The following is a 115026-nucleotide window of genomic DNA, read 5'->3' as shown; positions in this document are numbered from 1 at the left end:
ACCCGGTGCAGGTCGATGGTCCGGGTCTCCCGCATCGTCAGGTAGACGATCAGCGAGACCGCCGCGCAGCCGGAGACGTACCAGTAGAAGCCGGACTCGATGCCGCCGTTCTTGAACCACAGCGCGACGTACTCGGCGGTGCCGCCGAAAAGGGCGTTGGCGATGGCGTACGGCAGGGCGACGCCCAGCGCGCGGATGCCGGTCGGGAACAACTCGGCCTTCACACAGGCGTTGATCGAGGTGTAGCCGGTGACCACGACCAGGGCCAGCATCGACAGGCCCAGGGCCGGCCAGAAGGACCCGGCGTGCTTGAGCAGCGTCATGATCGGCACGGTCAGGAAGGTCGAGCCGATGGCGAAGGTGATCAGCAGCGGACGGCGGCCGATCCGGTCCGACAGCTTGCCGGCCAGCGGCTGGAGGCACATGAAGAGGAACAGCGCACAGAAGCTCACCAGGGAGGCGGTCGGCTTGGACAGCCCGGCGGTGCCCGAGAGGTACTTGGTGAGGTAGGTGGTGTACGTGTAGTACGCCACCGTGCCGCCCATGGTGAGCGCGATGACCAAGAACGCCTCGCGCCTGTGGGCCCACAGCGCCTTCATGGTGCCGCGGTCGGGGTCGACCTGGGCGTCGTCGGCGTCGGCGTAGACCTCGGTCTCCAGCATGCTGCGGCGCAGGTAGAAGACGATGCCCGCGCCGAGCGCGCCGACGATGAACGGGATCCGCCAGGCCCAGCTGTGCAGCGCCTGCTCGGACATGCTGCGCTGGAGGATGATCTGGAGGCCCAGGCCCAGCAACTGGCCGGCGGTCATCGACACGTACTGGAAGCTGGAGGCGAAGCCGCGGCGCTCCGGCGCGGACGCCTCGGTGAGGTAGGTGGCGCTGGCCGCGTACTCGCCGCCGACCGACAGCCCCTGGAGCATCCGGGCCACGAGCAGCACCGCGATCCCGCCGTAGCCGGCGACCGCGTAGGTGGGGGCGATGGCGATCAGGACGGCCGAGGCGGACATCAGGCTCACGGTGAGGGTGAGCGCGGCCTTACGACCCCGGCGGTCACCGACCCGACCCAGCAGCCAGCCGCCGACCGGGCGCATGAAGAAGCCGACGGCGAAGATCCCCATGGTGTTCATGAGGTTGGCGGTGTCATTCCCCTTGGGGAAGAACGCATCGGCGAAGTACACCGCGAAGCTGGCGTAGACGAACCAGTCGAACCACTCGACCATGTTGCCGGCCGAGCCGACCCAGATCTTCTTCCATTGCTCTCGTCCCATAGCCGATCACGGTCGCGGACCGACGGGCCGTCGGCAAGAGCCGGGGCGGCAACGATCGCGCGTACTTGCGTGCGTTGTGGTCACGGACGCGGGGTGCAGGCGGCGGGGGGCCGATCCGGAGGCGGTCGGTCCGCCGGCGGTCAGCCTCTCGGCGGTCAGTCCGCCGGCGTCAGTCCGTCGCCGTCAGTCCGTAGGCGGGATGAGCGCTTCGTCGAGGAACTGCCGGACCTCGCGGCCCACCTGTGCGCGCTCGGTGCCGGGGAGGCCGACGACGAGGTGGGTGCCGAAGCCGTCGAGGAGGGCCCGGGTGCGGGTGGCGAAGCGTTCCGCGTCCACGGCCCGGAACTCGCCCCTGGAGGCGCCCTCGACCAGCAGGGCGACCAGGTCGCGGTGCCAGGCCAGCTCCAGGTCGAGCTGGCGCTCGCGGGTCTCCTCGTCGGCGTTCTGGGAGCGGACCCAGACCTCCAGCCACAGGGTCCAGCGCGGATCGCGGTGGCCTTCGGGGAGGTAGAGGTCGACCAGGGCGTCCAGGCGCTCCCGGACGGAGACCCGGCGGGCGAGGGCGGCCCGGCGCTCGGCGCCGAGCTGCTCCTCGCTCCACTGGAGGGTCTGGAACAGCAGCTCGTCCTTGGTACCGAAGTAGTAGAGGATGTGGCCGCTGCTCATGCCGACCTCGCGACCCAGTCCCGCCATGGTCAGCCGGTCCAGCCCCTCGGCGGCGATGGTGGCCATCGCCGCGGCCAGCACCTGCTCGCGCGGCTGGCTGAGCCGCCGCCGGGGACGGCGTACGGGAGGGGGCACGGGGACCTCCGGGGTCGGGACGGGCTGGTCGATCAGAGCTGCATCAGACCTTCGGCTGCTGCTGGGTGATGCAGTGGATACCGCCACCCGCTGCGAAGATCGTACGGGCGTCCACCAGGGTGACGGTGCGCCCGGGGAACAGTCGGCGGAAGAGCGCGGCCGCCTCCTCGTCGCGCGGGTCGTCGAAGGCGCACAGCACGATGCCGTCGTTGCACTGCAGGTGGTTGATGTAGGAGTAGTCGACCAGCTCGCCGTCCTCCTCGATGACGGTCGGTGCCGGGACCTCCACGACCTCCAGCTGACGGCCCCGGGCATCGGTGGCATCGCGCAGCACCTTGACGATCTCGTTGCAGATCGCGTGGTCGGGGTGGTCGGGGTGGGGCTGGGTGTGGACCATCACCACGCCGGGGCGGGCGAAGGCGGCGACGATGTCCACGTGGCCGCGGGTGCCGAACTGGCCGTAGTCGGCGTACAGGCCGCGCGGCAGCCAGATCGCCTTGGTGGTGCCGAGGTGGGCGTGGATCTCGGCCTCGACCTCTTCCTTGGTGCGGCCGGGGTTGCGGCCCGGGTCGAGCTGCACGGTCTCGGTGAGCAGCACGGTGCCCTCGCCGTCGACGTGGATGCCGCCGCCCTCGTTGACCAGCGAGGTGGCGTAGCGGCGGGCCCCGGCGAGCCCGGCGACCTGCTCGGCGATCTTCGCGTCGCGGTCCCAGGCAGCCCATTCCTGGGCGCCCCAGCCGTTGAACACCCAGTCCACTGCGGCCAGTTCGCCCTGGTCGTTGGTGAGGAAGGTGGGGCCGATGTCGCGCATCCAGGCGTCGTCGAGGGGGCGCTCGACCAGGTCGATGCCCTCGCCGAGCAGGGCGCGGGCGCCCTCCAGCTGGCCGGGGCCGGCCACCACGGTGACCGGCTCGTACTGCCGGACCGCTCGGGCAACCGCGGCCCAGGCGGTGCGGGCCTCGGCGAGCGTCTCGCCGCCTTCGGTGCCGAAGGTGAAGTTGGGGCCGGGCCAGGCCATCCAGGTGCGCTCGTGCGGGGCCCACTCGGGGGGCATGTGGAAGCCGTCGGCGGCGGGCGTGTTCATACGGGGGTCCTCGGTCCTCGGGGGTGCGCGCGGGGTCGCGGAACGGAAGGGAGTGGGGCGGGCGGGCGGCGTACCGGTGCGTCTGTAACGGTGTTACGGAGCGGCTGGTCCGGCGGCCCTGGCGTCGTCGGAGGAAGTCTCCTCGGAGGAGAACTCGTCGGTCGGAGGAGAACTCGTCGGAGGGAGTTCAGAGGAAGTAGAGCCTGGACAGCGAGACCGTGTCGGCCGGTTCGGAGCGCATCGGGTCGCCGTCGAGGGTGACCAGTCCGCTGCGCTCGTCGACCTGGACGTCGCCGACCCGGGCGTTGTGGATCAGGTTGCGGGGGCCGATGCCGCGGGTGCCGCGGACCGCGACCCGGCGCCGGCGGGTGGGCATCCCGTCGCCGCCCTGCTCGACCGCGGCGCCGGCGACGAAGGCCACCGAGATCTCGGCCGGAGTGGCGCCGTGCGCCCCGAACTGCGGGCCGAGCACGAGGGGTTCGCAGGTGTCGGTGGCGGCGTTGGGGTCACCGGTGACGCCGTAGGCGGGGAAGCCGGACTTGAGTACCAACTGTGGTTTGGCGCCGAAGTACTGGGGCTTCCACAGCACGATGTCGGCCATCTTGCCGACCTCGATCGACCCGATCTCGTGGGAGAGGCCGTGGGCGATGGCGGGGTTGATGGTGAGTTTGGCGATGTAGCGGAGCACCCGGGCGTTGTCGTCGTGGGCACCGTCGCCAGCCCCCCCGTCATGGGGAAGAAGGGGCCCGAGTTCGGCCTTCATCTTGCCGGCCATGGCGAAGGTGCGGCGGACGGTCTCGCCGGCCCGGCCCATGCCCTGGGCGTCGGAGGAGGTGATGCCGATCGCCCCGAGGTCGTGCAGGACGTCCTCGGCGCCCATGGTGCCGGCGCGGATGCGGTCCCGGGCCATCGCGGCGTCGCCGGGCAGGTCCGTCTTGAGGTCGTGGACCGAGACGATCATGCCGTAGTGCTCGGCGACCGCGTCCCGCCCGAAGGGCAGGGTGGGGTTGGTCGAGGAACCGATGACGTTGGGCACGCCGGCCATCTTCAACACGTTGGGGACGTGACCGCCACCGCAGCCCTCGATGTGGAAGGCGTGGATGGTCCGACCGTCCAGGACCCGCAGGGTGTCCTCGACGGTGAGGCACTCGTTGAGGCCGTCACTGTGCAGCGCGACCTGAACGTCGTACTCCTCGGCCACCCGCAGCGCGGTGTCCAGGGCACGGGCGTGCGCACCCATGTCCTCGTGGACCTTGAAGCCCAGGGCGCCGCCCTCGACCAACGCCTCGACCAGCGGCGCCTCGCCGGAGGACGAACCGCGGCCCAGGAAGCCGATGTTGACCGGCCAGGCGTCGAAGGCGTTGAAGGCGTGGCGCAGCGCCCAAGGGGAGTTCACGCCGACGCCCCAGACCGGCCCGAACTCCTGGCCGATGATGGTGGTCACGCCGGAGGCCAGCGAGGCTTCCATCACGCGCGGGGAGAGCAGGTGGACGTGGGTGTCCACGGCGCCGGCGGTGGCGATCATGCCCTCGCCGGAGACGATCGAGGTGCCGGTGCCGACGACGACGTCGACACCGTCGAGGGTGTCGGGGTTGCCGGCCCGTCCGATGGCGTGGATGCGGCCCTCGCGGATGCCGATGGACACCTTGCGGATGCCCTGGATCGCGTCGATGACCAGGACGTTGCTGATCACCACGTCGCAGGTCTCGCGCAGCGACGCGGCCTTGAGGTGCAGTCCGTCCCGGGCGGTCTTGCCGAAGCCGGCCAGGAACTCCTCGCCCGGCTTCTGGGAGTCCGACTCCACCCGGACCACCAGTCCGGAGTCGCCGAGGACCACCCGGTCACCGGCGCGCGGGCCGTGGACCGAGGCGTACTCGTAAGGGTCGATGCTCCGGCTCATACCTGCTCCTCCGCTCCCAGGTAGCCACAGGCGGCGGCCCGCCGCAGCGCTTCGTCCTTGGCGCCCGGCGCGTCGAGCGGACCGTCGACCAGACCGGCGAAGCCGATCGCGATCCGGGCGCCGCCGATCGGCACCAGACCGACCTCCGAGGACCCACCGACGTCGAACCGCACCGACGAACCAGCCGGGACACACAACCGCATCCCGTACGCGGCGGCACGGTCGAACTCCAACCGGGGATTGGCCTCGAAGAAGTGGAAATGCGAGGTGACACTGATCGGCACCGTCGCGGTGTTACGCACCGCGACCACCACGACGGGCTCCGGCTCGGGGTCGGCCGGGCCCGGCAGCACCGCGCCGGGCACGCGCGTCGCCGCGTCGCCGGGCGCCACGACGGGTTCGGCGCCGATCGGGTCGGTGACCACCGCGAGCCGGGAGCCGTCGTCGAAGACGGCCTCGACGTGCACCTCGGTGACGACGTCGGCCACCCCCGGCAGGACGTCCTCCGGGCCCAGCACGCTACGGGCCGCCTCGATGGCCTCAGCGAGGCGGCGCCCGTCCCGCGCCGCCTCGCAGACTGTGTCCGCGATCAACGCGGTCGCCTCGGGGACGTTCAGCTTCAGGCCGCGGGCCCGGCGCGCCCGCGCCAGTTCGGCCGCGCCGAACAGCAGCAGCCGGTCGCGCTCTGTGGGGGTGAGCCGCATCCTGTCACTTCCTCCCGCTCGAATTGAGCATCACTCTAACTCGGAATTCATCATTCCGAAACCATTGACCTAGGCAGGAACCGTCCTTCATATTGAGCGTCGCTCTAGAAGATGGCTTGAACTGATCGTTTTTAGAGCATCACTCAAATGATCTCGCAGCAGCGAGCACGCGCTTCGTACGGTCCGACGAACGAAGCCCTTGTCCACGACGGAGCACTGCGCCCTGCACCGCTTCTCACATCTGTTCCGGCCTCTCAGGGGAGCCTCATGCCGATAGAACAACGCGGAGTCGACACGATCCCGGACGAGGAGCGCACCAGCAGCCCTCGCGACCTCGTCTCCATCCTGCTCGGCTCGAACCTCGCACTCGGCGTTGTGATCTTCGGCTGGCTACCGGTCTCCTTCGGCCTCGGCTTCTGGGGCTCGGTCACCTCCCTCGCGGCCGGCACCCTGGTCGGCGCCCTGCTGACCGCGCCGCTCGCCCTGGTCTCGCTGCGCAGCGCGACCAACCTCTCCACCAGCAGCGGCGCCTTCTTCGGCGTCCGCGGCCGGCTCATCGGCTCGGTGATCGGCCTCCTGCTCTCGCTCGGCTACACCGCGCTGACCCTCTGGGTCGGCGGGGACGCGATGGTCGGCTGTCTCCACCGCCTCATCGACCTGCCGGCCGACGGGGCGGCGTACACGGTCGTCTACGCGGTGCTGGCCGCCGCCACCGCCGTCGGCGCGGTCTACGGCTACAAGGTGCTGCTGCGGCTCAGCAAGGTGCTCTCGATCGGCCTCACGATCCTGCTGGTGATCGGCGTCTTCGCGTTCGCGCACCACTTCACCACCGGCCCGATCCCCGGCGTCCACTACGCCCTGGGCGGCTACTGGCAGACCTGGCTGCTCTCCGCGGTCTCCGCCGGCCTGAGCGGCCCGATCGCCTTCATCACCCTGCTCGGCGACTACAGCCGCTACATCTCCCCCCGCCGCCACCGCTCCAAGGCCGTCTTCGGCGCCACCTACCTGGGCCTGGTCCTCGGCCTGCTGGTGCCGCAGCTGTTCGGGACGTTCAGCGCGCTCGCGGTCGGCGCCGGCTCGGACTACGCCGGCCCGCTGGTCGCCGGCGCCCCCCTGTGGTACCTGGTCTTCCTGCTGCTCAACGCCTCGGCCGGGTCCGCGGGCAACTCCGGTCTGATGCTCTACAGCATGGGCCTGGACCTGGACGCGATCCTGCCGCGCGCCACCCGCACCCAGGCCACCTACGTCGTCGCCGGACTCTCCACCGCGCTGGTCTACGTCGGCCACTTCCTGTGGGACGCCCAGAACGCGATGACGGCCTTCGTCCTCCTGATGACCGCCATCGGCACCCCGTGGGCGGTCATCACCGTGATCGGCTTCTTCCGCTGCCGCGGTGTCTACGACCCGGACTCGCTCCAGGTCTACAACCGCGGCACGGTCGGCGGCGTGTACTGGTTCAAGGCCGGCTGGAACGTCCAGGCCACCCTCGCCTGGGCACTCGGCTCCGCGGTCGGCCTGCTGGCCGTGGGATCCCCCTACGAGGGGCCGCTGCTGAAGTACACCGGCGGGATCGATATGAGCTTCCTGCTGGCCGCCGCCACCGCCGCGCTCGTCTACCTGATCCTGGTCGCCCGGCAGCCGCGCCCGGTCCCGCCGCTGCGCGCGGCCACCGCCAACGCGCCGACCGCCGCGACGCAGAACCCCACCAAGGTCGGCTGACCCACCGACCCGGCAGGGTGAACGAGCGCGAGGCCGCCCCGGCAGGATGCCGGGGCGGCCTCGCGGATGCGTAGGGGGCCGGGGGCCACGCGTCAGCCGATGCGGTGCATCCAGCCGTGGTCGTCGGCGGTCACTCCGCGCTGGATGTCCAGCAGCGCCTCGCGCAGCTTCAACGTGACCTTGCCCGGCTCGCCGCCGGACTGGTGCCATTCGGCGCCCGCCCGCTTGACCGTGCCGACCGGGGTGATCACCGCGGCGGTGCCGCAGGCGAAGACCTCGGTGAGCGTGCCGTCGGCGGAGTCGTTCTGCCACTGGTCGATGGAGACCCGCCCCTCCTCCGACGCGTAGCCCAGGTCGCGGGCGACGGAGAGCAGCGAGTCGCGGGTGACGCCGGCGAGCAGCGAGCCGGTCAGCTTCGGGGTGACGATTTTGTCGCCGTAGACGAAGTAGAGGTTCATCCCGCCGAGCTCCTCGACCCAGGTGTGCTCCACCGCGTCGAGGTAGGCGACCTGGTCGCAGCCGCGGGCCGCGGCCTCGGCCTGGGCGAGCAGCGACGCGGCGTAGTTGCCGCCGGTCTTGGCGTCACCCATACCGCCGGGGACGGCCCGCACCCGGTCCTCGGAGAGCCAGATGGAGACCGGCTTGACGCCGCCGGGGAAGTACGCGCCGGCGGGCGAGGCGATGACGACGAAGAGGTACTCGCTGGCGGGCTTGACGCCCAGCCCCACCTCGGTGGCGATCATGAACGGGCGGAGGTACAGCGACTCCTCGCCGCCGTGCGCGGGCACCCAGTCCTTGTCCTGCTGGACCAGCAGGTCGCAGGCTTCGATGAAGGTCTCGACCGGCAACTCCGGCATGGCCAGCCGGCGGGCGGACGCCTGGAAGCGCCGGGCGTTGGCGTCCGGGCGGAAGGTCGCGACGCTGCCGTCGGGCTGGCGGTACGCCTTCAGCCCCTCGAAGATCTCCTGCGCGTAGTGCAGGACGTTGGTCGCCGGGTCGAGGGAGAGCGGCCCGTACGGCACGAGCTGCCCGTCGTGCCAGCCGCGGCCCTCGGTCCACTTGATCGTCACCATGTGGTCGGTGAAGTGGCGGCCGAAGCCGGGGGCGGCCAGGATCTGCTCCCGCTCCGCCGCGGGCAGCGGGTGCGAGGAGGGCTTGAGCTCGATCGTCGGCGTCGTCATGTATGCATGTCCTTACACTGCGTGGTCCGATACCGGGGTACTCCCGGGGTACTCCCCACCCAGCGTGCGCTGGGGAGGGTCACCGGCCCGGCCCTCCGGCCGGGGGTCGGGGAGGGTCCCCGCTCACGGCACCGGTGCGGTTGGGAGCGGCCGCGCGCACTGTGGGCACTCGGTCGTACCGGTCGTTACTGGGACGTCCAAGTTTCCCGCCGGACGGCGGCCCCTCGTCCGATTATCGCTCGCGGGCGTCCGCCGCTGGAACCGGCGTGCGCGGCCCGCGTCAGATGGTGGCATCCAACCCGTCGGTAGCCCGGACCGGGTCAATGCGGACAGCGCCGGACCGTTGACCGGCCCGGCGCTGGGGTGCTGCTCGTGCGGCGGGCGTCAGCCCGCTACGCGTGCGGCGAGCGCGTCACCGATCTCGTCGGTGGTGCGGGCCGCGCCTCCCCCTTGGCCTGAAGGGCCAGGGAGGTGCCCCCATCGGGCCTCCAGGTCGGCGGCGACCTCGGTCTCGATGCGGGCGGCCTGCTCCTCGTAGCCGAGGTGGCGCAGCAGCAGCGCGACGGAGAGGATCGTGGCGGTCGGGTCGGCCTTGCCGGTGCCCGCGATGTCCGGCGCGGAGCCGTGCACCGGCTCGAACATCGACGGGAAGGCGCCGGTGGGGTTGATGTTCCCGGAGGCGGCCAGGCCGATGCCGCCGGTGACGGCCGCGGCGAGGTCGGTGAGGATGTCGCCGAAGAGGTTGTCGGTGACGATCACGTCGAACCGCTCGGGCTGGGTGACGAAGAAGATCGTCGCCGCGTCGACGTGCAGGTAGTCGGTGGTGACCTCGGGGTACTCCTGGCCGACCTTGTCGAAGATGTTCTTCCACATGTGGCCGGCGTAGACCAGGACGTTGTTCTTGTGGACCAGCGTCAGCTTCTTGCGCGGGCGGGCGTTGGCCCGCTCGTAGGCGTCCCGGACCACCCGCTCCACGCCGTAGGCGGTGTTCACGCTGACCTCGGTGGCGACCTCGGCCGGGGTGCCGGTCCGCAGGCTGCCGCCGTTGCCGGTGTACGGGCCCTCGGTGCCCTCGCGGACGACGACGAAGTCGATGTCGGGGCGGCCGGCCAGCGGGGTCGCGGTGTTCGGGAACAGCTTCGAGGGGCGCAGGTTGACGAAGTGGTCGAAGGCGAAGCGGAGTTTGAGCAGCAGCCCGCGCTCCAGGACGCCGGACGGCACCGTCGGGTCGCCGATCGCGCCGAGCAGGATCGCGTCGTGATCCTTCAGCGCGGCCAGCTCCGCGTCCGGCAGGGTCTCGCCGGTCCGGTGCCAGCGCTTGGCCCCGAGGTCGTACTCCTTGGTTTCCAGCTTGACGTCCTGCGGGAGGACCGCGGTCAGGACCTTCAGGCCCTGCGCCACGACTTCCTGGCCGATACCGTCACCGGGGATCACTGCGAGGCGAATGCTGCGAGACATGCCTGGACCCTACTCTCCGTCCCAATGATTGACACGTGACGTCCGGCATGCGGACGTGGGCGCCTATCGCACCCTCACCGGGCAGCTACGAAGGCCACTTGGCATCCTCCATGCCTTGAAGGGCCGGGATTCCCTCCTAGGGGATTCGGCCGGTTACCCGGCTTACGGGTTCCTGCTTCACAGACCGGCCAGCGCCGAGGTCTCCACAGGCTGAGACGGCCAGCCCGGCCGCCTTAATGTTCTTTGCCGCGTTGATGTCGGCGTGGTCCTGATGCCCGCAGGCACGGCACCGGAAGACCGCTTGGCTATCGCGGTTCTCCGGTGCCGTGTGGCCGCAAGCATGGCAGGACATCGACGTGTACGCGGGATTGACCTTCACCACACGCGTGCCCGTGTACCGGGCCGCGTTGTTGAGGGCGAGTTCCAGGCGGTGCCAACCTTTGTCCAGGATGGCCCGATTCAGGCCGCGTTTCTGCGCGACCTGTCGGCCCGGCTCGGTGAGCGTTCCGGACGCCGAGGCGGACATGTTCTTGATCCGTAGGTCCTCGAGGACCACGAGGGCATTGCCGGCGGTGATGCGGTGCGCGGTGTGGGCGCAGAAGTCGCTGCGCCGGTCGGTGACCCGGTTCGTGATCCGGCCCATGGCAGTGATCGTCTTGCGCCGGTTGGCACTGCCGCGCCGCGATCTGGCGAGCTTCTGCTGAAGCCTGCGGTACCGCACGGCCTCGCCGACCGTAATGAACTGCCGGTCGTGGAACGTGCCATCGCTGGTGACGGCCGCCGTCTTCACGCCCCGGTCGATACCGACGGCCGTGCCGGGCATAGCGTGCTTTTTGGGAGTGACGGCCTGGTCGTCCACAAGGAACGACACGGACCACTGGTCGCCCCTGCGGGACACCGTGGCGGAGCGGATTTCACCGCCGAGGGGACGCGACCAGCGGAAGCGCACCCATCCCAACTTCGGAAGCTTCACCCGGCCCCACTTGCGGCCCAACCGCTCCACTCGGACCTGCTTGGCGTCGGGAAACCGGAACGCGGCGGACCAGCGGGTCTTGGACCGCCACCGCACCTTGAACGTCCCGTGCTCCTGGCAGGCCCGATCCAGGTCCTTCAACGTCTGTTGCAACACATGCGACGGTGCGGCTCGAAGCCATTTGTGTTCGCGCTTGGCGTCGGCCAGCTCGGCGCACTGCGGGGCGTAGTTCATCCACTCCCCGCGCTGCCGGTACTGGCGCCGCTGTTCCAGGCCGGTGTTCCACACCGCCCGGCAGATATCCGCGAACTCCTGACACTGCGCGGCCTGCGCGGCCGTCAGCTCAAGCCGATACATGCGGCCTGTCAGCATGAGAACACCCCCCTTCAAACGATGCGATCAACGTAGTGCACGCCACTGACAACGCAGCGGACTCCGGAGGTGCGCGGCCCCGGTCCAGGGATGGGCCGACTCCGCCCTAAACGACAGGGCTTGCGGTCAAGAGAACCGGTCAAGGACCTGGACCACGTGGACACCTACCACTGGACCAAGGGCCAGGCGAAGGCCAAGGAGACCGTCGAGTGGTCCCGGGTCCGCTACACCGGCTACTCCTTCATCGCCGTCGAGGTCACCCCGGGCGCCCGTCCCCGGATGCAGGTCACCGCCCTCGCCGAGTCCGGTGAGCGCATCGACCACTTCGAGGTCACCCGCTCCCGCCGCCGGAGCTGACCGCCCGCACCACCACGCCAGGGGCGCCCGGGACCACCTCCCGGGCGCCCCTGGCGCATGAGCGGGGTCGGTGTGCTCAGTGACCGGTGGCGCCGCCGTTGTCGCGGCGGTCGAGTGCGCGCTGGAGGGCGGCCGCGGCGTTGCGGCGGTCGGAGTCGTTGGTCTGACGGGAGGAGTGACGGGTCCTGCGGACAGCGGTCTCGGCCATGATGCGCGTCTCCAATGCCAAAGCCCCGAGAACTGAAGGGTTAGGTCGAAGAGGGGTGGGGTGGTACGGGAACGGCCGGGGGGCGGGGGCCACGGCGCCGCAGGGGTCACCTGCGCGGGCGCGCCAGGCCGCATCCGCATTCGCTGGATGCAGCGATACGTTCGGCTCCTACAAAGCTAGGACAGCCCGGCCGTGATGTCTGCACAATTACTTGGGCTTCCTACTATTTGAGACGGCGATCACGCGCGGACCGTCCTGGAAGCGGTCCGGAGGTGCGCACACGTGTCGCGGCGGTCGAGTGCGCGCTGGAGGGCGGCCGCGGCCGGGCGGGTGGGCGTCAGCCCATGTGCGGGTAGCGGTAGTCGGTCGGCGGGACCAGGGTCTCCTTGATGGAGCGGGTGGAGGTCCAGCGCATCAGGTTCTGCTTGGCGCCGGCCTTGTCGTTGGTGCCGGAGGCGCGGCCGCCGCCGAACGGCTGCTGGCCGACCACGGCACCGGTGGGCTTGTCGTTGATGTAGAAGTTGCCGGCCGCGAAGCGCAGCTTCTCGCAGGTGGCGGCGGCCGCGGCGCGGTCCTGGGCGATGACGCAGCCGGTCAGGCCGTATGCCGAGGCGGACTCCATCTGGGTGAGCATGGCGTCGTAGCCGCCCTCGGCCGCGTCGTCGTAGACGTAGACGCCGAGGATGGGGCCGAAGTACTCGTCCTTGAAGATCTCGTTCTCCGGGTCGGTGGAGACCAGGACCGTCGGGCGGACGAAGTAGCCGACGCTGTCGTCGTAGCTGCCGCCGGCCACGACCTCGATGGTCGGGTCGGCCTTGGCGCGGTCGATCGCCGCCTTGTTCTTGGCGAAGGAGCGCTCGTCGATGACCGCGCCCATGAAGTTCGCCAGCTCGGTGACGTCACCCATGGACAGGGCGTCGACCTCGGCGGCGAACTCCTCCTTGAAGCCGGCGTTCCACAGCGACGCCGGGACGTAGGCGCGGGAGGCCGCGGAGCACTTCTGGCCCTGGAACTCGAAGGCGCCGCGGGTCATGGCGGTCTTCAGCACCGCACGGTCGGCCGAGGGGTGGGCGACGATGAAGTCCTTGCCGCCGGTCTCGCCGACCAGCCGCGGGTAGGTCTTGTAGTGCTCGATGTTGGTGCCGACCGTCTTCCAGAGGTACTGGAAGGTCCTGGTCGAGCCGGTGAAGTGGATGCCCGCCAGGTCGGGGTGGGTCAGGGCCACCTCGGAGACGTCCTTGCCGTCGCCGGTGACGAGGTTGATGACGCCGGGCGGCAGGCCGGCCTCCTCCAGCAGGCGCATCAGCAGCACCGCGGCGAAGGTCTGCGTCGGGGACGGCTTCCAGACCACCACGTTGCCCATGAGGGCGGGGGCGGTGGGGAGGTTGCCGGCGATCGCGGTGAAGTTGAAGGGCGTGATCGCGTAGACGAAGCCTTCGAGGGGGCGGTGGTCCGAGCGGTTCCAGACGCCCGGGGAGTTCACCGGCGGCTGCTCGGCGAGGATCTGGCGCGCGAAGTGGACGTTGAAGCGCCAGAAGTCGACCAGCTCGCAGGGGGTGTCGATCTCAGCCTGCTGGGCGGTCTTGGACTGGCCGAGCATGGTGGCGGCGGCCATCGTCTCGCGCCAGGGGCCGGCGAGCAGGTCGGCGGCCTTGAGGATGATCGCGGCGCGGTCGTCGAAGGACATCGCGCGCCAGGCGGGGGCGGCGGCCAGCGCGGCGTCCACCGCGTCCTGGGCGTCCTGCACGGTGGCGTTGGCGTAGGTGCCGAGGCGGGCGGAGTGGTGGTGCGGCTGTACGACGTCGAAGCGCTCGCCGCCGCCCATCCGTCGTGCGCCGCCGATGGTCATCGGCAGCTCGATGGGGTTACCGGCCAGCTCCTTGAGCTTGGCCTCCAGGCGGAAGCGCTCCGGGCTGCCCGGGGCGTAGCTGTGCACCGGCTCGTTCACCGGCACGGGGACCTGGGTCACAGCGTCCATGGTGGCCGTGTCTCCTTACGCTTGCGATCGTCGGTTCGCGATCGTTTCGTTGTCGTACGTCGGTGTACGTCGGTCGTGCCGAGGCCGCTGCCACGGCGGGTGGCCGGCTACGAGTGGCGCCGTCCAGGAGGATCCCCTGTCCAGGATCTACCCAAATGGCACCAAAAGAGAAGGTAAACCCTGTCCCAAATGAGCCGGTCAGCGGGGTGTCCGTGGCGTGCCGCCACGGACACTCCTGGTTCCCTCAGCCGCGGGTGGCCAGGGACCGCAGGAAGAACGTCAGGTTGGCCGGGCGCTCGGCGAGGCGGCGCATGAAGTAGCCGTACCAGTCCGTCCCGTAGGGGATGTAGACCCGCATCCGGTGGCCCTCCTCCACCAGCCGCTGCTGCTCCGCCTCGCGGATGCCGAACAGCATCTGGAACTCGTAGTCGGCGGGCTTGCGGCCGTTGCGGTGCGCCAGCTCCTGGGCGATGGCGACCATCCGCGGGTCGTGGGATCCGACCATCGGGTAGCCCTGCCCGGCCATCAGGATCTTCAGGCAGCGCACGTAGGCCCGGTCGACCTCCTGCTTCTCCTGGAACGCGACCGTCGCGGGCTCCTTGTACGCGCCCTTGACCAGCCGCACCCGGGAGCCTGCCCCGGCCAGTGCCCGGCAGTCGTCCTCGGTGCGGAAGAGGTACGACTGGAGCACCGCGCCCGTCTGGGGGAAGCGCTCGCGCAGCGCACCGAGGATCGCGAGGGTGGAGTCGACCGTGGTGTGGTCCTCCATGTCCAGCGTCACGGTGGTGCCGGCTTCGGCGGCGGCCTCGACCACCGGAGTGACGTTGCGCAGCGCCAGGTCGTGCCCGCCGGGCAGCGCCTGCCCGAAGGCGGAGAGCTTGACCGACATCTCGGCCTTGGCGCCGAGCCCGAGTTCCTTGAGGGCCGCGGCCAGCTGGAGGTAGGCGTCGCGGTTGCGCAGCGCCTCGGCCGGGTCGGTGATGTCCTCGCCGAGGTGGTCGAGGGTGACCTCCAAGCCGCGGGCGGCGAGGTTCCGTACGACCGCCATCGACTCGTCCAGACGCTCGCCCGCGACGAACCGGTCGACCACGGGACGAGTGACCGGAGCGGCCGCGACGACGCGGCGGATGCTGTCGCTGCGCGCGGCGGCGAGAAGCACGGGACCCAGCATGGGGCACCTCCACGTTTCAGGATGACAAATGCCGGGGCGGGCGCCGATCGGGCGGTCGCGGCGGCAAGATGAGCCACCTGAAATTTAAGGATCTCGCCACTTTCCGGCCATCGACAGCTGTCACGCCTTCGTGGCCGGCATCTCAGACAGATGTATGAGAATGGGAGGCAGGTGACGGCAGTGACAGGAGAGGGGTCGGGCGGCGGTGCGCGGCGACTACCAGCAGTTGGTGGACGAGATCTCGGCGGCGCTCGGTGCGCCGGCGACGCTGGAGGACCGGGACTTCGGACTGATCGCGTTCGGCGCGCACGAGAGCGAGGACGACGAGGTCATGGACCCGGTGCGGACCCGCTCGATCCTCCAACGGCGGTCCTCCGCGGCGGTGCGCGCCTGGTTCGAGGCGTTCGGGATCGCCCGCGCCACCTCCCCGCTGCGGATCCCCCCGGACCCGGCGGCCGGGGTCTTCAAAGGCCGAATCTGCCTCCCGGTACGGCACCGCGGGGTGGTACACGGCTACGTGTGGCTGCTGGACGACGGCCATCTGACCGACCTGGAACTGGGCGGCCGCGGCACCCCGCCCGACCCCCGGATCGCCCAGGCCATGGAGACCGCCGCACGGATCGGTGCCCTACTGGCCCACGAGTCCCGTGCCGGCTCCGAACTCGCCGAAGTGCTGCGGGAGTTGCTGACCTCTCAGGGCGCCGGCCGGGCCACCGCGGCGGCCGCACTGCGGGACGCCCTCCGGGACACCCTGCGCTTCACCCCCGGCACGCCGCTCACCTTGGTGGCGGTCCTGCCCTGGGACACCGCCACCACCGACGCGGCTCCGCTGCCCAGCCTGCCGGGTCTGCTCGCGGCCTGCCCGCTGCCCACGGTGGCCACCGACCCCCCGGACCGGCCGGACCACCCGGACCGGCCCGGCCCCGGCGCCGCCGAGCCCGCGTTGGCCGCGCTCGTCCGGCTGCGCCAGACCGGTTCGCTCGCCCCGGCCCAGACGGCCGCCGACCACCTGCTGCGCTCCCCGCGGGCGGCCGGCACCCCGGTCGCGGCCGGCCGGGCGGGGGCCCGCTCCGCCCGGGGAGCCGCCGGGATCGGGCTCGCCACCCGGGAGCTGACCGACCTGCCGACCGCCTGGCAGCAGGCTCTGGACGCGGCCCGCGCGGCCCGCGCCGAGCCCCGACTCGGTCCCGTCGCCGAATGGGACGCGATCGGCGCCTACCGGCTGTTGACCGCCCTCCCGGCCGCCCCGGCCGACCCGGCGGTCGGCCCGCTGCTGGCCCCCACGCACGCCGAACTCGCCCGGACCGCTGAGGCGTTCCTGGACTGCGCGGGCCAGGCCGGCCGCACCGCCCAGCACCTGGGCATCCACCGCCAGACGCTCTACTACCGCCTGGCCCGGGTCGAGAAGTTGACCGGCCTCGACCTGGACGAGGGCGCGGACCGACTCCTCCTCCACATGGCGCTGAAGGCCGCGCGACTCTGAGCGGCGCGCGGCTCAGAGCGGCGCGCGGCTCAGAGCGGCGCGCGCTCCTTCAGACGGCGGGATGCGACCCGGGCCGGGCCCCCTCGGCCTGCCCCGGGGTAGCCCCGCAGATTCCGCCTCGGCCACGTCGACGTAGCGCGCCGGGTCCGGCAACCAGTCGCCGTTGCCCTCGAACGTCAACTGGTGCGCGCCGTCCGGCGTGCCGAACATCGCGGAGGGGGCCGTTGGTCCGGCCGGTGTGGCCCAGCACGGTCACCCCGCGGGACAGGTCGACGGAATCGCCCCCCCGGTCGGCGCGTCGTGGGGCGTGGGACTTGGGACGTGGGTCGCGACCATCCCGGTGAGGACGTAGGTGGCGTTCGGAGAGTTGATCGTTGGGTTGATCGTTGGGTTGATCGTTGGTCGCCGGCGGGTCGCCGCCACCGGATGCCCCGGAGTGCCCCGGGACGCCACCTGTTGTCCACAAAGCCTTTGTCCACAGGACCTGTTGCCGGACGCTACCGGCAAGTAGCGTGTGCGCCGACCGAGGGAACCGACCGCCGGGTCGGCCCGCCGGGCACCGCTGCCTGCTGCCATGTACTGCCGCCCCAGGGGGATTTGATGCACGGGATGAACCGCCGCCAGTTCGTGACGAGAATGTCCGCCGCGGCGGCGGGCGCCGCACTGTGGTCGGCGACCTCCTACGACCAGGCGCTGGCGGTCACCGCGGCGCGGGCCGTGCGGACCAGGGGCACCACGCTGGAGCAGGCCGCCCGCCCGGTCGGCACCGGGGCGTACAAGAGGCTGGTGGCCGGGCCCGGTTGGCCGCTGGTGGTGCGCGGTGACCTGGCCGGCGCCGGCGCGGGGCGGGACGACCGGCGGACCGGGCTCGCCTCGTTCGTGCAGTTCACCGACCTGCATCTGGCGGATGTTGAGTCACCGGTCCGGTTCGAGTACTTGGCCCGGTTCAACGACAGTGCCTACCGCCCGCAGGAGGCGGTGACCGTGCGCGGCGCCTCGTCACTGGTCGAGCGGGTCAACGCGGTGCGCCGGGGCCCGTACACCGACCTGCCGTTCGGCTCGGTGATGGCCACCGGCGACAACACCGACAACCACGAGCAGATCGAACTCGACTGGTACCTGACGGTGATGAGCGGCGGCCGGATCACCCCGAGCAGCGGCGACCCCCGGCGCTACGAAGGCGTGCAGAACTCCGGCAACGCGGCGTACTGGAACCCCGAGTCCGCGCTCCAGGACGCCTACAAGGCCAAGGGGCTGCCGCAGATACCGGGCTTCCTGTCCGGTGCGGCCCGCCCGTTCCGCGCGCCCGGCCTCACCGTCCCCTGGTACACCACGGTCGGCAACCACGACGACAGCATCGAGGGCACCCTGCCCGACCTCGGCCTGCTGGGCGAGTTGTACACCGGCGACCGGAAGTTGGAGGGCTGCGACGACGCCGCCGCGGCCCGGCTCGCGGACGCCCTCAAGCACGACCCGGCGCACGCCGCGGCGCTGCTCGGTTCGCTGCTGGCCGGCGGCGGCACGATCCGCAAGATCACCCCGGACGAGCGGCGCCGCCCGTTCACCCCGGCCGAGTTCGCCAAGGCCCATCTGGACCCGGCGTACACCGGCGCGGGCCCGGTCGGCCACGGCTTCACCTCCGACGCGGCGGCCAGCGGTCACCTCTACTACACCTTCCCGCTCGCCGAAGGCGTCCTGGGCATCAGCCTGGACACCACCAACCGGGCCGGCTGGGCGGACGGTTCGCTGGGCACGGAGCAGCTGCGGTGGCTGGAGTCGGTCCTCCAGTCGCACAGCAGCCGCTGGTACGACGCCGACGGCCGCCCGGTGCGCGGCAGCGGGGGCGATTCCCTGGTCGTCCTCTTCAGCCACCACACCAGCGCCACCATGGGCAATCTGCTGCCCGACCCGTACCGACCCTTCGAGGGCCGGCACGACGGCAAGGCCCTGGTCGCCCTGCTCCAGCGCTACCCGAACGTGGTCGCCTGGGTGAACGGCCACACCCACGAGAACCGCATCACCCCGCACGGCCACGCGGTGCCCGAGCGCGCCTTCTGGGAGATCAACACCGCCTCGCACGTCGACTTCCCGCAGCACGCCCGGATCATCGAGCTGGCCGACAACGGCGACGGCACGCTGTCGCTGTTCACCACCCTCATAGAGTCCGCCGCCCCATACGTCACCGACGTCACCGACACCTCCGACGCCGGACTCGCCGCCCTCTACCGCGAGCTGTCCTACAACGACCCGTACGCCACCCCGGACGCCAAGCTCGGCACGCCCGCCGACCACAACACCGAACTGCTGCTCACCCGCCCCGGGAAGTGAACCGACGGACGCGGGCACCGACCCGCGTCCGCCCCGGCCGGATCCGCCTCAGCCGCGTCCGCCCCGGCTACGCGTCCGCCCCGGCCGGGTCCGGCTGCGGCTGGTCCGGCTGGTCCGGCCGGTCCGGCCGGTCCGGGCCCAGCACCTCGCCCGTCGTCACCCGGCGGAGCGCCTCGGCCAGGTCCGCGCCGGACGGCATCCCGTCCGGCCGGACCAGCGACTGCACCATCAGGCCGGTGAGCAGGGCCTGGTAGAAGGTGCCGACGGTCCGGGCGGCCGCCGGATCCACCTCGGTGTCCGGCACTCCCTCGAAGACCGCGACCAGCCCCTCGCTGCCCTCCGGCAGCACCTCGCCGATCGCCTCCCGCAGCCCCGCGTCACGCGGCAGCAGTCCGAGCACCTCGACCTGCGCGGCGATGAACTCCCGCTCGGTGGCGATGCGGTGCAGCACGGTGTCCCAGGTGGCGGCGAAGCGCTCCAGCGGGCCGGCGCCCTCGGCCGCCTCCTGGCCGGCGGGGGGCGGCGCGGCGATCCCCGAGCCCCACTCCTCGCTGGACGCGATGACCGCCTGGCGCATCAGCGCGTCCTTGGAGCCGTAGTGATAGCCGATGGAGGCGAGGTTGGCTCCGGAGGCGGCCACGATGTCGCGGGCGGTGGTGCGCGCGTACCCCTTCTCCACGAGGCACCGCTTGGCGCCCTCCAGAAGATCTTCGCGGTGTCCCATGCGGGCACCCTACCTCCGGCCATACACCCGTACCAGACAAGCGTCTTACACAGGCGTACCCATTGGCTCCGGCGTGCGGCGCCGCGCCGCCGCACGGCTGGTCCGTCCCGCTCAGCGCTGCCGACCCGTTCCCGACCCGCCGCGCTCGTCTCGGCCACTCCCTCGGTCGTCGTCGGACTCCCGCCCCTTCTCCCGGGCCTCGGCGCCGCCCCCGCGCCGCCCGGTGTCGCCCGCCACGTGCTCCTCGGGCCGCGCGGTCTCGCGGGTGTCCTCGGTGCCGCGGGCGGTCTCCGGTTCCGCGCCGCCGCGGGACATCTCCCTCGGGCGGGTCTCGTCCCTGGTCCGGGCATCGGTCAGCTTGTTGCGTTCGGCGCCGGCCCGGGTGCGGTGCCGCACGGTGGGCTCCGCGGCCGCCCGCCCCCGACCACCGGCCGCACCGCCGCCGGCCGTCCGCCCCGTCGTACCGGTCGTCCCCGTCGTTCCGCTCGCCTCACTCGTACCGGCAGTACCCATGGTCCCGCTCACCCCCGTGGTCCCGCTCGTCCCTGTAACCCCGCTCGTCCCCGTGGTCCCAGGCGGCTCGGTCGGCTCGGTCGGCCCGGTCGGCACCGGCCGGATCAGCCCGTAGTGGCGGTAGAGCCGCTCCTCCTCGGACGGGTCGAGATGGCCGTCGGCGTCGATCTTCGGCGCCTCCTTGATCGTCGCCTTGGTGTGCGGGACGTGCAGTTCGTCGCCGGTCCGCCGGGCTCCGGCCAGCGGCACGAAGCTCTCCTTCATCCCGAACAGCCCGGTCCGCACGGTGATCCACTCGGGCTCGTTGGTGGCGTCGTCCCGGTACACCTGCTGGACGAGACCCACCTTCGCGCCCTCCGCGTCCACCACGTGCAGTCCGGTCAGGCTCTGCGGCGTGCCACCCAGGGGTGCGTTCATGGCGTCCTGCCTCCTTCCGCGCGCACCCGCTCCACGGCACGCGCAGTTCCCATTGCGCGTCGCGAACGTCGCCCCAGCGACTCGGCAGCCCCCGCGGCACCGGGCCCCGTCGGCGCCTCGGCGGCGCTGAGGGGCCGCCCACCACCCGCCCCCACTACGCCATCCGGGTGAATCGTTGACGGATCAGCCACCGCGGACGCCGGGGCCGCACCGCCCGTGGTGCCCGGCCCGAACAGCCACGGGCCCGGCCCCCGCCGAAGCGGGGACCGGGCCCGTTGACCTGCGAGAACCGGTGGCTCAGTGGGTGAGGTTCACCGCGCGCACCGAGGTCGCGCCGATCTCGTCGGAGATCTCCGCCAGCACGTTCGCCGGAATGGTGTCGTCGACCGTGAGCGCGACCAGCGCCTCACCACCGACGTCGGCCCGGGAGACCTGCATCCCGCCGATGTTGATGCCCGCCTCGCCCAGGATCCGGCCGACGGTGCCGACGACACCGGGGCGGTCGGTGTAGCGCAGGAAGGCCATGTGGTCGGCGAGCGCCAGGTCGATGGAGTGGTCACCGACCGCCACGACCTTCTGGACGTTCTTGTTCCCGGCGAGCGTGCCGGAGATCGACACCTCCTCGCCGCCCGCGAGGGTGCCGCGCACGGTCACCACGTTGCGGTGCTCGGGCGACTCGCTGCTGGTCGTCAGCCGCACCTCGACGCCGCGCTCCTGCGCGAACAGCGGGGCGTTGACGTAGGACACCGTCTCGTCCACGACGTCCTCGAACACGCCCTTGAGCGCGGAGAGTTCGAGCACCTTGACGTCGTGCTGGGTGATCTCGCCGTACACCTCGACGTCGAGGCGCAGCGCGACCTCGCCGGCCAGCGCGGTGAAGATCCGGCCCAGCCGCTCGGCCAGCGGCAGCCCGGGCTTGACGTCCTCGGCGATCACACCGCCCTGAACGTTGACCGCGTCCGGCACCAGTTCACCGGCGAGCGCCAGCCGCACCGACTTGGCGACCGAGATACCCGCCTTCTCCTGCGCCTCACCCGTCGAGGCGCCCAGGTGCGGGGTGCACACGACCTGGTCGAACGCGAAGAGCGGCGAGTCGGTGCAGGGCTCGACGGCGTACACGTCGAGGCCCGCGCCGGCCACCCGGCCCTCCTTGAGCGCGCTGGCCAGCGCCTCCTCGTCGACGATCCCACCGCGGGCGGCGTTGACGACGCGGACGCTCGGCTTGACCTTGTGCAGCGCCTCGTCGCCGATCAGGCCGAGGGTCTCGGGGGTCTTGGGGAGGTGGACGGTGATGAAGTCCGACACCTCCAGCAGCTCGTCCAGGGTCAGCAGCTTGACGCCCATCTGCGCGGCGCGGGCCGGCTGCACGTAGGGGTCGTAGGCCACGACCTTCATGCCGAAGGCGGACATCCGCTGGGCGACCAGGACACCGATCCGGCCCAGGCCGACCACACCGAGGGTCTTCTCGCTGAGCTCGACGCCGGTGTACTTGCTGCGCTTCCACTCGCCGTTCTTCAGCGCGGTGTTGGCCTGCGGGATGTTGCGGGCGGTGGCGACCAGCAGACCGCAGGCCAGCTCGGCGGCGGTGACGATGTTGGAGGTCGGGGCGTTGACGACCATCACGCCGGCCTTGGTGGCGGCGGAGACGTCGACGTTGTCCAGGCCCACGCCGGCCCGGGCGACGACCTTCAGCTTCTTGGCGGCGGCGATCGCCTCGGCGTCGATCTTCGTCGCGCTGCGCACGAGAACGGCGTCGACGTCGGCGATGGCGGGCAGCAGCTCGGCGCGGTCGGCGCCGTTGCAGTGCCGGATCTCGAAGTCCGGGCCGAGGGCGTCGACGGTGGCCGGCGACAGTTCCTCGGCGATCAGTACAACGGGTTTACCCGGGTTGGCAGTGCTCACGTGGTCTTCAATCCTCATCTGGTCCGCTGCGGGTGCCTCCCACGCCCTTACGGCAGTGGGGGAGGACGGCCGTCCCGACGGCCGAAGGCGGTGTAGGGGAAAGCCGCGTGGAAGACGCACGACGCTGTGAGCCTGACGCGCTTGTGACGAGCAGTGTAGTGGCGACGCTCCGCGCGGTCTGTGCCGAAGCGTAAGGATCACCCATGCGTGGTTCTACGCGGTGGACAAGGTGGTGCGGCGACGTGCGCGGACGCGGCACCGCCGCATACAGGCAGGGGGCCGCGAGCGGTTTCGCGGCCCCCTGTCCCGGGGCTTACGCCTCGTCGTCCACCCAGCTCATCAGCTTGCGCAGCTTCTTGCCGGTGGTCTCCAGCAGGTGGTCCTCGTCGGCCTTCTTGTACTCGTTGTACTTCGGCAGGCCGGCGTTGTACTCCGCCATCCAGTTGTTGGCGAAGGTGCCGTCCTGGATCTCGGCGAGCACCTTCTTCATCTCGGCCTTGGTGGCGTCGGTGATGATCCGCGGGCCGGTGACGTAGTCGCCCCACTCGGCGGTCTCGGAGACCGACCAGCGCATCTTCTCCAGGCCGCCCTCGTACATGAGGTCCACGATCAGCTTCAGCTCGTGGAGGCACTCGAAGTAGGCGATCTCGGGCTGGTAGCCCGCCTCGACCAGGGTCTCGAAGCCGGCCTTGACCAGCGCCGAGGCGCCACCGCAGAGGACCGCCTGCTCACCGAACAGGTCGGTCTCGGTCTCCTCGGTGAAGGTGGTCTTGATGACGCCGGCGCGGGTGCCGCCGATGCCCTTGGCGTAGGAGAGCGCCAGCTCGAACGCCTTGCCGGAGGCGTCCTGTTCGACGGCCGCGATGCACGGCACGCCGCGACCCTCCTCGTACTGACGACGGACCAGGTGGCCCGGGCCCTTGGGGGCGACCATGCAGACGTCCACGCCGGCCGGGGCCTTGATGAAGCCGAACCGGATGTTCAGGCCGTGCCCGAAGAACAGCGCGTCGCCGTCCTTGAGGTTGTCCTTGATGGACTCCTCGTAGACCTTGGCCTGGATCGGGTCCGGCACCAGGATCATGATGACGTCGGCCTCGGCGGACGCCTCGGCGGGGGTCACCACGCGCAGGCCCTGCTCCTCGGCCTTGGCCTTGGACTTGGAGCCCTCGTGCAGACCGACGCGCACGTCGACGCCCGAGTCGCGCAGGGACAGCGCGTGGGCGTGCCCCTGGCTTCCGTAGCCGATGACCGCCACCTTGCGGTTCTGAATGATGGACAGGTCGGCGTCGTCGTCGTAGAACAGCTCGGCCACTTCGGGTATCTCCTTGGATCTAGCGGGTGCCCACACAGTATGTCGGGCGGGGAAGGGAAGGTCGGGGGGTCTCGCCATACGGTCCGAACGGACCGCGGGAATCAGGCCGTACGGTCCAGTGCGCGCAGCGAGCGGTCGGTGATGGACCGGGCGCCACGGCCTATGGCGATGGTGCCGGACTGCACCAGCTCCTTGATGCCGAACGGCTCCAGCATCCGGAGCATTGCCTCCAGCTTGTCGCTGGACCCGGTGGCCTCGATGGTGACGGCGTCCGGCGAAACGTCCACGGTCTTGGCGCGGAAGAGCTGGACGATCTCGACGATCTGCGAGCGGGTCTCGTTGTCGGCGCGGACCTTCACCAGGACCAGTTCGCGCTGGATGGCCGAGCCGGGCTCCAACTCGACGATCTTCAGGACGTTGACGAGCTTGTTGAGCTGCTTGGTGACCTGCTCCAGCGGCAGCGACTCGACGCTGACCACGATGGTGATGCGGGAGATGTCGGGGTGCTCGGTGACCCCGACCGCCAGCGAGTCGATGTTGAAGCCGCGGCGGGAGAACAGCGCGGCGATCCGGGCGAGGATGCCGGGGGTGTTCTCCACCAGGACGGAGAGCGTGTGCTTGGACATGTCGTCTTCTCTCTTCTTCCGTGCGTCCGTGTCGTCCTGGCTCAGTCGTCTTCGTTGTCGCCGAAGTCGGGACGGACGCCCCGGGCGGCCATGACCTCGTCGTTGGAGGTACCGGCGGCGACCATCGGCCACACCTGGGCGTCCTCGTGGACGATGAAATCGACCACGACCGGGCGGTCGTTGATCGCGTTGGCCTTGGCGATGACCGCGTCCAGCTCCGCCGGGTCCTCACAGCGCAGCGCCACGCAGCCCATGGCCTCGGACAGCTTGACGAAGTCCGGGATGCGGGTGCCCTTGCTCGGCTGCTTGCCGTCCGCCTCGGGGCCGCTGTGCAGCACGGTGTTGGAGTAACGCTGGTTGTAGAAGAGGGTCTGCCACTGGCGGACCATGCCCAGCGCACCGTTGTTGATGATCGCGACCTTGATCGGGATGTTGTTCAGCGCGCAGGTGACCAGTTCCTGATTGGTCATCTGGAAGCAACCGTCACCGTCGATCGCCCAGACCGTACGGTCCGGCTGGCCGGCCTTGGCACCCATCGCGGCGGGCACGGCGTAGCCCATGGTGCCGGCGCCGCCGGAGTTCAGCCAGGTCGCGGGCTGTTCGTAGTCGATGAAGTGGGCGGCCCACATCTGGTGCTGGCCGACGCCCGCGGCGAAGATCGTGTCCGCCGGGGCGAGCTTGCCGATCCGCTGGATGACCTGCTGCGGCGAGAGGCTGCCGTCGTCCGGCAGGTCGTAGCCCAGCGGGTAGGTCTCGCGCCAGCGGTTGAGGTCCTTCCACCAGGCGCTGTAGTCACCCTGGTGGCCGGCCGCGTGCTCGGCCTGGACCGCGACGATCAGGTCGGCGATGACCTCGCGGGCGTCCCCGACGATCGGCACGTCCGCGGCGCGGTTCTTGCCGATCTCCGCCGGGTCGATGTCGGCGTGCACGACCTTGGCGTACGGGGCGAACGAGTCCAGCTTGCCGGTGACCCGGTCGTCGAAGCGGGCGCCGAGCGTGATCAGCAGGTCCGCCTTCTGGAGCGCGGCGACGGCGGTGACCGCACCGTGCATGCCGGGCATGCCGAGGTGCTGCGGGTGGCTGTCGGGGAAGGCGCCCAGCGCCATCAGGGTGGTGGTGACCGGTGCGCCGGTCAGCTCGGCGAGCACCTTGAGCTCGGCGGTGGCGCCGGCCTTCAGGACACCGCCGCCGACGTAGAGCACCGGGCGCTTGGACTCGACGATCAGCCGGGCGGCCTCGCGGATCTGCTTGGCGTGCGGCTTGGTGACCGGGCGGTAGCCGGGCAGGTCGGTGTGCGGCGGCCAGACGAAGGTGGTCTGCGCCTGGAGGGCGTCCTTGGCGATGTCGACCAGGACCGGGCCGGGCCGGCCGGTGGAGGCGACGTGGAACGCCTCGGCGATCGTCTTGGGGATGTCGGCCGGGTCGGTGACCAGCCAGTTGTGCTTGGTGATCGGCATGGTGATGCCGCAGATGTCCGCCTCCTGGAAGGCGTCCGTGCCGATCGACTTGGACGAGACCTGGCCGGTGATCGCGACCAGCGGGACGGAGTCCATGTGCGCGTCGGCGATCGGGGTGACCAGGTTGGTGGCGCCCGGCCCGGACGTCGCCATGCAGACCCCGACCTTGCCGGTGGCCTGGGCGTATCCGGTGGCGGCGTGTCCCGCACCCTGCTCGTGCCGCACCAGCACGTGCCGGACCTTCGAGGAGTCCATCATCGGGTCGTACGCCGGCAGGATCGCACCGCCGGGAATGCCGAACACGGTGTCGGCCCCGACCTCCTCCAGCGAACGAATGAGGGACTGCGCGCCCGTGACGTGCTCGACGATCGCGGGCTGGTGCGATCCGCCGGAGTTACGGGTCCGCGGCTGCGGATGGTGGGCCCCGTTGGCCTGCTCGGTCATCTGCGTCTCTTCTCGAAGCTGAGGGTTTTGACGGGATTTGTGAGGTTGCTGTGCAACAAAAAACCCCTCGTGCCGTGAGGCAAGCGAGGGGAGCGCGTCGGTGTGGTCAGCTGGGTTCGTCAGGGCCCAGCTTCAGCCGACGCGCTTTCCAAGTACGAGAATTCGGGTGCGCATGGCACTGACCCTCCCCCTCCCGCGCACCGAGTGTCAAGTGGGTGGGACGGAGGTCTCACTATTTGGGCGCAACGGGGGATGCGCCAGCGCCTCCGGCCCGGGCGCCGCACCGTGCCGGGCCGGTCGGCTGCCGCTGAGCACCACCGCCCGGCCCTGACCGGTCAGGTCCGGCACCGGGTAGCTGCCGCGGGTCAGCGCCCGCCGCAGCCGGGGCTCGTCCAGCGGTCCGGAGAAGGCCAGCCCCATGCCGTGCGTGCACCCCATGGAGCGCAGCGCCAGCACCTGTTCGGGCAGGTCGACGCCCTCCGCGACCGACTGCATGCCGAGGTCGGAGGTGATCCGCAACAGGCCGGCGGTGATCTTGTGCAGCCGGGCGGACTCCACCACCCCGTCGATCAGCCCGCGGTCCAGCCGCAGGACGTCGATGGGGAGCCGACGCAGTGCGCTCATCGCGGCGTACCCGCTGCCGAAGCCGTCCAGGGCGGTCCGTACGCCCAACCGGCGCAGCGCGACCAGCCGGCGCTCCAGGTCGTCGAGCGGGATCCGGGGGTCGCTTTCGGACAGTTCCAGGACGAGTGCGCCCGAGGGGAGGCCGTGCCGGGCGAGCAGCGCCTCGATGGCCTTGGGGGTCAGCGCGCGGTCCAGCAGACGCCGGGCGGAGAGCCGGACCGCGACCGGGACCTGGTGGCCGGCGCGGTGTCGCGCGGCGGCCTGCTCCACGGCCTCCTCCAGCTGCCAGCGGCCCAGCTCGGCGGCGCGCTCGCCGCCCTCGTCGGTGAGCCGCCCGCGGTCGCCGACCCGGAGGAACTCGGCTGGGGTGAAGAGGATGCCTTCGGCGGACCGCCAGCGGGCGTGCGCGGCGACCGCGGTGATCCGGCCGCTGGCCAACTCGACCACCGGCTGGTGCAGCAACGCGAACTCGCCGTCCTGGAGGGCGGTGCGGAGCTTGCTGGCGAGTTCGGCGCGGTGCGCGACCTCGTCCTGCATCTGCGGGGCGTAGAGCTCGACCCGGCCCTTGCCGGCCTGCTTGGCGCGGTACATCGCCAGGTCGGCGTTGCGCAGCAGGCCCGCCGGGCTGACGCCCGGTTCGGCGAAGGCGACGCCGATGCTGGCCGCGACCCGGACGTCCCGACCGTCGATGCGGTACGGCTCGGAGAGCCGCACCCGCAGCCGGTCGGCGATCTCCAGGATGCGGAACTCCCGGGCCGCGTGGTCGCGGGTGCCGTCGCCGGTGATGAGCGCGGCGAACTCGTCGCCGCCGAGCCGGGCCGCTATGTCGCCGGCCCGCACCGATTCCGCGAGCCGGCGGGCCGCCTGGATCAGCAGCTCGTCGCCCGCCTGGTGGCCGATGGTGTCGTTGACCTGCTTGAAACCGTCGAGGTCGATGTAGAGCACGGCGGTGTCATGGTCGGTGGACCGGCGGCCGGTGACGGCCTTGGTGACCCGTTCGGTGAACAGCGCGCGGTTGGGCAGGTCGGTGAGCGCGTCGTGCGAGGCGTTGTGCTGGAGCTGGGCCTGGAGCCGGACGCGCTCGGTGACGTCGCGGGAGTTGAAGATCAGGCCGCCGTGGTGGCGGTTGACCGTGGACTCGACGTTGAGCCAGCCATCGCCGCCGGCGCGCTGTCCGCCGGCCCGGAAGCGGCACTCGATCCGGGTGGTCGGCTCGGCCTCGGGCGAGGCGGCGAGGAACCGGCGGACCTCGTGGACCACCCGGCCCAGGTCCTCGGGGTGGATCAGCGAGGCCAGCTCGGAGCCGACCAGCTCCTCCGCGTCGCGTCCGTAGACCCCGGCGGCCGCGGGGCTCACGTACCGCAGCACCCCGGTCGGTGCGGCGATCATGATGACGTCGCTGGAGCCCTGCACCAGGGAGCGGAAGTGGTTCTCCTTCTGCGCCAGTTCCTGGGTGAGGGTGATGTTGTCGAGCAGCATGATGCCCTGCCGGACGACCAGGGCCAGGACGACCGCGCAGCCGGTGAAGAGCACCACGCGGTCGATGCGGCGCCCGTCCAGGACGTTGGTGAGGATGCCCAGGGTGCAGACGGCGGCCGCCAGATACGGGGTCAGGGCGGCCAGCGAGCCCGCGATGGGGCGGCTGCCGGGCGGCTGCGGGCGGCGCACCGCCTGCCGGGGGTCCTCCACTACGGGCTCCGCGCCGGACCGCCGGCCCACCCACGGGGCGTACGCGAAGAGCATCGAACCGGCGAACCAGCCGGCGTCCAGGATCTGGCCGGAGCGGTAGTGGTCGTGCAGCAGCGGGGAGCTGAACAGTGCGTCGCACAGCACCGTCAGCGCCAGTGCGGCGATGGCGGTGTTGATCGCCGAGCGGTGCATGGAGGAGCGCCGGAAGTGCAGCGCCAGGACCATGCTGACCAGCACGATGTCCAGCAGTGGATAGGCCAGCGAGAGGGCGCTCTGGGCGACCGTGCGGCCCTGGAAGTGCGCGGTGTGCGCGAGCGCGAGGCTCCAGGAGAGGGTCAGCAGCGAGCCGGCGATCAGCCAGGCGTCGAGCCCGAGGCAGACCCAACCGGCCCTGGTCACCGGCCGCTTGGCGAGCACCAGCAGGCCGACGATGGCCGGCGGCGCGAACAGCAGGAAGCAGAAGTCGGCCAGGGACGGGCTGGGTACGGCGGCGCCCTGGACGACCTCGTACCAGCCCCAGACGCCGTTGCCGAGTCCGGCCATCCCGGAGGACAGGGCGAACAGCACCCAGGCCGGACGGAAGGGGCTGGCGTACCTACGGGCGTACAGACCGCAGGAGACGGCGGCGACGAGGGCGGCCACGCTGAGCCCGAAGTCCCCCATGATCACGGCGACCCGCGGTGAGCCCCAACCCACCGCGGAGCCGACGGCGTAGCCGCCGCAGACGACGGCCAGTGCGACCTGCGGCACAGGGCTCGGGGCACCGCCGGCCTGCGCGGGCGACCTGGAGAGCATGGCCCCCGGGGCGCTCACCGGACTCTCCCGTTCTTCCGGGCCGGGCCGCTTCGGGAACGGTGCGTGCGGGGCCCCGGTGGCATTGCTGCGGGCGCTCGTGGATCGCGTGTCTCACGGATCATCCATCGGCAGTACATCGCCCGTCGCCCCCCTCGGTTCCGGATCTTTCGTATCGCGCCGTGACGATCCCGGCGCCCCCGCTCGGGACGATACACCAGATCCGTCACTCAGGGACATAGTGCCTCTACGGAGCGTAACGACCAAGGGATTTGTGGATACGGAGAGCAGTCCTACGGCCTCGTAGAGCGATCCACTGCGGATTCCGGTGCGGTGGCGACGACGTGCCGGACGGGCTCGCCGGCCGCGAAAAGCGCCAACTGGCCGCGCAGCAGCCGCTTCGCACGGGGCAGGAAGGCAGAACTGGGGCCGCCGACGTGTGGAGTGATGAGCACGCCGGGAGCGTGCCACAGCGGATGGCCGGCGGGCAGGGGTTCCGGATCGGTGACGTCGAGAGCGGCGCGGAGCCGTCCCGACTCCAGTTCGGCGAGGAGCGCCGCGGTGTCGACAATCGCTCCGCGAGCGACGTTCACCAGGAGTGCGCCGTCCTTCATCCGGGCCAGGAAATCGCGTCCGACCAGGCCATGTGTCTGCTCGGTGAGGGGCGTGGCGAGGATGACGACGTCCGCGGCGGGCACGAGGGCGGACAGTTCGGACAGTGGATGCACCGGACCGCGCACGGTGTCACGTGCGGTGCGCGCGATGCGCATCACCCGCGCGCATTCGAAAGGCATGAGCCGGTCCTCGATGGCACTGCCGATCGAACCATAGCCCACAATGAGGACCGACTTGTCGGCGAGCGCAGGTCGGAGCTCCGGTCGCCACTCGCCCGCGTCCTGCGCTCGGACGAAGTTCGGGACGCCGCGCAGCGCCGCCAGCGTCAAGGTGAGCGCCAGCTCGGCGGTGCTGGCGTCGTGCAGTCCGTGGGCGTTGCACAACTGGGCACCGGGCGGCAGGCGGTCCAGCCCCGGCAGCATGTGATCGACCCCGGCCGTGAGGGTCTGCACCACGCGCACCCGGCTCATCCGCGACAGTGCGCGCAGACAGATGTCGGCGGGCTTCATGTACGGGACGGCGTAGAAGACGCACCGCGCGGGGTCGGCCGGATAGTCGGGACCGGCGTCCCAGTGGACGTAGGTGAACCCATCAGGGAGGCCGTCGATCTCGCCGGGCGGGATCGGAAGCCATACGTCGCCGGGGGCCGGGTGCGGCTCTGCTGTTGCCATGGCCCGAGGCTATGCGAAGAGACGTTTGGTTCAGACGTTAGTTTGGTCTGGCCCTTGATCGGGGGGCGAGGGGACGGAGGCACGACCAGGTGGAGCGCAGGACAATCGGCGCGGCGGCCCTGGAGGTGGGCGCGATCGGCCTCGGCTGCATGCCGATGAGCTGGGGGTACAGCGCGTCGCAGCGCAACGGGGAGGGGTCGGTGCGGGCGCTGCACGCCGCGCTCGACCGGGGGTGCAGCCTGCTGGACACCGCCGACATGTACGGCCCGTTCACCAACGAGCTGTTGGTGGGGCGGGTGCTCAAGGAACGGCGGCAGGACGCCTTCGTCTCGACCAAGTGCGGGCTGCTCGCCGGCGACCAGCACATCGTCGCCAACGGGCGACCCGGCTACATCAAGCGTGCCTGCGACGCCTCGCTGCGGCGGCTCCAGACCGACCACATCGACCTCTACCAACTGCACCGCGCGGACCCCGAGGTGCCCATCGAGGAGACCTGGGGGGCGATGGCGCAGTTGGTGGCGGCCGGGAAGGTGCGGGCGCTGGGACTGTCCGCGGTGGGGGCGCGCGCCGCCCGGACGCCGCGCACCCTCCGGGCGGGGCGGGTCTCCCCCGGTGGCCGGGGACTGCCAGGCTCGGGAATGCACGCCGGCACGCTGCGCCAACTGGAGCGCGTCCAGCAGGTGTTCCCGGTGAGCAGTGTGCAGGCGGAGCTGTCGGTGTGGTCGCCGGAGGCGCTGGCGGAGCTGCTGCCGTGGTGCGAGTCGCGCGGGGTGGGGTTTCTGGCTGCGATGCCGCTGGGCAACGGCTTCCTGACCGGCACTCTCACCCCGGGGCAGGGCTTCGAGCCGGAGGACATACGGGCCCGACACCCGCGTTTCACCGCCGAGATGATGGCCGCCAACCAGCCGGTGGTGGCCGGACTACGCCGGGTCGGCGCCCGCTACGGGGTCGCTCCCGGGCAGGTGGCGCTGGCCTGGGTGCTGGCCCAGGGGCGCCACGTGGTCCCCGTCCCCGGTACGAAGAAGGAGCGCTGGGCGGTGCAGAACGCCAAGGCGGCGGATCTGGTGCTCGCCCCCGAGGACCTGCGGGAGATCGCCACGCTGCCGCCGGCGCGGGAGTCCTGGTACTGAACGTGGGCCTGCGGCCGGCTGCGTCCCGCGTAGTCGGGTTTCCCCACGTGGGCCTGCGGTCGGCTGCTCTCACGTCGGCTTTCCCGACGTAGGGGTTCGTCTTCTGCGCCTGCGGCGGGGGGCTGTTCGGCTGCGGTGCCGGGGCGGTGGGGGGTTGGGTGAGTGGGGTGGTGCGGGTCGGTGTGGTGTTCTGGTTCCGCCCGTCGACGAGAGGACTCCTGCTGTGCAACGTCGTTCCCGCACTGCCGTGTTGGCTGCCGCCTGCCTGTTCTTGGCGGCGGGGTGTTCGTCCGGTGGGGGGTCGGCGGCGGGGGGTGCGGGGGCCGGCGGGCCGGTCAGGCGGACCGGGGCGCCCTCGCCGAGCCCGTCGGCGTCCGCTGTGGTGCCGTCCGCCAAGGGAACGGTGCGGGTGACCGGGACGCTCGCCACGGGGCTGAAGTCGCCGTGGGGCGTGGCGGCGCTGCCGGGCGGGGATCTGCTGGTCGGTGAGCGGGACACCGGGCGGATCGTGCGGGTGGCCGCGCACGGCGGGAAGGTCACCGACGTGGGGTCGGTCCCGGGGGTGGCGCCGGGGGGCGAGGGCGGGCTGCTGGGGCTCGCGGTGTCCTCGTCGTTCGGCACCGACCACCAGGTGTACGCGTACTTCACCACCGCGTCCGACAACCGCATCGCGCGCATGATCTACGACGAGCGGCGGGATGCGGGCAACCAGCTGGGCGCCCCCAACACCATCTTCAAGGGCATCCCCAAGGGCCGGTTCCACAACGGCGGGCGGCTCGCCTTCGGACCGGACCGGATGCTCTACGCGAGCACCGGCGAGACCGGCGACAAGGCGCTGGCCCAGGACAAGAAGTCCCCGGCCGGGAAGATCCTGCGGATGACCCCGGACGGCGAGCCGGTGCACGGCAACCCGGAGCCGGACTCGGTGGTGTACGACTGCGGGCACCGCAACGTCGAGGGGCTCGCCTGGGACGCCGGAAAGCGGCTGTGGGCCTCGGAGTTCGGGCAGGACACCTGGGACGAGCTCAATCTGATCGAGCCGGGTCGGAACTACGGCTGGCCGCAGGTCGAGGGGAAGCGGAAGGGCGGGGCCGTGCCCCCGGGGTACGCCGATCCGGTGCTGGTGTGGAAGCCAGCGGACGCCTCGCCCAGCGGGCTCGCGTACGCCAAGGGCTCGCTGTGGATGGCGTCGCTGCGCGGCGAGCGGCTGTGGCGGATCCCGCTGAACGGGACGGAGCCCGTGGCCGCGCCGCAGGCGTTCCTCACCGGCGAGTACGGGCGGCTGCGGACCGTGGTGGCGGCCGACGACGGGGCGTTGTGGCTGGTCACCAGCAACACGGACGGCCGGGGCCGGCCCCGCAAGGGAGATGACCGGATTCTCCGCCTGGTGGTGAGCTGAGCCCCCTGCTCCTCTTTGGCCCTCCTTTGTGGGCGGTCTGCTTAGACTCGGTGTCGGGGACGGGTGGATCCATGAGTGATCGCGCCGAAGGGGGCACCGTGTTCAACGTCGTGGAAGAACTGTTCGCGCCCGGCCGTAAGCACACCGACGAGGAGCGCCAGCGGATGACGCTGGTGGTGGACGACGTCGGCGACGGGGACCCCGGGAAGGGGCCGATAGACCTGGCGTCCGGGGTCGTGGTCGTCCGGCCGCAGCAGGAGGCGGAGCCGCCCGCGCCGGAAGGGCCCGTCGCGGGCAACTGATCGCCTAGTAGACCTACTTGGACGAGGCCGGCTCCTTGCTCGGCATCGGCTCGGCGCTCGGCGGCGGCTCGACGAACAACCGCAGCCGGTGGGCGACCGCGCCCGCCTCCCCGCGCCCGGAGACGCCCAGCTTGGCGAGGATGTTGGAGACGTGGACGCTGGCGGTCTTCGGCGAGATGAACAGCGTGTCGGCGATCTGGCGGTTGCTGCGGCCGTCGGCGACGAGGCGGAGCACGTCCCGTTCGCGGGGGGTCAGCCCCAGGGACTCGGCGGGGGCGGCGGGCGGCGGTGAGCCGGCCGCGGGGCCGGCCGTAGGGGGTGCCGGCTGGCCGGCGAGGGGTATCCGGGCGCGCTGGGCGAGGAGTTCGAGTTCGCCGATCAGTGGCTGGGCGCCCATGTCCACGGCGGCGGTGTGCGCCTGGCCGAGCAGCAGCACGGCGGCCTCGCGCGGGGTACGGCCGTTGAGGCCGAGGGTGGCGCGCTCGGTGCCGTGCAGCAGCGACTCGGCCCAGCGGCGGCAGCACCAGGCCAGCTCGTGCGGCCGGTCCAGCGACTCGAAGGCGGCGACCGCCTCGGCCCAGGCGTCGGGGGACTCCCGGCCCTCGGCGCGGCGGAGTTCGGCCTCGACCGCCGCACCGTGGGCGTCCCACACCGGGGAGAGCCGGGCCAGTCGCTTGGCGGCGTCGCGGATGCGGGCGAGGATCTCGGGCCGGCCGGGACCGGCGGTGGGCAGCCCGCGGGCGTCCGCCTCGGCGGTGGTCGCCGACCACAGGAGCGGCCAGGCGTAGCGGTGCAGGCCGGGGGCGAAGCCGGTGTCCCGTACGGCCTGGACGAGGATGGCGCGGACGTCCAGGATCCGGCCCTGGCGGGCAGCCAGTCGCAGGGCGTGCCGGGCCATGGGGAGGGCGTGCTGCTGCTGCGGGTCGTGGGTGCCGTAGTGCTCCTGGGCGACGGCCAGTTCGCGCTCGGCGGTGGCGAGGTCGCCGGCGTCCAGGGCGAGGGCGGTGAGGCGGCTGGCGGCCATGGCCAGGGCGAGGGAGTTCTGGGCGAGGCGGCGGGCGTCGACGGCGGCCTGACCGGCCTCCGTCCAGCGGCCGAGCGACTGGAGCGATTCGGAGCGGTTGCTCAGTACCCAGCTGGTGGCGTTCTTGAGGCCGTAGCGGGTGGTGAGCTCGGTGCCCCGGTCGGTGACCGCCACGGCTTCGCGGGAGCGGCCGACGCCTTCCAGGGTGCCGGGGAGGTTGATGTGGCCGCGGCCGATGACGGCGAAGTAGCCGCGCTCCACGACCCGGTCGAGGACGGTGCGGAATTCGTCGAGGCCCGCCTCGACGTCACCGGCGTCCACCCGTAGTCCGGCCAGCGTCACCCGGGAATTGAGCTCGGCCTCCTCGTCGCCCACCAACCGGGCCAGCTCCACGGCTCGTTCGGCGGTGGTGAAGGTGTCGGGGCCTGGTTCGTGGAGCATCTGCCAGCTGGCGACGGCGGCCGTGACGGTGGCGTGCACGGAGGACGGCGGCAGCCCGCGCATCAGTTCCTGGGCCTTGTCCAGGTCCTCCCAGCCGTTGCCGCGGCCGGTGCCCTGACAGAGCCGGGAGCGCTGCACCAGGAACCAGGCGGTGCGCAGGGGGTCCCCGCTGCTCGAACCGTGTGGGGAGCCCGGGGGCGGGTCGTTCTCGGTGCGGAGCCAGCGCAGCGCCCGCTTGGTGATCATGAAGGCGCGCTCGCTGTCGCCGGACAGCCGGGCGGCCACCGCGATCTCGGCGAGCAGGTCGAGGAAGCGGAGGGCCTCGTCGTCGCAGCCGCAGGCCGGGTACCCCTCGGCGTAGTCAACCGGGCGCACGCCCTGGCGGACCTCCGGCGGGGCGTCGTCCCACAGCTCCAGGGCGCGGTCCAGCAGCCGCAGTTGCTCGGCGTAGGCGTGGCGGCGGCGGGCCTGGACGGAGGCGGCGAGGACGGCGGGCAGCGCCTTGGCGGCGTCATGGGCCTTGTACCAGTAGCTGGCGAGGCGGGTGGCGCAGACCTCGGAACGGACCAGTGTGGGGTCGGCCTCCAGGGCTTGTGCGTAGCGGCGGTTGAGGCGGGTGCGCTCGCCGGGCAGCAGGTCGTCGACGACGGCCTCGCGGACCAGGGCGTGCCGGAAGCGGTAACCGGTGCCGTCCTGGGTGGGGACGAGGGCGTTGCTGCCGACGGCGGCCCGGAGCGCCTCGATGAGGTCGTCCTCGGGCATCTGGCAGACGGCGGCGAGGAGTTCGTGCTCGACGGTGGAGCCGCCTTCGGCGGCGATCCGCACCACCCGCTGGGCGTCCTCGGGGAGCGCCTCGACGCGCACCAGCAGCAGGTCTCGCAGCGGGTCGCTGAGGCCGTGGAGGCAGCCGTCGGCGAGGCTGCGGGCCAGCTCCTCGACGAAGAAGGCATTGCCCTCGGAGCGCTTGAAGACCCGGTCGACGGTGTTCTCTTCGGGCTCGCTGCCCTGGATCCCGGCGATCTGGGAGCGGACCTCGTCGCGGTTGAAGCGGTTCAGCTCGATGCGGCGGACGGTGCGCATCCGGTCGATCTCGGCGAGGAAGGGGCGCAGCGGGTGGCGGCGGTGGATGTCGTCGGAGCGGTAGGTGGCGACCAGGAGGATGCTGGCGTCGTGGAGGGTGCGCAGGAGGTAGGCGAGCAGCTCGCGGGTGGAGCGGTCGGCCCAGTGCAGGTCCTCGACGACGATGACGAGGGTGCGGTGGGCGGCGAGCCGCTCCAGGAGGCGGGCGGTCAGCTCGAAGAGTCGGGCCCGGCCGACCTCCTCGCCCCGGATCTCCCCCGCGGTCTCGCCCAATTCCGGGAGGATGCGGGCCAATTCGCCCTCCTGGCCGCAGACGGCGGCGGCCAGTTCGTCCCGTAGGTGGGCGTTGAGGGTGTGCAGGATCGAGGAGAACGGGGCGAACGGCAGGCCCTCGGAGCCGATTTCGATGCAGCCGCCGAGCGCGACCTGCGCGCCGCTGCCGCGGGCCGTCTCGCAGAACTCCTCGATGAGGCGGGTCTTGCCGACCCCCGCCTCGCCGCCGATCAGCAGGGCCTGGGGCTCGCGGGACGCGGCGACCCGCGTCAGCGCGTCGCCCAGCGCGGTGAGTTCGGCCGCGCGGCCGACGAAAACGGGACTGATGGGTCTGCTCTCCACGGTGCCGAGCATCGCACAGGGGTCCGACACTCCGGCAGTGGTGTCCGGCACACCGGGGACGTCTCCGCTGGTCCGCACGGCCTCGGGCCTCTCCGGTGGATCAGACGGCGGCGCGCCGTACGCGCCCCCGCCCGGCTCGGACCGTACTCACCCGCCCTTCGGGATCGTCGCTCCCGGAGTGGGCGGCGTCCCGCGCCCCTGCGGTGGCCTCGCGCACCAGACGGCGGCGGTCGGCCTCGCGGCGCAGTTCCTCGTAGCGGACCCGGAGCTGAAGTTCGGAGGCGTACATGGTGTCTCCCCTTGGGGTGAGGCGGTGGTGCCGCCCGGTCGATCACCGGGCGCCGATGGCCTCCACTCTCGTCGCCAAGGGGGGTCCGCCACATCGGGAGAGTTCCCGATCTCCGGGCCGGTACGGGGCCCGGAAACCGGGGCGGCGGGCGGCCGGGGGCTTAGAAACGCGCGCCCCGGGCCCGGTGGGCCTTAGATCTGCTCCACCACGCGCGAGGAGCCTTAGGCGCGCCCGCCGCTGTCCTCAGGAGGGGCTCAGGCGCCGCCGCCGGGCGCCTTAGGGATGCTGGGCATGCTGGCGAACAGGTCGAGGTACATGCCCGCCGAGATGATCAACCCGAGCAGGCCGAGCACCAGCCCGCCCCAGGCGACGGCCCGCACCCAGGTGGGGCGTCGGCCGGTCAGCACCACCGCGGCGACGAGCATGGCGAGCACCGCGAACACCCCGTTGACCAGGGCGGTGGTGTGCCAGGGCGCGCCGTAGACGGCGGCGATCTGGTCGGTGGCCTTGCCGGACTGGAGCTTGATCTGGCCCAGCAGGGTCTGCCGTTCGGCGAGCAGGGTGCTCAGCCAGGTGCCGGTGACGGAGGCCAGGCCGAGGCCGGCGGCGACCACGGCACCGGCGCCGGCGGCCGCACCGGACGGGGCGGCCGGGGCGGGCTCCTCCGGGGCGTCCTCGTCGACGTCGTACTCGGCGTCGTACTCGGCATCGGACTTGGCGTCGGACTCGGCGTCGGGCTCCGCATCCGACACGGCATCCGACTCGGCGCCGGACCGGGACTCACCCTTGGCCGCTTCCCCCTTCGTGGCCGTTTCCCCGGCCTTCCCCGTTTCGTCGATCTTCCCCGTTTCCTCGGTGCCGTCCGTGGCGCCCTTCGTCGCCGCACCGGACTTCACGGCGTCGACCTTCGCGGCGTCGACCTTCGCGGCGTCGACCTTCGCGGCGTCGGTCTTCACGTCGTCGGCCTGCACCGTGTCGGTCTTCACGTCATCGGTCGTCGCGTCATCGGTTCGCTTGTCGGTCGTCGTTCCCATGGGCGCGACCGTAGGTGTCGGATCTGAGAGTCCGATGAGAGCCGGTGCGCTGCCCTGCCCCGGGCGTCAGACCTGCACCCGTGGCCGGTCGTCCACCGGGGGCGCGGGCGCGGCGGATTCCGCCGGCGGTTCGATGCTCAGTCGCGGCAGCCGGCGTTCCAGCCAGGCCGGCAGCCACCAGTTGGCGCCGCCCAGGAGGTGCATCAGGGCCGGGACCAGCAGCGTACGGAGGACGAAGGCGTCCAGGGCGACGGCCGCGGCGAGGCCGATGCCGAACATCGCGATGATCCGGTCGCCGCTGAGGACGAACGCCCCGAAGACCGCGATCATGATCACCGCGGCCGAGTTGATCACCCGGCTGGTCTCGGCGAGCCCGACCCGTACGGACCGCCGGTTGTCGCCCGTCCGCTGCCATTCCTCGTACATCCGGCTGACCAGGAAGACCTGGTAGTCCATGGAGAGCCCGAAGAGCACCGAGACCATGATGACCGGGAGGAACGGCTCGATGGGGCCGGCGCTGCCCAGGCCCAGCGCCTCGCTCCCCCACCCCCACTGGAAGACCGCGACGACGATCCCGAAGGACGCGGCGACCGCGGCGAGGTTCATCAGCGCGGCCTTCAGGGGGATGCCGATGCTGCGGAAGGCGAGCAGCAGCAGGACGGAGCCGAGGCCGATGACGGCGCCCATGAAGAGCGGCAGTTTGCCGATGATGACGTCGGCGAAGTCGTCGTAGCCGGCGGTGACCCCGCCGACCCGCACCTTCAGCGTGGTGCCGTCCGCCGCGCCCGGCAGCACCTCGGTGCGCAGCCGGTCGACGAGGTCGGAGGTCCGTTGGGACTGCGGGGAGCTGTCCGGTACGACGGTGATCACGCCGGTGGCGTGGCCGCCGTCGAACTCCGGGCCGCTGACCCGGGCCACGCCGGGGGTGTCCCGGAGGGTGTGCGGGAGCCTGTCGAAGGCGAGCCGGTCGGTGGCGCCGTCGAGCGAACCGACCAGCGTCAGCGGCCCGTTGAAGCCCGGCCCGAAGCCGTCCGCCAGCAGGTCGTACGCCTTGCGGGTGGTGGCGGTGGCCGGGTCGTTGCCCTGGTCGGAGGTGCCGAGGTGGAGTCCGAGGGTGGGGAGCGCGAGGGTGAGCATCACGGCGGCCGCGGCGGCGCCGAGCAACTTCGGGTGGCGTTCGACGAAGCCGGCCCAGCGGGCGGCCGGGCCGGTACCCGGGTCGGGCCGCGGCCCCTCGGTGGCCAGCCGGCGGCGCTCGCGGCGGCTCAGGGCACGGGTCCCGATCACGCCGAGCAGGGCGGGCAGCAGGGTGATGGCGGCGGCGACGGTGAGGACGACGGTGAGCGAGGCGGCCAGCGCGACCCCGTTGAGGAAGCCCAGCCGCAGGGTGAGCATGCCGAGCAGGGCGATGCAGACGGTGGCTCCGGCGAAGACCACCGCCCGCCCGGACACCGTCACCGCGCGTTCGGCGGACTCCTGGACGGAGAGTCCGGCGCGCAGCCCCTTGCGGTGCCGGGTGACGATGAAGAGCGCGTAGTCGATGCCCACGCCGAGGCCGATCAGCATGCCCAGCATCGGGGCGAAGTCGGCGACCGTCATGGCGTGGCCGAGCAGGCTGATCCCGGCGGCGGCGGTGCCGACGGCGGCCAGCGCGGTGATGATCGGCAGCAGGGTCGCGGCGAGCGACCCGAAGGCGAGGAAGAGCACCACGGCCGCCGCGGCCAGCCCGATGATCTCCGGCAGCCCTTCGTGCGGCGCCTGGGTGAGGGCGACGCCGCTGCCGCCCAGCTCGACCTGGAGTCCGTTCCCGGCCGCGGCCCGGGCGGTGCTGACGACCGCGCGGGCCTGGGCCGCGGGCAGGTCGCCGGGCGAGCTGCGGAAGGTCACCGAGGCATAGGCGGTGCGCCCGTCGTGGCTGATCTGCCCGGCGCCACCCTGGCCGTAGGGGCTCTTGACCTCGGCGACGCCGGGCAGCCGGCCGACCTCGGCGAGCGTGTGCGCCATGGTCGTGCGGACCGCGGTGGAGCGGACGGTGCCGGCGTCGGTGTGCCAGACGATGGTGTCGGTGTCGCCAGCGCCGTCCGGGAACGCCTTGGCCAGCAGGGCTCCGGCCTGCCCGGATTCGGTGCCGGGGACCGCGTAGTCGGTGGAGTAGGCGCTGCCGGCCACGCCCGCGGCGACGGCCGTCCCAGTGAAGGCGGCGAGCCAGAGGAGGATCACCACGAGGCGGCGCCTGAGGCACCAGCGAGCCAGAGCGGTCACGGGCTGCTTCCGGGTCGTGCGCCGATATCTCCCGGGAGCGGGTGGTGCCGAACGCGGACTGACGGGGCGGGGAAAAAGGGGAGGAAGAGGGCGGAACGGGGCGGGACGGGTGGGAGAACGGGGGCTGGCGCGGGGGCCACCGCGGCCGATACCGGCACGACGGTCCCGCTTCCGAGTGCAGAGTGTCAGCCCGAAAAGATCCTTTGTCCCCTTTGTGGACTTCCCCACAGAGACGACGACGGAGGCAACCCGGCCCATTTATCGGGCGGTTATGCCCACCAAAAGCCCCTTAACGGACTTTCTATCCTTCGTTCCATTCGCCTTTGGTCCGCTCCCCCGGCCCGGCCCGCGCCTCACCCGGTGATCGACTCCTTGCCGTTCTCCACGTGCCCCTTCAGTCGACGGCGGAAGGAGCCGTCCTCGGCGGTCTTCAGCTCCAGGTCGTACCAGCCGTGCGCGTCGCCGGCGGCGTGCGCGACGGTGCGGCGGGCGTGATCCTGGACCACGTGCAGCACTGAGACCCACGCCACTTCATGAGGGAGTCGCCCCCGCCAAGGGTGCGGCTCCCTCACTTCGCGTTGCCGCCACATGGGCGGAGGGGTGACGGATTGAACGTGTTGAGGGCACAAAAGCTGTCCCTGGCGCCCTCTTTTCTCTTACGCGTATGAGAAAGAAGAAGCAAAGGGCAGTTAATTGGCCCCTGGGTGAGCGGTCGGCCCACCGCCTGGCGAACGAGGGTGTCACGGCCCCCAGTTAATGCATATGAAGGCGGGCCCGTGCCGTGGACTCCAGCGTCCGACGTGGCGGCGTGAGTGTCGCGCCCGTTCAGCTTCTCCCGCGTGCCCCGTTCTCTTTCGGGATGCCGCGCGGGAGTTGAGCGCCTGGCCCGTAGCTCAGCGGGAGAGCGCCCGATTGTCGACCGGGTGACCGCCGGTTCGATTCCGGCCGGGGTCGCTGACGAAACGCATTCCATCTTGGGGGCTGTGTGGCCTGGCATGGCAGCGATCGACGTTCCCGCCTTCCGGCGGACTGGCCGGTCCGTCGTCTCTCCGTGACGCTGCTGGTGCAGCTCGGGGTGGTGGCGGTGACGGGGCTGCTGAATCTGCGGCTGCCCCGGGTGGTCGGCCGAGAGCTGAGCGGGACCGGCCGCGCCCGGTACGGCAGCAGAGCCCCGATACGGCAGCAGGGCCCGGACCGCGTCGCGGTCCGGGCCCTGCCCCGTGCGGTGCCGCCCTGCGGCGGCGGTGCGTCAGCTCTGTGCGGTGTCGTCGCCCGTCTGCCCGGCGCCCTCAGCTGCGGCTGCCTTCTCGCGCATCTTGCGCACCAGCTCCGCCTTCTGGTCGGCGGCACCCTGGCGGTCGAGGTTGCGGTGCGGACCGTTGTTCTGCCGTTCGGCGCGGGACAGCCTCTTGCGCTGGCCGCCGCCCATGCCCACGGGGTTGTTGATGTTCTTGCTCACGGGTTCTCCCGGAATGATGTGAAGTGATCTACGGATTCATCGGTGGGGGACGGGCGCGGCGACGTCGAAGGACGTCAGCAGGGGCCCATCACGCTCTCACTCGTAAATCGGCGTCTGGAAGAACATGACAAAGACATTACCCGGTTCCGCCGGCCCCGCACACCAGGCTTTTCGCCGCCCCGGCGTCGGCCGGGCCTTCGGCGAGCGCCCGGGGTCAGCCGTTTCCTTCCGGGAACCTCAGCACCGCCAGCACCCGCCGGTGGTCGCCGCCCGCCCGGGGCAGGTCCAGATGGGCGTTACTGGCCGCCGCGGGCGTTGTCAGTGGTCGCGACCCGGCCACCGCCGCGCCAACTCCCCGTACCCGCCTACGAGATACCGCCGGCACCACGTCCGCCCCCCAGTCGACAGTCAACGGCCTTCCAATGGTCTTCGGGCGGCCCATTGAGAGGATCCGAGCGGGACAGCAGTGGACCCGTATGGCAGGCGATAGGTATCGGAGTGACAACTTTGGAAACGGCTGACCCGCTGACCAGAGGCGGACGTGGCCGGTTCCGGCGCGCGTGGGCTGTTCCCCGTGGGCATCCGCCCGAGAAAGATCATCCGCAGGGGGGCCGGAGAGGCGCGCGACGCTCGTCTCCGCGGGCTCCGAAGTCGTGCACACCCTCACGTCCGCCTCCCTCGCCACCTCCCCTGCCGTCCGCGCGCTGACCGGCCCCGGCGGCTACCTCATGCCGGCCCGGGAACTGTCCGCGCTGCTGGGCGTCGAGGCGACCGACTGGGCCCGATTCGGCACCCATTGGCACGACCTCACTCTGGACACGCACATGGCCGACGGCGGTACGTACCGCTTCCGCCGCTACGGGCAGTTCGACGTGGACGCCACGACGGGCACGCTCACCCCGCTGCCGCACGCGCCCTACGTCCAGGAAAGCACCATCAACCCGCTCAACGGCGGCGTCGAGCGGCACTTCGACCCGCTGACGGAGGGGTTCACCTCCGACCCGCTGCTGCGGTCGCTGCTGCTCACCATGGCCGCGCTGTTCACCGCGGCCGAGGGCACCTCGGCCTGGAACATCAAGCTGCGCCCCTACCGGATCACCGCGGGCGAGGACCAGGCCGGGCAGCCCGCCCCCGAGGGCCGGCACCGCGACGGGGTCACCTTCATCACCTCGCTGATGATCGACCGGTGCAATGTCGCGGGCGGCGAGAGCGCCGTCTACGACAACGACGGCCGGGAACTGCTCACCACCACCCTCGCCGACCCCGGCGACCTCCTCCTCGGTGACGACCGCCGCACCCTGCACTCCGTCACCCCGCTGAGCCCGGTGGACGCGACGGCCCCCGCACACCGGGACGTCCTGGTGGTCGCCTTCACGGAGCGCTGACCGCCCGCTGACCGCCCGAAGAGCGCCCGCCCAGGCCCCGGTGACCGTCTGCTGACCGCCCGCCGGGCCGGGCCCGGCACCCCGTCGTCGTCGCGGCGCGCCGGGCCCAGGCCCCGTCACCCCGCCGTCGAACCCGCCTCTCTCCCACCCCGCGAACCGCCGTCGAACAAGGACCCACGATCATGACCACTGTGACCGCTCGCACTGCACCCCCCGGCAACCGGCCCCTCTGGCTGATCGATGTCCCCGTCGTCCTGGTGGCCGTCGTCTGGGGCTCCAGCTACCTGGCCGCCAAGGAACTGGCCACCGGCACCACCGTCATCGCCCTTCTCCTCCTGCGGTTCGTGGTGGCCACGCCGGTCATGGCGCTGGTCGCGGGCCGCGGAATCACCCGGCTCAACCGACGGGAGGTCGGCGCGGGCGCACTCCTCGGCATGCTCCTGTCGGGCGTACTGATGCTGGAGACCTACGGAGTGGTACACACCTCGGCGACCAACGCGGGCCTCATCATCAGCCTGACCATGATCTTCACCCCGCTCGCCGAGGCCGCCACGACCCGCACCCGCCCCACCGGCGCCTTCGTCGGCGCGGCGGCGCTGTCGGTGACCGGGGTGGCCCTGCTGACCCAGGGGTCGGGGTTCACCACCCCGTCGTCCGGCGACTTCCTGATGCTGCTCGCCGCCCTCGCCCGCACCGTGCACGTCATGGCCATGAGCCGCCTGAAGGCGGTCCGTTCGACCGACTCCGGAGCGCTGACCGTCGTCCAGTTCGCCGGCGCCATCGCGGTCTTCGCACTCGCGTCGCCCTTCGCGGGCGCCTCCCCGCTCTCCGTGGCGGCCGCCTACTCCCCCCACCAGTGGGCCGCCCTCCTGTACCTGGCCCTGATGTGCACGCTCTTCGCCTTCTTCGTCCAGATGTGGGCGGTGCGCCGGACCTCGCCGTCCCGCGTGAGCCTGCTGCTGGGCACGGAACCGCTCTGGGCCGCCGTCATCGGCGTCGCGGCCGGCGGCGACCGTCCCGGCCCGCTCGGCGCGGTCGGGGCGGTCCTCGTCCTCATCGGTACGACCTGGGGCCGGCAGGCCACGCCGCCACCGAAGCCGACGAAGCCGGAGGAGACCGACGAGACCGGGGAGACCTACAGGACCGACGGGACCGACGGGACCGACGGGACCGACGGGACCGACGGGACCAACGAGACCGACGAGACCGCCGCCCCTCCGGCAGCATCCCAGCCGACCGGCGCGGCCTAGGGCCTAGTAGTCCCTACGCCACCGCGACCCCGATCTCCGCCCGCGACAACAGCCCCCGTTCGACGGCCATCATGCCCGCCTGGAACCTGCTGTCCGCCCCCAGCTTGGACAGCAGCGGAGTGATCGTCCGCCGCAGCGTACGGTCGGAAACCCCGAGGTTACGGGCGATGGCGCTGTCCTTCAGCCCGGCGGCGAACATCCGCAGGACCATCCTCTCCCGGTCGGTCAACGCCCCGTCACGGGACACCTGCCGGACCTCCCCCGGCGCGGCGTCGGCCACCCGCTTCGCGTACACCCAGCAGTGCTCGAAGACCTGGCGCAGCAGCCGGCACACCGCCACACCGTGGATCTCCAGCGCCGTCGCCTCCTCACCGTCCGCGTTCAGGGTGACCAGTGCCTGCACGTCATCGACCAGGGTGAGCCGGAACGGCAGCGTCATCGCGAGCCGCACCTGGGCCCCCGCCCGCCGCAGCCGGAACAGCTGCGCCTGCCCCGCCGTACTGTCAGGCGTCGAGCGCAGGTGGATGGCGCGCAACGACACCCCCCGGGCGAGGACCTGCACACTGCGCCGGTCGACCTCCTCCCCCCGCCCGGGCACGGCCAGGTCGTTCGGCCGCAGCACGAGAACCTCCCGACGCGCCATGGCCGCGAGGGCGTCCATGCTCTCCGCGATCCGCTGCTGCCCCACCCGCGCCGCTATGTGGGAGGACTGCGCGGTACCCGTACCCGACGGCTGGAAGGCCGGCAGGCTGTCGGCCAGCGCGCTGAACGCGGCCCGCAGCGACCGCAGTCCGTCGAGGCGGTCCGCCGTCGTCTGCTCGGCGGTGTCCAGCAGCAGCGCGAACGCCGTCTCCGGCGACACCGGAACCGGCAACTCCGCACCGCGGGACGGCCGTACGAGGCCCATGGACATCAGGTACCGCAGGCTCTCCTGGAACTGCCGGCCCGTCATACCGAGCCGCTCCGCCGCGTGATCCTGCGGGCAGTCACCCTCCGCCAGGAGTAAGTTGAAGACCTCGTCGGCCCGATCCGGACCGGTACGCGAACGCATGACACCTCCACGAAGACTGTGTGGCACGGCGTCATTGACGTGATCGACGAACGTCCCGGATGGTAAGTGGCAGTCAGATCGACCGTCCACGCCCGTCTCTCATCCTGAGATCTTCCCGACCCCCGGCCGGCCGCCACTCGCACCACACGATCTTCCCCGGCACCCGCTCCTCTACGCCCCACGCGTCCGCCAGCGCCGACACCAGCAACAGCCCGCGCCCGTACTCCTCGTACGCCGCGCCGCCCTGCTCCGGCACCCGCGGCTCGCCGCCCCCGCTGTCGTGCACCTCGACGCGCAACAGCCCGTCCTCCGCCCCCAGCGCCAGCCACAGCCGGTATCCACGCCCCGGCGGTACGCCGTGCAGCACCGCGTTCGTGGCCAATTCGCTCACACAGAGCACGACCTCGTCCGCCCCGCGCTTCCGATCCCAGTCAGCGAGCGTACTTCGCGCGAACTCCCTGGCCAGCGACACGGAACGGCGCTCGCGCCGGTAGAACGCCGTCCGGATCCGCACGGCCTGAATCTCCTCTTGCATGCCACCAATGTCACTGGGTGTGACTACGCTGGGCCACAGCGTGATGTCGTACAGATGCGATGTACGACTTCTCGCCGCATCAGACGGTCACGACGGGGGGAAGGCAAGCGGCATGCACCAGGCGAACAAACCGAAGCGGATCACGTCATGGCATGTGATCGGCGCCCAGTTGAGCCACTTCCGCAGGGCGGCCCGGTTAACGCAACCGGCACTAGCCGAGGCCGTGGGCGTACACGAGGACACCATCGGCTCCATCGAACAGGGCCGCAGAGCCCTGAAGATCGACCTGGCCGAGGCGTTCGACGAAATCCTCGACACGAAGGGGGCGTTGGCGGTTGCGGTCAAGAAAGTGCCGGAGCGCGAGAAACTCCCGGCCTTCGTCCAGTCTCTCGTGGAGCACGAGGAGGAGGCACTGACGCTGCTCTCGTACGAGAATCAGGTGGTGCCGGGCCTTCTACAGACCGCGCCGTACGCACGAGCCGTGTTCGACTGCCTCTACCCGCCGCTCGATGAGGACCAGGCGGACGAATGGGTCTCCGCGCGACTCGACGCCAAAGGCTCCTGGAACGCAAGAAGCCTCGGCCGATGCTCAACTTCATCCTGGAGGAGGTGCTGCTCCATCGGCCAGTAGGGGGGCCCGACACCCTACGCGGACAGCTCCGCCATCTTCGGCAATGCGCCGAACTCCCCTTCCTGGGGCTCCAGATCATGCCTACCTCCCGAGGCGCACATGCCTCACTCGACGGCCCCCTCGTCCTTCTGGAGACGCCCGACCACGATCACCTGGCATACATCGAAGCGCAACGGATCAGCTTCCTGGTCGACGACCCCAGTGAGGTCAGCGTGTACCAACAGGTGTATGGGATGCTGCGGTCGCAGGCCCTCACCCCTGAGGAGTCCAAGGGTCTGCTGGACGACTTGCTAGGAGAGTCATGACCAGCACAGCAGCCCAGACGTCCTCCGACGGCCTTGCCTGGTTCAAGTCCAGCTACAGCGGCAGTGCGGGTGGCAACTGCCTCGAAGCCGCCTACGCCTGGCGCAAGTCCAGCCACAGCGGCGACGAAGGCGGCAACTGCCTCGAAGTGTCCGCGTCCCACACCACCATCCACATCCGCGACTCCAAGAACCCCGACGGGCCGGTGCTCACCCTCCCGGCCGCCGCCTGGGGCGCGTTCGTCGCGGACGTCACCCGGCCGTGAAACGGCGGCAACTCGGCCCGCACGGGCCGCTCGTCTCCGCGCTCGGCCTCGGCTGCATGGGGATGTCGACGTCGTACGGGGTACCGGACGACGCCGAGTCCGTCCGCACCCTGGACCGGGCGGTGGAGCTCGGGGTGACCCTGCTCGACACCGCGGACGCGTACGGGCGGGGCGCCAACGAGGAGTTCCTCGGGCAGTGGTTGGGCAGCCGACCGGCCACCGTGCGGGACGGGCTGGTCGTCGCGACCAAGTTCGGGTTGCGGCACGACGCGGGCACCGGGCGGGTGAACGAGGTCGACACCTCCGCCGCCTGGGTGCGCACCGCGTGCCACGCCTCCCTGCGCCGCCTCGGTACGGACCGGATCGACCTCTACTACATGCACCGGCGCGACCCGGCCGTCCCCATCGAGGAGACGGTCGGCGCCATGGCGGAGCTGGTCGCCGAGGGGTCCGTACGCCACCTCGGCCTCAGCGAGGTGAACCCGCGCACGCTGCGCCGGGCGCACGCCGTCCACCCCATCAGCGCCGTACAGCTGGAGCACTCCCTCTTCACCCGCGAGGTGCTGGAGGGCGAAATGCTGGCGACCTGCCGGGAGTTGGGCATCGGCGTCGTCGCGTACGCGCCGCTCGGGCGCGGCATGCTGACGGGCGCCCTCTCCTCCCGCGGTGACCTCACCGCCGACGACGCCCGGCGCCGGTGGCCGCGCTTCTCCGACGAGAACATCGAGCGCAATCTCGCGCTCGTACGGGCCCTGCGCGCCACCGCCGAGTCCCTCGGCTGCACACCGGCGCAGGCCGTCCTCGCCTGGCTGCTCGCCCAGGGCGAGGACCTCGTGCCGATCCCCGGCACCAAGCGCCGGGCCTATCTGGAGGAGAACGCGGCCGCGGCCGATCTCTCGCTCAGCCCGGAGCAGGCGGACCGACTCCGCGCCGCCGTGCCCGACGGCGCGGTGGCCGGGGAGCGCTACCCCGACGCCGCTCTGGCCCGCCTCGGACACTGACCGAGGGCCCCGCGACGGGCCGGCCGGCGACGCAGCCGGCGGCTCAGTCCGCGAGCAACGCCGGTGCCAGTTCCCGGAGTTGGTCGATGCCCAGGCCGCGGTCGGCGGCGATCGGCTGGAGGGCGACGTGGTCGGCGCCCGCGTCGTGGTGCTCCTGCACCCGCCGCCGGATCGCGTCCACATCACCCCAGGCAACGATCCCGTCGACCAGGCGGTCGCTGCCGCCACCGGTGAAGTCGTCGTCGTCGAAGCCCAGCCGCCGCAGGCTGTTCACGTAGTTGGGCAGCGCGAGGTAGAAGCCCAGGTGCTGCTCGCGGATCAGGGCGCGGGCGGTCGCCGGGTCGCTCTCCAACAGGACGGCCTGCTCGGGGGCGAGCAAGGGGGTGCGGCCCAGGATCTCGCGGGCGTCGGCGGTGTGCTCGGGCGTGACGAAGTACGAGTGCACGCCCGCGGCCCGCTCCCCCGCCAGCTCCACCATCTTGGGGCCGAGCGCCGCGAGCACCCGGGCCGGCGGCGTCTCCACCGGGCCCTCGTACGTGGCCTCGTCCATCGCCGTCAGATAGGCGCGCATCGCGGCGAGCGGCTTGGCGTAGGCGTGGCCGCGGACGTTGACCTGCGGGGCGTGGCTGGCGCCCAGGCCCAGCAGGAACCGGCCGTCGTAAGCCTCAGCGAGGGTGTGTGCGCCGGCGTTCATCGCGGTGGCGTCCCGGCCCCAGATGTTGGCGATGCCGGTGGCGACGGTCAACCGCTCGGTGGCGGCCAGCAGCAGCCCGGCGTGGGCGAACGCCTCCTTGGTGGCCTGCGCCTCACCGAACCACAGCGCCCCGTAGCCCAGTTGCTCCACCTCGGCCGCGAACTGCCGCCCGGTCGCGGCCGACACCCGGCCGAGCCCGCCGTGCCAGACCCCGACCCGGCCGAGCCGCGCGGCGATCGCACGCGCGTCCTGAACCGGTGTGTCCTGCTGCGCCATTGCTCGTTCCTCCACTGTCCGGCGGGTGGTGCCCCGGGGGCCCGTATCCGTTGATCCTTCTCCTGTGACAGCGCCGCGGACGGACCCGGCATTCCGCCCCGGTGGAAGAAAGATCGTGAATCCTCCGGAGGACGGCCGGGGAACCGGCCGCGGTACCTCCCCTGCCGGACAGCCGGGCAGCGGGACAGCCGGATGGCCGGACAGCCGGATACGGCGAAGCGGCCGCCCCTCCGAGGAAGGACGGCCGCTCGCGACCGGGACGGGCTCGACGGACGAACCCGGGGTGATCAGCCCTCGACGCCCAGCTTCTCCAGGATCAGTTCCCGCACCCGGGCGGCGTCCGCCTGGCCACGGGTGGCCTTCATGACCGCGCCGACCAGGGCACCGGCGGCGGCGACCTTGCCGCCGCGGATCTTGTCGGCGATCGCGGCGTTGGCGGCGATCGCCTCGTCCACGGCGGTGCCGAGCGCGCCCTCGTCGGAGACGACCTTCAGCCCGCGCTTCTCGACGACCGTGTCCGGGTCGCCCTCGCCGGCCAGCACGCCCTCGATGACCTGCCGGGCCAGCTTGTCGTTGAGCGAGCCCTCGACGACCAGCGCGGCGACCCGGGCGACCTGCTCCGGGGTGATCGGCAGCGCGGCCAGCTCCACCCCGTCCTCATTCGCGCGGCGGGCCAGCTCGCCCATCCACCACTTGCGGGCCGCGGCGGCGTCCGCACCGGCCTCGGTGGTGGCGACGATCAGGTCGACCGCACCGGCGTTGAGGATCGACTGCATGTCGAGCTCGGCGATGCCCCACTCCTCGCGGAGCCGGTTGCGGCGGACCCGCGGCAGCTCGGGCAGGGTGGCCCGCAGCTCCTCGACCCAGTCGCGGGACGGGGCCACCGGCACCAGGTCCGGCTCGGGGAAGTAGCGGTAGTCCTCCGCCTCCTCCTTGATCCGGCCCGACGTGGTGGAGCCGTCCTCCTCGTGGAAGTGCCGGGTCTCCTGGAGGATCGTGCCACCGGAGGAGAGCACCGCGGCGTGCCGCTGGATCTCGAACCGGGCGGCCCGCTCCACGGAGCGCAGCGAGTTGACGTTCTTGGTCTCCGAGCGGGTACCGAACTTCTCGGTGCCGTGCGGCCGCAGCGAGAGGTTCACGTCGCAGCGCATCTGGCCCATCTCCATACGGGCCTCGGAGACGCCCAGCGCCTTGATCAGCTCGCGGAGCTCGGCGACGTACGCCTTGGCGACCTCGGGGGCCCGCTCGCCGGCGCCCTCGATCGGCTTGGTGACGATCTCGATGAGCGGGATGCCGGCGCGGTTGTAGTCCAGCAGCGAGTGCCGGGCGCCGTGGATCCGGCCGGTCGCCCCACCGATGTGGGTGGACTTGCCGGTGTCCTCCTCCATGTGGGCGCGCTCGATGTGCACGCGGAAGATCTCACCGTCCTCCAGCTGTACGTCGAGGTAGCCGTCGAAGGCGATCGGCTCGTCGTACTGGGAGGTCTGGAAGTTCTTCGGCATGTCCGGATAGAAGTAGTTCTTCCGGGCGAAGCGGCACCATTCGGCGATGGTGCAGTTCAGGGCCAGGCCGATCTTGATCGCGGACTCCACGCCGGTCGCGTTGACGACCGGGAGGGATCCGGGCATGCCCAGGCAGGTGGGGCAGGTCTGCGAGTTGGGCTCGGCGCCCAGGGTGGTCGCACACCCGCAGAACATCTTGGTCTTGGTACCGAGCTCGACGTGCACCTCCAGACCCATCACGGGGTCGTAGGTGGCCAGCGCGTCCTCGTACGGCACCAGGTCGGTGACAGTCACGGTGAAACTAACCTCTCAGGTCCGGCGCCGGTCAGCCCGCGAGGACGTCGTCGTCATTGAGACGGCGCAGTTCGCGGACGAGCAGGGCGACACCGGTGACGATGGCGGCGGCGGAGACAACGGCGTCGATCAGTTGGAGCGTGTCGTGCTCCCCCTTGGCCTTCTTCGCCTGCTTGACGACGCTCACCGCGCCGAACAGCGTGGTGCCGATGGACAGGTAGGTGCCGGGCTTGGACTTCTTGAAGCTCTTGGCCTTGGCCAGCTTTCCACTCACAGCGTCTCCTCCAGCAGGTCCTCGATGACAACTCCGCTCACAGGGCCGGCGCCTCCTCCAGGAGCGGGTGGCCCCACTTCTCGGTGAGCGCGGACTCGACCGCGGCGCCGACCTTGTAGAGCCGGTCGTCGGCCATGGCCGGGGCGATGATCTGCAACCCCACCGGCAGCCCGTCCTCGGGGGCCAGTCCGCAGGGCAGCGACATGGCGGCGTTGCCCGCCAGGTTGGCGGGGATGGTGCACACGTCGGCGAGGTACATCGCCATCGGGTCGTCGTTGCGCTCGCCGATCGGGAACGCGGTGGTCGGCGTGGTCGGCGAGATGATCACGTCGACCTGCTCGAAGGCCCGCTCGAAGTCGCGGGTGATCAGCGTGCGGACCTTCTGGGCGCTGCCGTAGTACGCGTCGTAGTAGCCGGAGCTGAGCGCGTACGTGCCGAGCATGATGCGGCGCTTGACCTCGGGGCCGAAGCCGGCCTCGCGGGTCAGTGCGGTGACGTCCTCGGCCGACTTCGTGCCGTCGTCGCCGACCCGCAGGCCGTAGCGCATGGCGTCGAAGCGGGCGAGGTTGGAGGAGCACTCGGAGGGCGCGATCAGGTAGTACGCGGCCAGCGCCAGGTCGAAGGACGGGCAGTCCAGCTCGACGATCTCGGCGCCCAGCTCCTTGAGCAGCGCGACCGACTCGTCGAAGCGCTGCACGACGCCGGGCTGGTAGCCCTCGCCGCGGAACTGCTTGACGATGCCGACCCGCATCCCGTCCACGTTGCCGTTGCGGGCCGCCTCGACGACCGCCGGGACCGGGGCGTCGATGGAGGTGGAGTCCATCGGGTCGTGGCCGGCGATGGCCTCGTGCAGCAGCGCCGTGTCCAGCACCGTGCGGGCGCACGGGCCGCCCTGGTCCAGGGAGCTGGAGAAGGCCACCATGCCGTAGCGGGAGACCCCGCCGTAGGTGGGCTTGACGCCGACGGTGCCGGTGACGGCGGCGGGCTGGCGGATCGAACCGCCGGTGTCCGTGCCGATGGCGAGCGGGGCCTGGAAGGAGGCCAGGGCGGCGGAGGAGCCGCCGCCGGAGCCGCCGGGGATCTTGGTGAGGTCCCAGGGGTTGCCGGTCGGCCCGTAGGCGCTGTTCTCCGTCGACGACCCCATGGCGAACTCGTCCATGTTGGTCTTGCCGAGGATGACGACGTCGGCGGCCTTGAGCTTCTTGGTCAGCGTGGCGTCGTAGGGCGGCATCCACCCTTCGAGGATCTTCGAGCCGACGGTGGTCGGCATGTCCTGAGTGGTGAAGATGTCCTTCAGCGCGAGCGGGACGCCGGCCAGCGGGCCCAGCTTCTCGCCGCGCGCCCGCTTCTCGTCGATGGCGCGGGCCTGGGCCAGCGCGCCTTCGCGGTCCACGTGCAAGAAGGCGTGCACCTTCTCGTCGACGGCCTCGATGCGGGCCAGGTGCGCCTCGGTCACCTCGACGGCGGTGAGCTCGCCGGCGGCGATCTTCGCCGCGATCTCGGCGGCGGTGAGCTTGATCAGGTCAGCCATGTCGGTCACTCCTCCCCCAGGATCTGCGGCACCTTGAAACGCTGCTGCTCCTGGGCCGGGGCGCCGGAGAGCGCCTGCTCGGGGGTGAGCGACGGACGGACCTCATCCGGCCGCATCACGTTGGTCAGGGGCAGCGGGTGGGACGTCGGCGGGACGTCTTGGTCGGCGACCTCGGAGACGCGGGCGACCGCGCCAATGATGTCGTCGAGCTGTCCGGCGAAGTGGTCGAGCTCTTCGTCCTTCAGCTCCAGACGTGCCAGCCGGGCGAGGTGGGCGACCTCCTCGCGCGTGATGCCAGGCATGCAGAGATCCTCTGGTGTTTTCGGCGGAGTGTTCTGGGCGGAGTGTTCCGGAAGGAGATTTCTGGGCGAATTCTCCGGCGGAGTATTCCGGCCCAATCCTATGGCGTACGGGAACGCTGCCGCGAAACGCTTTCGCCGGAGCGCTTCGGCGGGGTGCTGCGCCGGACCGCCCGGCGGGGCGCGGGGCGGTCCGGCGGGGCGCGGGGCGGTCCGGCGGGCCGCCCCACGGGCCCGGGCGGCGGCCGCGGACCGGGGTCAGCCGCCGTCCGCCACCGGGGCGCCCGGAGGCGGATCGTTTGTCCTGGGGCCGTCCGGCGCCCTGGGGTCGGGCGGTGTGTCCGGTGGCGGCACGTCCGGCGCCGGCGCGTTCGCTTGCGCTGCGTCCGGTGCCGGCGCGTTCGCTTGCGGTGCGTCCGGTGCCGGTGCGTTCGCTTGCGGTGCGTCCGGTACCGATACGTCCGGTGCCGGTTCGTTCGTCTCGGGTTGGTCGGGGGGCGGCCGGTCCGGTGTCCCTTGGCTGGGGGCCGGTTGGTCCGGTGCGGGGAGCTGCGCGGTGGTGTCGGAGCGGGGATTTGGGACGGCCGGTGGCCGGGTCAGTTCAAGACCTGTCCCGAAGGGCGCTCGGCTGCCTTCTCCGCCGCCAGGGCGGTCGTCTCCGACGCACGGTGCCACCCGTGCTCACCGCGGGCCCGTAGCCAGGCCGTGGTCTCGTCCGGTGGCATCGCGGCGGCCACCAGCCAGCCCTGGACCGCGTCACAGCCCAGGTCGCGCAGCCGCTCCCAGGTCTCGTCGTCCTCGACGCCCTCGGCGACGACCAGCAGGCCCAGCGAGTGGGCGAGGTCGAGGGTGCAGCGGACGATCTCGGCGTCCTCGTTGTCGACGGCCAGTCGGGCCACGAAGGAGCGGTCGATCTTCAGCTCGCTGACCGGGAGGCGCCGCAGGTGGACCAGGGAGCTGTAGCCGGTGCCGAAGTCGTCCAGGGACATCTTCACGCCGTGGGCGGTGAGCCCGGCCAGGGTGTCGGCGGCCCGCTGCGGGTCCTCCAACAGGACGTGTTCGGTTATCTCCAACTGGAGGGCGCCCGGTGGGACGCGATGTCGGGCGAGCCGGGCGGCGACCGCGCCGGCGAAGCCCGGGGAGTGCACATCGCGCGGTGAGACGTTCACCGCGACCGGCACCTCCAGGCCCATCGCGCGCCAGCGCGCCACCTGGGCGAGCGCGGTCTCCAGGACGTACTCGGTCAGCCGGGGCATCAGGCCGGAGGACTCGGCGATGGCGATGAACTCGTCGGGCGGGACCCGGCCGCGGTCCGGATGGACCCAGCGGACCAGCGCCTCCAGACCGGCGACGTGTCCGTCGAAGCCGACCTTGGGCTGGTAGTGCAACTCCACGTCGCCGGCGTCCAGGGCGCGCCGCAGATCGCCCAGCAGGCCGAGCCGGTCGGGGGTGTTGCCGTCCCGCTTGGCCTCGTAGAGCTCGACGCCGCTGCGGTCCCGCTTGGCTTGGTACATCGCCACGTCGGCGCGGCGCAGCAACCCTTCGGCGTCCAGCGCGTGTTCGGGGAAGACCGCGACCCCCGCGCTGGCTTCGAGCACGAGGGTCAGTCCGTCGAGGTCCAGCGGGGAGCTGAGGGCCGCGACGAGGTTGCGGGCCACCCGCTGGGAGCTGGTGAGGGAGTCGGTGGCCGGCAGCAGGACGGCGAACTCGTCGCCGCCGAGCCGGGCGGCCTCGGCGCCGCGCGGGAGTGCGTGCCGCAGCCGGTCGGCGATCTGGAGCAGCAGGCGGTCGCCGGCGAGGTGTCCGAGGGTGTCGTTGACGGAACGGAAGCGGTCGAGGTCGATCAGGACGAGGGCGGCCCGGATGCCGGCCCGTTCGGCCTCGTCCAGGGCCGTCCAGGTACGCTCCAGCAGCCACTGGCGGTTGGGCAGGCCGGTGAGCGGGTCGCGCAACTGCTCCTCGGCGCGGGCCCGGGCTATCCAGAGGGTGGAGTCCAAGGCGATCAGCGGGACCGCGAACAGCGGGAGCAGCAGCGGGGCACCCACCGCGCAGACCGCGATCAGCGGGGAGATGCCGAGCAGGGCGATACCGACCAGGGCCTGCCGCACCACCGCCGTACGGGCGATGGTGGGCAGCCCGCCGTCGGGCGGCAGCCGGCTGAACCAGAGCAGCCCCCGGCTGACGAGGAGGTAACTCCCCGCCATCACGATGACTTCGGGCAGGACCGAGAGGTCCCAGGCGTCGGGCGCCCAGGGCCGGCGGACCGCGGGGTGCACCCCGCAGACGGCCAGGCCGAGCGCCGCGGCACCGATGCCGAGGACGTCAACGGCCCCGTGGACCACGGCCTGTCGCCAGCGCTGTCGTCTGGCGGCGCCGACCAGGACCACCACGGAGAGGCTGACCAAAATGGCCGGCACCCAGCCGTAGAGGAGGAGTACGGCGAGGGCGAGGGCGGCCCCGGAGCCGGTGCCGCCCCACCACCGGTCCCGGCCGAGAGCGACCAGGTGGCCGACGATGACACCGGTCAGGACCGCCAGCGACCAGCCGACGGCTCCTGTGGGGAACAGCGGCGCACCGCCGCCGAGGGTGTGCAGCACTCCGGCGGCGAGCGCCACGCCCGCCGCCAGGACGATGGCCGCGGGCAACGCAGGCACCACAAGCCGGCGGAGCCGCGACGCCGGAGCGGCGCTGTCGGTCGGTTTCATTCCGATCCCTCTCACAGCCGGCTGTGCCCGCGCCACGGCAGGCGCACACGTCAACAGTAGGCCGCGGAAGGCTGTTGCGGGCAGCGATCCGCAGCGGTTGCCCGAATGCGACCCGGCCTCCCGGATCAATCTGGTATGCGCCGATGGGGTGACACCTCACTCCTCCTCAGGCGGAGTGACAGCTACCGCTCGTGCTGCCTCGGGACCCTGCTCCAGCAGCACAGCGAAGCCATCATCGTCCAACACGGGGACCTTCAGCTGCATGGCTTTGTCGTACTTCGAACCGGGGTTGTCGCCCACCACTACGAATCCGGTCTTCTTGGAAACGGATCCGGTCACCTTCGCTCCGAGAGCCTGTAGCGCTTCTTTCGCGCCATCTCTGGTGTGTGACTGAAGTGTGCCCGTTACTACGACGGTGACGCCTTCCAAGGGACGCGGGCCCGCCTCACCCGTCTGCTCCTCCTCCATCCGGACGCCCGCGGCCCGCCACCGCTCGATGATTTCCTCGTGCCAGTCCACCGCGAACCACTGCTTGAGCGAGGCCGCGATGGTGCCGCCGACGCCGTCCACGGCGGCCAGTTCCTCCTCGCTGGCCTCCCGGATCCGGTCGATGGAGCGGAACTCGCGCGCCAACGCCTGCGCCGCGACCGGGCCCACGTGGCGGATCGACAGGCCGGTGAGGATCCGGGCCAGCGGGCGCTCCTTGGCGGCCTGGATGTTCTCCAACATGGCGAGGGTGTTCTTCTTCGGCTCGCCCTTCTGGTTGGCGAAGAAGGTGACGACCTTCTCCTGGCCGGTCTTCGGGTCGCGCTTGGGCAGGCCGGTGTCCGGGTCGAGGACATGGGACTTGATGGGCAGCAACTGCTCGACGGAGAGGTCGAAGAGGCCGCCCTCGTCCTTCAGCGGCGGCTCGGTGGGCTCCAGCGGCTGACTGAGCGCGGTGGCGGCGACATAGCCGAAGTTCTCGATGTCCAGGCACTTGCGGCCGGCGAGGTAGAACAGCCGCTCGCGGATCTGGGCGGGGCAGGACCGGGCGTTGGGACACCGCAGGTCGATGTCGCCTTCCTTGGCGGGCTGGAGCGCCGAACCGCACTCGGGGCACTCGGCCGGCATCACGAACTCCCGCTCGGTGCCGTCCCGCAGGTCGACGACCGGGCCCAGGATCTCCGGGATGACGTCGCCCGCCTTGCGGATCACGATGGTGTCGCCGATCAGGACGCCCTTGGCCTTGACCACGTCCTGGTTGTGCAGGGTGGCGAACTCCACCTCGGAGCCGGCGACGGTGATCGGCTCGACGACCGCGTACGGCGTGACCCGTCCGGTGCGGCCGACGCCGACGCGGATGTCCACCAGCTTGGTGTTGACCTCCTCCGGCGGGTACTTCCAGGCGATCGCCCAGCGCGGCGCCCGCGAGGTGGCGCCCAGCCGGCCCTGGAGCCGGATCTCGTCGAGCTTGACCACGACGCCGTCGATCTCGTGCTCGACGGCCGTGCTGCGGGTCTCGGGGTCGCCGTAGTGGGCGATGAACTCCCGTACCGCGGCGAGGGAGTTGACGGCGCGGTTGTGCGACGCGGTGGGCAGACCCCACTCCTTGAGCAGGTCGTACGCCTCGGAGAGGCGGTCGATCTCCAGGCCGTCGCGGGCGCCAAGGCCGTGCACCACCATGTGCAGCGGGCGGGTGGCGGTGACCTTGGGGTCCTTCTGGCGCAGCGAACCGGCCGCGGCGTTGCGGGGGTTGGCGAACGGGGGCTTGCCGTCGGCCACCAGGCGCTCGTTGAGCTCCAGGAACTTCTCCATCGGGAAGTAGACCTCCCCGCGGATCTCGACCAGCTCGGGGACCCGGTCGCCGGTGAGGCGGTGCGGGATCTCAGCGATGGTGCGGACGTTGGGTGTGATGTCCTCGCCGGTGCGGCCGTCGCCGCGGGTGGCGGCGCGGGTGAGCCGGCCGTGTTCGTAGGTGAGGTTGACCGCGAGGCCGTCGACCTTCAACTCGCACAGGAAGTGGTACCCGGCGCTCTTGGGGTCGCCGCCCAGCTCGGTGGCGATCCGCTCGGCCCAGGCCGACAGTTCCTCGTCGTCGAAGGCGTTGTCCAGGGAGAGCATCCGCTCGCGGTGCGCGACCTCGGTGAACTCCGTGGCGTAGGAGCCGGCGACCTTCTGGGTCGGGGAATCCGGGGTGCGCAGCTCGGGGTGCGTCTCCTCCAGGGCCTCAAGGGAGCGCAGCAGCTTGTCGAACTCCGCGTCACTGACGACCGGGGCGTCCTTCACGTAGTACCGGAAGCGGTGCTCCTCGATCTGCTCAGCGAGCTGCGCGTGCTTCTCCCGTGCCGCGGCGGGCACCTTGGATGCCGCTGCGTGCTGTTCGCCAGCCACCGTCTTGTCCTCCCGTGTCCTGTCAGAGCGGTCACTCAGGGTTGTCTGCGAGCGACTTCGCCGCCCGGACACAGTGGGCGAGCACCGCGCGGGCATAGGCGGGCGAGGCGCCCGCCAGACCGCACGACGGGGTGACCACCACGGACTCCGCGAGAAGCCCCGGTGCCAGCCCCAGCCTGCGCCACAGCGTCCGGACACCCATGACGCTACCGGCAGGGTCTGACAATCGGCCGTCCACGCCCGGCACCACGCCCGCGAACAGCGCGGTACCGCCCTCGACCGCCTCGCCGATCACCTCGTCCTCACGCTCGGTGAGCAGTGCGGCATCGAACGAGATGCCCGTGGCGCCGGCCCGCCGCAGCAGCCCGAACGGCACCTCGGGGGCGCAGGAGTGGACCACGACCGGTGCGCCGTCCGCCGCCCCGACGAGGTCGCGCAGCGCACCCTCGACGTCCGCGCGGTCCACGGCCCGGTGGGTGCGGTAGCCGCTCGCGGTCTTCACCCGCCCTTGGAGCACCGCGGTCAGCGACGGCTCGTCGAGCTGGAGCACCACCTCGGCGCCCGGCACCCGGCGCCGGACCTCCGCGAGGTGTCCGCGCAGCCCCTCGACGAGGGAGGCGGTGAGGTCCCGGCGGGCCCCGGGGTCGCCGAGCGCCACCTCGCCGTTGCGCAGTTCCAGGGCGGCGGCCAGCGTCCACGGGCCGACCGCGGAGACCTTCAGCGGCCCTGCGTACCCCTGGGTGAACTCCTCCAGGGCGTCCAGGTCCTCGCCGAGCCAGGAGCGGGACCGGCGGGTGTCGCGGCCGGGCCGGTCGCTGATCCGCCAACCGCTGGGCTCCACATGGGCGTAGAGCTCGACGAGCAGCCCTAGGGTCCGCCCGATCATGTCGGCGCCGGGCCCCCGGGCTGGGAGCTCGGGCAGATGGGGGAAGTCCTCCAGCGACCCGGTGACGGTCTTCGCCGCCTCGCGCGCGTCACCGCCCGGCATCGATCCGATGCCGGTCGCCGCGCCGGCCGCCCACTTGTGCCTGGTGTTCTCGCTCACCCCGGAAGGGTATGCGGCGGCGGGCCGGATGGGCTCCCCCGGCCCCGGCCCGCCGCCGTGCGCCCGGCACGACCGCCCGCGTCCGTTGGTGCGGCGTTGGTGCGTCCGTTGATCCGCCGGTCGGTCTGGCGGTCGGTCCGGCGGCGGGTCCAGCGGTCGGTCCGGCGGTCGGTCAGTTCCGCCCTCGGATGCCGAGCCAGCCCACTGCCGTCGCGACTGCCAGGGCCAGCGCGGTCAGCGCGAAGGCGTACCCGGTTCCCTGGTAGGCGCCGCCGGCGCCGGTCAGCACCGCGCCCATGCCGGCGATGCCGACCAGCGAGCCGACCTGCCGATTGGCGTTGAGGGTCGCGCTGCCGATGTCGGCGTGCTCGCGGCCGGCGGCCTCCATCAGGACACCGGTCATCGCCGGGGAGCTGATCCCGCTGGCGAGGTTGGCGACGGCCAGCACCACTGCGATCACCCCGTAGGGCAGCGACGGCGTCAGGAGGAGGAAGAGCAGGAGGTAGCCGGTGGCGGAGAGCGCCAGGGCGGCGGTGAGCGCGACCCGGTTGCCGGTGCGCGGGGCGATCCGGGTGTAGAGCACGTTGCCGAGCGGGAGGACCAGGACGGCCGGGAGCATTTGGAGGCCCGCCGTCACCGCGCTGGCGCCGCGCCCGGTCTGGAGGAAGAGGCCGAGGACGAACAGGGCGCCGTAGAAGGCGAAGTTGAAGAGGAAGCCGACCGCGTTGGCGGCGCTGAAGCGGCTGTCGGCGAAGAGCGTGACGGGCAGGACCGGGGTGCGGGCGGTCCGTTCCCGGATCACGAAACCGGCGACGGCGAGCACCGTCACCGCGCACGCCGCCAGCACGCCGGGCGCGGCCCAGCCGGCGGCGGGCCCCTCGATGAGTGCGTAGCTGAGCGCGCCGAGGGCGAGCAGGCCCAGGACGTGGCCGCTGCCGCCGAGCGGTGCGCCGCTGCCCGGGACGGCCGCGATCACCCGGCGGGTGAGCAGTAGCCCGACGATCCCGATGGGCAGGTTGACCAGGAAGATGCTGCGCCAGCCGAGGGTGCCGACGAGCAGGCCGCCGAGGGTCGGCGCCAGGGCGACGGAGGTGGAGACGATCGCGGACCAGATGCCGAGCACCTTCGCGCGGCGGGCCGGCTCCGGGAAGGCGTTCATCAACAGCGACAGCGAACTGGGCATGAAGAGCGCGGCGCCCGCCCCCTGGGCGAGGCGGGCCGCCACCAGGGCGCCGCCGTCCGGTGCGGCGGCGCCCAGCAGGGAGGCGGCGGTGAAGACGGCCAGCCCGATGAGGTAGATCCGCCGGGCGCCGTACCGCTTGGCGAGCGAGCCGGCGAGCAGCAGCAGCGCGGCGAAGGAGAGGACGTAGCCGTCGACGACCCAGGTGAGGCCGGACATGGTCAGCCCGAGCCGGTCCCGCAGGTCGTGCGCGGCGACGTTCATGATGCCGGTGTCCAGGCTCGCCATCACGAACCCGAGGGCCAGGACGAGGAGTTGAGCGCCGCCGCGGGCGGGCGCAGGGCGGGTCGGGGTGCTCGCCGTAGGGTGCGGCGCCGCGGTCTCAGCGATCATGGATTTAGTTATAGCTGTATCCATCCATTGGCGGTAATAGTTACAGCTATAACTTTGCCGAAGCGATACCAAAGGCCCCCGGGGTACGCCCCGGGGGCCCGTGCGGAAGGTGGGTGGGTCGGGGCTAGCCGGCGGCCCGGCCCAGCGCCCTGAGCAGTTCGTCGCGGAGCGCGCCGCGCTGCGCGCGGGAGAGGTGGTCCAGCGGCGACTCGGTGCCCATCCGCCGCAACAGGTCCAGCCGCAGCTCCCGACCGGCCTCGGTCAGCACCAGTTGCTTGGCCCGCCCGTCCGCGGGGTGCGGGCGGCGGACCACCATGCCCTGCTTCTCCAGCTTGGAGATGACGTAGGTGACGTTCGGCGGCTCACAGCACAGCACCGCGGCCAACTCCCGCGCGGTCTTGGGCTCGCCCAGCTCCTCCAGCGCCTTCGCCTGGGTCGGCGTCAGGTCCAGCTCCGCGATCCGGCTGCGCTGGTGGGCGTCCAGGCGCCGGCTCAGCTCGGCGACGAGCCCCCGGATCTCCCGGAACCCGCACCCCTCAGCAGCGGCGGTCTTCGCTTCGGTGGTCGCCCTTGACGTGGTCACCCCGAAAGCGTACGTCGCCCCCGCGCGGTGCACGGGGGCGAGGGGCGGCCGGGCCGCCGGCGCGGCCCCGGGAGCCCCGGGGCCAAAGGTGGTCACCGGCCCGGCCGGACCACCAGGTCCTTGATCTCCGCGTCCCGCGGCAGGTCGATCGCGGTGAGGAGGGCTGTGGCCACCGACTCCGGGTCGATCCACTGGGCCGGGTCGTACTCCTTGCCCTCCTGGCGGTGGGTGCTCTCCTGCATGGGCGTGGCGGTGCGCCCCGGGTAGACCGAGGTGACCCGGACGCCGTTGCCGTGCTCCTCCGCGCGCAGCGAGTCGGCCAGCGCCTTCAGGCCGTGCTTGCTCGCGGCGTACCCGCTCCAGTTGGCGTGCGCGTCGAGCCCGGCACCGGAGTTGACGAAGACCACGTCGCCCTGGGCGATCCGGATCAGCGGCAGCATCAGGCGGGTGAGCTCGGCCGGCGCGACGAGGTTGACGGCGAGCTGACGCTGCCACGCCTTGGCGGGCAGGTCGCCGACCGCGCCCAGCTCGATGACGCCCGCGATGTGCTGGAGCGAGTCGAGCCGGGTCGGCAGCTTCTGGTGGCCGAGCGCCCAGTCGAGCTTCTCCGGGGTGGCGAGGTCACCGACGAGGACGTGCGCCCCGGGGAACTGCTCGGTCAACTCCTTGGCCCGGCGGAGGTCCCGTGCCAGCAGCCAGAGTTCCTCGCCGCGCTCGGCGAGCCGCCGGGCGACCGCCGCGCCGATGCCCGATCCGGCGCCCGTGATCAAATGCGTACCCATGGGGACGATCCTACGGCGTACCCCCGGACGGAGGGTCAGCCCCGGGCGCGCACCTGTTCCTCCAGGTAGGCCAGCGCAGCCGCACCGTCCTCGGCGAAGAACACCAGCTCGGACAGGGGAATCGGCAGGAAGCCCTCCGCCTCCATCCGCTCGAACTGGGCCTTGAGCCCGTCGTAGAAACCGGCGGTGTTCAGCAGCACCACCGGCTTGCCGTGCATCCCGTGCTTGCGCAGTTCCAGGATCTCGGTCGCCTCGTCCAGCGTGCCGGTACCGCCCACCATCACGACGATGGCGTCGGCGCGGGCCAGCAGTTGCGCCTTGCGCTCGGCGAGGTCCTTGGTGACGACCATCTCGTCCGCGTTGGCGCGCGCCTTGTGTGCCAGGAACTCCACGGAGACCCCGAGGAGTTTGCCGCCGGCCTCCTGGACACCGTCGGCCATGACCTTCATCAGGCCCGTGTCCGAACCGCCCCACACCAGGGCGTGACCGCCCTTGCCGATCGATTCCGCGAACTTGCGGGCAGGCTGGACATAACGGTCATCGAGGTCGGCGGCGGAGCAGAAGACGCAGATATTCATGCCGTTCACCCTACGGGGCGGGCGGCGCGCGCCGGGCGTCAGATCAGGCCCTGGTCCACCATCGCGTCGGCGACCCGCTCGAAGCCGGCGATGTTGGCGCCCGCCACGTAGTCGCCGGGCAGCCCGAAGCGCTCGGCGGTCTGGAAGCAGGTGTCGTGGATCCCCCGCATGATGGCGGCGAGTTCACCCTCCGCGCGCTCGAACGTCCACGCCTCGCGGGCGGAGTTCTGCCGCATCTCCAGCGCGCTGGTCGCCACCCCGCCGGCGTTGGCCGCCTTGCCCGGGCCGAAGGCCACACCGGCCTCCTTCAGGAGCGCCACCGCCTCCGGGGTGGTGGGCATGTTGGCGCCCTCGGAGACCGCCTTGACGCCGTTGCGGACCAGGATCCGGGCGGCGTCCGCGTCGAGCTCGTTCTGGGTGGCCGACGGCAGCGCCACGTCGCAGGCGACGTCCCACACGTTCCCGCCGGCGACGTACTTCGCCGAGCCGCCGCGCCGCTGCGCGTAGTCGCTGACCCGGCCGCGCTCGACCTCCTTGATCTGCTTGAGCAGCGCGAGGTCGATGCCCTTCTCGTCGACGACGTAGCCGCCGGAGTCCGAGACGGTCAGGACGTTGGCGCCGAGCGCCTGGGCCTTCTCGATGGTGTAGAGGGCGACGTTGCCGGAGCCGGAGACCGCCACCTGCTGGCCGTCCAGCTCCTCACCGCGCTGCTTGAGCATCTCCTCGGTGAAGAGCACGTTGCCGTAACCGGTGGCCTCCGTGCGGGCCTTGGACCCGCCCCATTCCAGGCCCTTGCCGGTGAGGACGCCGGCCTCCCAGCGGTTGGTGATCCGCCGGTACTGGCCGAAGAGGTAGCCGATCTCCCGGCCGCCGACACCGATGTCACCGGCCGGTACGTCGGTGTGCTCGCCGAGGTGGCGGTGCAGCTCGGTCATGAAGGACTGACAGAAGCGCATCACTTCGGCGTCCGACTTGCCGTGCGGGTCGAAGTTGCTGCCGCCCTTGCCGCCGCCGATGTTCAGCCCGGTCAGGGCGTTCTTGAAGATCTGCTCGAAGCCGAGGAACTTCACGATGCCGAGGTTCACGGACGAGTGGAACCGCAGGCCGCCCTTGTACGGGCCGAGCGCGCTGTTGAACTCCACCCGGAAGCCGCGGTTGACGCGGATCTCCCCGGAGTCGTCCTGCCAGGGCACGCGGAACATGATCTGGCGCTCCGGCTCGACGATCCGCTCCAGGATCTTGGCGTCCACGAACTCCGGCCGGGCGGTGAGCACCGGGGCCAGCGTCTCCAGGACCTCCAGAGCCGCCTGGTGGAACTCCGCCTCACCGGGGTTCCGACGGACCAGCTCGGCGTGCAGGGAAGCCAGCTCAGCGGTCAGACCACCGCGCTTGGCCTCAGATTGAACAGTCGACATGACTTCCGTTCCCTTCGTGGCCGACGAAAGCCGCGTGCCGTCCGGATCGCCGTTGAACCGTCGACGCGGGGCCTTGGATGTCCCGTCGCATCGCAGACCTTATGCGCCAAGGCCCGGCCGATCGAGAGCGGGGGTGCCCGGCGCGCCAATCCTGTACGCGATTTCCGCAACTCCCCCGCCCGACGGGTACGTCAGCGCCCGGCCACCGCGACCGGGGCCGGCTCCTCGCCGGCCACCGCGCCGGCCTCGGCCTCGGTCGCCGCCCGGACCTCGGCCTTGATCATCTGCTCCATCGGCTCCGCGCAGGTGCCGCCGCCGGCCACCATGGCCACCATGATCGCCACCACCGTCAGCACCGTGCCCAGCCAGACCATGGTGTGCACCGGCAGGAGGTAGGCGCCGGCGATCTTGACCACGCACTCGGTCAGCAGCGCGCTCCCCCAGATCAGCGAGAAGCGCCGCTCCAGCTGCCCGAACCGCGCGTTGTGCGCCCGCAGCCGGTCCCATGCGGCCTCCGCCTGCGGGCTGCCCTTCGTCACCCAGGGCTTGAGCCCGGCGGTCATCAAGGGCCGTCCGGCGCCCACCGAGAGCAGCATCGCGATCCCGACGACGCTGCTGACGCCGCTGTCCTTGGCCATCATCAGCCGGGGGTCGCCGGTCAGGGTGCTCGTCGCCAGCCCCACCACGTTGACGACGAGGATCAGCAGGGCGAGGCCGTTGACGGTCCGCTCCCGGACCAGGCCCCAGATGGTGCGCAGCGCCGGGACGACGCTGCTCCACGCCAGTGCCGCCACGTCGGTCAGCCCGAAGCCGCTGCTGAGGACGTAGTACATGGCCATCGGAATGCCGGCGTCGACGACCAGCGGGGTGAGGGCCTGCACAAGCTGACTGCCGGCGGACTGCTGCTGACTCACCACGGACTCCCCCGAGTTGGGCTGTGTACGGCCACTGGTGCGCCGTAACGGACATCCCAATCTTCGGGTACGGCGGTACCCGGCCGGCAGTCCCTCCTGTCCCGACTTGACCATGACATTTGTCATGGCCAAGTCGGGGCCCATGGTGCGGGCGGGTCAGGAGCGAGGCGGAGCGGCCCGCGGGGACGGTGCGGTCAGCCGGCCCGCTGCGGCGCCGGCTCGTCGGCCGGGCGGCGCGTGGTGGTGGCGATCGTCGCCGAACCGACCACCCGGGTGCCGTCGTAGAGGACGATCGCCTGGCCGGGGGCGACACCGCGGACCGGCTCGGTGAAGGCGACCCGCAGCTCCGTGCCGTCGACCAGCTCGGCGGTCACCTCGGTCTCACCGCCGTGCGCGCGGAGCTGGGCGGTGTAGGTGGCCAGGCCGGCCGCCGGCGGGCGGCCGCACCAGCGGGGGCGGATCGCGGTGAGCGCCGTCACGTCGAGGGAGGCGACCGGGCCGACCGTGACGGTGTTGTTCACCGGGGAGATGTCGAGGACGTAGCGGGGCTTGCCGTCCGCGGCCGGGCGGCCCAGCCGCAGGCCCTTACGCTGCCCGATGGTGAAGCCGTAGGCGCCGTCGTGGCTGCCCAGGACCTCCCCGGACTCGTCGACGATGGCGCCCTCGGCGGTGCCCAGCCGCTTGGCGAGGAAGCCCTGGGTGTCGCCGTCGGCGATGAAGCAGATGTCGTGGCTGTCGGGCTTCTTGGCCACGAACAGGCCGCGGCGGGCGGCCTCTTCACGGATCTCGGGCTTGGTGGTGGGGGTGTCGCCGAGCGGGAACATGGCGTGCGCCAGCTGGCGGTCGTCGAGCACACCGAGGACGTAGGACTGGTCCTTGGCCATGTCGGTGGCGCGGTGCAGCTCGCGGGCGCCGTCCTCGCGGCGCACGACCTTGGCGTAGTGGCCGGTGCACACCGCGTCGAAGCCCAGGGCGAGCGCCTTGTCCAGGAGGGCGGCGAACTTGATCTTCTCGTTGCAGCGGAGGCAGGGGTTCGGGGTGCGCCCGGCCTCGTACTCCGCGATGAAGTCCTCGACGACGTCCTCACGGAAGCGCTCGGCGAGGTCCCAGACGTAGAACGGGATGCCGATCACGTCGGCGGCGCGGCGGGCGTCGTGGGAGTCCTCGATGGTGCAACAGCCGCGGGCACCCGTGCGGAACGACTTGGGGTTCTCGGACAGCGCGAGGTGGACCCCGGTGACGTCGTGGCCGGCCTCGGCGGCGCGGGCCGCGGCGACGGCGGAGTCCACACCACCGGACATGGCGGCGAGGACGCGGAGGCGGCGGGGGGCGGCGGCATCAGTCATAGCCCCTCAAGAGTAGACGGAACCGGAACGCGCCCGGAAAGCGTTGTGGAGGGCATGGCGGCGACGGATGAGGCGCGGGACGAGGAACGACTCCCCGCGGACGGGGAACGGCACTGCGCGCACCGGCCGGCGACCGGGCGGCGCACCGGGCAGCGGCTCACCCGGCGCCGGGCGCTGCTGCTCGGGGGCGGGGCCGTGGTGGCCGCGGGGGCGACGGCGGTCGTGGCCCGTGAGGAGCTGGCGTACTGGTGGTGGCGGCTGCCGGGGAACAGCCGGCCCCGCAAGGAGGGCGAGGTCGACTTCGCCGGTGCGATGGGGGTCCCTCCCTGTTCGAGCGAAGCCGAGAACTTGGGGGAGGTCGGCCGCGTCCCCGGCGAACTACCGGCAGGCCAGCCGCCCCGACGACTACCCGGTCGACCGGGTGGTGATCCACGTCGTCCAGGGCAGCTTCGCCACCGCGCTGAAGGTCTTCCGGGACCCGTTCCACGAGGCGTCGGCGCACTACGTCGTCCGCGGTGACGGGCACGTCGCACAGACCGTCCGCGAGCTGGACGTGGCGTTCCACGCCGGGAACCGCGACTACAACGAGCGCAGCGTGGGCATCGAGCACGCGGGGTTCGTGGACCGGCCGGAGTCCTTCACCCAGGACATGTACGCCGCATCGGCCCGGCTGACGGCCGGGATCTGCCGGCGGTACGACTTCCCGGCCGACCGGGACCACGTCGTCGGCCACGTGGAGGTCCCGGGCACGGACCACACCGACCCCGGACCGCACTGGGACTGGGACCGCTACCTGACGCTGGTCCGCGCGGAGCTGCGCCGGCCGGCGGGCCGGGCGTGACCCGGCCATGACCCACCGGAGGGGCCCTAGCTCAGTCCCGCGCCCCGGGCCCGCTCCACCACCGGGCCGATGACGTCCGCCAGCGCCGCCACGTCCTGGGCGGTGGAGGTGTGGCCCAACGAGAAGCGCAGGGTGCCGCGGGCGAGGTCCTGGGACATTCCGGTGGCCAGCAGGACGTGGCTGGGCTGGGCGACGCCGGCGGTGCAGGCGGAGCCGGTGGAGCAGGCGATGTCCTGGGCGTCCAGCAGGAGCAGCAGGGAGTCGCCCTCGCAGCCGGGGAAGGTGAAGTGGGCGTTGGCCGGGAGGCGGCCGGCCGGGTCCGGGTCGCCGCCCAGGAGGGCGTCGGGGGCGGCGGCCCGCACCGCCTTGATCAGGTCGTCGCGCAGCGCGCCGATCTCGCGGGCGAACTCCTCCCGGTGCGCGACGGCGTGCCGGCCGGCCGCGGCGAACGCGGCGATGGCGGGGGTGTCGAGGGTGCCGGAGCGGACGTGGCGCTCCTGGCCGCCGCCGTGCAGCACGGGCACGGGGGCGTACGCGCGGCCCAGCAGCAGCGCGCCGATCCCGTACGGGCCGCCGATCTTGTGGCCGGAGACGGTCATCGCGGCCAGCCCGGAGGCGGCGAAGTCGACGTCCAGCTGGCCGACCGCCTGCACCGCGTCGGCGTGCAGCGGGACCTCGAACTCCCTTGCCACCTCGGCCAGTTCACGGACCGGCTGGATGGTGCCGATCTCATTGTTGGCCCACATCACGGTGGCCAGCGCGACATCGGCGGGGTTACGGGCGAGGGCCTCGCGCAGCGCGTCGGCGTGCACCCGGCCGTAGTGGTCGACCGGCAGCCAGTCGACGGTGGCGCCCTCGTGCTCGGCGAGCCATTCGACGGCGTCGAGGACGGCGTGGTGTTCGACGGGGCTGGCCAGGATCCGGGTGCGCGCCGGATCGGCCGCCCGGCGGGACCAGTACAGGCCCTTCACCGCGAGGTTGTCGGCCTCGGTGCCGCCCGCCGTGAAGACGACTTCACTGGGACGTGCACCCAGGGAGGCGGCGAGCGATTCCCGCGCCTCCTCGACGGTGCGCCGGGCCCGCCGGCCGGCGGCGTGCAGGGAGGACGCGTTGCCGGTGACGGTCAGCTGGGCGGTCATCGCCTGCACCGCTTCCGGGAGCATCGGGGTGGTGGCGGCGTGGTCGAGGTAAACCATGGTGCGCTGATTCTACGAGCCACCCCGGGGCGCACGACCCGCGCGGGGGCGCATTCCCTAAGGTGCACTCTCTACCCCGGGAATTGACAGAATTGTACAGTTCTGTACATGACTGAGACCTACGCGATGACCGAGGCCCGGGCCCGCTTCGGTTCGCTCGCCCGCCGGACCGCGCTCGCCCGCGAGCGCATCACCATCACTGATCACGGCCAGCCCGCCGCAGTGCTGATAAACCCCCAGGAGCTGGCCGACATCGAGGACGCTCTCGCCCTCGCCGAATACCGGGCCCGGCAGGCGGCCGGCGCCATCCATGGCGTGTCTCACGACGAAGTACGCGCGCGTCTCGGCCTGGAACGTGAGTGAGCTACGACGTCATCTGAGACGAGCCCGCACTGGACGCGGCCGCCCTGTTCCTCAAGGACGGCCCCGAGGGCTTACCGGGTTCCTTGCAGAAAGCTCCGGCGTTCACGCCGGGGATGAATGCATCTCAAGACTGCTCTGACGTGCACTTAGAGCGGACGTTTCTGCTGCTCGATGTACTGGCGGACGATCGCCAACGGCGCACCGTCGCACGACGCGGAGAAGTAGGAGGGCGACCACAGGTGCCCGTGCATGATGGCGCGGTTGATCCTGCCGGTGAACTCCTGCCGTATCCGCCGGGCGGAGACGCCCTTGAGGCTGTTGACCAGCTTGGAGACGGCGACCTTCGGCGGGTAGTGCACCAGGAGGTGGACGTGATCGCGCTCGCCGTTGAACTCCTTCAGCTCCGCTTCGAAGTCCTCGCAGACCTTGCGCATGATCTCTTCGCAGCGCGTCAGCATCTCGTCGTTGAACACTCCGCGCCGGTACTTCGTCACAAAGACCAAGTGCACGTGCATCGCCGAAACCACATGCCCGCCACGCCTGTAATCGTTTAGCTCACCCCTGAGACCAATCGTAGTAGGATCTTGGTCATGCAGCTCCGCTACAACTACCGGGCCTACCCGGATGCCTCCCAGCGCCGTGCGCTGGCGAGTGCGTTCGGGTGCGCCCGCGTGGTGTGGAACGACTGCCTGCGCGACCGGAAGGAAGCGCACGCCGCGGGGCTGCCGTACGTGAAGTCGGCCGAGCTGTCCCGGCTTCGCATCACCCAGGCCAAGCGCACTGAGGAACGTGCCTGGCTCGCCGATGTGTCGGCGGTCGTCCTGCAACAGTCTCTGCGGGATCTGGACACCGCCTACAAGAACTTCTTCGACTCGATCAAGGGCAAGCGGCAGGGCCGGAAGGTCGGCCCTCCCCGCTACAAATCGAAGAAAGACACCCGGCAGTCGATCCGCCTCAACACCAACGCCTTCTCCCTCCAGGACGACGACACGGTGTACGTGGCCAAGGTCGGTGACCTCAAGGTCACGTGGTCCCGCGCACTTCCGGCCGCACCCACATCCCTGACCGTCACCAAAGACAGCTCCGGCCGGTACTTCCTGGAGCTTCGTCGTGGACACCGAGCCGGACATCCTCCCCGACCTGGAGACCGACACCGGTATCGACCTCGGCCTGTCCGCCTTCGCCGTCCTGTCCGACGGCAGCAAGATCAACAGCCCCCGCTTCCTGCGCCGGGCCGAGAAGAAGCTCAAGCGCCTTCAGCGGGAGCTGTCCCGCAAGGCCAAGGGATCGAAGAACCGGGCCAAGGCCCGAATCAAGGTCGCACGCCAGCACGCCAAGGTGGCGGACCGGCGCCGGGACTGGCACCACAAGGCATCCACACAGATCATCCGCGACAACCAAGCGGTGTATGTGGAAGACCTCGCGGTGTCCGGTCTCGCACGCACCCCTCTCGCCAAGTCCGTGCACGACGCGGGATGGTCCGCGTTCGTCGGCATGCTGGAGTACAAAGCGGTCAAGCACGGCCGAACCTTCTCCAAGGTGGACCGGGCCTTCCCCTCCTCTCAGGTCTGCTCGGCCTGCGGATTCCGGGACGGCCCGAAGCCTCTCCACGTCCGTGAGTGGGCGTGCGCAGAGTGCGGCACGGTGCACGACCGCGACCACAACGCAGCCCGCAATGTCCTCTTCGAAGGACGCCGTATCGTCGCCGCCGGACGGGCGAAGACGCTAAACGCCTGTGGAGCGCCGGTAAGACGGGCACACGTGCCCGCGCAGCGCGGTGAAGCAGGAAGCCCCCGGAAGGGTCAGACGACCCAGGCCGGAATCCCTGGACTTTAGGCCAGGGAGCATGTCAAGCCAGCTCTTCGTCTCCATCGACCTGTTAGCGAAGTGCCCGCGGCCTGAAGGGTCGATCCCCTATGGCTCACCGGACCTGCGCCGTATCCACAGCGGCAGATATCGCGCCCTCTACGAAATCAGCGACACCACGGTGACGGTCATCGTCATCCACGCGGGACGGGCGGCCTGACTCAGCGCCCGGCGCCGGTGCGGGAGTTCACCGACCCGCCAGTTCCCGGCCAGGGGCAGGCCGCGTTCTACCGGCAGATCGAGCAGAACGACCAGCGGTTCACCGACGAGGTGGCCGGGCGGTACGGGGAGATCGCGGTGCCGGTGCTGATCTGTTGGGGCACTGAGGACACCTGGATCCCGGTCGCCAAGGGGCACGAACTGGCGGCCCGCATCCCCGGGGCGCGGCTGCGGCTGATCGAGGGCGCGGGCCACCTGGCGCAGGAGGACGCACCGGGCGAACTGGCGGTGGCGCTGCGGGAGTTCGTGGGGTAGCCGGGGGCGTCCGGCTACTTCACCAGGACCGTGCGGGCCAGCTGGCGGGACTGGGCGACCAGCCGGTCCGCGGAGTCCCAGACCTCGGCGTCCTCCTCCAGGAAGCCGCCGGCCAGGTTGCGGGTGGTGATGGACACCCGGAGCGGGCCGGGCGCCGGGCGGTGGCGGACGTGACAGGTCAACTCGACGGTGGGGACCCAGCCGCGCAGACCCAGCTCGAAGGCGGTGGGCGGCAGGGCGTCGACGGTCAGGAGGAGGGAGAGCGGGTCGGGCTCGCGGCCGTCGGCCAGGCCGAACCAGCCGCGCATCTCGCCCTTGCCGGACGGGGCGCCCACCGCCCAGCCCACGGTCGCCGGGTCGAGCCGGATGTCCAGCCGCTCGGCGATCGCGGTGCTGCCGGGGATGGCCGGCCGGTCGCCGGGCGCGCTGTCCGTGCCCAGGCAGTGCTCGTAGGGCGGGAGGGCCGGGGGCTTGGCGGTGGTGCGGACGTCGTCGGGGAGGGCGGCGAGGTCACCGTAGGTGGCGAGCACCCGCATCCGCTCGACCTCGGTGCCGTCGTCGGCGAACTGGACGAGGGTGGCGGTGCCGGTGGACAGGGTGCGGCCGGTGCGGACCACGTCCGTGCGGACGACCGCGGGGCCGGGGGCGGAGGCCGTGAGGTAGTGCGCGGTGATGGTGAGCGGGTCCGGGTGCGGGAGCGCGTCGCCCAGGGCGCGGCCCATCAGGGCGAGGAGGTAGCCGCCGTTGACCGCGTTGATGATCGTCCAGCCCGCGGAGAGGTGGGTGTCGTAGACGCCCGGGGCGCTCCGGGTGACCGCGGTGTCGCGGTCGAACTCGCTGTTTCCTGCGGTCACCGATGCCATGGCGGCACGCTACACGGATTTATTACCGACCGGTAGTGTCAAATTCAAGGAACGGGCGGGGGCCGGGTGAGGAACGCGGCCAGAGCGATCCACTCCGCTGCTGTCATCATGACCGCATGCTTCATGTGCTCTACCTGATCGGGGTCGCGGCCTTCGCCGCGAGCGGCGTGCTGGCGGCCTACCGCGCCAACATGGATCCGTTCGGCGGTCTGGTCCTGGCGTTCGCCGCCTCCATCTCCGGCGGCACGCTGCGCGATCTGATCCTGGACCGCCGGCCGCTGTACTGGACGCACGACTGGGTACTGCTGACGGTGATCATCTGCGTCGGCGTGGGCACCATGGTCTATCTGCGCTTCTGGTCGCTGCCGCGCAAATCGCTGCTGGTGGTCGACGCGATCGGGCTCTCCGTGGTCACGGTGATCGGGGCCCGGGCGGCGATCTCGGCGGGTGCCACCCCGCTCGCGGTGGTCATCCTGGCGGTGCTGACCGGCGTCGCCGGCGAGGTGATCCGCGATGTGCTGTGCGGGGAGTTCCCGCCGCTGCTGCTGCGGGAGGACGTCTACGCCATCGCGGCGCTGGCCGGTGCCTGCTGCTACCTGCTGATGGACCGCCTCGGGGCCGGGGCCAACCCCGCCGCAGTGGTCTCGGCGGGGTTGGTGTTCGCACTCCGGATGGGAGCGCTCTATCTGGGGCTGCACCTGCCCCGGCCGCAGCAGCTGCGCGACCGGGGCCGAAAGGACCAGAAGGACCCGAAGGGCCAGAAGGACGCTGCCGCCGGCGCCGAGTAGCCGGTCACTCCCCCGGCAGCGCGGGGCGGCTCTGGGTGTCCAGCCAGGTGTGGAAGAGGTCCCCGAGCCGCTGCCCGGAGACCTTCTCGGCCAGCGCGATGAAGTCGGCGGTGTCCGCGTTGCCGTAGCGGTGCCGGGCGGTCCAGGCCGGCAGCAGCCGGAAGAACGCCCGGTCGCCGATGCGTTCGCGCAGCGCCTGGAGGGTCATGGCGCCGCGCTCGTAGACCGCGTCGGAGAACATGGTGTCCCGCTGCGGGTCGGAGACCTTGATCTTCCAGAAGGCGTCGTCGGCTGGGGCGGCCGCGTACGCCTTGCGGAACGCGTCGTGGGCGGTGGTGGTGCCGCGGTGCTCGGCCCACAGCCACTGGGCGTAGGTGGCGAAGCCCTCGTTGAGCCAGATGTCCTTCCACTGCCGGACCGAGACCGAGTCGCCGAACCACTGGTGGGCCAGTTCGTGGACGATGGTGGTCTCGCTGCGGACCGCCGAGTAGGCCGGTTTGGACTGCACCTCCAAGGAGAAGCCGGCCTGCGGCATGTCGTCCACGATCGCGCCGGTCTCCTCGAAGGGGTACGGCCCAAAGATCTTCGACCAGTAGTCGGTGGCCTCCGCGGTGACGCCGTAGACGTCGACCTTGCCGGTCGGGAGGGTCGGGTCGGTGGCGACGTAGATGGGGGTGCCGCCCGGGGTGGTGCCGGTGCGGACGTCGAACTTCCCGATGGTGGCGGTGGCCAGGTACGGCGCCATCGGGCGGCTCTCGCGCCAGTGGAACCAGGCCCGGTCGCCGTGTTCGCCGGTGCCGACCAGCCGCCCGTTGGAGACCCCGGTCAGGCCCTTGGGGGCGTCGATCCGGATGTCGTAGGTGGCCTTCTCGTCCGGGTGGTCGCTGGAGGGGAACCACGTCGAGGCGGCGTTCGGCTCGCAGGCCACGAACACCCCGTCCTTGGTCTTCATCCAGCCGTACTGGGAGCCGAAGACGATCGGGCCGCTGAGCGGCTGGGGGACGCCGTGGTAGACGACGGTGACGGCGAAGCGTTCGCCGCGGGAGAGCGGGCGGCCGGGTCGGACGACGAGTTCGTCGCCGGTTCTGGAGAAGCGGGCGGGGCGGCCGTCGACCCGGACCTGGTCGACGGTCAGCTTCTGGAGGTCCAGGTCGAACGAGGAGAGGTTCTGGGTGGCCCGGGCGGACACCGTGGCCCGGCCGTCGAGCCGGCCGGAGTCCGGGTGGTAGCTGACGCCCAGGTCGTAGTGGAGGGGCGTGTAGCCGCCGTTGCCCAGGTTGGGGAAGTAGGGGTCACCGATGCCGGGGGCGCCCGGCGAGGCCGCCGGGGCCGCGGCGATGGTGGCGGCCGAGGCCACCGCGGTGGCCAGGGCGAGCCAGCGGGAAGAGCGACGCGCAGAACGGGAGAGTGCCATGAGCCGTCCCTTCGGGTACGCGGATGCAAGAAGAACAACCGCGCCGACTCTGCACTCTCCCGCCCGTCTTCACCAGCGACTTTGCCAAGTCGTCAGGCGTTACTGCCCGGTTGATGCCTTACCGCCCGAACTTTCGGTCGCCGCACCGGAGTTGTCTGCTCCGTCCTCGGGGTGGTGGCAGGCCACCTGGTGCCCGGTCCGCAGCTGGACCAGCGGCGGCTCGGTGGTGGTGCACTCCTCCGTCGCCTTCCAGCAGCGGGTGCGGAACCGGCAGCCGGACGGCGGGTTGATCGGCGAGGGGACGTCGCCCTTGAGCAGGATCCGGTCGCGCTTGGTGCGCCGCTTGGGGTCCGGCACCGGCACGGCCGAGAGCAGCGCCTTGGTGTACGGGTGCCTCGGCGACGCGTACAGCGCGTCGCGGTCGGCCAGTTCGACGATCTTGCCGAGGTACATCACCGCGATCCGGTCCGAGACGTGCCGGATGACCGAGAGGTCGTGGGCGATGATGACGTAGGTCAGGCCCAGCTCCTGCTGGAGGTCGTCCATGAGGTTGACGACCTGGGCCTGGATGGAGACGTCGAGGGCGGAGACCGGCTCGTCGGCGACCACCAGCTTGGGCTTGAGGGCCAGCGCCCGGGCGATCCCGATGCGCTGGCGCTGACCGCCGGAGAACTCGTGCGGATAGCGGTTGTAGTGCTCCGGGCTCAGGCCCACCAGCTCCAGCAGCCGCTGCACCTCCTTCTTGACCCCGCCCTCGGGCTCGACGCCCTGGAGCCGGAAGGGGGTGGAGACGATCCCGCCGATGGTGTGCCGCGGGTTCAGCGAACCGTACGGGTCCTGGAAGATCATCTGGACGTCGCGGCGGAGCGGGCGCAGCTTGCCCGCGGACAGGTGGGTGATGTCCTGCCCCTCGAACTCGATGGCGCCGCCGGTCGGTTCGTCGAGCCGGGTGATCAGCCGACCCATCGTCGACTTGCCGCAGCCGGACTCGCCGACCACGCCCAGGGTCTCCCCGGCGAAGACGTCGAAGTCGATCCCGTCGACCGCCTGGACGGCGCCGACCGTGCGCTTGAGCAGGCCCTTGGTGATCGGGAAGTGCCGGACCAGGCCGCGGACCTTGAGCAGCGGCCGGTCCTGCGTCGGGTTCCCGGTGGCCGGGGCGCTCTCGGTCGTCTCGGCCGTCTCGGTCGCCTTGGCCGCCTCGTTGGCCTCGGTCGTCCCGGCCGCCTCGTTGGCCTCGGTCGTCTCGGTCGTCTCGTTGGTCTCGGTCACAGCTTCGGCGCAATCTCTTCGGTCCAGATACGCTGCCGCTCCTCCTGCGGCAGGTGGCAGGCCGAGAAGTGCCGGCCGTCGACCTGCTGCAGTTCGGGGCGCACCGTGCGGGTGACGTCGTCCTTGGGGACGTCCGCGTACGGGCAACGGGGGTTGAAGGCACAGCCGGACGGCACGTTGATCAGGCTGGGCGGCGAGCCCTTGACCGGGATCAGCCGTTCGGTCTGGTCACGGTCGATCCGCGGCATGGAGCCGAGCAGGCCCCAGGTGTAGGGGTGCTGCGGGGTGCCGAACACCTCGTCCGAAGGGCCCCGTTCCACGCACCGGCCGCCGTACATCACCAGCAGGTCGTCGGCGATCTCGGCGACCACGCCCAGGTCGTGGGTGATGATGATGACCGCCGAGCCGAACTCCTTCTGCAGATCGCGGATCAGGTCCAGGATCTGCGCCTGGACGGTGACGTCCAGGGCAGTGGTGGGCTCGTCCGCGATCAGCAGCTCGGGGTTGTTGACCAGCGCCATCGCGATCATGGCGCGCTGGCGCATACCGCCGGAGAACTGGTGCGGATGGTCGTCCACCCGCTTGTCGGGCTGCGGGATGCCGACCCGGTCGAGCATCTCGACGGCCCGCTTGCGCGCGGTCTTCTTGTCGACGTCGTGGTGGACCCGGTACGCCTCCACGATCTGCTGGCCGACCGTGTAGAAGGGGTGCAGTGCGGACAGTGGATCCTGGAAGATCATCGCCATCTCGCGGCCGCGCAGCCGACGCACCTCGTCGGGGTCGGCGCCGACCAACTCCTTGCCGTCCAGCCAGATCTCGCCGGACATCCGGACCTTGTTGCGCTGCTGGCGGGAGGCCCGGTGCAGACCCATGATCGCCAGCGAGGTCACCGACTTGCCGGAGCCGGACTCGCCGACGATGCCGAGCGTCTTGCCCTTCTCCAGGCTGAAGGTCAGCCCGTCGACGGACTTCACCAGGCCGTCGTCGGTGGCGAAGTGCACCTTCAGGTCCCGCACTTCGAGGAAGGCGGAGGGGGTCCCGGCCGCGACGGGCCCGGTCGCCTCGGCCCCGGCGGACTCGCCCCCGGTCACCTCGGCCTTCGCCGGCTCCTCGGCCTTCGTCGGCTCTGCGGCCTTCGCCGGCTCCTCGGCGGCCGGCTTCTCGGCCGCCGTGGTCTTGTCCTCGGAAGAGTCGGTCACGAGAGCCTCACCCGCGGGTCGACGGCGGCGTACAGAAGGTCCACCACCAGGTTGCAAAGGACGACGAAGAACGCGGCGAGCAGCGTGACGCCGAGCACGTTCGGCAGGTCGTTGGCGTTGATGGAGTCCACCGCGAAGGCGCCGACTCCCTTGAGCGAGAAGACCTGTTCGGTGATGAGCGCACCACCGAGCAGCAGCCCCAGGTCCATGCCGAAGACGGTCATGATCGGGGTGAGCGCGGCCCGCAGACCGTGCCGCACCACCACCCGGCGCTCCCGCAGGCCCTTGGCGCGGGCGGTGCGGATGTAGTCCTCGCTGAGCGTCTCCAGCATGCCGGCCCGGGTGAGCCGGGCGTAGAGCGCCGAGTAGAGGAAGGCCAGGGTGACCCAGGGCAGGACCAGGGTCCGGGCCCAGCCCAACGGGTCGTCCAGCAGCGGCACGTAGTCGCTGCGTTCGAAGAGCGGCCACTGGTAGGTGAACAGGGCCAGCGCCAGCGCGCCGGTGAAGAACATCGGGAGCGAGACGCCGGCCAACGCCACGCCCATCGCCAGCCGGTCGAAGACCGAACCGGGGCGGAGCGCGGAGAGCACACCGGTGGCGACACCGGAGACGACCCACAGCACCGCGGCACCGGCGGCCAGCGACAGGGTCACCGGGAGCCGGGACTGGATCTCGGGCCAGACCTCGATGTGCGTCTTGAAGGAGTAACCGAAGCACGGCACGTGACAGGTGGCCGAGTCCGGTCCGAACTTGTAGTCGACGCCGACGAAGATGCCCTTGATGAAGTCCCAGTACTGCTCGTACACGGGCTTGTCCAGGCCGAGGTTCTGCTTGACCGCGGCGATGTCCGCGGGCGTGGGGGCCTTTCCGATGTACTGCTGGGCAAGCTGGTCGGTGCTCTGCCCGGCCAGTTTCGGCAGCAGGAAGAAGATGCCGAAAGTGACCGCGCTGACGATCAGCAACAGGATTACTGCGCTGATCAACCTGCGGATGATGTACGAGAACACGGGGATGCGGCGCCGGTGCCGCGGGCCGGGAGCGTCCGGCCCGCGAGCACCAATGCCTTCACCTGCCTTCCAGGGCTGCTACTTCTTGACGCCGATGTTGAGGTAGTCGTACTCACCGCTGAAGGCCGAGGTGGACACCATGTTGGTGGCCTTGGGCGAGCGGTACATCAGGACCTTGAAGTAGGTCAGCGGGACGATCGCCGCCTGCTCCATCGCCTTCCGGTCGATGTCCCCGTACGCCTTCTCGCGAGCGGCCTGGTCGGTGTTGGCGATGGCGGTGTCGAGCAGCTTGTTGATGTCCGGGTCGTCCAGCTGGGACAGGTTGGAGTTGCCGGACTGGCTGATCGCCTTGCCGTTCAGGATCTGCTGGAGGTAGCCGTAGCCGGTGGGGAAGTCGGCGCCCCACTGCATCATCATCAGACCGACGTTGTTGGACTTGGTGAACGCCGGCACACCGGCGTAGTCCGAGAAGTACTTGCTGGTCGGGTACGACTGGATCTTGGCGTTGACGCCGATCTTCTTCAGCGAGCCGATCACCGAGGTGGCCGCGTCGACCTCGTCCTGGCGGTCGTTGCGCGCCAGGATCGTGGTGCTGACGTTGCCGGCACCGCACTTCTTCCAGTGCGCCTTGGCCTCGGTCAGGTCCAGGTTGTCGCCGGTGTACTTCTGCGGGTACAGGTCGAACTTCTGGTAGCCGGCGATGTCCGTCGGCAGGACCGTGGAGGCGATGTCACCGCGGATCGGGCCGCCGAGCGCGGTCTGCACGGCCTTCTTGTCGATGGCGTACTCGACGGCCTTGCGGCACTCGACGTTGTCGAACGGCGCGACCTTGGTGTTGATCGCCGTGTAGACCAGGCGCTGACCGAGCGCGTTGTCGGTGTGGCCCTTCTGCGAGGGGTCGGTCAGCAGCTGGGCCTGGGTCTGGCCATCGACGCCGCGACCGGCCATGTCGACCATGGTGTTACCGGACTGGAGGTCCTTGTCGATGGTCGACTGCGCGACCTTCAGGTTGAGGACGATCTTCTCCGGCAGCTGCTTGCGCAGCGGGTCGGTCGCGGCCGACCACTGCGGGTTGCGGACCAGGGTGAGCTGCTTGCCCTCCTGGTAGCTCTCGAACTTGTACGAGCCCGTGGACGCCACGTGCTTGGTGTAGTCCGCGCCCTTGTCCTGGGCCTGCGGGACCGGGGCGGTCTGCGGGGCGCTGACCAGGTAGTCGAACTCCGCGAACGGCTTGTTCAGGTGGAAGACGATGGTCTGCGCGTCGGGCGTCTCTATGGACTTGAGCCCTTCCTTGCTCTTGTCCTTGTAGGGGCCCTTGTAGCCGCCGTCGTTGTCCTGGAGGAACTGCTGGAAGTAGTTCGGGCCCAGGGAGAGGGTGTCGCGGGCGAAGTTGCTGCGCTCCACCGCGTACTTGACGTCCTGGGACGTGACGGGGGTCCCGTCGTCGAACTTCACGCCCTTGCGCAGCTTGTACGTCCAGGTCTTGCCGCCGTCGCTGGGCTTGCCCATCGACTCGGCGAGGTCCGGGGCGAGTTGCTCGCCCTTGGTGCCGGGACCCGGCTTGAAGGTGGTGAGCGGGCGCGCGTACAGGCGGCTGAAGTTGTAGACGAAGGCGTAGTAGGTGTTGCCCGGGTCGAAGGACTCGGGGGCGTCGCTCATCGCGTAGGTGACGGTGCCCCCCTTCTCGTCCGAGGCGTTGACGACGCCCTTGGTAGCAGCGTTGGCCCCGGCCGAGCTGTCGGAGGAACCCTTTCCGCTGCAGCCGGCCAGCAAAAGGCCCGCACTGGTGATGGCCGCGACAGTCGCGACCGGAAGTGACCTTCGCATGATGCTCGGTGTCCCCTTCGTTCGTCGTGAAACGTCAATTCGAAACGGCAGTAACAAAGGTGTGCGCCCGGTCAAGGGGCCTGGCAGCCGCTCACCGGCTGCGCGGGTCCAACGCGTCCCTCAGACCGTCACCGAGCAGGTTGAACGCGAGCACGGTGACGAAGATCGCGAGGCCGGGGACGATCATGTATTGGGGATCGACCTCGTAGTACTTGACCGCCTGGGTGAGCGTGCCGCCCCAGGACGACTGGGGTGGCTGGATACCGACGCCCAGGAAGCTCAGCGCCGCCTCGAAGAGGATGTTGGAGGGGATGAGCAGCGTCGAGTAGACGATGATCGGTCCCACGAGGTTGGGCAGGAGTTCTCGGAAGAGGATGAACGGCCCGCGGGCGCCCAGACCGCGGGCGGCGGAGACGAACTCCCGCTCCCGCAGCGACAGGGTCTGGGCCCGCACGATCCGGCCCATGTAGGGCCAGTTGAAGAAGCCGATCACGAAGATCAGGACCGAGATGTGCAGCGGCAGGCCGTCCAGGCCGAACGCGCCGCCCTGCAGCGATGCGGAGATCGCGATGGCGAACAGCAGCAGCGGGAAGGCCAGGAAGACGTCCATCAGCCGGCTGATGAAGGCGTCCACCCGCCCGCGGTAGAAGCCGGCGATCACGCCGAGGACGGTGCCGATGGCCACCGACAGCAGCGTTGCGCCGAACGCCACCAGCAGCGACACCCAGGATCCCTCCAGGATCCGGGAGAGCAGATCGCGGCCGAACTTGGGGTCCACGCCCAGGAGGTGGTCGGCGCTCATCCCGCCGAAGTCGCCCTTGGGGAGGGTGGTGTTGGGGTCGATCAGATCTTGGTGCGGCTGGTTCGGGTCCAGCCCGAACAGCGCCTGGAGCGGACGGGAGAGCGCGGCGATCAGGATGAGCAGGATGACAACGATGGCACCCGCCATCGCGACCTTGTCGCGACGGAAGCGCAGCCACGCGATCTGGCCGAGCGAACGCCCCTCGATCCGCTTGCTCTCCATGCCCTCCAGCACCGCTTCCGGCTGCGCCTCAGCAGCCGCCCCGGTGGTCTCAATCGGTGCGGTCACGGTGCTTCAGAACCCCTCCCGGCCGACGGGGTGGCCGGCCTGTGCCAGCCGCGGTAGCGGCCTGATCTCTGCGTCACTGGTGTTCCCCTGCCGCCATCCCCTCCGGGTCTCGCGGGAGTTGGCACTGCGGACGTGCCTGAGGTGCGCTTGACGCCGGTGGGGGATGACGCTCGTACAAAGGACCGAGGTCCTCGCTGCCCGGAGTCTTCATCCGACTCGCGATCACTCACCAGCCCTGACGGTGAATGGATGCGTAACTGTGATGTGGTCCGCGGCTTTCCGTTATACGAACAGGGGTGCGGACTGAGCGGTGCGCCGGAGGGCCGGAAGGGGCGTCAACCGCCGGGCGGATGGGGGGAATTCACCCCAAGATCGACAGCGGGCGGGGCCGCGCGGGCACCCGCCGGCGTCAGTACGGGCGGGGGTAGCCGTAACCGTAGGTAGGGCCGGGCACGGGCGGCTGGGCGTAGCCGTCGCGGTCGAAGAACGGACGGGCGCAGGCCCGCATCCACATCCCGACCGGGTCGTACTCGTCGTTCATGGCGACCGTGGAGACCGGCAGCCCGTCCGGCACGGCGCCCATCGACTGCTGGATCATCATCCGCGCGGCGTCCACCGACGGCTGCCCGGTGTCGTACAGGTCCAGCCCGATCGCCAGATACGGGGCGCCGAGGGCGGGTTGCACCCAGGCGCGGCGCAACGACCGCACCGGGAGCGTCCGGTGGGCGTTCTGCGCGAGCAGGGCGTAGAACTGCGGGATGTCGATGACCGGTTCGGAGATCCGCAGCGGGCCGGCGGGCAGGCGGTCGAGGCCGGCGGCGATCCGGCGCAGGTCGAGCCAGGGGACGCCGACCCCGCCGCCGGGAGCGTGCGGATTCAGCCACAGCCCCCAGCGGTCGGGGAAGAGGGCGGCGGCGATCTCGGGGCCGGTGACGAGTTCGTGGTCGCGGGTCCAGCCGGAGGCGGCGAGTTCGGCCGCGGAGGTCACACAGGGGGCGTAGCCCAGCCCGTCGACCTCCATGTTCCCGTACTGCGCATCGGGTTGTCCGGCCCGGCCGTGCCACAGGAGCATCCAGACCTGTCCGTGTGCGAGGGCCTGAAGCAGCGCCTCGTAGGCGTCATAGCGCCCGGGCGAGACCTGCCGCAGCATCTGCTCGACCTGGTCGGCCGCCGCCGCTCCCTGATGCGCACCCGCGCTCACGTGGTCCGTCCCTTCTGCCGGCAGGGCCTGCGCCCGCCCGTCGTTCCACCAGCTTACGAGTGGTCCCGGGTGTAGAAGGGCCGCACGCGCTCCAGCATCCAGTCGGCGACCGGGTCGCCCTGGGCGATGTCGAGCAGGACGAGTTGGACCGGCCAGGGCACCGGCACCTGGCCCAGCGCCCGGCCCAGCGCCGCGAGCACCTCGTCGCGGGCGCTGCCGTCGTGCAGCCGCTCGGGAGCGACCTCGATCTGCACGCCGACGAAGAGCGCCGGCGTGTCGCCCTCGACGCTGGCCAGCGTGCGCCGGGCGGTCAGCACGAACCCGGCGCCGGAGAACGCCAGGCCGGCGGCGGCCAGGAAGTCCACCGGCTCGTCCTGCCAGTCCGGTTCGAAGAGCCGCACCCGGGCGCCGCCGACCTGCGGGCCGGCCGGATCCGTCCACCCGATCCGACACAGTTCGGCCACCGCGGGCGGCGGCAGCGGGACACCGACGGTGCCGCCCGGATTGACCGCGATGCCCAGCAGCGGGGGCAGCCCGCGGGCGAACTCCTGCGCGGGCGCGACGGTGTACGACAGATGCGCGCCGACGACCTTCAGGAACTCCTGCTCGGAGCTGAAGACCGGGACGTACGCGGCGCCGCCGATCTCGACGGTCGACAGGTCCAGACCGGCCGCGCCGAGGCCGCCGCGCTCCGGGCCGCCGCCCTCGGGCAGCGGCACCCACACCCGGCTGCGGCCCAGCACCTCGACGATCCGGCCGCCGGCCTCGGGGTGTCCGACCGACGCGGCCAGCACCTCTTCCAGCTCGTTGGCCGGCCAAGCCAGCTGCGGTATCCCCGCGCCCGAGAGGTCCCCCGACACCGGACCGCCGTGCTGCGGGTAATTGTCCGGATAGTTCATCTCACCCACCCACTTACTGGCCGCGCTGCCCGGCCCCTGACCCTGGGGGCGGGCCCACAGGCCCGCCCGGTGGGTCAGACCCTAACGGGCGGAGCGCCGGTCGCCGAAGCCGGCGGTGGCCACGATGGTCGGGCGAGCGGGGCCGGGTGCGGGCGGCCCCGGCCCGGTCAGCCGAACGTGACGCGCTCCAGGGCCCCGGCGGCGGTCCGGTCCAGCAGCACCGCGGAGCCGAAGCCCGACGGCAGCCGGGCCTCCTCGGCCCGGGCGACCAGCCGGCGGACCGCCCGGCGGTGCCGGGCGAAGGCGTACCGCGACACCCCCCGGCCGCGCGCCCGTTGGCCGGTCAGCGCCGCCTCGGGCGGTACGTCGAGCAGCACCAGGTGCAGCCCCCGGCCGTCGCGCCGGACCGCCCGGGAGAGCCAGCGGCGCACCCACGCCAGCGTCCCGCAGTCGTGCACCACCACACTCCCGCCGGAGCGCACCGCACGGCGCAGCGCCAGATAGTGCGCGACCCGGACCAGCGGGCGGTAGAGCGCGTACGGGAGGCGGCGCAGTCGGCCGCGCTCCCAGCGTTCCCGGGCGTCCTGGGAGTCGACGCGGTGCACCGGGGCGCCGCGGCCGTCGTGGTGCGGCACCACCCGGCCCATCAGGGTGCTCTTGCCGCTGCCGGGCAGCCCGGAGATCACGATCAGGTCGCCGGCCGGGAAACGGAGCGCGGTGCGGGCGGCGCGGGCGCCGTCCCGCAGATCGATGATCCGGGGCCGGTCGGACCGGGCGGCGGGGCGGGGGCGGCGCTTCGCCGCGGGCGCGGGCGGCGCCGGTTGTGGTGCGGGCTGTGGCGGTGCCACCCCCGCCGTCGTCGCGTACGCCGCTTCGCTGTGCACCGTGATCGCCCCTCCCCGTCGGCTCAGGTCGGGTTCGGGACCCGGCCTTCCCGCAGAGTGTCAAGAAAAGGTAATGAGCAGCAAGGCGGTAGCCGTCCGTACCAAGGGATCTGACGGTCCGACGGGGCCGACGGGCGACGCGGCGGCGGGCCCGGCCGGCCGGGCGCGGTACGGGTGGCCGGTCACGGAGCGGCGGCCGGGGCTCCTGTATCCGGCGATCCCGTGTAATGATGTGGCCGCCACGGGCACACCACTGGTCACTCGTGCACAGCCAGCCAACTGCATACCGGCCGCTTGAATCCGCGCGGGAGAGTCCCCGGCCGCCACGGCGGGGCGCCGAAGGAGCAAGTCCTCCCTTGAATCTCTCAGGCCCCTATACCGCGCGGGCGAGGCAGATCTGAAAAGCGAGTCGCGGCCCGGCTGAAGGGGGCGGCTCCACCCAAGGTGCAAACCGGGTCCGGTCGCGGACTCCCGGTGAACCTCTCAGGTTCCGATGACAGATGGGGAGACCGTCTTGTCACCCATGCCTGGGAGCCCCGAACGATGACTGATGCCCCTCGCCGTACCGCGCTGGATGCCACGCACCGCGCGCTCGGCGCGACCATGACCGACTTCGCCGGCTGGGACATGCCGCTGCGCTACAGCAGCGAACGCGAGGAGCATGTCGCGGTCCGCACCCGCGCCGGCCTGTTCGACCTCTCCCACATGGGCGAGATCACCGTCACCGGTCCGCAGGCCGGTGCCCTCCTCGACCACGCGCTGGTCGGCAACATCGGCGCCCTCAAGGTCGGCCGGGCCCGCTACACCATGATCTGCGGTCCCGACGGCGGCATCCTCGACGACCTGATCGTCTACCGGCTCGCCGAGCGCGAGTTCATGGTCGTCGCCAATGCCTCCAACGCCCAGGTGGTGCTGGACGCGCTGACCGGCCGGCAGGCGGGCTTCGACGCCGCGCTCCGCGACGACCGGGACGCCTACGCGCTGATCGCGGTGCAGGGCCCGGAGTCCCCCGGCATCCTCAAGAAGCTCTCCCCCAAGGTCTCGACTTCGCTCGACCAGGGAGGTGCCCCCATCGCCGACCTGGACGGCCTGAAGTACTACGCGGGGCTGCCCGGCACGGTCGCCGGCGTCGAGGTGCTCATCGCCCGGACCGGCTACACCGGCGAGGACGGCTTCGAGCTGTTCGTCCGGCCGGCGGACGCGGTCGCCCTGTGGACGGCGCTGACCGAGGCGGGCCGGGACGTCGGCCTGATCCCGTGCGGCCTGTCCTGCCGCGACACCCTGCGCCTGGAGGCGGGGATGCCGCTGTACGGGCACGAGCTGACGACCGCGCTCACCCCCTTCGACGCGGGCCTGGGCCGGGTCGTGAAGTTCGAGAAGGAGGGCGACTTCGTCGGCCGCGCCGCGCTGCGGGCGGCCGCCGAGCGCGCCGAGCAGGACCCGCCGCGCAAGCTGGTCGGCCTGATCGCCGAGGGGCGCCGGGTGCCGCGCGCCGGCTACCCGGTCGTGGCGGCCGACGGCACGGTGATCGGCGAGGTCACCTCGGGAGCGCCGTCCCCGACCCTCGGCAAGCCGATCGCCATCGCCTACGTCGACGCCGGGTACGCCGCACCGGGCACGGAGGGCGTCCGGGTGGACATCCGCGGCACGCACGAGCCGTACGAGGTCATCGCGCTGCCCTTCTACAAGCGGCAGAAGTAGCAGGCGGCGCCGGCGCGGCCGCGGTGCCCGCCGCGGACCTGCGCCTTTGCGTCCGGCATCACGTGTCTCACTGGGCAAGACCCTCCCCCCGGACTTCGTCCGGGAGGTGCCCCCCTTCACGATCACACCCTCGCGTACAGGAGAATCAAGCCATGGACAACCCCCAGCAGCTGCGCTACAGCAAGGAGCACGAGTGGCTGTCGGACGCCGAGGGCGGCGTCTCGACGGTCGGCATCACCGAGCACGCGGCCAACGCCCTCGGCGACGTCGTCTTCGTGCAGCTCCCCGAGGTCGGGGCCACCGTCACCGCGGGCGAGTCCTGCGGCGAGCTGGAGTCGACCAAGTCCGTCAGCGACCTCTACTCGCCCGTGGACGGCGAGATCACCGAGGTCAACGAGGACGTCGTCGCCGACCCCTCGCTGGCGAACTCCGCCCCGTTCGAGGGCGGTTGGCTGTTCAAGGTGAAGATCACCGGTGAGCCGGAGGACCTGCTCACGGTCGACGAGTACACCGCCTTCACCGCCGGCTGACTCCCCCAGCTCACGCTGGGAGTGCCCTGGCCCCGGCCCCGCCACCGCACGGGCGGGGCCGCGGCGCCCCGCCCGCTCCCCCTCTCTCCAGGAAGTCTCATGTCGCTTCTGAACAGCTCCCTCCATGAGCTCGACCCCGACGTCGCCGCCGCCGTCGACGCCGAGCTGCACCGTCAGCAGTCCACCCTCGAAATGATCGCGTCGGAGAACTTCGCCCCGGTCGCCGTCATGGAGGCCCAGGGCTCGGTCCTCACCAACAAGTACGCCGAGGGCTACCCGGGCCGCCGCTACTACGGCGGCTGTGAGCACGTCGACGTCGTCGAGCAGATCGCCATCGACCGGATCAAGGCGCTCTTCGGCGCCGAGGCCGCCAACGTCCAGCCGCACTCCGGCGCGCAGGCCAACGCCGCCGCGATGTTCGCGCTGATCAAGCCGGGCGACACCATCCTGGGTCTGAGCCTCGCCCACGGCGGGCACCTCACCCACGGCATGAAGATCAACTTCTCCGGCAAGCTCTACAACGTGGTGCCCTACCACGTCGACGAGAAGACCAACCTGGTCGACATGGAGGAGGTCGAGCGCCTCGCCAAGGAGCACCGCCCCAAGCTGATCGTCGCCGGCTGGTCCGCCTACCCGCGCCAGCTCGACTTCGCCGCCTTCCGCCGGATCGCGGACGAGGTCGGCGCGTACCTGATGGTCGACATGGCCCACTTCGCCGGCCTGGTGGCCGCGGGCCTGCACCCCTCCCCCGTACCGCACGCCCACGTCGTGACCACCACCACGCACAAGACGCTGGGCGGCCCCCGGGGCGGCGTCATCCTCTCCACCCAGGAACTGGCCAAGAAGATCAACTCGGCCGTCTTCCCGGGTCAGCAGGGCGGCCCGCTGGAGCACGTGATCGCCGCCAAGGCCGTGTCCTTCAAGGTCGCCGCGTCCGAGGAGTTCAAGGAGCGCCAGCAGCGCACCCTTGAGGGCGCCAAGATCCTGGCCGAGCGCCTGATCCAGGACGACGTCAAGGAGCACGGCGTCTCGGTGCTCTCCGGCGGCACCGACGTCCACCTCGTCCTGGTCGACCTGCGCGACTCGGCTCTCGACGGCCAGCAGGCCGAGGACCGCCTCCACGAGGTCGGCATCACCGTCAACCGCAACGCCATCCCGAACGACCCGCGGCCCCCGATGGTCACCTCCGGCCTGCGGATCGGCACCCCGGCCCTGGCCACCCGCGGCTTCCAGGCCGAGGACTTCCGCGAGGTCGCCGACATCATCGCCGAGGCGCTCAAGCCCACCTACGACCGCGAGACGCTCAAGGCCCGGGTCACGGCCCTGGCGGAGAAGTTCCCGCTGTACCCGTCGCTGTGACGGGCTGGTTACCGGGGCACCACCACCCCCGGTAACCAGGCGGCGGGCCGCACCCCGGCCCGCCGCCGCACCGGGCCCCGCACCGGACCTCCGGCCCCGGCCCGCCCTCTGTGCCCGGACGCCCGCCCTCGCGCCCCTCGGCGCCGCCGCCGTCCGGTTTCACCTCCTCTTCGCCCGCCCGCCGCACCCCGTCCGGCGGCAATCCCCCGCGAGCGGGTTACGCTCGACAGCCGGGCCGGAAACACCCCATCCTGCCCCGATGTGCTCCACCGTCCACCACGAGCAGACAAGGGAGTCCGCCCCCGTGGCCATCTCCGTCTTCGACCTCTTCTCCATCGGCATCGGCCCGTCCAGCTCCCACACCGTCGGCCCCCTGCGGGCCGCCCGGATGTTCGCCCGCCGGCTCAAGAAGGACGGTCTGCTCGCTCAGACGGTCTCGGTGCGCGCCGAGCTGTTCGGCTCGCTGGGCGCCACCGGCCACGGCCACGGCACCCCCAAGGCCGTGCTGCTCGGCCTGGAGGGCCACTCCCCGCGCACCGTCGACGTCGAGACCGCCGACGACGAGGTGGCGCGCATCCGCACCACCGGCCGGCTGCGCCTCCTCGGCGCCGAGATAGGCACCGCGCACGAGATCGACTTCGACGAGTCCACCCAGCTGATCCTGCACCGCCGCCGGTCGCTGCCGTACCACGCCAACGGCATGACCCTCTTCGCCTACGACGCGGCGGGCGCCCCCCTGCTGGAGAAGACCTACTACTCGGTGGGCGGCGGCTTCGTCGTCGATGAGGACGCGGTCGGCGAGGACCGGATCAAGCTCGACGACACCGTCCTGACGCACCCCTTCCGCACCGGCGACGAGCTGCTGCGACTCTCCCGGGAAACGGGCCTGTCGATCTCCGCCCTGATGCTGGAGAACGAGAAGGCATGGCGCACCGAGGAGGAGATCCGCGCCGGCCTGCTGGAGATCTGGCAGGTCATGCAGGGCTGCGTCAGCCGCGGCATGGCCCGTGAGGGCATCCTCCCCGGCGGCCTGAAGGTCCGCCGCCGCGCCGCCAACGCCGCCCGCGCGCTGCGCTCCGAGGGCGACGCGGCCGCCCGCGCCATGGAGTGGGTCACCCTCTACGCCATGGCCGTCAACGAGGAGAACGCCGCCGGCGGCCGGGTGGTGACCGCCCCCACCAACGGCGCGGCCGGCATCATCCCCGCGGTGCTGCACTACTACGTCAACTTCGTCCCGGGTGCGGATGAGGACGGGGTGGTCCGCTTCCTGCTCGCGGCGGGCGCCATCGGCATGCTCTTCAAGGAGAACGCCTCGATCTCCGGCGCCGAGGTCGGCTGCCAGGGCGAGGTCGGCTCCGCCTGCTCGATGGCCGCCGGCGGCCTGGCCGAGGTGCTCGGCGGCAGCCCCGAGCAGGTCGAGAACGCCGCCGAGATCGGCATGGAGCACAACCTCGGCCTGACCTGCGACCCGGTCGGCGGCCTCGTCCAGATCCCGTGCATCGAGCGCAACGGCATGGCCGCCGTGAAGGCCGTCACCGCCGCCCGGATGTCGCTGCGCGGCGACGGCCGCCACCACGTCTCCCTCGACAAGGTCATCAAGACCATGAAGGAGACCGGCGCCGACATGAGCGTCAAGTACAAGGAGACCGCCCGCGGCGGCCTCGCGGTGAACATCATCGAGTGCTGAGCCCCGGCACCCGGCGCCCCGGGCCCCGGTGAGGTCGTACCTCGCCGGGGCCCGGGGCGTTTGCGTCGGCGGGTCCTACCGCCCGATCTCCCAGGCGAACGGTGGGAGTTCGCTGGCGCGGGAGTAGATGTCCAGGGCCTGGGCGGTGGGGGCGAAGGGGTGGACGCGGGCGCCGTCGAGGCCGGGGAGGAGGCGGGCGCAGTGCTGGACGCAGCCGGCCACTTCGCGGCCGTGGCGGTCGATGAGGGTGGCCGTGTCGGGCGGGCCGTCGCACGGGGTGGGATCGGCGGCCGCGGCGGCCGGGCAGCGGTTGCGGGCGGCGGCCCACGTGGCCGGGCGGGCGGCGGGCGGGGAGCTCGTCGACTGGTTCATGGCAGTCCCCCTGGTGCTACGCAGGTACGGGTGCGGGCCCGGTGGCGGTCGGGCGCGGTCACCGGTGCCCACGACAGTGGTGCTCGGCACGGCGGGGGTCCATGCGGCCTTGGCGAAGACCTGGGGCGATCGTCGGGGAATCATGGCCAAGCGCTGGGGGGAGCTTCCGGGCGGCCGGTGGGCGGCACGGCCAGGGGGTCGAGGAGCAGGGCGAGGGCCAGCAAGGTGGCGGCCAGGAACCAGCCGGCCAGCACGTCGCCGGCCCAGTGGACGCCCAGGTAGACGCGGGTGAGGCCGACGCCGACGGCCCAGAGGGCGAGCAGGGCGCACCATGGGCGGCCGGTGCCGGGGCGGGTGCGGTGCAGCACGCCCCAGGCCAGGATGCCGGCGGCCAGCGCGGAGGTGGTGGCGTGGCCGGAGGGGAAGGAGTAGCCGGTGGCCCGGGCGGCCCAGTCGGCGAACGGTGGGCGGGGCCGGGCGAACAGCTCCATCAGGCCGTAGCGGACGGCCTGGCAGGCGGCGAGGACGAGCGCCGCGCAGAGCGCCGCGCGGATCCGGCCGGGGGTGTCGCGGCCGGCCAGAAGGCCGGCGAGGAGCGCCATCAGGTAGGGGACGACGCCGGTGCCGGTGGCGGTCAGGGCGCCGGCCAGGGAGCGCAGCGACTCCCCGCGGTGGGCGGTGGCCCAGTGGAGGGCGGCCCGTTCTGGGGCGAGCGGGGCGCCGTGCCGGACGGCCGCGGTGACGGCCACGGCGGTGAAGAGGGCGGCGCCCAGGGCCGCGGCGATCAGGAGGTGGCTCGGGGGCGCGCCCAGGCGCGGGCCGCGGCGAGTGCCCTCGCGCGGTGGGCCGGCGGCTGGTTCCGGCGGCGCCCCCGAGGCTGTCACCGGGCGGCGACCAACGGGCGCAGCGGGGTCTCCCGGACCCGTTCGACCAGTGGCGCGGCGCGCCGGGCGAGCGGCATGAGGACCGCGGCGACCAGGGAGCCGACGACCAGGCCGACCACGACGTCGTGCGGGTAGTGGGCGCCGACCCAGACCCGGGAGGCGCCCATCAGGAGCGCGGCCGGGACGGCGATGGCGCCGAGCCGGCGGTCCAGCAGGAGCAGGGCGATGGCCGCGGAGGCGGCGATCGCCGAGTGGTTGCTGGGGAAGGACCAGTCACCGAGCCCCGGGCACGGCTCGACGGTGATGACGTGCAGGGTCTGGCAGGGGCGCTGCTCGTGGAAGAAGCTCTTGACCACGTCGTTGGCCACGTAGGCGAAGACCACGATGACGGGGACGGCCAGCGCCATCGCCATCGTCACGGGGGCCGCCTGCCGCCCCTCCCCGCGGCCGAGCCGGCGGCGGGAGCTGCCGCCGAGCCGCTGTCGGGCACGCCACCAGCCGACCAACATCAGCAGCGCGAAGACCCCCAGCCCGAGGTCGGTCCAGTAGGAGACCAGGGAGTTGAGGAAGTGCGGCATCTGCTGGGCGAAGCCGGTCACAGAGGTGTACAGGCCGCCGTCGATCGAGGCTCCGCCGAAGGCGAGGTCGGTCACTGGGCTTTCTCCTTGGCGGATCGGTGCGTGGTGCGTGGGCTGGGTGCCGGGCGGTCCTGGTGGTGCGCTGACCGCCCGGTGTGCTCCAGTAAGTGTGCCGGGTCGTTCAGGGTGCCGGTGGCACGGTGGCGGGATCCGGCGCATCGGTGGGCTCCGCGGCCGGCCCACCGGCCCGGCGCTGCTTGCGGGAGCGGAGCACTTCCAGGGCGATCGGGGCCAGCGACACCAGGACCACGAGGGCGATGACCGGGAGGAGGTACCGGTCGACGTTGGGTACCGAGGAGCCCAGGGCGTACCCGGCGAGCGTGAGGCCGATCGTCCAGATCAGGCCACCGGTGACCTGCCAGAGGGTGTAGGTGCGGACCGGCACGTTCAGGGCGCCGGCCAGCGGGTTGAGCACGGTGCGGACGATCGGTACGAAGCGGGCCAGGACGATCGCCTTGGCGTGGCCGTAGCGCGTCAGGTACTCCTCGGCGCGGGCGGCGCCCTCCTGGAGCTTGCGGGACCGGCCGCGGGCGAGCAGCGTGCGGCCGCCGCGCCGGCCGATCCAGTAGCCGGTCTGGGAGCCGAGGAGCGTGCCGATAGCCGCGGCAAGGAGCACCTGCGGCAGGGCGAGGTGGACGGCGCCGCCGACGCCGGGCGCGCACAGCAGCCCGGCGGTGAACAGCAGGGAGTCGCCGGGCAGGAAGAAGCCGACCAGGAGGCCGGTCTCGGCGAACAGGACGACGGCGACGCCGAGCGCGCCGAAGGCGGCGAGCAGTGAGCCGGCGTCGAGGATGTTGACCGCCTGGGTGACGGTACTGGCGTGCAGTGCCACGGCCGCTACGGCCATGTCGGTGGCCCCTCCCATAATGGGTTGCGGGTCCGCCGACCGGCCGACCCACCGTCTACAGACCAGTAGACGGTCTACAAAACTGTAGACGACGGGATGGTGGAGGGCGTTCCATGTCGGAGACATCACCCTCGGCTCGTCGCCCCGCCGGCGAGCTGGAGGCGAGCGTGTTGGCGGCCCTGTGGGCGGCCGGAGAACCCTTGACCCCGGCCGAAGTGCAGGGCGAACTGGACGGCCGGCTCGCCCGGACGACCGTCACGACCATCCTCAGCCGGCTGCACGACAAGGGCGCGGTGTCCCGCTCCCGGGCCGGCCGCGGCTTCGCCTATTCGCCGATACACGACTCCGCCGGCCTGACCGCCCGGCGGATGCGCAGCGAGCTGGACAAGCAGGACGACCGCACCACCGCGCTCGCCCGCTTCGTCTCCGAGCTAACCATCGAGGACGAGCAGCTGCTCCGCACCCTGCTGGACGAGGCCGAACCAGGCGGCCCTGATGGCGCTGCCGGCGGCCGACTGCCCGGGTCCGGGACCGCGCCATGATCTTCGCCGTCTGGATCCCGCTGCTGATGCCGCTGCTGGCGGTGCCGACCGCCCGCCGGCTCGCCGAGTCGCTGCCGCCGCGCGCCGCGGCCTGGCTGCTGACCGGCTGCGCCGCCGCCCTGGCCGCCTGCACGGCCGCGGCGCTGGGGCTGCTCACGGCCGCCGGGGCGCTGCGATTGCCACCGGTCGCGGCCTTCGGCCATCTGGAGCGGGCGCTGCCGGGCACCGATGCGGCGGTGACCGTCCCGGCCGCCCCGATCGCCGGTGCGCTGCTGGCCTGCTGCGCGCTCGCGGTCGCCCGCCGCGCCCTGCGGCACCGCGCCGAGCTGCGCGCCGCCCGGCGCACCGCCGACGCCCACGGCCTCGCCGGCGACCTGTGCGTCCTGCCGGACGCGGAGCCCGACGCCTACGCCCTCCCGGGCCGGCCGGGCCGGGTGGTGGTCACCGCCGGGATGCTGCGGGCGTTGCCGCCGGCCGAGCGGGAGGCCCTGTTCGCCCACGAGCGCGCCCACCTCATGGGCCGCCACCACCTCTTCCTGCTCACCGTCGCGCTGGCCGCGGCCTGCCACCCGCTGCTCCGCGGGCTCAAGGCCCCGCTGGCGTACGCGCTGGAGCGCTGGGCCGACGAGTCCGCCGCTTCCCGGGTGGGCGACCGGCAGGTCACCGCCCGGGCCATCGGCCGCGCCGCGCTGGCCGCCCGGGCGCACACCGCGGCGGTCCCCCGCCCGAGCACCGCACTGGCCGCGACGAGCGGCCCGGTGCCCCGCCGGGTCGCCGCCCTGCTCACCCCCGACCGGCCGGCGGACCGCCCCCGTGGCCGGGTGCTGCCGGATGGCCGCCGGCTGATAGCGGCCGCCCTGCTGGCCTGTGTCGCCTTCTCCGCGGCGGGTGCGGTGGACGCGGCGGCCGATCTCCACCAGACCGTGGAGACGGCCCAGAGGGAGCAGCCGGGCCGTTAGCGGGCGCCGCGCCGGCCCCCGCACCGGGGACCCGGCGGCCCCGACGGAGCGGACGCGGCGCCGGGCGCCGGGCACCTGGCGCCCGGTGCCCGGACCGAGCGGACCAGACTGACCGGGCTGACCGGACTGACGGGGCGGACCCGACTGACCGGGCTGACGGGGCTCGTCACCGCAGGCGGCACGTCACCCGCCGGCGTCCACGGCCGCCCGGCCGGGCCGCGGGTCAGGGCCGTCGTCGCCCACCGTGAAGCCCAGCCGGGCGCCGCCGCCGGCGCGGGCGGCGGCGAAGGCACGGCCGCCGTGGGCCGCCGCGATCTCCCAGACGATGGCCAGACCGAGCCCGGAGCCGGGCAGGCCGCGGGCGGCCGGGGCGCGGTAGAAGCGGTCGAAGACGTAGGGGAGGTCACAGTCCGCGATGCCCGGGCCGCGGTCCAGGACCTCGACGCGGGCCCCGGTGACCACGATGTCGATGGGCGTGGTGCCGTCGGCGTCGAACTTGGCGGCGTTCTCCAGGAGGTTGCCGAGCGCCCGGTGCAGGGCGGCCGGGCGGCCCTCGACGACCGCCGGGCGGTCGGTCCGCAGGGTGATCTCGCGGCCGGTGCGGCGGCGGGCCGCGGCGGCCGCGCGGTCGGCGACCTCGGCCAGGTCGACGTCCGACGGCGGGTCGTCATCGCGCTGCCCGGCCGCCAGGTCGACCAGCTCGTTGACCAGGTCGGTCAGCTCCCGGGCCTCGCCGGCCAGGTCGGCGAGCAGCTCCTCGCGGGCGTCCGCCGGCAGCTCGTCGAAGCGCTTGAGCAGCGAGATATTGGTGCGCAGCGAGGTCAACGGGGTGCGCAGCTCGTGCCCGGCGTCCTGGACCAGCCGCTGCTGATCGCGCACCGCGGTGGTCAACCGACCGAGCATGTCGTCGAAGGCCCGCCCGAGCCGGGCGACCTCGTCCCGGCCCGCGACCGGCACCGCCACGTCCACCCGGCCGTGCGCGGCGACGCTCTCGGCGACCGCGGTCAGCCGGACCAGCCGCCCGGTGATCCGGCGGGCCAGCCACCAGCCGACCGCCCCGGCCAGCGCGATCACCCCGGCGGCCAGCAGCACGGTGCGCTGTTGGAGCGCGGAGATCAGGTCCTCGGTGCCGCTGAACTTCTGGGCGACCTGGACGGCGCCGCGCCCGTCGCCGAGCGCGACGGTGGCGACGTGGTACTCCTCGTCGCCGAGGACGGCCACCCGTTCCTCGTAGCTGCCGGCCTCCCGTCGGGCGGTGAGCTGCCGTTCGCGCTCGCCGGCCGGCAGCGCGGGGTGCCCGGCCTCGGCGATCCGCCCGCCGGCGGCCAGTACCTGCACGTCGGTACGGGTGGCGCCGGCCAGTTCGTCGCGCGGCCCACCGGGGTCGACGCCGGGGTCGGCGAGGTAGTCGGCGGGGGTGTGCGGGCGCTCCCGCACCTGGGCCCGCAGGTCCCGGACGACCTCGTTGAAGACCGACTTCTCGTCCAGCCGCACCAGCCGGGCGGCCGAGTCGTAGCTGAGGAAGCCGACCAGGACGGTCACCCCGGCGGCGCCGACGGCGAAGGCCAGCGCGAAGGAGGTGCGCAGGCTGGCCGGTTTGCGGGCGCGCAGCCAGGCCGGCAGCCACCGCGCGACCCGGCGGGTCGACGGTGGCCGGGCGAGTCGGCCGCGGCGCCCGGGCACTCAGTCCTCCCGGAGGACGTAGCCGACGCCGCGCACCGTGTGGATCAGCGGGTGGCTGCCCGGCACGTCGACCTTCCGCCGGAGGTAGCCGACGTAGACGGCGAGGTTCTTCGAGCCGGGTCCGAAGTCGTAGCCCCATATCCGGTCGTAGATCGTGGGGTGGTCCAGGACAATTCCGGCATTGCGGGCCAGTAGCTCCAGCAGCTCGAACTCGGTGCGGGTCAGCTCCAGTTCGCGCGCCCCGCGCCAGGCGCGCCGCGAGGGGCCGTCGATCCGCAGGTCGGCCGCCTCGACGACGCCGCTCCCGGCGGCCCGGGCGTCGTACCCCTCACCGGGCTCGCCGGGCCCGGCGCCGTCGCCGGCCGCCGGCGTGGTACGCCGCAGCAGCGCCCGCAGCCGCGCGAAGACCTCCTCGACCTCGAACGGTTTGACCACGTAGTCGTCGGCCCCGGCGTCCAGCCCGGCGATCCGGTCCGCGGTCTCGACCCGGGCGGTCAGCATCAGGATCGGGGTGCGGTCCTGTTCGGCGCGCAGCACCTGGCAGACCTGGAGCCCGTCGATCCCCGGCATCATCACGTCCAGCAGGATCACGTCCGGCCGCTCCCGGTGGGCGGCGGCCAGCGCCTGGATGCCGTCGGCGACGGCGGTGACCTGGTACCCCTCCAGGGTCAGGGCACGTTCCAGCGCGGCGCGGATGGGGCGGTCGTCCTCGGCGAGCAGCACGGAGTGTGTCACCCGGCCAGTGTGCCAAGGCCCCTCCGGGGAGCCGACCGGCGGCCGGGTCGCCGGCGCTTTCTTACCGGTCTCTCACCCGAGCCACGCCCTCGGCTTACCCGGTCCCGCAACGGTGGCCGATGCCGGACGGGCCGCCCGCGGGGACCGGCCGCGGGCCCGGCCCGGCCGGCAGTACGGACGGCCCGGCGCCCGGGGAACGGTACGGGCCCCTTGGGCGCGACACCCCGGAAGACACCGCATGAAGATCACGCTGCTGCTGCACAACGCCTACGCCGTCGGCGCCGCCCTGCGCGGCACGCTCGCGTTCGCCACCGCGCTCGCCGACCGCCACGACGTCGAGCTGGTCTCGATGCTGCGGCACCGCGAGGTCCCGCGGTGCACGGTGGACCCCCGGCTGCGCCTGGTGCCGCTGGTGGACACCCGGGTGGGCAGTGACGACATGGCGCACCCGCTGTTCGGCGAGCCCGCGCTGGACTTCCCGGCCGCCGACCGGCACCACCACCAGTACAGCCGGCTGGTCGATCTACGGGCCGCGGAGTTCCTGCGCGGCACCGACGCCGACGTCCTCATCGGGACCCGGTCCGGGGTCAACGTCTACCTGGCCCGCTTCGGCCCCCGCCGGGCACTGCGGATCGCCCAGGAGCCGCTGCCGTACGACGCGTACGACGCCCTCCTGCACGCCGAACTCGCCCGCCCCTACCGGGCGTTGGACGCATTGGTCACCACCACCGAGGGGGCTGCGGCCCGCTGGCGGACGCGGCTGCCGCTGCCCGGGGTGCGGGTGCTGGCGCTGCCGGCCGTCATCCCCGCGCCCGCCGCTCCCCCCGCCGCACCGGACGCCGACGCCGACGCCGGGACCGCCGCGCACCCGCCAGCCGGCACCCGAGCAGCCGTCACCGCCCCGGACGCCAACGCCGACCCGCCGACCATCGTGGCGGCCGGCCGGCTGATCCCCGGCGAGCGCTTCGAGCTGCTGGTCGAGGCGTTCTCCGCGGTCTGCGCCAAGCACCCCGGCTGGCGGCTGCGGATCCACGGCGAGGGCCCCGAACGCGCCCGGCTGCGGAGCCTGATCGACGGGCTGGGGCTGACCGGCCGGGCCGAACTGGCCGGGCCGCGCTCACCGGACGGGGCGGAGTTCGCCGGGGCGTCGATCGCCGCCTCGGCCTCGGACACCGAGGCGTCCGGCCCGGCCCTGGTCGAGGCGATGCGGCGCGGCGTCCCGGTCGTCGGCACCGGCCGCCCGCCGGGCCCCACCGAGCTGATCCACGCCGGCGGGGGCGGGGTACTGGGGCCGCGCGACGACGGGCGGGCGTTGGCCGGGGCGCTGCTGGACCTGGCCGGGGACCCGGCGCGCCGGCGGACTCTGGGGGCGGCCGCGCTGGAGAGCGCCCGCCGGCACGGCCCCGAGCCGGTCGCCGAGCACTACCGGCTACTCTTCGCGGAGTTGCGGACCACCCGACGGTCCCGGGCCGTACGCCGCGCGCTCGGCGGAGCCCGGATCCGGGCACGCGCGCTGACCCGGGGGAACGAACGGACCTGAAACGGCCGCACACCCGCGCCGCACACCCCGCACCGCACCGGCCGCCTGCCGCCGCACCGGGCAGCTACCCCTTCTGCACCACCCGCCCCATCCGCGCCGTGCGTCACCCAACTCGCCCGCGCCGTAGGGAACTTCGGCGCGGCAATCTGGCGTCTCCGGTCGTGAACATGCTGAACTGCTCAGGGGCGGCTGCCACTTCGAGCAGATGACGCTTCGCATTCCGCAGGTCCGATGGGCAGGAGGCCGCTCATGCTGCACGGTGTCGATGTCAGCTCCTACAACACCGGATATTCCGCCAATGGACTGGACTTCGTGTTCATCAAGGCCACCGAAGGCCGCTCCTACGTCAATCCGCACCAGTCGGCCCAGGCGGCCCGGGCCCGGGAAGCGGGTGCCGTGGTCGGTTTCTACCACTTCCTGTGGCCGGGGAATGTCGCCGCCCAGGCACGCTATTTCGTGGAGAAATGCGCATCGGTCCAGGGCGATCTCCTGGCCGCCGACTGGGAGACCACCGGCGACGGCAGCTACGCCAGCAACGCGCAGAAGGACCAGTTCCTCCTGGAGGTCAAGAAACTGCGTCCCACCCACCGCGTACTGCTCTACTGCAACCGTGATTTCTGGTTGAACCGGGACACCACGTCGTATGCCGCGGACGGACTGTGGATCGCCGACTACGTCACCGCCGGACAGCCGCGGATCAAGGCGAAGTGGCGTATCCACCAGTACACCGATTCGCCGCTGGACAAGAACGTCGCGACTTTCGCCAGCAAGGCCGAGCTCAAGAAGTGGGCGCACCCCGCATAAACTTCTCCGGCAGTATCCGGATACGCCTGGCGGACACTCCGCGTGACACGATCGCGCGACTGACGAACAGTGCGTGACGAAAAGCGTAAGGAGCACCCGTGACGGACCCGGCGGCCAAGGCCCGGCAGCAGGAGATAGCCCGCGAACTCCAGGTGCCCGCGGAGTTCGACGCCGCGCAGGAGATCGAGCGCCGGGTGTCCTTCCTCACAGCGCAGCTGACCACCACGGGTCTGCGCTCCCTGGTGCTGGGCATCAGCGGCGGGGTCGACTCCACCACCGCGGGCCGGCTCTGCCAGCTCGCGGTGGAGCGGGCCCGCGCCGAGGGCCACGACGCGACGTTCTACGCGATGCGGCTGCCCTACGGCGAGCAGGCCGACGAGAAGGACGCGCAGCGGGCGGTGGAGTTCCTCCGCGCGGACCGGCTGCTGACCGTCGACGTCCGCCCGGCCAGTGACGCGGCGCTGGCCGCGGCCGTGGCCGGCGGCGTCACCTTCCGCGACGCGCACCACCAGGACTTCGTGCACGGCAACATCAAGGCCCGGCAGCGCATGATCGCCCAGTACGCGGTGGCCGGTGCGGAGAACGGCCTGGTCGTGGGCACCGACCACGCCGCCGAGGCGGTCTCCGGCTTCTTCACCAAGTTCGGCGACGGCGCGGCCGACGTGGTCCCGCTGACCGGGCTGACCAAGCGCCGGGTGCGGGCCGTCGCCAAGGCGCTGGGCGCCCCCGCCGAACTGGTCCACAAGGTCCCCACGGCCGACCTGGAGACCCTCGACCCGGGCAAGCCCGACGAGGACGCGCTCGGCGTCAGCTACGACCAGATCGACGACTTCCTGGAGGGCCGGCCGGTCGACGACGCCGCCTTCCGGGCGATCGACCGCCGCTACCGCCTCACCGCCCACAAGCGGGCGCTGCCGATCGCGCCCTGAGACGGGCGGGTGCGGCCGTCCGCGGGCGCGGACGGCCGCGCACCATCCGGTCATACTCCGGCAAGGGAGCGGTCACCGGCCCGGTGCTAAACCGTGGGCCACAGCGGGCATGCATCCCGCCATGGGAAGCCACGAAGTGCGATCGGAAGATCAACTGTCAGTGGGGCCGCTTACTCTCCACGGCATGGGTGACGCACGCCTGCACGAACTCCAGACCGCGCTGACCACTGCCTCCGACCTCGCCTCCGCGCTCCGCTCGGCACCGACCCGGCGGGACGCCGACCAACTCGTCGACGTCCTCCGCCAGGCGCTGACCGCCGCCAGCTCGCTGGGGGCCCCGACCACCGGCCCGACGGGCTGCACACTGCATCCCAACGGCGCCGTGGACCCGCTCTACGGCGACCCGGAAGATCCCCTTCCGGCGGGCTACGGCAAATGCCTGCTCTGCAACGACCGGCGCCGCCGGGCCGACGCGCAGCATCCGCACGTCCGCCCGCACGCCCGCCCGCGCCCCCGGCCGCACCCCGGCTGGCACCGCCGGCTGAGCGCGTAGGGCCCCTGCGGCGGATCGGGGCGGGCCCGGGGCCGGCCCGGTGGATCACGGCCGGGGACTCTCCGCCCCCGACCCACCGGACCGGACCTAGCGGGATCCCGGGTCCGGGCCTTCGGGCTCGGCGGCCCGGCGTTCCGCCGCGGCGTCCCGCTTCCGTTCCGGCCGCAGGGCGATCCGGCCCAGCACCGCGGCGACAGCCAGCGCGGCCAGCGCGAGCAGCACCGCGTCCGGTACGCCGTTCCCCAGCCGGGCCGCCCAGCCCTCCAGCCCGGCCTCGGCATCCGCGTCCAGGATCCCGGGCAGTGCGCTGGTCCCGTTGAAGCTCAGGAACAGCACGCCGATGCCGAGGAAGAACGCCCCGGAGATCAGCGACGTGGTGTGCAGCCGCAGCCGGCCGAGGGTCAGCTCGCGGCCGCGCAGCCAGCCCCGGGTGCCGAGCCGGAAGCGGTCCCACAGCAGGGCCAGCACGAACAGCGGCAGCGCCATGCCCAGCGCGTAGACGGCGAGCATCGAGGCGCCGTAGACCGGGGAGCCGCTGACCGCCGTCACGGTCAGCACCGCGCCGAGGATCGGCCCGGCGCAGAAGCCGGCCAGACCGTAGACGCAGCCGAGCAGGAAGGTCGAGAGCGCGGTGCGCGGGGTGATCCGGGCGGCCGCGGCCTGGGCCCGCCGGGAGGCGAAGCCCAGGCCGAGGATCTGGGCCACGCCGAGCGCGATGACGACCCAGCCGCCGAGGGCGATCAGCAGGTCGCGGTGGCCGTTGAAGAGCCGGCTGGCGGCCGTGCTGGCCGCGCCCAGCGGCACCAGCGTCGTGGCCAGCCCCAGGTAGAACACCCCGGTGCGGGCCAGCAGCCGGCCGGGGCTGGCCAGCGAGTACGCGAAGAACGCCGGGAGCAGCAGGGCGCTGCACGGGCTGACCAGCGCCAGCGTGCCGCCCAGGAACGCGGCGAGGTAGCCGATGTCGGTGGTCACTTCCCGGCCCCCGCGCCGCCGTGCTTCCCGGCCGCCGCGGCGGCCTGCCGGATCGCCTGCTCGAAGACCCCGGTCTCCTGCGCTCCGGCGATCGGCCGGCCGTTGACCAGGAAGGACGGGGTGGACTGCACCCCGAGCTGGTAGCCCTCGTCCTGGTCCTTCTTCAGGGCCTGGGCGGCCGCCGGGCCGCCCAGGTCGGCGCGGAACTTCGTCAGGTCCGGCACGCCGGCGGTGCGGGCCAGCTCGACCAGCTTGTCCTCGGCGAGCGCGTCGCCCTTGCGGGTCTCGGCGTAGAGCACGTCGTGCAGCTGCCAGAACTTCCCCTGCTGGCCGGCGGCCCAGGAGGCGCGGGCGGCCCGCTCGGAGTCGGCGCCGAAGACCGGGAAGTTGCGGAACTCGATGCGCAGGGTGCCGGCGTCGACGAACTTCTTGACCAGCTCGGGCTGGGTCTCCCGGGTGAAGCGGCCGCAGAACGAGCACTGGTAGTCGGCGTACTCGACGAGGACGACCGGGGCGTCCGGCTTGCCGACCGCGAGCGGGTCGCCGGCGGTGCGCCGGCTGGTGCGGGCCGCGAGGTCGTCGTACAGCTTCTGCTGTCCGGCGTCCTCCTGGGGCTCGACGGAGGCGGCGGCACCGGGGGAGGCGGGGGTGTCCCGGCCGTTCTCGACGGCCTTGCCGACCGCGACGGCGATGGCGATCACCGCCACCACGAGCGCGAGGACCGCGCCGACGGCGGCGATTTTGCGGGTGGGTGAGGCGGACGTGGGCATGCGAAAGCTCCTGACGTACGGAAGGGGTGTGCGGAAGAGGGGGCAGCCGGGGTGGTGGCCGGGCGGCCTATATCCGCAGTACGGGCAGGAGCGCGGTGTGGTCCGTGGCGGGTGCGGCGCCGGTGGGTGGGCGGGCCAGGGCGAACCGGTGGGGTAGGTCCGCGGCGAGCGGCCCGGGGGCGGAGGCGTCCGGGGCGAGCAGCTCGGCGCGGTGCGGGGCGGGCAGCGGCGCGGCCTCGCCCTGGCTCGGCGCATGGCGGCCGGAGCAGTTCTTGACGGAGTCGGCCACCGCTGTCGGGGCGGTGGCGGCGGTCTGCACGGCGGACGCCACGGCCGGACCCACGGGGCCGGTCCGCCAGATCTCGGCGGCAGCGGCCGCGCGGCCGGCGAGCCATGCCTGGTCGCCGCCGATCCGGCAGAGCAGTGGCCCGAAGGCGACCGCCAGGAGGAGCAGCAGGGTCAGCGTCGCCGAGCGGCGCAGCCGGTGCATGGTCCCTCCCCCTCGCTCTCGGTCCGTGTCGTCGGGAACCTCCCATCCTACGGACCGTCGGCACCGGGCGCCCGTGGTGGCATAGCTCACCCCGGCGCACCTCCCCTTTGATGGTGCGACATCCGCATGTATCCGGTTTGTCGGCTTTGGTCGGCGGCGGTCGGGCCTGCCATAGTCGGTCGCGGCGACCCCCGCGGCGCGGGCCGGTCGCCTCCGGCCGCGCGGGCCCCACCCCTTCCGCCCGCGGGCGGCCGGGCACTGGGGCCCACCCCGCGACACCCCGCGGGAGGGCCCCAGTCCCGTTTCACGGGGGCGGTGTGCGGGCCGGCGGGGTCAGCGGTCGTTGACCCGGACCTCGAACCAGGTCGTCTTGCCGCGCGGGAGCAGATCCACGCCCCAGCGGTCCGAGAGCTTGTCGACGAGGAAGAGCCCCCGGCCGCTGACGTCCATCGCCTGGACGGGCATCAGGCACGGCAGTCCGCGCGAGGGGTCGCGCACCTCCACCCGGATCCAGCCACGTCGGCGCAGTATCCGCAGCCCGAACGTGCGGGCCCCGGTGTGCCGTACGGCGTTGCCGACCAGTTCGGAGACCAGCAGCACGGAGTGCTCGGCGAGTTGGGGCGAGAGGGACCACTGCTTGAGGAGGATGGCGGCGGTCAGCCGGCGCGCGGTCCGCGCGGACTGGGGGCGCGAGGGGAGTCTGACCTCGCCCAGGGTCGGGTCACCGACCAGGTCGAGCCCGACGGGCACCGGACCGACCGGAGCCGGGGTCGCCGCCCCGTCCGCATCGGGGGTCTCCCAGCCCGCGGCGGCCGTACCGGCCCGCGGCCGCGGCTGCTCCATTCCTTCGAGGCCCGCCATGCCCTCCATGATGGCCGCTCGGCGGCGCCTCGGGTGGCGGAACCTGCGGAATCCGTTGTCCGGAATCGTCGGCTCCGCGCCACCCCAGGACATATGCCAACGGCAGCCGGGGTTCGACCGTACCGCGCTGACCTGCGGGAACCTCGTATGCGCGAGGGACCGCCGGGAGCCGCCAACACGGCCCCTTTAAGGCGCAATTAAGTTTTCCGCAATTCGCCCACACGAGGCATGGCGTACCAGCCAAACCCCACACGCCCCGTCAACACCAGTGACATCAGCGGAACTTGGCCTTGCCCGGTCCCTCCTCGACGAAGCTGCGCATGCCGATCTGTCGGTCCTCGGTGGCGAACAGCCCGGCGAACCAGTTGCGTTCGATCGTCAACCCGGTGTCGATGTCGGTCTCCAGGCCCGCGTCGACGGATTCCTTGGCGGCCCGCAGCGCCAGCGCCGGCCCGGCCGTCAGCCGTGCCGCCCAGGCGTGCGCCTGCGCGTAGACCTCGTCGGCCGGCACCACCCGGTCCACCAGGCCGATGGCCAGCGCCTCCGCGGCCTTCACGTGCCGGCCGGTGAAGATCAGGTCCTTGGCCTTCGACGGGCCCACCAGGCGCGCCAGCCGCTGGGTGCCGCCGGCGCCCGGGATCAGGCCGAGCAGGATCTCGGGCTGGCCCAGCTTGGCGTTCTCGGCGGCGATCCGGAAGTCGGCGCAGAGCGCCAGTTCGCAGCCGCCGCCGAGGGCGTAGCCGGTGAGTGCGGCGACCACCGGCTTGGGGATCCGGGCCACCGCGGTGAAGGAGTCCTGGAGGGCCTTGGAGCGCAGGACCATGGCCGCGTGGTCCATGGCCTGCATTTCCTTGATGTCCGCACCGGCCGCGAACACCTTCTCGCCGCCCCAGAGCACGACGGCGCGGACGTCGTCCCGCCGGCCGGCCTCCTCGGCCAGTTCGCGGAGCCGGTCCTGGGTGGCGACGTCCAGGGCGTTCATCGGCGGGCGGTCCAGGCGGATGGTGCCGACGCCGTCGGCGACCTCAAGATGCACAGTCATGCGGGCAGGTTAGTACGCGTTAACGCCGCGCGCCGCCCCGCCCTCGGCCGTCTTTCCGCCCGGGCCGCGGCCCTATGGGGCCCGCCACTTCTCCCAGGAGAGGTTCCAGTCGCCGAAGCCGTTGTCGGGCTGGATGGTGTGGTCGTGGGAGTTCTTGACGATGACCACGTCGCCGATGAGCGAATTCCGGTAGAACCAGGCCGCCGGGGTGTCGGGGTCGCCGCCGCCGCGCTGGTCGTAGAGGCCGACGCAGCCGTGGCTGGCGTTGCGGGTGCCGAACGTCGCCCGGCCCGACCAGTAGTTGCCGTGGATGAAGGTGCCGGAGGTGCTCAGCCGCATGGCGTGCGGGACGTCCTTGATGTCGTACTCGCCGCCATAGCCGACGGTCTGGCCGTTCATCCGCGTCACCGGGTGCTTCTCGCTGATCACCATCTGGCCGTTGTAGGTCTCGGTGCCCGGGGCGCCCGCGGTGATCGGCACGGTCCGCAGGGTCTTGCCGTCGCGGACCACCGTCATCTGCTTCGCGTGGGCGTCGACGGTGCTGACCTGGCTGCGGCCGATGGTGAACGAGACCTGCTTGGCCTGGGTGCCGTAGACGCCCGGGCGGCCCTCGACGCCGTCGAGGTTGAGCCGGAGGGTGACCTTGGTGCCCGGTGTCCAGTACTTCTCGGGGCGGAAGTCGAGGCGGTCGTTGCCGAACCAGTGGCCGGCGACCGGGACGGCGGGCCGCGCGGTGACGCTGATGGCCTTCTCGACGGCCCGGGGGTTGGTGATGCCGCGGGTGAAGCGGATCGAGACCGGCATCCCGACGCCGACCCGCTCGCCGTTCTCCGGGGTGTACTGGCCGATGAAGGTGTTCTTCGGGACGAGCGTGGTGAACGTGGTGTGCTCGGCGGCCTGTCGGCCCCGGGCGTCCACCGCCACCGCGTCGACGGTGTACCGCGTCGAGGCGCCGAGGTGGCTGCTGGGCCGCCACCGGGCGCCGTCGCCGGATATCTTCCCGTCGATCGCGTTGCCCTTGGCATCGGTGACCTTGACGGACCGCAGCCTGCCCTTCTGGGCGGTCACGTTCAGGGCGCCGCTGGTGGCCACGTCCCGGGTGCCGTCCTGGGGGGCTATCACCACGGCGGCCCGTGAGGCGGCGGTGTCCGCCCCGGTCCGCCCGGACGGCTTGCCGCCCTCGTCGCCACCGCAGGCGGAGACCAACAGCAGCAGCGGAGCGAGCAGCAGGGCGAGTGGCGCACCCGGGCGGCGCACCCGCCGCCGGTGCACCGACTCCCCCGCCATCGGCTGGACGTTCACGACTGGCCCCTTCCCCCTCGCACGGCCCGCGGTCCCCCGCGCCCGGACGTCGTCGGCCGGGTGCGTGCCGCTAGATAACCACACCGCACCGACAGTGAACTCCCCCTGAAGGTCACCGTTTAGTCGCGAGCGGCGGGTGGCGGCGCGGGCATGCGTACGAGCGCCCGGGGGTGCTCCGCGGGCGCGCGGGCGGGAGCCGGTTCAGCGCAGCGCGCTACCCGCCCGCCAGGCGGCCCACGGCAGGTTCCAGCCGCCCAGGCCGTTGTCGGGGGCGACGGTGCGGTCCGGGGAGTTGTGGACCTCCACGGTGTCGCCGACGATCGAGTTCCGGTAGAGCCAGCCGGCCGGGGTGTCCGGGCCGCCGCCGCGGACGTCCTTCAAGCCGACGCAGCCGTGGCTGGTGTTGAGACCGCCGAAGACCCCGGGCGGCGCCCAGTAGTTGCCGTGCAGGAAGGTCCCGGACCGGGTCAGCCGCATGGCGTGCGGCACGTCCGGGATGTCGTACTCGGTGCCGAAGCCGACGGTGTCGCCGTCCATCCGGGTCACCGCGTGCCGCTCCAGGATCACCATCGTCCCGTTGTAGGTGGGGTTCTCGGCGTTGCCCGCGGTGACCGGGAGGGTGGCCACCACCCGGCCGTCGCGGCGGACGGTCAGCGTGTGCCCGGCCGCGTCGACGCTACTGATCTGGTCGCGGCCCACCTGGTAGTGCAGGGTCTTGTGCTGGATCCCGTAGGCGCCCGGGCCGGTCCGTACCTCGCGCAGCCGCAGGTGGACGGTGAGGCGGGTGCCCGGCCGCCAGCGGTTACGGGGCCGGAAGTCCAGCCTGCGGTAGCCGAACCAGTGGGGTGCGATCTCGACGGCGGGGCGGGCGCTGACGGTGACCGCGCGCTCCACGGCGGCGCGGTCCAGGATCGGCCGGTTGAAGACCAGCGAGAAGATCAGGCCGGTGCCGACGGTGGTGCCGCTCTCCGGCGAGTAGGAGCCGATGACGCGGTGCGGGGGCGTGAAGGTGCTGAAGGTGGTGTGCCGGGTGGTGCGGTGACCGGAGTCGTCCAGTGCGGTGGCGTCGACGCTGTACCGGGAGGCGAGTTCGAGGGAGTCGGTCACCGGCCGCCAGATCGTGCCGTCCCGGGAGATCCGGCCGGCGACCGACTGCCGGGCGCCGCCGCCGGTCCGGCTGACCTCGACCCGCTCCAGTCGGCCCTCCGGGACCCGGACCTCCAGCCGCCCGTTGGCCCGTACGCCGCGGGCGCCGTCGCCCGGGAGGATCCGGATCGCCTCCTCCGGGGCGGGCGGTGCGCCGCCAAGGAAGACGTCCCGGTCACCGCAGCCGGCCAGCGCCGCCGCGCCGGTGAGCGCGACCAGCAGCGCGCGGGCGGCGCGGCGGAGGCGGGGCGGCCGGGGCGTCGCCGTCCCGCGGGGCGCGCGCAGTGCGCGGCGGGCCGCCGGGCCGTCCGCCGGTGCGCGGTCCGCGGCACGGCCGCCGGTGCCGTCCCCTGGTCGGTGAGAGTGATGGCCGCTCATATGCCGGATTGTGACGGATGATTCGCAAGTTGGGCGGTATGCCGCGAAAGGGGATGTCATGGACGCGTCTCCCCGTGGACGGGGGCGGGTGCGCGGGGCGTCCGGTGGGCCGTGCCGCGCGGAGCCCGGCAACGGGAGTGCGCGGGGGCGGAAAGCGTGAGGCAACGCCCGGTTGCGGGCAGAACAACAGTGCACCCCCGTGCACCGCACGACGGGCGACGGCCCCGCACCCGGCCGGGACGCTCCCCCGGCTCACGCTGGGAGGTACCCCCTGGCCCGGACGCCGCCGCCCGACCGAGCCCTTCAGCCGCAGGAGGCCGGCACGTGTCCAGCGCACCCGAGCAGCAGGCGGTGGCGGACGAACCGCTCGCCCCGCCCGCGGACGTCCGCCCCGGCAGCCCGACGCCCCTGGGGGCCCGCTACCGCACCGGGCCGGACGGTGACGCGGGCACCAACTTCGCCCTGTGGGCGGGCGGCGCCGAGGCCGTCGAACTGTGTCTCTTCGACGACGAGGGGCAGGAGACGCGCCACCTCCTCACCGAGCTGACCCACGAGATCTGGCACGGCTTCCTGCCCGGCGTCCGCCCCGGGCAGCGCTACGGCTACCGGGTGCACGGCCGCTGGGACCCCTGGACCGGCGCCCGCTGGAACCCGGCGAAGCTGCTGCTGGACCCGTACGCCCGGGCCGTGGACGGCGACTTCGGCACCCGCACCGAGGCCGCGCCCGCCGGTCCGGCGCTGCCCGCCCAGCTGTACGGGCACGTCCGGGACTGGCCCGAGCAGCACATCGCCGACACCGTGCGGGACGACCGCGACTCGGCGCCGTACGTCCCCAAGGGGGTGGTGGTCGGCGAGGAGGGCAACGGGGCCGACGGGGCCGACGAGTGGCAGGACGACCGGCGGCCCAAGACGCCCTGGCCGGATTCCGTCCTCTACGAGCTGCACGTCCGGGGGTTCACGATGCGCCATCCGGGCATCCCGGAGCGGCTGCGCGGCACCTACGCCGGGCTCGCGCACCCGGCCGCGCTGGCGCACCTGACCCGGCTGGGGGTGACCGCCGTCGAACTGCTGCCGGTCCACCAGTTCGCGCACGAGGACCACCTGGTGCGCCGGGGGCTGCGCAACTACTGGGGCTACAACTCCATCGGCTACTTCGCGCCGCACGCCGGCTACGCCGCCACCGGGACCCGCGGCCAGCAGGTCGGCGAGTTCAAGCGGATGGTCCGGGCGCTGCACGACGCCGGTATCGAGGTGATCCTGGACGTCGTCTACAACCACACCGCGGAGGCCGGCGAACGGGGCCCGACCCTCTCCCTGCGCGGTATCGACAACCGCGGCTACTACCGCCTCCAAGGGGACCCGCGCCGCTACGCCGACTACACCGGGTGCGGCAACACCCTGCACGTCGTCCAGCCCCACGTCCTGCGGCTGATCACCGATTCGCTGCGCTACTGGGTCACCGAAATGGGCGTGGACGGCTTCCGTTTCGACCTGGCGGCCGCCCTGGCCCGTTCCCTGCACGACGTGGACATGCTCTCCCCGTTCCTCGCGGTGATCGCCCAGGACCCCGTCCTGCGCCGGGTCAAGCTCATCGCCGAGCCGTGGGACATCGGCTCCGGCGGCTACCAGGTCGGCGCCTTCCCGCCCCTGTGGACCGAGTGGAACGACCGCTACCGGGACACCGTCCGGGACTTCTGGCGCGGCGCCACCGGGGACGTCCGCGACCTGGGCTACCGGCTCTCCGGGTCGAGCGACCTCTACGCCTGGGGCGGCCGCCGCCCGTACGCCTCGGTCAACTTCATCACCGCGCACGACGGTTTCACCCTGCGCGACCTGGTCAGTTACGACCACAAGCACAACGAGGCCAACGGCGAGGACAACCAGGACGGCACCCACGACAACCGGTCCTGGAACTGCGGCGCCGAGGGCGAGACCGACGATGTGGACGTCACCGCGCTGCGCCGCCGCCAGCTCCGCAACCTGCTGACCACCCTGCTGCTGTCCACCGGCGTGCCGATGCTGGTGGCCGGCGACGAGATGGGCCGCACCCAGGACGGCAACAACAACGCCTACTGCCAGGACAACCCCACCGGCTGGCTGGACTGGTCGCTGCTGGCCGACCCCCATTGGCGGGCCCTGGCCACGCTCACCGCCCGCCTGATCGCGCTGCGCCGCGCCCACCCCGTGCTGCGCCGCCGGGCGTTCTTCTCCGGCCGTCCGCAGCGCCGCGGCGGCCTGCGCGACCTGGCGTGGTTCGGCGCGGACGGCACGGAGATGACCGAACAGGACTGGTACGCCCCCGGCGCCACCCTGGCCATGTACCTCTCCGGCAACGACATCCCGCAGCGCGACGCCCGCGGCGTCCGCGTCACCGACGACAGCTTCCTCGCCGTCCTGCACGCCGACGCCGCGCCCCGGACGGTGATCCTGCCCGGCCTCCCCTGGGCCGGCACGTACGAGCTCCTGGTGGACACCTCGGCCGAGCCGCCACCGGGCGGACCGGACGGAGCTGACACACCTGGCGGACCTGGCGGACCGACCGAACGGCCGCCGGAGTGCGCGTCGTTCACGGCGGGCGGCGAACTCACCGTGCCGGGGCGGACGGTGCTGCTGTTCCGGGCCGTGCCGGAATGACCGCCGCCTGGCCGGGACCGTGAACTGACGTCACACCACGGCCACTTCGGCGCAGGAGTGGTTACCGGCCCGGCCCGGCCCCGTTCCGGACGCCCGGGCGAAAACCGCATGAGCATTGTCAGTGGCGCGCCTTACGCTCGCAGGTGATGGCCACGACCATGCGTTCGACGTCCCCCGACGAGCGGACCGGAGCGGTACGGCGCTCCGCAGTCCGCTCGCTGCTCCGCCTGTGGCCGTTCGTGCGGCCGGTGCGGGCGCGGCTGTTCACCGCGGCGGCCGTGGCGGTGGTGGCGTCCTGCCTCTCGGTGGTCATTCCGCTGGTGCTCAAGTGGCTGGTGGACGGGCCGGTGTCCCACCAGGACACCGGCGGGGTGTGGCTGGGCGGCGGGTACTTGCTGCTGCTCGGGATCGCCGAGGCGCTCCTCTTCGGGCTGCGGCGGTGGCTGGTGGCGCGTCCCACCGCCGCGGTGGAGGCGGCGATGCGCGACGCGCTCTACCGCCATGTGCAGCGGCTGCCGGTGACCTTCCACGACCGCTGGGCCTCGGGGCAGTTGCTCTCCCGGGCCACCACCGACCTCCAGCTGCTGCGCCTGTTCCTGGTCTTCCCCCTGACGTTCCTGCTGGTCAACGGCGCGACGATCGCGGTGGGCGGGGTGCTCCTGATGGCCCAGCAGTGGTCGCTGGGGCTGCTGTTGATCGCACCGGTGCTGCCGCTGATGGCGGTGTGCTCGGCCTTCCAGGCCAAGTACGGGCAGGCCGCGCGCCGGGCCCAGGACCAGGTCGGCGATCTGACCACGGTCGTCGAGGAGTCGGTGCTCGGCATCCGGATCATCAAGGGGTTCGGGCGGCACCGCAGCCAGGCCCGTGCGTTCCGCGAGCTGGCCCGCACGGTCCGCGCCACCGAGCTCCGCAAGGCCCGTCTGCTGGCCGCCATCTGGGGCGTCAACACCCTCCTCCCGGAGTTGGCGCTGGGCGCCGCGCTGGTGCTCGGCACCGTCCAGGTGGCCGATGGACAGCTCTCCGCGGGCACCCTCGTCGCGTTCCTGTCGACGGCGCTGGCGCTGCGCTGGCCGGTCGACTCGATCGGCTTCCTGCTGGCGATGAGCAGCGCCGCGGCGACGGCGGCCGACCGGTACTTCGAGGTGCTGGACGAGCCGCCGGTGACGGAGGACGGCACCGGCCCGCGAGCGACGGCCGCCGACGGTGCCCGGGCCGGCGGCGGGCTGGTCTTCGAGGGCGTGGAGTTCCGGTATCCCGACGCGGCCCCCGGCTCCCCGCCGACCCTCCGGGGCGTCGATCTCCACATCCGGCCCGGGGAGACGATGGCGCTGGTCGGCGCGACCGGCAGCGGCAAGACCACCCTGACGGCGCTGGTGCCGCGGCTGTACGACCCGACCGCGGGCCGGATCACCCTGGACGGCCGGGACCTGGCCACGCTCACCCGCGAGGAGGCGCGGACGCAGGTCGCGGTGGCCTTCGAGGAGCCGACCCTGTTCTCCACGACGGTGGCGGAGAACGTCCTGATGGGCGCGGCGGACGGGCCGGAGCCGGACCGGGCGGCGGATCTGCGGCGGGCGCTGCGGGTGGCACAGGCCGAGGAGTTCGTGAACGCCCTCCCGCAGGGCACCGTCACCGGGGTCGGCGAGCAGGGGATGAGCCTGTCGGGCGGGCAGCGGCAGCGGCTGGCACTGGCCCGCGCGGTGGTCGGCCGCCCCCGCTTCCTGGTCCTCGACGACCCGCTCTCCGCGCTCGACGTGCACACCGAGGCCCGGGTGGAGGCGGCCCTGCGGGACGTGCTGGCGACCACCACCGCGCTGGTGGTCGCCCACCGCCCGTCCACGGTGCTGCTCGCCGACCGGGTGGCGCTGCTGTCCGGCGGCCGGATCGCCGCCGTCGGCACCCACCACCAACTCCTGCGGGAGAACGCCGAGTACGCGGCGCTGATGTCGGGCGGCCCGGAGCGCGACGGCACCGGGCGACCGGAGGGGGAGGGCACACCATGACGACGACGGAGACCGGCCGGCCGGTCGACGGCCCTGGCGGCGACGGCGGCGACGGCCCCGGCGCCGGCCTCCGCGCCGGGCAGCCCGCCGCGGACGCATGGCAGGCCCCGCCGGACGACGCCCCGGACGGCGCCCCGGACGCCTTCGCGGCGGATCTGCTGCCCACCCCGAAGGGCGCCTCCCGCGCCCTCCTGGGCTCGCTGCTCGCCCCGCACCGCGGCCGGGTGGCGGCCGCCACCGCCGCCCTGCTGCTCCAGCAGGCCGCCGCGCAGGCCAGCCCGCTGCTGGTCGCCTACGCCCTCGACCGGGTGGTGCCGGCCCTGCGGGCGGGCGACCGCGGACCGCTGCTCCTCCTGGCGGTGGCGGCCGTGCTGTGCGCGGTGGTCGCCGGCGGTCTCCAGTGGGTCTTCGTCAGGCTCTCCACCCGGGCCGGCCAGGACGTGCTGCTGGACCTGCGCGGCCGGATCTTCCGGCACGCCCAGGCGCTCGGCCTGGACTTCCACGAGCGGTACACCTCCGGCCGGTTGATCTCCCGCGCCACCACGGACGTGGAGGCGCTGCGCGAACTCCTCGACGAGGGCCTCCAGGAGCTGGTCTCGGTCGTCCTCTCGACGCTCTACATCACGGCGACCCTGCTCTGGCTGGACCCGGGCCTGGGCGCCGCGGCACTGCTCTCCGCGGTGCCGCTGACGCTCCTCGTCCGGTCCTTCCGGCGCCGCTCGCAGCGGGCGTACCGCGCCAAGTCCACCGCCATCGCGTCGGTCATCGTGCGGTTCGCCGAGACCCTGGGCGGCATCCGCCCGGTGCAGGCGTTCCGCCGCGAGCCGGCCAACGACGCGGCCTTCGCCGGGCTCAACTCCCGGCACCGGCAGGCCAACGGCGACGCGATCCTGGAGATGGCGCGCTATGTCGTCGGCTCCCGCACGGTGGCCAACGTCGCGATGGCCGCCATCGTCCTGTGGGGCGCCTACCGCGTCGCCGCCGACTCGCTCGCGCTGGGCGTGCTGGCCGCCGCGGCCCTCTACCTGCGCCGGCTGTACGACCCCATCGACCGGCTGGGCGTGTTCCTGAATTCCTACGAGTCCGCGGCCGCCTCACTGGAGAAGATCGCCGGGCTGCTGGCCCAGCGGCCGTCGGTGGCCGAGCCCGCCGCACCGCGGGCGCTGCCGCCCGCCGCCCCCGGCCGGCCCGGCCGCGAAGTGGCGTTCTGCGGCGTCCGCTTCGGGTACCGCACGGGCGGCGAGGTGCTGCCGCGCTTCGACCTCACGCTGACGGCCGGCACCACGGTCGCGGTGGTCGGCGCCACCGGGGCCGGCAAGTCCACCCTCGCCCGGTTGCTGGCCCGGTTCCACGACCCCACGGAGGGCCGGGTGGTGCTGGACGGGGTCGAGCTGCGCGAGCTGTCCGGCGCCGAGCTGCGCCGCGCGGTGGTGATGGTCACCCAGGAGGCGTTCCTGTTCTCCGGCTCGGTCGCCGACAACATCGCGCTGGGCCGCCCGGACGCCGACCGCGTGGAGATCGAGCGGGCCGCGCGGGCGATCGGCGCCCATGACTTCATCACCGCCCTCCCGGACGGCTACGACACCGACGTCCGCAAGCGCGGCGGCCGGCTCTCCGCGGGCCAGCGGCAACTGGTCGGCTTCGCCCGGGCGTTGTTGGCCGATCCGGCGGTGCTCATCCTGGACGAGGCGACCAGTTCGCTGGACATACCCGGCGAGCGGGCGGTGCAGCGGGCCATGGGCGCGGTGCTGCGCGGCCGTACGGCGCTGGTGATCGCGCACCGGCTGTCCACGGTGGAGTCCGCCGACCGGGTGCTGGTGATGGCCGACGGCCGGATCGTGGAGGACGGTGCGCCGGCCGCGCTGATCGCCGGCCAGGGCCGGTACGCGGCGCTGCACCGGGCCTGGCGGGAGAGTGTGGCATGACCACCGGCGGCGTTGCGGAGCACCGCGGTCCGGTGGGCTATCTGTGGTGGCTGGTGGCCAGCCAGCGGCGGCGGGCGGCGGCCGGCTCGGTGCTGGGCAGCCTGTCGATGGTGGGGCAGATGCTGCCGCCGTACGTACTGTCCCGGGCGATCGACGACGGGCTGTCCCCGGGGCACTGGGGCGCGCTGGTGATCTGGGCGACGGCGCTGTTCGGCGTCGGTATGGCCAACGCCGTCCTGGGGACGTGGCGACACCGGACGATGACCAAGATCCGGATGGATGCCAGCATCCGGACGGTGCGGGCCCTGGTGGCGCACACCCTGCGGCTGGGTGCCGCGCTCCCCCGCCAGGTGAGCGCCGGCGAGGTCGTCACGATCGGGATCGGCGACGTCGCGGTGATCAGCCAGACGCTGACGATGGTCGGGCCGGGCGTCGGCTCGGTGCTGGCCTACGTGGTGGTCGCGGTGTTGCTGCTGGACATCTCCCCGCTGCTGGCGGCGGTGTTGCTGCTGGGGGTGCCGGTACTGGCGGTGCTGGTCGGGCCGCTGCTGGGGCGACTGGAGGGCGTCGAGGCGCGGTACCGCGAGCGGGAGGGCGGGCTGGCGGCCCGGCTGACGGACCTTGCCGGCGGGCTGCGGGTGCTCAACGGGCTCGGCGGCAAGGAGGTGTTCGCCCAGCGGTACGGGCAGGAGGCGCGGGCGTTGCGCGGCGAGGGCTATCGGGTCGGCGCGGTGACCAGTTGGGTGCAGGCGCTGGGGGTCGGGCTGCCGACGCTGTTCGTGGCCGCGGTGACCTGGCTCGCGGCCCGGATGGCGGCCCAGGGCACCCTCACCGTCGGCCAGTTGGTGGCGGTGTACGGCTATGCGGCGGCGCTGGTGGCACCGGTGTCGTTCTTCATCGAGGCCGGCTACGACTTCACCCGGGGCCGGGTGGCGGCGCGCCGGGTGGTGCGGTTCCTGAGTCTGAGGCCGGACGGCCGGGGCAAGGAGCCGGATGGCCGGGGCGGGGAGCCGGACGGCCAGGCAAGGGAGCCGGACGGCCCGGCGTTCGGGGAGCCGCCCCCGGTGCCGGCGGTGCTCCGCGATCCGGCGTCCGGCGTCGAGGTGGTGCCGGGGTCGTTGACCGCGCTGGCCGGGGAGCGCCCGGAGGAGTCGGCGGCGGTGCTGGACCGGCTCGGCGGCTTCGCGGAGTCGGCGGCGACCTGGGGGGCGGTGCGCCTCGACGCGGTCGACCCGGTGCGGCTGCGGGCCCGGGTGCTGGTGGCGGACAACGAGGCGGACCTGTTCGCCGGCACCCTGCGCGAGGTGGTCTGCGGGCGGCGGGACCGGAGTCGGGAGGCGATCGAGGGGGCCTTGTACACCGCGGCGGCCGAGGACATCGTCCGCGGGCTGCCGGCGGGGTTGGACAGCCCGGTGGCGGCGCAGGGCCGGGAGCTCTCCGGCGGCCAGCGGCAGCGGCTGCGGCTGGTCCGGGCGTTGCTGGCCGATCCGGAGGTGCTGCTGGCGGCCGAGCCGACCTCGGCGGTGGACGCGCACACCGAGGCGGCGGTGGCGGCGCGGCTGCACGCGGCCCGCGCCGGCCGGCGGACGACGGTGTTGACCACCACCTCACCGCTGCTGTTGGACCGCGCGGACACGGTGTACTACCTGGCCGGAGGGCGGGTGGCGGCGGTCGGCAGCCATCGGGAACTCCTCGACACGGAGCCGGGGTACCGGCGGCTGGTGACGCGCGGTGCGGATGAGGAAGCGGAGGCGGGGGGATGGCGGTGACCGAGGAGTGTCCGGCGGCGGCCCGGACCGGGCGGTCCGGTGGAGGTCCACTCCCGTCCGATGCGCTGCCGTCCGATGCGCCGCCGTCCGATGCGCTGCCACCCGGTGCGCTGCCGTCCGGTGCGCTGCCGTCCGGTGCGCTGCCGGTGGCCGACCGGGCCGGCACCCGCCGTGCCGCGCTCGCACTGATCCGCCGGGACGGCCGCGCCTTCGCCCTGGTGCTGGTGCTGAACGCGCTGGCCGCCGGCGCCGGTCTGATCGCCCCGTGGCTGCTCGGCCGGATCGTGGACGCGGTGCGCGGTGGCGGCGGGGTGGCCGCGGTGGACCGGCTGGCCCCGGTGATCCTGGTGTGCGCGCTGGCGGAGCTGCTGTTGGC

The 115026-nt window shown here is 72.2% G+C and carries 96 protein-coding genes, 1 tRNA gene, 4 pseudogenes and 1 riboswitch (2 of these 102 only partly in view); of the genes and pseudogenes, 34 read left to right on the top strand and 67 right to left on the bottom strand.

Going from position 1 to position 115026, the window contains the following annotated elements; all coding sequences use genetic code 11:
- The 5 genes from ACO0M4_RS03590 to ureA form a co-directional block, all read right to left on the bottom strand.
- Positions 1 to 1268, bottom strand: partial view of an MFS transporter gene (locus ACO0M4_RS03590; RefSeq protein ID WP_430368151.1) — the 5' portion only. It extends 49 nt beyond the left edge of the window; 1268 of the gene's 1317 nt are visible here — the first part of the coding sequence; it begins with the start codon at positions 1266 to 1268; its stop codon lies off the left edge, out of view.
- A 183-nt stretch (positions 1269 to 1451) separates the two neighbouring features.
- The gene (locus ACO0M4_RS03585; protein WP_430368150.1) at positions 1452 to 2069 is read right to left on the bottom strand and encodes a TetR/AcrR family transcriptional regulator; all 618 of its coding nucleotides are present in this window, start codon (positions 2067 to 2069) and stop codon (positions 1452 to 1454) included.
- A 43-nt stretch (positions 2070 to 2112) separates the two neighbouring features.
- A complete protein-coding gene (locus ACO0M4_RS03580) occupies positions 2113 to 3153 on the bottom strand; it encodes an agmatine deiminase family protein (RefSeq protein WP_430368149.1) in 1041 nt (346 codons plus the stop codon).
- A gap of 187 nt (positions 3154 to 3340) precedes the next feature.
- Entirely contained in the window at positions 3341 to 5053 is a 1713-nt protein-coding gene (locus ACO0M4_RS03575) for an urease subunit alpha (RefSeq protein ID WP_430368148.1), read from the bottom strand.
- On the bottom strand, positions 5050 to 5757 hold the full coding sequence (ureA, locus tag ACO0M4_RS03570; protein WP_430368147.1) for an urease subunit gamma: 708 nt from the start codon (positions 5755 to 5757) through the stop codon (positions 5050 to 5052). Before ureA ends, ACO0M4_RS03575 begins: the two co-directional genes overlap by 4 nt.
- A gap of 267 nt (positions 5758 to 6024) precedes the next feature.
- On the opposite strand from ureA, the gene ACO0M4_RS03565 reads away from it, so the two are divergent.
- Positions 6025 to 7476: a cytosine permease gene (locus tag ACO0M4_RS03565; RefSeq protein WP_430368146.1), complete on the top strand. Its 1452-nt coding sequence runs from the start codon at positions 6025 to 6027 to the stop codon at positions 7474 to 7476.
- Positions 7477 to 7568: 92 nt separating this feature from the next.
- Here the strand turns inward: ACO0M4_RS03565 and ACO0M4_RS03560 are convergent, their stop codons facing one another.
- The 3 genes from ACO0M4_RS03560 to ACO0M4_RS03550 all read right to left on the bottom strand — a co-directional run bounded on the left by ACO0M4_RS03560 (position 7569) and on the right by ACO0M4_RS03550 (position 11460).
- Complete coding sequence (locus ACO0M4_RS03560; protein ID WP_430368145.1) at positions 7569 to 8657, bottom strand: branched-chain amino acid aminotransferase; 1089 nt, start codon at positions 8655 to 8657, stop codon at positions 7569 to 7571.
- Between the two features lie 384 nt (positions 8658 to 9041).
- Positions 9042 to 10115, bottom strand: a complete 1074-nt coding sequence (locus ACO0M4_RS03555; protein WP_430368144.1) for a 3-isopropylmalate dehydrogenase — start codon at positions 10113 to 10115, stop codon at positions 9042 to 9044.
- Between the two features lie 136 nt (positions 10116 to 10251).
- Positions 10252 to 11460, bottom strand: a complete 1209-nt coding sequence (locus ACO0M4_RS03550) for an RNA-guided endonuclease InsQ/TnpB family protein (RefSeq protein ID WP_430368143.1) — start codon at positions 11458 to 11460, stop codon at positions 10252 to 10254.
- Between the two features lie 138 nt (positions 11461 to 11598).
- On the opposite strand from ACO0M4_RS03550, the pseudogene ACO0M4_RS03545 reads away from it, so the two are divergent.
- Positions 11599 to 11817: pseudogene (locus ACO0M4_RS03545) on the top strand (phosphoesterase); the annotation flags it as partial.
- Between the two features lie 76 nt (positions 11818 to 11893).
- Here ACO0M4_RS03545 and ACO0M4_RS03540 read toward each other — a convergent pair.
- The 3 genes from ACO0M4_RS03540 to ACO0M4_RS03530 all read right to left on the bottom strand — a co-directional run bounded on the left by ACO0M4_RS03540 (position 11894) and on the right by ACO0M4_RS03530 (position 15174).
- On the bottom strand, positions 11894 to 12025 hold the full coding sequence (locus ACO0M4_RS03540; RefSeq protein ID WP_430368142.1) for a hypothetical protein: 132 nt from the start codon (positions 12023 to 12025) through the stop codon (positions 11894 to 11896).
- Positions 12026 to 12362: 337 nt separating this feature from the next.
- Positions 12363 to 14003: an L-glutamate gamma-semialdehyde dehydrogenase gene (gene pruA / locus ACO0M4_RS03535; protein ID WP_430368141.1), complete on the bottom strand. Its 1641-nt coding sequence runs from the start codon at positions 14001 to 14003 to the stop codon at positions 12363 to 12365.
- Positions 14004 to 14247: 244 nt separating this feature from the next.
- On the bottom strand, positions 14248 to 15174 hold the full coding sequence (locus tag ACO0M4_RS03530) for a proline dehydrogenase family protein (protein WP_430368140.1): 927 nt from the start codon (positions 15172 to 15174) through the stop codon (positions 14248 to 14250).
- A gap of 205 nt (positions 15175 to 15379) precedes the next feature.
- Between ACO0M4_RS03530 and ACO0M4_RS03525 the strand changes: the two genes are divergently transcribed.
- Positions 15380 to 16657, top strand: a complete 1278-nt coding sequence (locus ACO0M4_RS03525; protein WP_430368139.1) for a PucR family transcriptional regulator — start codon at positions 15380 to 15382, stop codon at positions 16655 to 16657.
- A 600-nt stretch (positions 16658 to 17257) separates the two neighbouring features.
- Entirely contained in the window at positions 17258 to 18985 is a 1728-nt protein-coding gene (locus tag ACO0M4_RS03520) for a TIGR03767 family metallophosphoesterase (protein WP_430368138.1), read from the top strand.
- A 67-nt stretch (positions 18986 to 19052) separates the two neighbouring features.
- Here ACO0M4_RS03520 and ACO0M4_RS03515 read toward each other — a convergent pair whose 3' ends face one another.
- From ACO0M4_RS03515 to ACO0M4_RS03480, 8 genes are all read right to left on the bottom strand, one after another.
- Positions 19053 to 19709, bottom strand: a complete 657-nt coding sequence (locus ACO0M4_RS03515) for a TetR/AcrR family transcriptional regulator (RefSeq protein ID WP_430368137.1) — start codon at positions 19707 to 19709, stop codon at positions 19053 to 19055.
- A 111-nt stretch (positions 19710 to 19820) separates the two neighbouring features.
- Complete coding sequence (locus ACO0M4_RS03510) at positions 19821 to 20639, bottom strand: PRC-barrel domain-containing protein (RefSeq protein ID WP_430368136.1); 819 nt, start codon at positions 20637 to 20639, stop codon at positions 19821 to 19823.
- A gap of 297 nt (positions 20640 to 20936) precedes the next feature.
- Positions 20937 to 22559 (bottom strand): phosphoglycerate dehydrogenase, encoded by a 1623-nt coding sequence (gene serA / locus ACO0M4_RS03505; RefSeq protein ID WP_430368135.1) that lies wholly within the window; start codon positions 22557 to 22559, stop codon positions 20937 to 20939.
- Positions 22560 to 22854: 295 nt separating this feature from the next.
- The gene (gene ilvC, locus ACO0M4_RS03500) at positions 22855 to 23853 is read right to left on the bottom strand and encodes a ketol-acid reductoisomerase (RefSeq protein ID WP_430368134.1); all 999 of its coding nucleotides are present in this window, start codon (positions 23851 to 23853) and stop codon (positions 22855 to 22857) included.
- A 101-nt stretch (positions 23854 to 23954) separates the two neighbouring features.
- The gene (gene ilvN / locus ACO0M4_RS03495; RefSeq protein ID WP_016575311.1) at positions 23955 to 24479 is read right to left on the bottom strand and encodes an acetolactate synthase small subunit; all 525 of its coding nucleotides are present in this window, start codon (positions 24477 to 24479) and stop codon (positions 23955 to 23957) included.
- A gap of 41 nt (positions 24480 to 24520) precedes the next feature.
- Complete coding sequence (locus ACO0M4_RS03490; protein WP_430368133.1) at positions 24521 to 26380, bottom strand: acetolactate synthase large subunit; 1860 nt, start codon at positions 26378 to 26380, stop codon at positions 24521 to 24523.
- Positions 26381 to 26587: 207 nt separating this feature from the next.
- Positions 26588 to 29506 (bottom strand): putative bifunctional diguanylate cyclase/phosphodiesterase, encoded by a 2919-nt coding sequence (locus ACO0M4_RS03485; protein WP_430368132.1) that lies wholly within the window; start codon positions 29504 to 29506, stop codon positions 26588 to 26590.
- Between the two features lie 272 nt (positions 29507 to 29778).
- A complete protein-coding gene (locus ACO0M4_RS03480) occupies positions 29779 to 30771 on the bottom strand; it encodes a 2-hydroxyacid dehydrogenase (RefSeq protein WP_430368130.1) in 993 nt (330 codons plus the stop codon).
- A gap of 89 nt (positions 30772 to 30860) precedes the next feature.
- On the opposite strand from ACO0M4_RS03480, the gene ACO0M4_RS03475 reads away from it, so the two are divergent.
- From ACO0M4_RS03475 to ACO0M4_RS03465, 3 genes are all read left to right on the top strand, one after another.
- A complete protein-coding gene (locus ACO0M4_RS03475) occupies positions 30861 to 31901 on the top strand; it encodes an aldo/keto reductase (RefSeq protein WP_430368128.1) in 1041 nt (346 codons plus the stop codon).
- Between the two features lie 223 nt (positions 31902 to 32124).
- Complete coding sequence (locus tag ACO0M4_RS03470; protein WP_430368126.1) at positions 32125 to 33300, top strand: PQQ-dependent sugar dehydrogenase; 1176 nt, start codon at positions 32125 to 32127, stop codon at positions 33298 to 33300.
- Positions 33301 to 33371: 71 nt separating this feature from the next.
- The gene (locus ACO0M4_RS03465; RefSeq protein WP_430368124.1) at positions 33372 to 33602 is read left to right on the top strand and encodes a DUF6191 domain-containing protein; all 231 of its coding nucleotides are present in this window, start codon (positions 33372 to 33374) and stop codon (positions 33600 to 33602) included.
- Between the two features lie 13 nt (positions 33603 to 33615).
- On the opposite strand, the gene ACO0M4_RS03460 is transcribed toward ACO0M4_RS03465, so the two are convergent.
- The 5 genes from ACO0M4_RS03460 to ACO0M4_RS03440 all read right to left on the bottom strand — a co-directional run bounded on the left by ACO0M4_RS03460 (position 33616) and on the right by ACO0M4_RS03440 (position 40877).
- Positions 33616 to 36774: a helix-turn-helix transcriptional regulator gene (locus ACO0M4_RS03460; RefSeq protein ID WP_430371226.1), complete on the bottom strand. Its 3159-nt coding sequence runs from the start codon at positions 36772 to 36774 to the stop codon at positions 33616 to 33618.
- 88 nt (positions 36775 to 36862) lie between these two features.
- Positions 36863 to 37051 carry a hypothetical protein gene (locus tag ACO0M4_RS03455; protein ID WP_430368123.1) on the bottom strand — a complete coding sequence of 63 codons (189 nt, stop codon included), beginning with the start codon at positions 37049 to 37051 and terminating at the stop codon, positions 36863 to 36865.
- A gap of 254 nt (positions 37052 to 37305) precedes the next feature.
- Positions 37306 to 38085 (bottom strand): hypothetical protein, encoded by a 780-nt coding sequence (locus ACO0M4_RS03450; RefSeq protein WP_430368121.1) that lies wholly within the window; start codon positions 38083 to 38085, stop codon positions 37306 to 37308.
- 66 nt (positions 38086 to 38151) lie between these two features.
- The gene (locus ACO0M4_RS03445) at positions 38152 to 40347 is read right to left on the bottom strand and encodes an MMPL family transporter (protein ID WP_430368119.1); all 2196 of its coding nucleotides are present in this window, start codon (positions 40345 to 40347) and stop codon (positions 38152 to 38154) included.
- 353 nt (positions 40348 to 40700) lie between these two features.
- Positions 40701 to 40877 carry a hypothetical protein gene (locus ACO0M4_RS03440; protein WP_430371423.1) on the bottom strand — a complete coding sequence of 59 codons (177 nt, stop codon included), beginning with the start codon at positions 40875 to 40877 and terminating at the stop codon, positions 40701 to 40703.
- A gap of 353 nt (positions 40878 to 41230) precedes the next feature.
- Between ACO0M4_RS03440 and ACO0M4_RS03435 the strand changes: the two genes are divergently transcribed.
- Positions 41231 to 41301 (top strand) — tRNA-Asp (locus ACO0M4_RS03435).
- 295 nt (positions 41302 to 41596) lie between these two features.
- On the opposite strand, the gene ACO0M4_RS03430 is transcribed toward ACO0M4_RS03435, so the two are convergent.
- Entirely contained in the window at positions 41597 to 41806 is a 210-nt protein-coding gene (locus tag ACO0M4_RS03430; protein WP_235445110.1) for a DUF6243 family protein, read from the bottom strand.
- Positions 41807 to 42459: 653 nt separating this feature from the next.
- On the opposite strand from ACO0M4_RS03430, the gene ACO0M4_RS03425 reads away from it, so the two are divergent.
- Positions 42460 to 43191, top strand: coding sequence for a 2OG-Fe dioxygenase family protein (locus tag ACO0M4_RS03425; RefSeq protein ID WP_430368117.1), 732 nt, complete (start codon positions 42460 to 42462; stop codon positions 43189 to 43191).
- A 182-nt stretch (positions 43192 to 43373) separates the two neighbouring features.
- Complete coding sequence (locus tag ACO0M4_RS03420) at positions 43374 to 44441, top strand: DMT family transporter (protein ID WP_430368115.1); 1068 nt, start codon at positions 43374 to 43376, stop codon at positions 44439 to 44441.
- Between the two features lie 13 nt (positions 44442 to 44454).
- Here the strand turns inward: ACO0M4_RS03420 and ACO0M4_RS03415 are convergent, their stop codons facing one another.
- Positions 44455 to 45492, bottom strand: coding sequence for a LuxR C-terminal-related transcriptional regulator (locus tag ACO0M4_RS03415; protein ID WP_430368113.1), 1038 nt, complete (start codon positions 45490 to 45492; stop codon positions 44455 to 44457).
- Positions 45493 to 45565: 73 nt separating this feature from the next.
- Positions 45566 to 46027, bottom strand: coding sequence for an ATP-binding protein (locus tag ACO0M4_RS03410; protein WP_430368111.1), 462 nt, complete (start codon positions 46025 to 46027; stop codon positions 45566 to 45568).
- A 112-nt stretch (positions 46028 to 46139) separates the two neighbouring features.
- On the opposite strand from ACO0M4_RS03410, the pseudogene ACO0M4_RS03405 reads away from it, so the two are divergent.
- From ACO0M4_RS03405 to ACO0M4_RS03395, 3 genes and pseudogenes are all read left to right on the top strand, one after another.
- Positions 46140 to 46963 (top strand): annotated as a pseudogene (locus ACO0M4_RS03405) (helix-turn-helix domain-containing protein).
- Positions 46960 to 47226 carry a DUF397 domain-containing protein gene (locus ACO0M4_RS03400; RefSeq protein WP_430368109.1) on the top strand — a complete coding sequence of 89 codons (267 nt, stop codon included), beginning with the start codon at positions 46960 to 46962 and terminating at the stop codon, positions 47224 to 47226. Before ACO0M4_RS03405 ends, ACO0M4_RS03400 begins: the two are co-directional and overlap by 4 nt.
- On the top strand, positions 47223 to 48227 hold the full coding sequence (locus tag ACO0M4_RS03395) for an aldo/keto reductase (RefSeq protein WP_430368107.1): 1005 nt from the start codon (positions 47223 to 47225) through the stop codon (positions 48225 to 48227). The genes ACO0M4_RS03400 and ACO0M4_RS03395 overlap by 4 nt, the downstream gene beginning before the upstream one ends.
- Before the next feature lie 43 nt (positions 48228 to 48270).
- Here ACO0M4_RS03395 and ACO0M4_RS03390 read toward each other — a convergent pair whose 3' ends face one another.
- The 15 genes from ACO0M4_RS03390 to mnmA form a co-directional block, all read right to left on the bottom strand.
- Positions 48271 to 49197 carry an LLM class F420-dependent oxidoreductase gene (locus ACO0M4_RS03390; protein WP_430368105.1) on the bottom strand — a complete coding sequence of 309 codons (927 nt, stop codon included), beginning with the start codon at positions 49195 to 49197 and terminating at the stop codon, positions 48271 to 48273.
- 287 nt (positions 49198 to 49484) lie between these two features.
- Positions 49485 to 50993, bottom strand: a complete 1509-nt coding sequence (gene gatB / locus ACO0M4_RS03385) for an Asp-tRNA(Asn)/Glu-tRNA(Gln) amidotransferase subunit GatB (protein WP_430368103.1) — start codon at positions 50991 to 50993, stop codon at positions 49485 to 49487.
- A 31-nt stretch (positions 50994 to 51024) separates the two neighbouring features.
- On the bottom strand, positions 51025 to 51267 hold the full coding sequence (locus tag ACO0M4_RS03380; RefSeq protein WP_100599668.1) for a hypothetical protein: 243 nt from the start codon (positions 51265 to 51267) through the stop codon (positions 51025 to 51027).
- Positions 51268 to 51304: 37 nt separating this feature from the next.
- Positions 51305 to 52798 carry an Asp-tRNA(Asn)/Glu-tRNA(Gln) amidotransferase subunit GatA gene (gene gatA / locus ACO0M4_RS03375; protein ID WP_430368100.1) on the bottom strand — a complete coding sequence of 498 codons (1494 nt, stop codon included), beginning with the start codon at positions 52796 to 52798 and terminating at the stop codon, positions 51305 to 51307.
- A 5-nt stretch (positions 52799 to 52803) separates the two neighbouring features.
- The gene (gatC, locus tag ACO0M4_RS03370; protein WP_043266233.1) at positions 52804 to 53100 is read right to left on the bottom strand and encodes an Asp-tRNA(Asn)/Glu-tRNA(Gln) amidotransferase subunit GatC; all 297 of its coding nucleotides are present in this window, start codon (positions 53098 to 53100) and stop codon (positions 52804 to 52806) included.
- Positions 53101 to 53693: 593 nt separating this feature from the next.
- The gene (locus ACO0M4_RS03365) at positions 53694 to 55802 is read right to left on the bottom strand and encodes a putative bifunctional diguanylate cyclase/phosphodiesterase (protein WP_430368098.1); all 2109 of its coding nucleotides are present in this window, start codon (positions 55800 to 55802) and stop codon (positions 53694 to 53696) included.
- Between the two features lie 156 nt (positions 55803 to 55958).
- Entirely contained in the window at positions 55959 to 58175 is a 2217-nt protein-coding gene (ligA, locus tag ACO0M4_RS03360) for an NAD-dependent DNA ligase LigA (RefSeq protein WP_430368097.1), read from the bottom strand.
- Positions 58176 to 58206: 31 nt separating this feature from the next.
- A complete protein-coding gene (locus tag ACO0M4_RS03355; RefSeq protein ID WP_430368095.1) occupies positions 58207 to 59220 on the bottom strand; it encodes a methionine synthase in 1014 nt (337 codons plus the stop codon).
- Between the two features lie 172 nt (positions 59221 to 59392).
- Positions 59393 to 60793, bottom strand: a complete 1401-nt coding sequence (locus ACO0M4_RS03350; protein ID WP_430368094.1) for an MFS transporter — start codon at positions 60791 to 60793, stop codon at positions 59393 to 59395.
- A 124-nt stretch (positions 60794 to 60917) separates the two neighbouring features.
- Positions 60918 to 61376, bottom strand: a complete 459-nt coding sequence (locus ACO0M4_RS03345; RefSeq protein ID WP_430368092.1) for a MarR family winged helix-turn-helix transcriptional regulator — start codon at positions 61374 to 61376, stop codon at positions 60918 to 60920.
- Between the two features lie 92 nt (positions 61377 to 61468).
- Positions 61469 to 62158 carry an SDR family oxidoreductase gene (locus tag ACO0M4_RS03340; protein ID WP_430368091.1) on the bottom strand — a complete coding sequence of 230 codons (690 nt, stop codon included), beginning with the start codon at positions 62156 to 62158 and terminating at the stop codon, positions 61469 to 61471.
- A gap of 35 nt (positions 62159 to 62193) precedes the next feature.
- Positions 62194 to 62736: a TIGR00730 family Rossman fold protein gene (locus ACO0M4_RS03335; protein ID WP_430368090.1), complete on the bottom strand. Its 543-nt coding sequence runs from the start codon at positions 62734 to 62736 to the stop codon at positions 62194 to 62196.
- A 38-nt stretch (positions 62737 to 62774) separates the two neighbouring features.
- Complete coding sequence (gene gdhA, locus ACO0M4_RS03330; protein ID WP_430368089.1) at positions 62775 to 64151, bottom strand: NADP-specific glutamate dehydrogenase; 1377 nt, start codon at positions 64149 to 64151, stop codon at positions 62775 to 62777.
- Between the two features lie 191 nt (positions 64152 to 64342).
- Complete coding sequence (locus tag ACO0M4_RS03325; protein WP_430368087.1) at positions 64343 to 65065, bottom strand: VC0807 family protein; 723 nt, start codon at positions 65063 to 65065, stop codon at positions 64343 to 64345.
- A gap of 194 nt (positions 65066 to 65259) precedes the next feature.
- Positions 65260 to 66411 (bottom strand): tRNA 2-thiouridine(34) synthase MnmA, encoded by a 1152-nt coding sequence (mnmA, locus tag ACO0M4_RS03320; protein ID WP_430368086.1) that lies wholly within the window; start codon positions 66409 to 66411, stop codon positions 65260 to 65262.
- Between the two features lie 54 nt (positions 66412 to 66465).
- Here mnmA and ACO0M4_RS03315 point away from each other — a divergent pair.
- Positions 66466 to 67252 (top strand): annotated as a pseudogene (locus ACO0M4_RS03315) (N-acetylmuramoyl-L-alanine amidase).
- Between the two features lie 26 nt (positions 67253 to 67278).
- Here ACO0M4_RS03315 and ACO0M4_RS03310 read toward each other — a convergent pair.
- Positions 67279 to 68448 carry a cysteine desulfurase family protein gene (locus ACO0M4_RS03310; RefSeq protein ID WP_430368084.1) on the bottom strand — a complete coding sequence of 390 codons (1170 nt, stop codon included), beginning with the start codon at positions 68446 to 68448 and terminating at the stop codon, positions 67279 to 67281.
- 108 nt (positions 68449 to 68556) lie between these two features.
- On the opposite strand from ACO0M4_RS03310, the gene ACO0M4_RS03305 reads away from it, so the two are divergent.
- Positions 68557 to 68811 carry a type II toxin-antitoxin system Phd/YefM family antitoxin gene (locus tag ACO0M4_RS03305; RefSeq protein WP_430368083.1) on the top strand — a complete coding sequence of 85 codons (255 nt, stop codon included), beginning with the start codon at positions 68557 to 68559 and terminating at the stop codon, positions 68809 to 68811.
- Positions 68812 to 68957: 146 nt separating this feature from the next.
- Here the strand turns inward: ACO0M4_RS03305 and tnpA are convergent, their stop codons facing one another.
- Positions 68958 to 69383, bottom strand: coding sequence for an IS200/IS605 family transposase (gene tnpA / locus ACO0M4_RS03300; RefSeq protein WP_430371225.1), 426 nt, complete (start codon positions 69381 to 69383; stop codon positions 68958 to 68960).
- A gap of 18 nt (positions 69384 to 69401) precedes the next feature.
- On the opposite strand from tnpA, the pseudogene ACO0M4_RS03295 reads away from it, so the two are divergent.
- The 3 genes and pseudogenes from ACO0M4_RS03295 to ACO0M4_RS03285 all read left to right on the top strand — a co-directional run bounded on the left by ACO0M4_RS03295 (position 69402) and on the right by ACO0M4_RS03285 (position 71151).
- Positions 69402 to 70647, top strand: a pseudogene (locus tag ACO0M4_RS03295) (RNA-guided endonuclease InsQ/TnpB family protein).
- A 10-nt stretch (positions 70648 to 70657) separates the two neighbouring features.
- Positions 70658 to 70837, top strand: a complete 180-nt coding sequence (locus tag ACO0M4_RS03290; RefSeq protein WP_430368081.1) for a type II toxin-antitoxin system RelE family toxin — start codon at positions 70658 to 70660, stop codon at positions 70835 to 70837.
- Positions 70765 to 71151 (top strand): alpha/beta fold hydrolase, encoded by a 387-nt coding sequence (locus tag ACO0M4_RS03285; protein WP_430371224.1) that lies wholly within the window; start codon positions 70765 to 70767, stop codon positions 71149 to 71151. Before ACO0M4_RS03290 ends, ACO0M4_RS03285 begins: the two co-directional genes overlap by 73 nt.
- A gap of 14 nt (positions 71152 to 71165) precedes the next feature.
- Here the strand turns inward: ACO0M4_RS03285 and ACO0M4_RS03280 are convergent, their stop codons facing one another.
- Positions 71166 to 72014 carry a thioesterase family protein gene (locus ACO0M4_RS03280; protein WP_430368079.1) on the bottom strand — a complete coding sequence of 283 codons (849 nt, stop codon included), beginning with the start codon at positions 72012 to 72014 and terminating at the stop codon, positions 71166 to 71168.
- Positions 72015 to 72130: 116 nt separating this feature from the next.
- On the opposite strand from ACO0M4_RS03280, the gene ACO0M4_RS03275 reads away from it, so the two are divergent.
- Positions 72131 to 72802, top strand: a complete 672-nt coding sequence (locus ACO0M4_RS03275) for a trimeric intracellular cation channel family protein (protein ID WP_430368077.1) — start codon at positions 72131 to 72133, stop codon at positions 72800 to 72802.
- Positions 72803 to 72806: 4 nt separating this feature from the next.
- Here the strand turns inward: ACO0M4_RS03275 and ACO0M4_RS03270 are convergent, their stop codons facing one another.
- The 9 genes from ACO0M4_RS03270 to ACO0M4_RS03230 form a co-directional block, all read right to left on the bottom strand.
- On the bottom strand, positions 72807 to 74216 hold the full coding sequence (locus ACO0M4_RS03270; protein ID WP_430368075.1) for a M1 family metallopeptidase: 1410 nt from the start codon (positions 74214 to 74216) through the stop codon (positions 72807 to 72809).
- Between the two features lie 99 nt (positions 74217 to 74315).
- The gene (locus ACO0M4_RS03265) at positions 74316 to 75488 is read right to left on the bottom strand and encodes an ABC transporter ATP-binding protein (protein ID WP_430368073.1); all 1173 of its coding nucleotides are present in this window, start codon (positions 75486 to 75488) and stop codon (positions 74316 to 74318) included.
- Positions 75485 to 76579 (bottom strand): ABC transporter ATP-binding protein, encoded by a 1095-nt coding sequence (locus ACO0M4_RS03260; protein ID WP_430371222.1) that lies wholly within the window; start codon positions 76577 to 76579, stop codon positions 75485 to 75487. The genes ACO0M4_RS03265 and ACO0M4_RS03260 overlap by 4 nt, the downstream gene beginning before the upstream one ends.
- A gap of 104 nt (positions 76580 to 76683) precedes the next feature.
- A complete protein-coding gene (locus ACO0M4_RS03255) occupies positions 76684 to 77694 on the bottom strand; it encodes an ABC transporter permease (RefSeq protein ID WP_430368072.1) in 1011 nt (336 codons plus the stop codon).
- Between the two features lie 78 nt (positions 77695 to 77772).
- Positions 77773 to 79521 carry an ABC transporter substrate-binding protein gene (locus tag ACO0M4_RS03250; RefSeq protein ID WP_430368070.1) on the bottom strand — a complete coding sequence of 583 codons (1749 nt, stop codon included), beginning with the start codon at positions 79519 to 79521 and terminating at the stop codon, positions 77773 to 77775.
- Between the two features lie 91 nt (positions 79522 to 79612).
- Entirely contained in the window at positions 79613 to 80611 is a 999-nt protein-coding gene (locus ACO0M4_RS03245; RefSeq protein WP_430368068.1) for an ABC transporter permease, read from the bottom strand.
- Positions 80612 to 81020: 409 nt separating this feature from the next.
- Positions 81021 to 81812, bottom strand: coding sequence for an enhanced serine sensitivity protein SseB C-terminal domain-containing protein (locus tag ACO0M4_RS03240; RefSeq protein ID WP_430368066.1), 792 nt, complete (start codon positions 81810 to 81812; stop codon positions 81021 to 81023).
- Positions 81813 to 81865: 53 nt separating this feature from the next.
- A complete protein-coding gene (locus ACO0M4_RS03235; RefSeq protein WP_430368065.1) occupies positions 81866 to 82711 on the bottom strand; it encodes an enhanced serine sensitivity protein SseB in 846 nt (281 codons plus the stop codon).
- Positions 82712 to 82878: 167 nt separating this feature from the next.
- A complete protein-coding gene (locus ACO0M4_RS03230; protein WP_430371221.1) occupies positions 82879 to 83601 on the bottom strand; it encodes an AAA family ATPase in 723 nt (240 codons plus the stop codon).
- Positions 83602 to 83890: 289 nt separating this feature from the next.
- Positions 83891 to 83986: riboswitch (glycine riboswitch) on the top strand.
- Positions 83987 to 84138: 152 nt separating this feature from the next.
- Here ACO0M4_RS03230 and gcvT point away from each other — a divergent pair.
- The 4 genes from gcvT (at position 84139) to ACO0M4_RS03210 (ending at position 88872) form a co-directional block, all read left to right on the top strand.
- On the top strand, positions 84139 to 85296 hold the full coding sequence (gene gcvT / locus ACO0M4_RS03225; protein WP_430368063.1) for a glycine cleavage system aminomethyltransferase GcvT: 1158 nt from the start codon (positions 84139 to 84141) through the stop codon (positions 85294 to 85296).
- A 152-nt stretch (positions 85297 to 85448) separates the two neighbouring features.
- A complete protein-coding gene (gcvH, locus tag ACO0M4_RS03220) occupies positions 85449 to 85826 on the top strand; it encodes a glycine cleavage system protein GcvH (protein WP_430368061.1) in 378 nt (125 codons plus the stop codon).
- A 99-nt stretch (positions 85827 to 85925) separates the two neighbouring features.
- On the top strand, positions 85926 to 87185 hold the full coding sequence (gene glyA / locus ACO0M4_RS03215) for a serine hydroxymethyltransferase (protein WP_430368059.1): 1260 nt from the start codon (positions 85926 to 85928) through the stop codon (positions 87183 to 87185).
- A gap of 304 nt (positions 87186 to 87489) precedes the next feature.
- Positions 87490 to 88872 (top strand): L-serine ammonia-lyase, encoded by a 1383-nt coding sequence (locus ACO0M4_RS03210; protein ID WP_430371220.1) that lies wholly within the window; start codon positions 87490 to 87492, stop codon positions 88870 to 88872.
- Between the two features lie 75 nt (positions 88873 to 88947).
- Here the strand turns inward: ACO0M4_RS03210 and ACO0M4_RS03205 are convergent, their stop codons facing one another.
- From ACO0M4_RS03205 to ACO0M4_RS03190, 4 genes are all read right to left on the bottom strand, one after another.
- Positions 88948 to 89244 (bottom strand): hypothetical protein, encoded by a 297-nt coding sequence (locus ACO0M4_RS03205; RefSeq protein ID WP_430368057.1) that lies wholly within the window; start codon positions 89242 to 89244, stop codon positions 88948 to 88950.
- 140 nt (positions 89245 to 89384) lie between these two features.
- Positions 89385 to 90128: a phosphatase PAP2 family protein gene (locus ACO0M4_RS03200; RefSeq protein WP_430368056.1), complete on the bottom strand. Its 744-nt coding sequence runs from the start codon at positions 90126 to 90128 to the stop codon at positions 89385 to 89387.
- Positions 90125 to 90781 carry a phosphatase PAP2 family protein gene (locus ACO0M4_RS03195; protein ID WP_430368055.1) on the bottom strand — a complete coding sequence of 219 codons (657 nt, stop codon included), beginning with the start codon at positions 90779 to 90781 and terminating at the stop codon, positions 90125 to 90127. Before ACO0M4_RS03195 ends, ACO0M4_RS03200 begins: the two co-directional genes overlap by 4 nt.
- 106 nt (positions 90782 to 90887) lie before the next feature.
- Complete coding sequence (locus ACO0M4_RS03190; RefSeq protein WP_430368053.1) at positions 90888 to 91613, bottom strand: DedA family protein; 726 nt, start codon at positions 91611 to 91613, stop codon at positions 90888 to 90890.
- 113 nt (positions 91614 to 91726) lie between these two features.
- Here ACO0M4_RS03190 and ACO0M4_RS03185 point away from each other — a divergent pair, with 113 nt between their 5' ends.
- Together ACO0M4_RS03185 and ACO0M4_RS03180 are read left to right on the top strand one after the other, a co-directional pair.
- On the top strand, positions 91727 to 92155 hold the full coding sequence (locus ACO0M4_RS03185) for a BlaI/MecI/CopY family transcriptional regulator (RefSeq protein WP_430368052.1): 429 nt from the start codon (positions 91727 to 91729) through the stop codon (positions 92153 to 92155).
- Positions 92152 to 93114: a M56 family metallopeptidase gene (locus ACO0M4_RS03180; protein WP_430368050.1), complete on the top strand. Its 963-nt coding sequence runs from the start codon at positions 92152 to 92154 to the stop codon at positions 93112 to 93114. The genes ACO0M4_RS03185 and ACO0M4_RS03180 overlap by 4 nt, the downstream gene beginning before the upstream one ends.
- A 183-nt stretch (positions 93115 to 93297) precedes the next feature.
- Here ACO0M4_RS03180 and ACO0M4_RS03175 read toward each other — a convergent pair whose 3' ends face one another.
- Both ACO0M4_RS03175 and ACO0M4_RS03170 read right to left on the bottom strand, forming a co-directional pair.
- Positions 93298 to 94797 carry a sensor histidine kinase gene (locus ACO0M4_RS03175; RefSeq protein ID WP_430368049.1) on the bottom strand — a complete coding sequence of 500 codons (1500 nt, stop codon included), beginning with the start codon at positions 94795 to 94797 and terminating at the stop codon, positions 93298 to 93300.
- The gene (locus tag ACO0M4_RS03170) at positions 94798 to 95532 is read right to left on the bottom strand and encodes a response regulator transcription factor (protein WP_430368047.1); all 735 of its coding nucleotides are present in this window, start codon (positions 95530 to 95532) and stop codon (positions 94798 to 94800) included. It abuts the gene before it with no gap.
- 238 nt (positions 95533 to 95770) lie between these two features.
- Here ACO0M4_RS03170 and ACO0M4_RS03165 point away from each other — a divergent pair, with 238 nt between their 5' ends.
- The 4 genes from ACO0M4_RS03165 to ACO0M4_RS03150 all read left to right on the top strand — a co-directional run bounded on the left by ACO0M4_RS03165 (position 95771) and on the right by ACO0M4_RS03150 (position 99358).
- Positions 95771 to 97072, top strand: coding sequence for a glycosyltransferase (locus tag ACO0M4_RS03165; protein ID WP_430368045.1), 1302 nt, complete (start codon positions 95771 to 95773; stop codon positions 97070 to 97072).
- Positions 97073 to 97321: 249 nt separating this feature from the next.
- On the top strand, positions 97322 to 97876 hold the full coding sequence (locus tag ACO0M4_RS03160) for a GH25 family lysozyme (protein WP_430368044.1): 555 nt from the start codon (positions 97322 to 97324) through the stop codon (positions 97874 to 97876).
- 98 nt (positions 97877 to 97974) lie between these two features.
- Positions 97975 to 98805, top strand: a complete 831-nt coding sequence (gene nadE / locus ACO0M4_RS03155) for an ammonia-dependent NAD(+) synthetase (RefSeq protein WP_430368042.1) — start codon at positions 97975 to 97977, stop codon at positions 98803 to 98805.
- 184 nt (positions 98806 to 98989) lie between these two features.
- A complete protein-coding gene (locus tag ACO0M4_RS03150; protein WP_430368040.1) occupies positions 98990 to 99358 on the top strand; it encodes a hypothetical protein in 369 nt (122 codons plus the stop codon).
- 87 nt (positions 99359 to 99445) lie between these two features.
- Here ACO0M4_RS03150 and ACO0M4_RS03145 read toward each other — a convergent pair whose 3' ends face one another.
- From ACO0M4_RS03145 to ACO0M4_RS03115, 7 genes are all read right to left on the bottom strand, one after another.
- Positions 99446 to 100330 carry a cytochrome c biogenesis CcdA family protein gene (locus tag ACO0M4_RS03145; protein WP_430368038.1) on the bottom strand — a complete coding sequence of 295 codons (885 nt, stop codon included), beginning with the start codon at positions 100328 to 100330 and terminating at the stop codon, positions 99446 to 99448.
- Entirely contained in the window at positions 100327 to 101100 is a 774-nt protein-coding gene (locus ACO0M4_RS03140; protein WP_430368036.1) for a DsbA family protein, read from the bottom strand. Before ACO0M4_RS03140 ends, ACO0M4_RS03145 begins: the two co-directional genes overlap by 4 nt.
- 67 nt (positions 101101 to 101167) lie before the next feature.
- A complete protein-coding gene (locus tag ACO0M4_RS03135) occupies positions 101168 to 101590 on the bottom strand; it encodes a hypothetical protein (RefSeq protein ID WP_430368034.1) in 423 nt (140 codons plus the stop codon).
- Between the two features lie 333 nt (positions 101591 to 101923).
- Positions 101924 to 102463, bottom strand: a complete 540-nt coding sequence (locus tag ACO0M4_RS03130; RefSeq protein WP_430371219.1) for an ATP-binding protein — start codon at positions 102461 to 102463, stop codon at positions 101924 to 101926.
- 262 nt (positions 102464 to 102725) lie between these two features.
- A complete protein-coding gene (locus ACO0M4_RS03125; RefSeq protein WP_430368032.1) occupies positions 102726 to 103493 on the bottom strand; it encodes an enoyl-CoA hydratase/isomerase family protein in 768 nt (255 codons plus the stop codon).
- A 72-nt stretch (positions 103494 to 103565) separates the two neighbouring features.
- Entirely contained in the window at positions 103566 to 104795 is a 1230-nt protein-coding gene (locus tag ACO0M4_RS03120; RefSeq protein WP_430368030.1) for a L,D-transpeptidase, read from the bottom strand.
- A gap of 201 nt (positions 104796 to 104996) precedes the next feature.
- A complete protein-coding gene (locus ACO0M4_RS03115; protein ID WP_430368028.1) occupies positions 104997 to 106319 on the bottom strand; it encodes an Ig-like domain-containing protein in 1323 nt (440 codons plus the stop codon).
- A 324-nt stretch (positions 106320 to 106643) separates the two neighbouring features.
- On the opposite strand from ACO0M4_RS03115, the gene glgX reads away from it, so the two are divergent.
- The 5 genes from glgX to ACO0M4_RS03090 all read left to right on the top strand — a co-directional run.
- Complete coding sequence (gene glgX, locus ACO0M4_RS03110) at positions 106644 to 108953, top strand: glycogen debranching protein GlgX (RefSeq protein WP_430368026.1); 2310 nt, start codon at positions 106644 to 106646, stop codon at positions 108951 to 108953.
- Positions 108954 to 109099: 146 nt separating this feature from the next.
- Complete coding sequence (locus ACO0M4_RS03105) at positions 109100 to 110956, top strand: ABC transporter ATP-binding protein (protein WP_430368025.1); 1857 nt, start codon at positions 109100 to 109102, stop codon at positions 110954 to 110956.
- The gene (locus ACO0M4_RS03100) at positions 110953 to 112881 is read left to right on the top strand and encodes an ABC transporter ATP-binding protein (protein WP_430368023.1); all 1929 of its coding nucleotides are present in this window, start codon (positions 110953 to 110955) and stop codon (positions 112879 to 112881) included. Before ACO0M4_RS03105 ends, ACO0M4_RS03100 begins: the two co-directional genes overlap by 4 nt.
- On the top strand, positions 112878 to 114650 hold the full coding sequence (locus ACO0M4_RS03095) for an ABC transporter transmembrane domain-containing protein (protein WP_430368021.1): 1773 nt from the start codon (positions 112878 to 112880) through the stop codon (positions 114648 to 114650). The genes ACO0M4_RS03100 and ACO0M4_RS03095 overlap by 4 nt, the downstream gene beginning before the upstream one ends.
- 125 nt (positions 114651 to 114775) lie before the next feature.
- A protein-coding gene (locus ACO0M4_RS03090; protein WP_430371218.1) for an ABC transporter ATP-binding protein crosses the window boundary here: on the top strand, positions 114776 to 115026 show its 5' end (the start). It continues 1735 nt past the right edge of the window; the window shows 251 of its 1986 coding nt (coding positions 1-251); the start codon lies at positions 114776 to 114778; its stop codon lies beyond the right edge, outside the window.

It is taken from the genome of Streptomyces sp. RGM 3693 (genome assembly GCF_050471125.1).
In the GTDB taxonomy this organism is placed as follows: domain Bacteria; phylum Actinomycetota; class Actinomycetes; order Streptomycetales; family Streptomycetaceae; genus Streptomyces.
Note: the sequence above shows the minus strand (reverse complement) of the source record. Positions and strands in the feature narration are given on the sequence as shown.

Coding starts and splice junctions, on each gene's coding strand:
- ACO0M4_RS03580 (WP_430368149.1), bottom strand. CDS start 3,153: ATGAACACGCCCGCCGCCGACGGCTTCCACATGCCCCCCGAGTGGGCC.
- ACO0M4_RS03575 (WP_430368148.1), bottom strand. CDS start 5,053: ATGAGCCGGAGCATCGACCCTTACGAGTACGCCTCGGTCCACGGCCCG.
- ureA (WP_430368147.1), bottom strand. CDS start 5,757: ATGCGGCTCACCCCCACAGAGCGCGACCGGCTGCTGCTGTTCGGCGCG.
- ACO0M4_RS03565 (WP_430368146.1), top strand. CDS start 6,025: ATGCCGATAGAACAACGCGGAGTCGACACGATCCCGGACGAGGAGCGC.
- ACO0M4_RS03560 (WP_430368145.1), bottom strand. CDS start 8,657: ATGACGACGCCGACGATCGAGCTCAAGCCCTCCTCGCACCCGCTGCCC.
- ACO0M4_RS03555 (WP_430368144.1), bottom strand. CDS start 10,115: ATGTCTCGCAGCATTCGCCTCGCAGTGATCCCCGGTGACGGTATCGGC.
- ACO0M4_RS03550 (WP_430368143.1), bottom strand. CDS start 11,460: ATGCTGACAGGCCGCATGTATCGGCTTGAGCTGACGGCCGCGCAGGCC.
- ACO0M4_RS03540 (WP_430368142.1), bottom strand. CDS start 12,025: ATGGCCGAGACCGCTGTCCGCAGGACCCGTCACTCCTCCCGTCAGACC.
- pruA (WP_430368141.1), bottom strand. CDS start 14,003: ATGGACGCTGTGACCCAGGTCCCCGTGCCGGTGAACGAGCCGGTGCAC.
- ACO0M4_RS03530 (WP_430368140.1), bottom strand. CDS start 15,174: ATGCTGGGTCCCGTGCTTCTCGCCGCCGCGCGCAGCGACAGCATCCGC.
- ACO0M4_RS03520 (WP_430368138.1), top strand. CDS start 17,258: ATGCACGGGATGAACCGCCGCCAGTTCGTGACGAGAATGTCCGCCGCG.
- ACO0M4_RS03515 (WP_430368137.1), bottom strand. CDS start 19,709: ATGGGACACCGCGAAGATCTTCTGGAGGGCGCCAAGCGGTGCCTCGTG.
- ACO0M4_RS03510 (WP_430368136.1), bottom strand. CDS start 20,639: ATGAACGCACCCCTGGGTGGCACGCCGCAGAGCCTGACCGGACTGCAC.
- serA (WP_430368135.1), bottom strand. CDS start 22,559: ATGAGGATTGAAGACCACGTGAGCACTGCCAACCCGGGTAAACCCGTT.
- ilvN (WP_016575311.1), bottom strand. CDS start 24,479: ATGTCCAAGCACACGCTCTCCGTCCTGGTGGAGAACACCCCCGGCATC.
- ACO0M4_RS03490 (WP_430368133.1), bottom strand. CDS start 26,380: ATGACCGAGCAGGCCAACGGGGCCCACCATCCGCAGCCGCGGACCCGT.
- ACO0M4_RS03480 (WP_430368130.1), bottom strand. CDS start 30,771: ATGGCAACAGCAGAGCCGCACCCGGCCCCCGGCGACGTATGGCTTCCG.
- ACO0M4_RS03465 (WP_430368124.1), top strand. CDS start 33,372: ATGAGTGATCGCGCCGAAGGGGGCACCGTGTTCAACGTCGTGGAAGAA.
- ACO0M4_RS03460 (WP_430371226.1), bottom strand. CDS start 36,774: ATGCTCGGCACCGTGGAGAGCAGACCCATCAGTCCCGTTTTCGTCGGC.
- ACO0M4_RS03455 (WP_430368123.1), bottom strand. CDS start 37,051: ATGTACGCCTCCGAACTTCAGCTCCGGGTCCGCTACGAGGAACTGCGC.
- ACO0M4_RS03450 (WP_430368121.1), bottom strand. CDS start 38,085: ATGGGAACGACGACCGACAAGCGAACCGATGACGCGACGACCGATGAC.
- ACO0M4_RS03420 (WP_430368115.1), top strand. CDS start 43,374: ATGACCACTGTGACCGCTCGCACTGCACCCCCCGGCAACCGGCCCCTC.
- ACO0M4_RS03415 (WP_430368113.1), bottom strand. CDS start 45,492: ATGCGTTCGCGTACCGGTCCGGATCGGGCCGACGAGGTCTTCAACTTA.
- ACO0M4_RS03410 (WP_430368111.1), bottom strand. CDS start 46,027: ATGCAAGAGGAGATTCAGGCCGTGCGGATCCGGACGGCGTTCTACCGG.
- ACO0M4_RS03400 (WP_430368109.1), top strand. CDS start 46,960: ATGACCAGCACAGCAGCCCAGACGTCCTCCGACGGCCTTGCCTGGTTC.
- ACO0M4_RS03390 (WP_430368105.1), bottom strand. CDS start 49,197: ATGGCGCAGCAGGACACACCGGTTCAGGACGCGCGTGCGATCGCCGCG.
- gatA (WP_430368100.1), bottom strand. CDS start 52,798: ATGGCTGACCTGATCAAGCTCACCGCCGCCGAGATCGCGGCGAAGATC.
- gatC (WP_043266233.1), bottom strand. CDS start 53,100: ATGCCTGGCATCACGCGCGAGGAGGTCGCCCACCTCGCCCGGCTGGCA.
- ACO0M4_RS03365 (WP_430368098.1), bottom strand. CDS start 55,802: ATGAAACCGACCGACAGCGCCGCTCCGGCGTCGCGGCTCCGCCGGCTT.
- ACO0M4_RS03350 (WP_430368094.1), bottom strand. CDS start 60,793: ATGATCGCTGAGACCGCGGCGCCGCACCCTACGGCGAGCACCCCGACC.
- ACO0M4_RS03340 (WP_430368091.1), bottom strand. CDS start 62,158: ATGGGTACGCATTTGATCACGGGCGCCGGATCGGGCATCGGCGCGGCG.
- ACO0M4_RS03335 (WP_430368090.1), bottom strand. CDS start 62,736: ATGAATATCTGCGTCTTCTGCTCCGCCGCCGACCTCGATGACCGTTAT.
- gdhA (WP_430368089.1), bottom strand. CDS start 64,151: ATGTCGACTGTTCAATCTGAGGCCAAGCGCGGTGGTCTGACCGCTGAG.
- mnmA (WP_430368086.1), bottom strand. CDS start 66,411: ATGACTGATGCCGCCGCCCCCCGCCGCCTCCGCGTCCTCGCCGCCATG.
- ACO0M4_RS03310 (WP_430368084.1), bottom strand. CDS start 68,448: ATGGTTTACCTCGACCACGCCGCCACCACCCCGATGCTCCCGGAAGCG.
- ACO0M4_RS03305 (WP_430368083.1), top strand. CDS start 68,557: ATGACTGAGACCTACGCGATGACCGAGGCCCGGGCCCGCTTCGGTTCG.
- ACO0M4_RS03290 (WP_430368081.1), top strand. CDS start 70,658: ATGTCAAGCCAGCTCTTCGTCTCCATCGACCTGTTAGCGAAGTGCCCG.
- ACO0M4_RS03280 (WP_430368079.1), bottom strand. CDS start 72,014: ATGGCATCGGTGACCGCAGGAAACAGCGAGTTCGACCGCGACACCGCG.
- ACO0M4_RS03275 (WP_430368077.1), top strand. CDS start 72,131: ATGCTTCATGTGCTCTACCTGATCGGGGTCGCGGCCTTCGCCGCGAGC.
- ACO0M4_RS03270 (WP_430368075.1), bottom strand. CDS start 74,216: ATGGCACTCTCCCGTTCTGCGCGTCGCTCTTCCCGCTGGCTCGCCCTG.
- ACO0M4_RS03250 (WP_430368070.1), bottom strand. CDS start 79,521: ATGCGAAGGTCACTTCCGGTCGCGACTGTCGCGGCCATCACCAGTGCG.
- ACO0M4_RS03235 (WP_430368065.1), bottom strand. CDS start 82,711: ATGAACTATCCGGACAATTACCCGCAGCACGGCGGTCCGGTGTCGGGG.
- gcvT (WP_430368063.1), top strand. CDS start 84,139: ATGACTGATGCCCCTCGCCGTACCGCGCTGGATGCCACGCACCGCGCG.
- gcvH (WP_430368061.1), top strand. CDS start 85,449: ATGGACAACCCCCAGCAGCTGCGCTACAGCAAGGAGCACGAGTGGCTG.
- glyA (WP_430368059.1), top strand. CDS start 85,926: ATGTCGCTTCTGAACAGCTCCCTCCATGAGCTCGACCCCGACGTCGCC.
- ACO0M4_RS03205 (WP_430368057.1), bottom strand. CDS start 89,244: ATGAACCAGTCGACGAGCTCCCCGCCCGCCGCCCGCCCGGCCACGTGG.
- ACO0M4_RS03190 (WP_430368053.1), bottom strand. CDS start 91,613: ATGGCCGTAGCGGCCGTGGCACTGCACGCCAGTACCGTCACCCAGGCG.
- ACO0M4_RS03185 (WP_430368052.1), top strand. CDS start 91,727: ATGTCGGAGACATCACCCTCGGCTCGTCGCCCCGCCGGCGAGCTGGAG.
- ACO0M4_RS03180 (WP_430368050.1), top strand. CDS start 92,152: ATGATCTTCGCCGTCTGGATCCCGCTGCTGATGCCGCTGCTGGCGGTG.
- ACO0M4_RS03165 (WP_430368045.1), top strand. CDS start 95,771: ATGAAGATCACGCTGCTGCTGCACAACGCCTACGCCGTCGGCGCCGCC.
- ACO0M4_RS03160 (WP_430368044.1), top strand. CDS start 97,322: ATGCTGCACGGTGTCGATGTCAGCTCCTACAACACCGGATATTCCGCC.
- ACO0M4_RS03150 (WP_430368040.1), top strand. CDS start 98,990: ATGGGTGACGCACGCCTGCACGAACTCCAGACCGCGCTGACCACTGCC.
- ACO0M4_RS03140 (WP_430368036.1), bottom strand. CDS start 101,100: ATGCCCACGTCCGCCTCACCCACCCGCAAAATCGCCGCCGTCGGCGCG.
- ACO0M4_RS03135 (WP_430368034.1), bottom strand. CDS start 101,590: ATGCACCGGCTGCGCCGCTCGGCGACGCTGACCCTGCTGCTCCTCCTG.
- ACO0M4_RS03125 (WP_430368032.1), bottom strand. CDS start 103,493: ATGACTGTGCATCTTGAGGTCGCCGACGGCGTCGGCACCATCCGCCTG.
- ACO0M4_RS03115 (WP_430368028.1), bottom strand. CDS start 106,319: ATGAGCGGCCATCACTCTCACCGACCAGGGGACGGCACCGGCGGCCGT.
- ACO0M4_RS03105 (WP_430368025.1), top strand. CDS start 109,100: ATGGCCACGACCATGCGTTCGACGTCCCCCGACGAGCGGACCGGAGCG.
- ACO0M4_RS03100 (WP_430368023.1), top strand. CDS start 110,953: ATGACGACGACGGAGACCGGCCGGCCGGTCGACGGCCCTGGCGGCGAC.
- ACO0M4_RS03095 (WP_430368021.1), top strand. CDS start 112,878: ATGACCACCGGCGGCGTTGCGGAGCACCGCGGTCCGGTGGGCTATCTG.